Below are 115,343 nucleotides of genomic sequence, written 5' to 3'. Positions count from 1 at the left end.
ACCGCCAATTCCTTGCGAGCAATACAATGGTGTTGACTCGCTTGGGCGTTAGTCTCAAGGAAGCCTACGCGCCGGGAATCTGTGGCGTCATGCAGGATGCCGCACTGATTGCACGAAATCACGGCTATGCCCTGGAAGGGATACGTATACCGGTTTATTGTCCATCATAAGGTTAAAACCACCGGCTTCAGCCGGTCAGCTTTAGCTGCGAGAATATGCCACACAGGAGGTGTGGCATGGATTATAGACATGGAAGTCATACGGTTTATCAGATTGAATATCATTTTGTATGGGTAACGAAGTATAGATATAAGATTCTGAAGGGAGAAGTAGCAGAACGAGTACGAGAGTTGGTTCGTCAGACGTGTGAAGCATTTGAAATGAGAATTGTACAGGGTGTAGTAAGTAAGGATCATGTGCATATTCTGGTGAGTTGTCCGCCGGAGATGGCTCCGAGTGAGATCATGAGGCGGCTAAAAGGACGAACATCGAGCTATCTGTTTGAAGAATTTCCTCACTTGAAGAAGCGGTACTGGGGAAGGCATTTTTGGGCGCGATGGGTATTTCTGCGTGACAGTAGGTCAGATGACAGAAGAGATGATCAAACAATACTTGGAGCATCATTTTGAGCCAAATCCAAACGACAATTTTAAAATGGAGCCGGAATAAGACGCGTCGTTTAGTCGACGCGTATCCGGACTTTCAGTCCGTAACTCAAACCCACCGGCTTTAGCCGGTGGTTGTTTAGTTGTATCATGGCGGTAACGATCGGCATACTCCGCCTGCAATGGCCAAGTACCTGGCAGATCGGATTCCGGATGCCAGACTTAAAGTTTATCCGGAGGATGGGCACCTATCGGTGCTGGTGAATCGCGCAGCAGAAGTCTTTAGTGATTTTGTGGCAAGTGCCTCAAATTAAATCGGGAGAAGATACCTCATGAAAACTGATGTACTCATCGTAGGTGCCGGCCCGACCGGCCTGGCACTGGCCCTATCGCTTAAAAAGGCAGGTATCGATTGCATCGTTGTTGAACGCAGGCTGGATATAGAAAACACATCGAGAGCGGCGGTCATTCATGCGCATACGCTGGATGTGCTTGACGAACTTGGTGTGGCACAGCCGCTGGTGGAGAAAGGCTTGAAGGTCACCCGTTTCTGCATGCGGGACCGCGGTCAGAAATTGCTGCAATTGAATTTCGATAAACTGCCGACCGAGCATCCTTTTCTTTTGATGATTCCGCAGGATCGCACCGAACGGATCCTTCTGGAGGCTTTATCAAAAGCAGGCGGGGCGGTGTGCTGGGGTTCTGTCGCTGAAGCGATAGCACAGACGACAGGTGGTGTGACGGCGCGGATTGCAAACCAACAGGGCACCAGCGCCGTTCAGGCACGGTATGCCGTTGGTGCGGATGGCATGCACAGTTTAGTGAGGCAAACGGCTGGCATTGGTTTTTCAGGCGGAACCTACGATGAGTCTTTTATACTGGCAGATGTCGACATGGATTGGCCCTTGTCGCAAAGTGAAGTATCGTTGTTCTTATCACCCGAAGGCATGGTCGTGGTGGCGCCGCTTCCCGAGGAAAACCGTTACCGCATTGTCGCAGCGGTTGATACCGCGCCGGAGCATCCTCAGCTTGTGGATATTCAAGCCTTGATTGATAGCCGCGGCCCGGAATATGACGCCAAGGTTCGAAATGTGATCTGGAGTTCGCGCTTTCGGGTGCATCATCGCTTGGCCGAGCGCTATCGTAAAGGGCATTTGTTTTTGATGGGCGATGCGGCGCATGTGCACAGTCCTGCTGGCGGGCAGGGCATGAATACCGGATTGGTGGACGCTTGCCTTCTCGGTCGCATTTTGGGCGACGTCATATCGGGGCGTTGCGACGACTACCATCTTGATCGCTATGAATTCAAACGCAAACCGGCGGCGGCAGAGGTTCTGCAAATCGCTGGGAGGTTGATGGGGGTGGCCACGATGCAAAATGTTGTGAAACGCTGTGTACGAAACATTGTTTTGCGCATCTTGAACCGGCTGCCATCGTTGAAGCGTAAGTTGGAAATGAACCTTTCGGGATTAAGCCGTAAGCATGCCGCCAAAATCTAAGGAAACGCTGATTAATTGACTGCACGAGCGAATCACTTCGTTACGCGGTACTCGCATCCTCGCCTATCATGTTGATATGTCTCGGTTGCTGCGTTCCGTGCGCCTCGTGCTTCATCTCATTCGTTGAATTAATCAGTGTTTCCCTAAAGTATCGCTGGATGCAAACAGACTGCCGAGGTAAGTAGCAGCCGGTTTTCATCGCGCGGTGCGGTAGTTCGACAGTGCGGTTTCAAGTAACATCTGAATTTTCTAATAATCGGGATTCCGGTAAATCAGTTATCGACAATGCGCGCACCCTCTACTACCAGCCGGTCGTTTCCCGAACTTGAACAAATTGAGGCAATTGTTCAAGAGCCGCATGCCGGGTTTTTACAGAGTCAAATAATCTGCCAGATTCCCTATCGCGATGAATTGCTGCCGGTCTATGCCCTGACGTTGGGTAACCGCGATCCGGGCGTGCCTTGTGTAACGTATGTTGCCGGTGTTCATGGACTGGAGCGTATCGGCACCCAAGTCGTCATTGCTTATCTGGAAGGGTTGCTGGAGCGGCTGAAGTGGGACCGGGTTTTTGCTGACATTTTGCAACGGGTACGGATAAATTTTCTGCCGATCGTCAATCCTGCCGGAATGTTGAATAACACCCGCGCCAATTCACAAGGCGTCGATTTGATGCGTAATGCGCCGGTCGATAGTTATGAAAAAACCATTTTACTGGCAGGCGGTCACCGGATTTCACCCGCTTTGCCGTGGTATCGCGGCAAAAGCAATGCGCCGATGCAATTGGAAGCGCAGGCGCTGTGCGATTATATTTCACAGGAAGTGTTTCCCGCACCGTTCAGCCTGGTGCTTGATTGCCATTCCGGCTTCGGATTCCGAAATCAAATCTGGTTTCCGTACGCCCGCAGCAGACTCGAGCCGATCAAGCATTTGAAGGAAGTTTGTTATTTGCGCAACCTGTTCATGCAAACCTACCCGCATCAGGATTATTTGTTCGAGCCGCAATCGCAACATTATCTGGTGCATGGCGATTTGTGGGATTTTTTATATTTGCAATCACTGCAAAATGACGCAATTTTTCTACCGCTGACGCTGGAAATGGGTTCGTGGCGTTGGATCCGCAAGAATCCGCTGCAACTGCGGCAACTGCTCGGTTTGTATCATCCGATCAAACCGCACCGGCTCAACCGGGTATTAAGAAGTCATTTGATTTTGATGGAATTTCTGCTGCACGCCACATTGTCATACCAGAATTGGCTTGACCGCAGCGATGCGGCGCAATTGGAACAACAAGCGCTGGCGCTATGGTATCCATGAACCGTCCGGCGCATTTCGTGCTGCTGCGGGGTTTATGGCGCGAAGCACGGCACTGGGGCGAGTTTCCTGCCCAATTGCAGCAACAATTTCCTGGCGCGTTGATCGGTATGCCGGACATTCCCGGCAACGGTTTGCGCAATCATGAAACCAGTCCGGACACCATCGTTGGTATGACCGATGCGCTACGCCAGCAAGTCGATTTAAGCCAGCCTATCCGGCTGGTCGCTTTGTCGATGGGTGGCATGATCGCCATCGATTGGATGACGCGCTATCCTGCCGAAATCGAAACGGCCGTGCTGATTAACACCAGTGCCAGACCGCTGTCACCGTTTTATCATCGCTTGCGCTGGACGGCTTATCCGCATGTTCTATCCCTGATTTTTCATTCCGCCGAGCAAAGGGAAGCGGATATTCTGCGGTTGACTTCCAATCGCTATTCGCATGACGGCAAGTTGCTTCAAAACTGGCAGCAATGGCAACGGCAAAATCCGGTATCGCCAATCAGCGCCAAAAACCAATTGCTTGCTGCCATGAGATTTTCAGTGACAGCCAAACCGCAGCAACCGCTGCTGGTCGTAACCAGTCGTTCGGACCGGCTGGTCGATTACCGCTGCAGCCAGAAACTCATGCAAACCTGGAATGCTGATTATGTCGAGCACGAATCCGCCGGGCATGATTTGCCGTTGGATGAGCCGGGGTGGTTGGCTGAAATTATTCAGCGATGGTTTACTGCGGCAATTGACTAATTAATCGCTAGCAACAGAGAATTTATAAGTATGTTCTGTAATCTATGTGTAGAATAATGCATGACTATACACATGGAGGCGTGATGAGAACCAATATTGTTATTGACGACCAATTGATGGATGAAGTCATCAAACTCACGGGAGTAAAGACCAAAAAGGAAGCAGTAGAGCTCGGTTTGTTAACGCTGATAAGAATTAAAAAACAGGAAAAAATCAGGCAATATCGAGGTAAGTTGAACTGGGACGGCAATCTCGATGACATGAGAACGGACTGATGGTAGTGGTCGATACCAGCGTATGGGTGGATTTCTTCAACGGCAAGCTGACTGATGAGACCGAGAAGCTAGATCACTATCTGTCCAGTACGGTGATTGTTATCGGGGATTTAATCCTGGCGGAAGTGCTGCAAGGATTCAGGAGCGACAAGGATTACCGGATCGCCAAATCATTGCTGACCGAGCTTCAGCAAGTGCGGCTGTGCAATACCGATCTGGCGATTAAGTCTGCTCAAAATTATCGCGCACTCAGGAAACAAGGCATTACCATCCGAAAAACCATCGATTGCCTTATCGCTACGTATTGCGTCGAAACCAAAACGCCTTTGCTTTTCTCCGATCGTGATTTCGATCCATGGGTTGCACATCTTCAGCTTAAAGATGCATCGGTTTTGTGATTTTCACATAAATACTCAACTGCTCGAAACACTTTCCCTTTCTTATGTTTGGTGGATTCAAAATTGAAGTGCAACTTTTGTAAGGAAGTTTAGGAAGCAAGCTGCGGTAGTATCGGAGCTTCTTAAACGACCAAGTAGAAGGAGCACAGATGAAGCACTACAAGCAGCTCACCAGCGAGCAACGATACCAGATTTCCGGCTTGAAGAAGGCGGGTTTGAACCAATCGCGAATAGCGGATGCAGTGGGCGTGAGCAAGTCGACGATTTCGCGGGAATTCAGGCGGAACAAGGGTCGGCGTGACTGGTATCCCAAGCAGGCGCAGGAATTACGGAACGAGCGCCGAAAACAATGCGCCAACGCCCAGCGTTTATCAATGTCGGACTGGACGGAAGTTGAGCGATTGGTTCGGCTGGACATGAGTCCGGAGCAAGCGGCCCGTCGACTTGCTTTGGAAAGTGTGTTGCAGATCAGTCACGAGACGATCTACTTGCACATATATGCAGACAAGCGTCGAGGTGGCGACCTGTGGCGGCATTTGCGTTGCCAGAAGCCCCGCAGGAAGCGTTATGCGAGCGGTCAAGAGCGCCGGGGCACGATCAAGAACCGGATCGGCATTGATGAGCGTCCGGGGATCGTGGATCAGAAGAACCGCATAGGCGACTGGGAGGGCGACACCGTAATCGGCAAGAACCATCAAGGCGCATTGGTTACGCTGGCCGAGAGGAAGTCGCGCTACATTCTGGCAGCCCAAGTGCCCGGCAAACATGCATCGGGCGTAACGGCGGCGGTAACGCGATTGCTGCGCCCCCATAAACGCAAGTGCCACACCATGACATTCGACAACGGGAAAGAATTTGCGGAGCATGAAACCATTGCTGCGAAACTCAATGTGGATATCTACTTCGCTCATCCTTATCATTCATGGGAGCGCGGCTTGAACGAGAACAGCAATGGTCTGCTGCGGCAGTATTTCCCCAAGGGAATGGAATTGATTAAGGTGACCCAGGAACAAGTACAATGGGCGGTGGATAGACTCAACCATCGACCGCGCAAGGTGCTTGGATTCAGAACCCCGTTTGAGGTGTTCTTCGGAAAGACGGTGCGCTATACCAAGCCACCGCTAGGTGTTGCACTTCGAAGTTGAATCCGCGTTTGAATAATCGGTAGAGAAAGTTTCATATTTCCTGTGACAACATTATGTCATTCACCAGAAACAGACCGTTCAAGCCGTTCGGCTAACCAAATTTTGATAATCGATTGCCGCGTGACGCCGAGCCGTTTGGCTTCTTTATCAAGAGAATCAATCATCCAATCAGGAAAATTGACATTGATTCGTTTTTGCTTTTGCAGGGGGCGCCGCGCTTGGGAAATATCCAGGACAGCGGTTAAATCTTTGTTGTCGTCAAAGTCGGTATCAAATTTTTTTGCTTTCATAAATCATGATCTCTTCAGTGCGTGAACGGCGAACGGAAATAATCCGGATCTTCCGGTTTCGATATGTGATTGCCGCTGACCAATGTTTTTCTGCAATTCGACCGATCACTATAAACCGGGGTTCATCAACAGTTTTTGCCGGAATTTCAACGAAGCATGGATCGTTCCAGAGTTTTTGCGCCTGTATAAAGTCAATGCCATGCTTTTCCAAATTGCTTTGACTTTTCTCTTCATTGAATTCAAATGAAAACATTGTAAAAGTATATCACTGTAGGTGTCCGATCTGACTTAAGGAAGTGCTGATTAATTGGCTGCATGAGCGAATCACTTCGTTGCGCGGTACTCGCACCATCGCCTATCTTGTTGATATGTCTCGGTTGCTGCGTTCCGTGCGCCTCGTGCTTCATCTCACTCGCCGAATTAATCAGCGCCTCCTTAAGTTAGAGTTCCTCATGAATTCGCTAATTTCATTAAGTTTCAGTAAATAAATCAATGTGAGTATCAATCGTCATCATTCTGTCACAAAACTCCACTATCGTATCCAGCATTCAATTTTCATTATGGAGTCATTGGATGCTGGATGTCGATGCGATGTTGAAAGGTTATTTTCCGGGAGCGGTTACGCAGGATGATAAGCCGCTGATGAAGGCGGCATCGTCGCTGTTGAAGCGCGTGCTGCATCAGGACGAGATCAATCGTTTTATCGAGACGCACCGGCATTTGGAAGGGCTGGAATTCAACGATGCGGTGCTGGAGCATTTCAATTTCGCGTTTCAGGTTTCCAGCAAAGACCGGGTGCGGATTCCGGATCAGCGGCGGGTGCTGATCGTGGCCAATCATCCGCTCGGTTCCTTGGATGGTTTGGCGCTGCTGAAACTGGTGTCGGAAATTCGCACCGATGTGAAAATCGTGGCGACCAGTTTGTTGAATTGCATCGATCCGCTGAGAAGCTTGTTTTTGTCGGTGGATAATTTCTCCCAAGTTACAAAACATCGCGACAGCATGAATCAGATAGTCGCTGCGCTGGAGGCGGAGCAAGCGGTGATCGTGTTTCCCACTGGTGAGGTATCACGCATTTCACCGCTAGGCGTGCGCGACGGCAAATGGAAGTCCGGCTTTATTTCGCTGGCGAAGAAAACCAAAGCGCCGATCGTGCCGGTGCATATCGGCGGTAAGAATTCCGCGATGTTTTACGGTTTGTCGAGCATTTACAAGCCGCTCGGTACGATGATGCTGGTCAACGAGATGTTCAACCAGCAAGGCGGCGAGATTTCGTTCCGCATCGGCAAGCCGATTCCGTGGGAATCGATCGCGGCGATGGATTTGTCTAAAAAAGACGCGGCGAAGTTAATGCGCAAGCAAGTTTATCTGCTCGGAAAAAAGAAGAAAAAAGAGTTGTTCAAGCCGGTTGAGAACATCATTCATCCGGTGCGCACCAAGCAGATCCGCAAGGAATTGAAAGCGTCGCAGTTGATCGGCAAGACGCAGGACGGCAAACATATTTATCTGTTCGACTACCAGCCGAATTCCAGCGTGATGCGGGAAATCGGGCGATTGCGGGAGTTATCGTTCCGTCAGGTGCAGGAAGGCACCGGCAACGCGCTCGATATCGACAGTTACGACCGCTACTACCGCCACCTGATTTTATGGGATGAAGATGAGCTGGAAATCATCGGTTCGTACCGCATAGGTGAAGTTGCGGAAATTCTCAAGACGCGAGGAGAAGACGGTCTTTACACGCACAGTTTGTTCAAGTTCGGCGCTGATTTTTTGCCCTACCTGCAACAATCGGTGGAATTGGGGCGCAGTTTCATCCAACCTCGTTATCAGAATAAACGCAGTTTGGATTATTTGTGGTATGGCATTGGCGCTTATTTGCATCAATATCCGGAAATCCGTTATTTGACCGGGCCGGTATCGATGAGCACATCGCTGCCCAAAGCGGCGCAGCAGACAATCGCCGGTTTTTATCATTCCTTATTCGGCAATAACGAACCGCTCGTGGAACCAAGACTGCCATTTAGTTTTGACGCAATCGAGGGATTTACCGGATGCCGCAAAGTAGCCGATGAAGCTCAGTACAAACAGGCGATTGCGGTTTTAAAAGAGAGGCTGGATGAATTCGATGTCAAGCTGCCGGTGCTGTATAAACAGTATGTCGAATTGTGCGAACCCGGCGGTTGCGAGTTTCTGGGATTTAATATCGATCCACAGTTCTCAAATTGCGTCGATGCGCTGATTCTGGTGCATATCGATGCTATCAAGGAGAAAAAATTCCAGCGCTATATCGGCTGTCATGCGGAAAGTACGCGGCAACGTCATTCAGCTTGATACCCATGCGGTTTTGCTGCTTCCGGGGTGTTGATGGCAGTGGTTGGCGCTAGTCAAAGCTCAATCCAGTTTCTTCCATGAATACAATGAGTTCTTTGGGAATTTCTTGAACGTGAGCAACATCCAGTCCGATGGATTTGGCGGTGCGCTCGACTTCTGCGTCATCTTTTTTCACGTTGTAGGTGCCGTATCCGGCACGTTTTGCTAACAAGTTACCTAATGCGACCGCCAATAATTCGCGAGTAACCGTGGTTGCTTGCCCGAGTGCTTCGTGAAATTGCGCGACAACTGCAATTTCGGAAGGTAATTTCCAGATTTCAAGAAGTTTCCGGCCAAAAAGTCCGTGGTATTTTTCCAGGAAATCGTCCAGTGATTTCTTCGAAGGAGGCGGATCGATGACATTGCGGGTTTGGAGTTCCGAAATGACCTGTATTAAAAACAGTTTGCCGATATCGTGCATCAGGCCCATGAAGAACACTTCTCTCGGTCTCGAAAGCTTTGCCAGTTGCGCGATCAAGTAGGAAGCATGTGCGCAGGCTACGCCGTGTCTCCACAGATCTTTGAGGATTTCCTGGTATTTTGGATTTCGTGCCATATATAAAGCCCGGTTCGCGATGATATCCACGAATTCTTTCGAAGTGTTGAGACCCAGAACATTGATTGCTTGCTCGGCGGTGTGGCTCGGGCGAAGTCCGCCATATCGCGGTGAATTGGCAACACTGATCAGTTTGGCGCTAATTACCATGTCTTTTCTTAGTAACGCGGTTATTTCATCCATGCCGGCATCTTTCCGCACCAGTTCCTCTAATTCATAGCTGATGTTAGGGAAACTGGGAAGATTTATCTCTCCGTTATTCAAGCGTTTGGCAATTTCCTGCAGCATGGATGCGCGTTGCTGCTGATTATCCGGTTTCGCCTTGGCAGTTACTGGCGAAGCCGAAGTCTGAGCCGTTTTTTCTTTCAGTTGTCCTTCCAGGATTGCAACCCGCGCTTTAAGCGCCATGATGGTGTGCTTCAATTCTTGCTGGTCATTGTAGGCAAAGATCATTTCCCGCACGGCCATTTCCAGTACCGAATAAAGTCTCTCGGTTTTGACGCAATAATTGAAAGCGCCGATGCGGCGCGCTTCGATGGCGCATTGCGGATCGTCCGGCGGAGAAATGAGCAGCACCGGGATATAGTGATGACTGCAGACTTCCATCAAAAAATCGAGTCCCTGCGCCTGGGTGAAATTCACATCGAGAATAATCGCATCAATTCCTTGAAAGTCCAAAGGTGTGTTGTCCCACGACGACATTAAATGCAATGTGCAGCTGTTGCGCAGCGCTGCTTGAATGGCTTCAAGTTCGTTGCGTTGACTGTTACAAATCAGGACACGATTCATCGACATTCCTCAAGCAATTTATTACTGGATCAAATTCTTTCAGAGCTTTCTTATGTTTTGTTGCCACGGCTTATTCGGACAGATCATAAAAAACTTTACGGTGATATTTACCGGTTTTCTGATATTGATAAAACCTGATGGTTTACACTGAAAACATTGCAAGCCGTGAAAATGCAACCTCATTTATCCGGCGCAGACTACTATTCAGTGTTTTCCTGAGCGGTTGTGGAACAGAAGGTGGGGATTGTCCGGGGTTTTCGCAGTAACGGTGTCGCTCGTAAATCGGTACAATAGTGACAAGCGGTGAAATATCATCGCGTTATTGTGATTAAACAACATGTCGACCCAATTCCTTGATTTTTCCCAGTTACGCCTTACCATCGACCCGGCCGCGTTAGGATTCCCGGATACCTCGGCGCTGCTGCAACATCCGTTATCGTGGATCGGGCAGGAGCGGGCGGAGCTGGCGGCACATTTCGGACTAAGCATGATGCAACCGGATTACCACTTATTCGTACTCGGCGAAGAAGGATCGGGGCGATCTTCCTTATTGCATCAGGCGATGCGAACGGCAGCGGCAAATCTGCCCGTGCCGCCGGATTTATGTTATCTGTACAACTTTGTCGCGCCGGACAAACCGCAGGCGGTGCGATTACCCGCGGGGCAAGGGCGTGTGTTACGGCAATCGCTGCTGCAACTGGCCAAGTCACTACCGGCGGAAATCATACAGTGCTTGAGCGGACAGAATTTCAAACTTAAAAGTGAACGCGCCGAAAAACAATTCAAAACCGAAACAGGCCAGGCCTATAACAAGCTGGATAAATTCGCCGAATCGCTGCACTTTGCGATACACCGTGAAGATGAGCAAATCGTTTTCACTTTGCTGGACGAAAAAGGCGAGATATTGACGGCGGAGAATTTGTTGAAGCTACCAAAGGCGCGGCGGAGCGCGATCGAGCAATCCGAGCAGGCGCTGCGGGACGCGATTCTGCAGTACTTTGAAGACTTCAAACGCATTGAGAAAGAAAAAGACCAGGCGCTGGCTTCGTTGCGGCAGCGCATCGTGCAACCGGTTGTTAGCCAGGCATTAAAGAAAGTGCAAAATGGTTTGCACAAACCGCTCAAGCAGCAAGACCGGTTGAAAGCCTATTTCGAGCAGATGGAAACCGATATTCTCGCCAACCTGGCGTTGTTCGAAACCGATCCGGGCGATGAAGAGAAACGGCAAGCGGAATTAAGTCAGATATTTTCGCGTTATCAAATCAATCTGGTCGTGGACAATGCGGATGAGCGCGGCGCGCCGGTTCTTATCGAAGACAATCCTTCCGCTTATGCCTTATTTGGCAGCATCGATTATCAATTCGAGAATGGAAAGCTGAAGACCGATTTCATGCGGATTCGTGTGGGTAATCTGTTAAAAGCGCACGGTGGTTTCTTGATGTTGCATCTGAATGATTTGTTGACGGACGGTCCGTTGTGGGTGAAGTTGCGGCGATTCCTGCGCAGTAAACGGTTGCAAATCGAAGAACCGGGATCGGCCTGGGCTGCCAATGCACCGGCATCGCTCGAGCCCGAAGCGGTCGACGTAAACGTCAAAATTGTTCTAATCGGATCGCGTGACCAATACTACGATTTACAGGAAATCGATCCCGAATTTATGCGCCGCTTCCGGGTGAAAGTGGATTTTGCCGATAGTTTTGTTGCCAGCCGGGATACTTATCTGGCATCGGCAGTTTTTGTTTCGCATGCCTGCGAAGCCGCTAAATTACCGCATTTCTCCGCTACTGCGGTTGCCCGTCTGCTTGAAGAATCGCACCGGGAAGTGGAAGATCAAAAACGCCAGAGCGCGATTTTCGCCCGCATTGAAATGCTGATTCTGGAAAGCGCGGCGATATGTAACGCCCGTCGTGGCCGCTTGGTGGAAGTGGCGGATATTTCGGCAGCGCTGCAGGCTCGCCGGCTGCGTCATAATTATCCGGACTTGCGCTTGCAGGAAGCGATTCTCGAGGATGAAATCGCGATTGCATTAACCGGTGAGGAAACCGGCCAGTTGAATGCATTGACGCAAATCGACTTGGGTGATCACAGTTTCGGCACGCCGGTGCGGGTGACGGCGCGCACCTTTGCCGGTGAAGACGGTGTGCTCAATATCGCTCGCGAAGTCGACATGTCCGGGCCGATCCACGATAAAGGCATGCTGATTCTGCAAAATTACCTGACCGGTTTATTTGCGCATATTGCACCGCTGGCGCTCAGCGCATCGATTGTGTTCGAGCAGGAATATACCAGCGTTGAAGGCGACTCGGCTTCGTGCGCGGAACTTTATGCATTACTGTCGTCGCTGGCGGATGTGCCGCTGAGGCAGGGTATTGCGGTGACAGGCGCGTTGAATCAATTCGGTGAAGTGCTGCCGGTGGGCGGCATCAACGATAAGATCGAAGGGTTTTTCAAATTGTGCGAGAAACGCGGGTTGACCGGCGAGCAGGGCGTGCTGATCCCTTATCAAAACCGTCAGCACTTGATGCTGGATCACGCCGTGGTCGAAGCGGTCAAACAAGGATTGTTTGCCATTTACACCATGGAACATGTCACGCAAGGGCTGGAATTGCTGACCGGTTTACCGGCGGGAAATATAGAACTGGCGCATGCGCATGGCTACTCATCCGATACCGTTCTTGGGCATGCGCAGAAAACGTTATTGACTTTCCGCCGTGCTTGCCAATTGACGCAACATCCGAAAACCGAGCACCGGCGGCTGCCGTCAAGGCTGGATAAATAGTTGCTCTGAGTCATGGCCGGGAACCGGCCGTTGGTGTGATCGTTTCGATAGGGTACGCACGATGAATACTTCGCAAGAAATCGCCAGCCAACAGCAACGCTACCGCGATGTGCGCAAGGTGACGCTGATCGGATCGGTGCTCGATTTTGTGTTGGGTGTCGCCAAAATTCTGGTGGGCTGGTTAGCCAATTCGCAAGCGTTGATCGCCGATGGCATTCACTCGTTTTCGGATTTGTTGACAGATTTCATGGTGCTCTACGCCGCCAGGCACTCGCATCAAGCCGCCGATGAAACGCATCCGTACGGTCACGGCAGGATTGAAACGGTCGCAACGGTCAGTCTTGGCTTGGTGCTGACCGGCATCGGCATCGGCATCGCCTACAGCGCGGTGCAACGGCTCAACGAACCTGATGTTTTATTGGAGTTCAGCGTGGTTGCCGCACTGGTTGCTGTGGTGTCGATCGTCTCGAAGGAATGGATTTACCGCTATACCATGGCCGCCGCGCGCCGTTTGCGTTCGGAAATGCTGATGGCGAATGCCTGGCACAGCCGCTCCGATGCATTCTCGTCGATTGTGGTACTGATCGGGATTGCCGGTGTCATGCTCGGGCATGCGTATCTCGATGCGGTAGCGGCGGTTATCGTGGCGGCGATGATCGCCAAGATTGGCTTTGATCTGGTGCGCTCAAGCACGCAGGAATTGATCGATAGCGCGCTCGAACCCGATAAGGTATCCGCGATCCGCGATCATATTCATGCCGTCAACGGTGTGCGCTCAGCCCACACCCTGCGTACGCGCAAAAGCGCCGGTAATGCGTTTGTCGACGTGCATATCCAGGTCGATCCCCGCTTAAGCGTGTCGGAAGGTCATCAGATCGCCGATGCCGTGCGCCAGCGGTTACTTGAGCAAATCGATGAAGTCACCGACGTGACCATTCATATCGATCCGGAGAACGACGAAGCCAGCTCGCCCAGCAGCGATTTGCCGCCACGCGAACAAGTTATCAAGGAACTCAAACAACGCTGGCCGCGATTACCGGAGGTGTCTGTCGAAGCAGTGACGCTGCACTACCTAAGCGGACGGATCGATGTGGTCATCGATCTGCCGATCACCATCTTGCAAAACATCGATCAGGCAGCGGCCTTAGTACAGGAACTGAGACAGGCCGTTGCAACCTGGTCCGTGATTGGTGATGTGCAGGTGCGGTTTAAGGTTTGAAGGTTAACGAGTCGTGAAATGCTTCGAATTCTTCGGGAAGTGCTATGAACAAACCGGCAATTTAAGTGCAGATTTGCTACTTGCGATATTATTTGTAGAAAAGTGGAGCATTCGCATCGGAGGAAGAAGCGAATGATCATGGTGCCTATCATCACCGACTAAGCCGACTAAGAGACCGCTGGATAGAAGCAAGGAATTAGGATCAGCGGTTTGATTGATCCGGAAAAGTTTCCATGTAGCTACCTTTCAAAGAGGTGGCAAGAATAAGAGTAGGATAAATTTAGTATTTTTTTAGGGCAAATCGATAGCCAGCTTGGTTAGTCATAAGGTAAAATTCTGGCTATATGGAGGAAGGTTTTTTTCCTTTTTCTATCGACGGATCGATTATGAGCAGTAATCAGTCAAAGGGTTTTGCAAATTTTGCCAGAATGCCGGGTATGTTGGTTTAGTCTGAAATCTCTGCAATGTCGATGTACGCGATACCTGGTTCGATCAATCATGTCATTAAAATTGAGAGTTAGAATGAAACTAAAAACGATTTTGTTATCGCTGGGATTACTTTCGGCAACTGGTGCTGTTGCTGCGCCGACCTATACCTTTACTCTAGATGCAGCCGGTCCGGTGCAAACTGCTTTTGGTGTGGATTATGGGCTTATCGGAACGCCCGCTTCTCTTGCAGTCGCTGGCAATATAGATGAGATGGATGTCAATCCTGCTCCGTCCATTCTTCAGTCCGTGACGTCCGGCATTAGCGGCAGCATCAATGTGGGCGGGGAAGAACTGTCCGTGACCTCGATGACTATTGAAGCTTATGACAATGTTACGTTAACTGGCGCTCCCAGCAGCGATGACATGCTTCGTGTGGTTCTGGGCATTGATCCAGCCGACACTATCGATGGAAAAGATGGGTGGAGCGCGGTTTTTATGCGTAAGGGATCGGGTGATACTTTTTCCCTTGACGGAGATACTTCCGCCTCTGAACTTACTCAAATTGTAACCGGGATTTACAGTACTGGTTCCAGCCTGTTTATGCTGTCGGGTACCCCTGGGGTGGATTATGGCGTCGTCAATGTGAGGCCGAATGAATTTTCCATGACGGCGGAGAGCGTGACTTCTCCCGTTCCCGAGCCGTCGCAGGTCGCTCTGTTTGGCGCGGGGCTTGCTGCTTTGTGGGGCGCTAGCGCATTTGGAAGGCTTCGCCGGAAGGATGCTGTGGTCAGTTGCTCTTGCGGCCAATCAGAATCTTTCTCTTAGCCTATAGCTGATTCTGGAACGCAAAAAGGCTGTTCTTTTGGGAACGGCCTTTTTGCAGGCGGTTCGCTTATCGCTTGCGCGCATGTGTGTATGCTGCGTTCCTTGTGCTTGGATGGGAAAACGCTATTTGCTCTATTCTTTACACTCCATTGTATTTCACTTCCGTGAGTATGGTGGAGAAGTACTGGTATGGTTTGGTGCTAATTGTGTTGTTTCTGTAGGCGAGCCTTATGTTTTTGTGCAAGGCTTTTACCAGAGTTCCTCTGGTTTCTGATCCCTTGTTCTTGAATATGCTCGTTAGTTTATCAGGAGCGCGGTCATTCGGGGTGAAGCTCGAATTTTCTCAAAATCCGGAGACATTTTTCAATTCCATCAAAGCGTTTTGCCAGAGTTCCGTGAGATCGACTGGGCGTTTTCTCATTCTTCATTGATCTACTTTATAGGGATGCCGGACTCGTTTTTAGTGTTGATGTATCTGTCAAGGTGCGAATTCCTTGTCATTTCCTAACTTATTATCCATCATAATTTGTTTCAGGACGAAGGCACGCGCATCATCATCCGCCGACAAAGTGGCGTCCGAATTGAATCTGAAATACCGCCTGGCGCGGCATGATTTGCTGGAAACGACGGCAGTTGAATGGTCGCAGGTTAAATACCGGTAGTTGTCGAATCGCTTTAAGGAAATCGGATCAGTCGATTGATTGACCTGAATAATATTTCAGCATATTCGTCTTCCAAGCTGAAAAATTAATTTTAAAAATAGGACAAAGTTAGTATTTTCTTAGGACAAATGGATAGCCAGGATGATTGGTTAAAAGTTAAACTTCTGGTTATATGGAGAAAAGCTTATTTTTCCATAGGTGTGAGTTATCAATATCAATAAGACGAAGAGATTCTTCGAATATTAACGAGATTTTGAGTGAGTGGGCTTTGCTTTGAGATCAATGAAATATTGATGGATCTGCAATTGATCTGATGAATCATGATTTAAGAAATCGGGAGTTAAAATGAAACTAAAAACAGTTATTTTGTCATTGGGATTACTTTCGGCGACCGGTGTCGTTGCAGCGCCGGTGCAATGGGCTGGAAACGGTCATTGGTACGAATTGGTGTCAACACCGCTTAGTTTTGGCGATGCGGTGGCAGAAGCTTCGACGCGCACGCATTTAGGGTTGGGCGGGCATCTGGTTACTATCACATCGGCTGATGAAAATGCTTTCGTGCACGGACTCACGGGCGGCGGCGCTGCTTGGTTGGGCGCCAGCGATGCAGCGGTGGAGGGCGAATGGCGTTGGGCGAGCGGCCCGGAAGCAGGCGATTTGCTGACTTATACCAATTGGGGCCCTGGAGAGCCGAACAACGTCGGTAACGAAGATTTTGCGGTTTATAACAACCCGTGGGGCGGCGGACTTTGGAACGATCGGCCGGACGCTGGAATTGCTTATATCGTCGAATATAGCGCGCCGGTTCCGGAACCAGAAACTTATGCCATGTTGCTGGCGGGCTTGAGCATCATCGGTTTTGCCGGACGACGGATGAGAAAAAGTTAATTTTTATTAAGTTGCCAGTCATTAAAAAACCTCGCGGCCTATGGCAGCGAGGTTTTTTGTTTGGTACTGGTATCTTCAATGACTCCAAAAAACAACGGCCGGTTGCAACATTACAACCGGCCGTTGTTCAAATAAATCCAGTAATTTTTGTTTACGATTTATTTTCTTTGTTGCGGCGCAACGGGATTTTACGGATCAACGGAACGCAGAATAATCCCAGCAGCAGACCGGCCAGCATCATGCCATACGTTTGCAGATTATCGGTAGTGAACTGTGTGATTTGTCTGACCATTTTGCTTTGATCGGCTTTATCCGAGAGCTTCGGCAAATTTTCCGCTTCGTAAGTATCGTTGATATTGTGATGCGTCAATCCAGGGATACCCGGTATATCGGCGCCACCTTTTCCAACGACCAGTTGTGCTTTCATACCTTTTTCCATGTGATGGGAAATATCGCAGTGAACAAGGTAGGTGTCGTCTCCGCCGGGAACAATGATCGTGCCGGATACCGTTTTCGGACCGGTTACTTCCAGGTGGAACATTCCATATTTATAGAGATACTTCGGCAAGCCGTGCATCATGAATTGATGACGGATGTTATCTTCGTTGATGAAATGAAATGTGACTTTGGCGCAAGGCTTGACATGCCATTCTTGCTGATCAAAAGCGAAAGCGGTTCCGGGAAATTTTGCGGAATATTTTCTGCCGGCCCGGACGGTAATTTCCACTTCTTCGGAAATGCTGCGGCAACTGCTGGGTAATTGATCCAGGTTTTGCCCCATGATCATCGTGCCTTCGTGATCCATCATATGGTCGTGATCCATGTGGTGATGGTGTTGCATATCGCCGTGTTCCGTTGCTTGCACGCCGTGTGTGCTGTGATCGACGTCATGATCGTGCGCATGGTCGCTGTGATCCATTTTCGAATGGTCGACCGCGACGCCGCTGTCCTTGCTCATGTCGTGACCGCTGTGGTCATGCGCATCCTGCTTGGTTGTTTTTTGATCGCTATGATCATGTTGCGCATGATCGTGCTCGCTGGGTTTTGCCGGTTGCTGTGCATGGACGTTCGCACTCAAGGCAAAAAAACCGGCAAGCAAGAAAGTGATAGTCGTTGTCTTAACCATTATTGATTACCCCCTTTAGGGCTTCTTAAACGTGAAACGGCTGCTACCGTGCTTAGTTTGATTTGTTCCCGTTTGGCGAAAATCAGGTAGATCAGCAATCCTGCCAGTAAACCGATCAATGCGTAGATCAGTGAGGTTTGCGTCGCAGGCATCAATCCTTCACGTTCACCCGGTGATCCAAGGCTTGCCCAATCGTCAAGGTCCTGCCAGATCGGATAGCGTCTTTGATAATATTCCTTGGTGAAATATTCGCTTAAGTCGATGCCGAAATGACTGACTTTGGGTAAGCCGTTACCGTTCAAATAGGATTTATAAACGATCGAACTCATACTGCCGCCTTCGGCCATGCCGTTGGTGGTAATGCCTTTTTCACGGTGATCGTGAATTAGCCAATCACCTTCGCCATAGCTATGTTTGCCGTCATCAATGGTTTCCAGCTTCAGATCGAGGCGTTGCGCTGGTGCCATGTCAAAGACATCGCGCATGATCTGCGCAATCGGATTATGTTCCACGCCGTCATAATGCGTGATCGTGGCATGATGGCCATGGGTATGGACGGCGATCAGTTCACCACCGCTATTCAACATCCGCAGCTTGATTTTTTGATCCTGCTCCACGATGATCAGCGATTCCCTGAGCGTGTAAGGGAACGATAAACCGTTCAGCGTATAGTAATCTTCACTGGCGTCGGTAATGTCATAGCGTTGATTCATATCGCGGGCGATCAGCCGGGGATCGTTGTATTTCTGGATGATTTCGCCCAGTTCTTTATCCATTGCGTGATAATGCAGATCGTATTCCTGATCGTATTGCTCTTTAACCGCGACGGATGGGTGGCGCACATGACCGGCACCGATGTTCAAAGTTTGCAGCCAGTTATTCGGCCGGTTTTCTTCAATAACGATCATACCGGCCAGCCCCATTGCCAAGTGGGTATGCGTTTGCACGTGGCAGTGATAGAACATGGTTCCCGGCTGGCGCGCCTGGAACTGATAAATCCGGCGCTCGCCGGGCATCAATTCAACTTCGCTGGTTTGCGGCACACCGTCTTGGCCGCCATGCTCGCCGTGGGAAAATGGATGGTCGACACCGTGCAAATGAATGCTATGAGGGAAGTAATGCGTGTTTTCCAGTACGATTTGCACAATATCGCCGACTTCAACCCGGATGACCGGGGATGGCAGTCTCAACAGCGGATTGGCGCGTACGCTTTCAAAATTCTCGGTCGACATACCGCTGGTTTTCGGAGCGAATACCCATGCACCCGGTTGTATTCCGGGTGCGATGTCGAATGTCGGCACCAGTCCTGGAAAGTCGGGCGATTTGCCGTTTAATTCCATAATTTCCAGTTTGATAATGATCCGGTCAGGATCGCCATCGCCGTCCAGATCATCGGTTTTAATGATGGCATCCGGCGACAAGCCGGTTTTCATCAGGGTATCCATCGAAATATTATTAGTGCCCTTGACCGCCGCTGCGATCCACGCGGGATTATCAGGGCTGCAACCGGGGGATGCTTCAATTTTCACACCTTCGATTTCTTGCGCTTCGCGCCAAGCGGGTGAAATAATCGGGTCGCACGGTTCTTCGAAGGTTAATGCGGCTCGATCAACTTTTACCGTGCTGGGCAACTTCAGCGATGCTTGCGCGGTCATTGCCGCTGACATGAGAAAGGAAGTCAATAGGGCAAAAAATATATGGGTAGGCATATCAACGCACCTTTAGAATTAATCTAATCACAAAAAATAAATAATAATCAGGTTGTGCAATTATTTTTAACTTAGTTGTCAATTCCAATAGCCGGAATTTACTGCCTGGGACAGTTCTGAAAGAATAAAATTCGTGTAGCAGTGTATTTGCAGGCAGGTAGAATTACGAGGAATATCTTTTCTTCACATGTGCAATACTTCATTATCCATCACGCTATTGTCATCAGTTATTATACAGAACCCTATTATGCTTTTGTGGTTTTCCATTATCGAATCGATGTTAATTTTAAATTCTTGAAGAAAATTTTCGTGTGACGAATCATTATCTTTTGATTGCAGGAATTCACCTGCAATGTGTACGTATCGCCAAATTAATTCCGAAGCGCTATTTGACTTCTTTGGGGTGCTGCTTAATCAGTTTCTTGTTGATCGCTTGCAATGCCAGTGACTCCGGTCAGCCATCGGCACGCCCGGATTCTGCGATATCGGTTACTTATATCACAGCACAACCGGTTGATATACCGGTGAGTCTCGAAACAATCGCACAAGCGGAGGGCGCGAAAGAAGTGGAAATTCGTCCTCGAGTCAGCGGGATTGTCCTCAAACGCCTGTACGCGGAAGGTACTGAAGTCGAAGCCGGTCAAGCATTGTATCTGATCGATCCGGAGCCTTTCGAAAATGCTTTGGCTGAGGCTAAAGCGGAATTCCGTGAGCAGGATGTGCGTGTGATGCGAGCGAGAAGCGATGAACAACGCCAACGGCAATTATTGGCGCAGAACTTTGTCAGTCAGCGAGCTTATGATTTGGCAACGGCGGATTTGGCGATAGCGGTAGCTGGCTTGCAAGCGGCAAAAGTTCGTGTTCAGCAAGCGCAGCTCAATTTGTCTTACACCACAGTCAAAGCGCCTATCCATGGCGTGACGGGGCGGTCGCTTTTCTCGGAAGGTGCATTGGTGTCGGCCAATAGCAGCGTGTTAACGACATTGGCGCAGCTGTCTCCGATCTGGGTGCGATTCAGTTTCTCGGATAATGAGTTAACGAAATTCGGCGGCCATTTGCAACCCAATAATGTTCAGAAAGTTATCTTAATTTTGCCGGATGGTTCGGAATATCAACAGGAAGGCGAAATTAATTTTGCCGCCAGTAAAATTGATCCTTTGCTGGGCACACAACAATTGCGCGCTACTTTTGAGAATGCCGATCAGCGCATTCTACCCGGCCAATTTGTACGGGTACGCGTGATTGCGAGGGAATCCAGAACAGTTTTCGTGGTGCCGCAGGTCGCGGTATTGACTTCTGATTTTGGTCGGTATGTTTATGTGATCGATGAGAAAAATACCATCGTACAGAGACCGGTAATCGCGGGAGATTGGATCGGTAAGGACTGGATCATTATGGATGGATTAAAAACAGGTGATCGCGTTGTAGTTGATAATCTCATCAAATTGGCGCCTGGAAAAAATGTGGCGCCGCAATTACTGGAAACTTCTCCTTCTTAAATTACAGATGCATAAGTCAAATTGGTTTCAAGGCATGATATAAAATTCGCCGCCGAATCCGGTGATCGGTATTTTTCTGTAGTTATTGGCTATCGCGTATTCGATCAGGGGTTTATTTAAATCGGTTAAATCTCCGTCTTCACCGGAACCGATGATAATTGCTGCTGGCGGGGCTTGAGAAAACAGATCATCGAGATTATTTGTCGAGGTTCCAACAAAGTGCTTACGTTGCTCAGCGGTGAGGAGATTACCGATTCTATAAAGAAACGGACCGGTTGAGAACTCAGGGTAAACCGGAAGATTTGATTCCAAGGCATAAATGGGAGACAAAGAAGCAATCTTGCGATCAGTAGAAATGTCATTTTCTGTAAGCGCAAGCCGCATCTCCTTGGAGATGGTATGTAATCTGAGACCTACCCAGGATTCTTGATGCGCTGAACGTGAAATGAATGTTAATAAGCTTGGTCCATTGTAAACAGTGGATGCTAATATAAATATAACAATCAGTTGCTTATTTATTCTTAATTTTTCTTCAGAATCGGATGCTAAGGAAAAGATGAGTAGAATAAATAGAAAACTTATGGGAATTGAATAGTAATGTGACCAAGTAGGTGTTGGAGTCAACGCAGTTAGAATCGCGATAAGAACCAGAAAGAAAGTTAGCGATGTTCCCGCAGGCAGTTGTTTGTAGATATCTTTAAATGATTGAAAGTTCTTGATCAATAGCCCAAATCCAAGAGAAATAGCCAGCAGAAGAAGCAAATTATCTGTTTTGAACAAGTGCCTGTAAGCAAATTGCAGTTTTGAATATAAGGACATTGGTCCATCAAAATCAGTTATCTGCCGCCATTGGGTATTGAAATTATGAAATCCGAGATTGTTAAAGATGAAGGACTCAAGATCGGAAATGAATAGCAGAACGGGGAGTAAGCCAATGATAATTCCTGTTAGATAAAAAAGAATACACAAAATACTTTTTCTGTAATCTTTAGATGAATTTTTGTTCCCTATCATGAAGCAAATAATCATCAGTGCGAATGGAGCGGTGAGTGTGGCGAAAGTGAGTTTTGTTCCTATCGCAAGGGCGAGACAGATGCCCGCAAACATGATCCCAAGCAGCTTGATCTGATTCTCGAAAAACGAAATATAAAATAGGTAAAAACTGATTATCGAAAACGCCACTGGCATGATGAAATTAGTTGCCAGTGCGGCTGAACTGAGAATACTAAAGTTTAATAAAAAGAGTATAACGATACCTAAGGAAAGAAATCCGTCATGCAAGATCCGGCGCGATAACAAATACAAAAATAAGGATGATAGCGCAAGAAAAAAAAGGCTGATTAGCTTGCCTATCAAAAAATAATGCGATTCTATGTCGAGAATCTTGAAAAGACTTCCATAGAGTAACGGGAGATAAGGCATCTGCAAGTATGCAAAGTCCTTGTAGAGTACATAACCTTTTGAAACAAGGACACTGGCCGAAATGTACATGTGCTCATCGTACCAGAAGTACGTCATATTCATGGAAGCTGCGCCAGCAATTGCAAACATGAGGATTGCAATTAAGAACCGGAATGCAAGTTTGTCAGATTTCATTTCGTAGGTTTCCTGGATTTCGAGTAAGCAATGTTAAAGTGCCGCCGAATCTTTTAATTTGAGCCGTTCCTGGCAGTATGTTTTGTTTTCTTATCGATTCGCTGACAAGGAATCGTGTTGAAAGTTGATGTCGAAAATGTGAAGAGCCGATTTTCCTTCAGCCTCGAATTAACTTAGGATGGCGGTAACAAAAGCTGCTACCGCAATACCCACCAAAACGCCCGCAGCGATTTCGATGCGGGTGTGACCCATGCGCTCTCGCAAGGTTGGACGATCCGGCATGGTGATCGCCAGCTTGTTGATAATTGCGGCATGCTTTCCAACCTGGCGGCGCAGACTATTGGCGTCCAGCATGACAATGAATGCCAGTGTTAAAGCTACGCCAAAAGCGGGGTGATCGATGCCTTCCTTTAAAGCAATGAGAGCGGCCATGCTGCTGACAATGGCGCTATGATTACTTGGCAAGCCGCCATAACCGATTTGGCCGAATGCCAGTTGTTTTGCCTTGACACTGTTGATAATAAATTTCATGACGCCGGCTGTTAGCCAAGCGAGAAAGGGGGTTAATGCATAAGAGAAATCCATGATCATCCTTGAACCGGCCAAAGCACCCAACCACATGCAGCAACCCAAAGGGCTACCGTCAGCAGTAATTGCCAATCACTCAATAATGCATCAGTGGGTGATTCACCACCTTCAAATTTTTCGACGATGTACCAATAGCGGAACATGCCGAACATTACCAAAGGTACAGTGATAACCAGTTGGGATTTGGCTGACATTACAAACATGCTATAAAAAATCAATGCACTGGTTGCAGAGATCTCGGCATACCGATCGACGAGCGATACCGAGTATTTCTCCAGAACCTTGCGGCTTTTCACACCAATCTGGCTCAATTCTTGGCGGCGTTTGACCGCAGCCAGATAAAGCGCCAAACTGAGGGTGGTAATAAACATCCAGTCTGAAACCGGCACCGACAAGGCCGTGGCGCCGGCGTAAACTCTGAGCACGAAACCGATGGCGATCGTAAAAATATCCAATACCGGCTGATATTTTATTGATCCGGCCAGATGAAGTTTGAAGTTTCAAGCGGCATATTTGACCCTCGGATCTTGAAAGAAGCTTTTGACCCGTTCGGGTGATTGTTCAAGTTTAACCATGTGTTCGGTGGCAGCGAGTTTGAGTTTGGCCTTGGTGCGCACCGGCACTTTCGTCCCGATGGCATGCTTGAGGTCGGCATTGAGGCGTTCCTCCGGATTCAGTTCCGGGCTATAGCTGGGCAGGTAGAACAGCTCGATTTTGTCTTGTCGTTCAGCGACCCATGCCTTGACCTGTTTGCTGTGATGAACCCGCAGATTGTCGAGAATCAAGAATACCTTCTTCCCGGCATCCTTGATCAGCGCTTCGAGGAATTCGATCAGCCTGTCGGCGTTGAAGGCCTCGTCGATAATCATCCAGCGTGTTTTGCCCTGATTCGTCACTGCGGCAATCATCGATAGCTTCTGTCGCGTACCACCAGCCGCGTAGGTGACTGGCGTCTTGCCTGCCGGAGCATAGCAACGACCGCGCACATCGGTATTGACCAAGGCGGTTTCATCGCCCCAGTGAATCTCGCCGCCTTCCGCCTTGGCGCGCTTCTCAATTTCCGGGTATTGCTCGTTGAGCCAGGCTTGTACGGCTTCAGGCCGCTGCTCATAGGCCTTCTTGATCGGCTTCTGGGGAGTGAAACCCCAACGTGACAGATAGTTGCCTACGCCGCGCACCGACAGCTTGATGCTGTACTCCCGCTCTATCAGTTGCATGACCGCCGCCCGATTCCACAGCGCAAATTCCATCTTCAGTTGCTCCGGACGCTTGTCACAAATGATCTTGCGGATGGCTTGTTCCTGCTCCTCTGTCAGTGACCGCCCTTGACCAGTACGCTTGCCTCGCATCCCTGGCTTCAGGGCGGAAAATCCGCCTTCTTCATACCGATCTATCGCAAACCGAACTGTCGGATACGAAAGCCCACTGAGCTCAACAATTTGCATCACGCCGTAGCCCTTGCGATGCAACCGCACCACTTGCTTGCGCCGTTCATGCAGTTGCTCCAGCGTCGAATATCTTGCGTCGTCTTTTTCCATTTCAACAAGATGGGGGGCGATTCATAAATTTCAAGTATTATTGTGCCGAGTCAATAGTATAAACGTATAGGCCAGATTGAGGATGAGATAAGCTATGATCACCCATACCACGTTTGAGAAGTAAAACCATCCCCAGATTAATGTTGCGTATAACACGCCCAGTGTCAATAGTGCCGCGGGAATGGTTACAATACCGGTTGCCAAGGGACGTGTTTTGGATTTTTTCGGGTGACGGCGGTCATGCTCGATATCATGTATATCATTGATAATATAAGTTGCTGAAGAAGCCAAACAGAAAAGCAACGTTGCCAGCAAGGCCTGTTGCACGGCTTCGGGATTAAGAAATTCACCGGTAAACAAGAGTGGGGCTAGAACAAAGCTATTTTTTATCCACTGCTTCGGCCGCATGAGTTTAATTACACCGATCATCTGCTGAGAAAACGTGTAAGTCTGTTTGGTATCGTTCATAGGTATACGCTTTTGGGTCCAGATGTTATTGCTGGAGGTAATATCATTCTTTATTGTCAATGATCATGATTATTGCAGTATTTTTATTAATACTCAAAGTATTAGGATAGCAATTGTAATAAAATAAGGTTTTTTGCAAGTTTTTCCCCATACACTTATACCTGCAAGCTCTTGCAGTTTAATTAAAATCTTACTTGATGAAACTGGCAATAACCTATGCAATTCTTGCGCTAATCGCGACAGCAGCGAATATTGGCGCCCAGGATTTTTTCATTCGCGTGTACTCGGGAGCGTATGATGTCTTGCTATCGGTGGCGATAGGAACCGGGGTCGGGTTAGTGGTGAAGTATGTTCTCGATAAGCGGTATATTTTCAACTTTCGTGCCCGTAGCGTGGCGCATGACGGTCAAGTTTTCACGCTCTATGTGCTAATGGGGGTGGCTACAACCTTAATTTTCTGGGGGTTTGAGTTTGGCTTTCACTATCTTTTTGGAACAAAAGAGATGCGTTATTTGGGGGGTGTCATCGGTTTGGCTATCGGCTATTTGACTAAATACCATCTCGACAAGCGGTTTGTCTTCCGCGATAAGGGGGAGTCGTGAGAACAGTTTCCTCCTGGGGCCGTCTCAGTGCACCTCTTCATCGAGTTGTTGTGCTTAATGATCCGGGGAGGGTAAAGAGTATCGTTTCCCGTGAATATCCTTCAGGGTTGGCTCATGGCATGGGGCGAAGTTACGGCGACGCTTGCCTTAATCCAGATGGCGTGCTTTGGCTTACTACCGGCCTGGATCACTTCATTGCTTTCGATGATAAAACCGGAAGGCTGGTTTGCGAGGCCGGTGTATTGTTGCGAGATATCCAGCGGCTGGTGATTCCGCGAGGCTGGATTCTGCCTGTTACGCCGGGCACACAGCTCGTGACAGTTGGCGGCGCGATCGCCAACGATGTACACGGCAAGAATCACCATCTTCTTGGTTCGTTCGGTGATCATGTTCAGAGAATCAAATTGATTCGTACCGATGGTGAAATAATCGAATGCGGCCCCCATACTCAACCGGATTGGTTTGCTGCAACTGTTGGCGGATTGGGGTTGACGGGCATAATCGTGGAAGCGGAGATTCAATTGCGCCGGGTTGCGAGTCCGTGGTTGCAGACCGAAACGATTCCCTATGGTGATTTGGATGAATTTTTCCAACTCGCGGATGGCTCCGAGGTTGACTGGGAGCACACCGTTTCCTGGATCGACTGTGTCTCCGGCAACGGCAACCGGGGGCTTTTCATGCGAGGCAATTTTTCGGATAGCGAGCAACGGCCGGAACCCAAAAAACGGCAACTGGTCATGCCTTTCGTGCCGCCTATTTCGCTGGTAAACAGCTTATCGCTGCGGCCATTCAACGCGGCATACTACAATCTCAAGAAGTCGAAGGCAGGATCAGCCATTGTCCATTACGAGTCTTTCTTTTATCCACTGGATAATCTTCTTGAATGGAACCGGATGTATGGTCCGAAAGGGTTCTTTCAGTACCAAAGTGTGGTTCCACGAGAAGCCGGGCAAGATGCGACCCGAGCCATGCTGGGTGAAATCGCCAAATCCGGTGAAGGGTCTTTTCTCGCCGTTCTAAAGACTTTCGGCAATAGACAGCCGGTTGGGATGATGAGTTTTCCACGCCCCGGTGTTACTCTGGCGCTGGATTTCCCAAATAAGAGCGCGAAAACGCTTAAGCTGTTTGAACGCATGGATGCCATTGTGCGGGAAGCGGGGGGCAGGATTTATCCGGCCAAGGATGCCCGCATGCCCCGGGATTTGTTTGAAGCGGGTTATCCGCGATTACATGAATTTTTGAAGTATCGTGATCCCGGTATCAGCTCGGGATTGTCACGCCGTTTAATGGGAGCATGAAATGAACAACAAGCAACGGATTGTCATCGTCGGTGCTACGTCGGCGATCGCCGAGCACTGCGTCAGACTGTGGGCGCAAGATCAACCGGTGGACCTGACTTTGATCGGACGGGATGCCGACCGGATTAAACGTGTTGCTGCCGATATCGGTGCGCGCAGTCCCGAAGCGGATATTCACGTGACACAACTGGATTTTCTCGATACGGCCGCCATTCAAACGGCGGTTGACGAGATTGCTAAGCAGCAAGCCGTTGATATTGTTTTGATTGCGCATGGTTCTCTGCCGGAACAAGATGCTTGCCAGAATGATTTGCAGGCGTGCCGGGAGGCGTTGGAAATCAATGGAATTTCTCCGCTGCTTTTCGCCGAAGCGTTTGCGAAGCATATGGCAAAGGCTGATTCCGGTACCTTGGTACTGGTAGGGTCGGTGGCTGGTGACAGAGGGCGCAAGTCCAATTATGTTTATGGTTCGGCCAAAGGCTTGGTGACGCGATACGCGCAAGGCCTGCAACACCGCTTCGCGGGAACCGGTGTCAAGGTTGTTCTGGTTAAACCGGGGCCGACAGACACACCGATGACTGCGCACTTGAAAGCTCAAGGCGCTAAATTAGCCTCTGTCGAAGCAATTGCAAAAAACATTGTGGATGGGGTTAAACGTGGCCAACCGGTCGTGTACGCGCCACCAAAATGGAGGTTGATTATGTTGATTATTCAGCATTTACCCAATTTTATCTTTCATAAATTGAACATCTAGTGAAATGTTAAACGTTGAATAATCTTAAGGGAGCTTGTATAAATTCAGTATCTTAAACAAGCCGGGGTGAGACGGATTAAGCAATCGAAGGTTTGGATGCTCGTAAATATGAATATTTAGTGATACCCCTAAATAGAAAACGGCCCCTGAAAACTGACAGGAGCCGTTTGATAATCAATCAACCGATTAATCTTTACTACCGGCAGGAGCACCCAGTCTTTCGCCTGATTCAGGATCTTTATATAAGCTTGGCGGTTTATTATATGGTTTAGGTTCGCCACATCCAGATAATGCGGCTGTACTAACAAAAGCTAACAGGACGGCTGCGAAAATTGTGTATTTCATGAGAATCTCCTTTGTTACTAAAATAATAATGTTTATAAACAAATTTAATGTCACGTTGAAACTTCATCAGCTACAAGCCACATCTCCTAAAATCTTTTTCCGCAATGTCCTTTTCTTTTACAGAAGAAGATCTTGTAATAGAAAATCATCCAACTTATGTAACCTATTGATCTCCTAAAATTAGAGAGACATGGTTTCAAATCGAATAAGAAAACGACTTATTCATATTAAGCATAACACTAAAAAAAAAAGGATGGAATTGTTAATGCATCAGATAACCGTATATTTATCAAAGAAAATGGTGCGGGGTCTGTGAATTTTTTGTGATTTTGATGAAGATTCTTCCCATAAAATAAACAGTTAGTGATCGATTGCAAATGAATATTCTGGATGATTTTTGAAACAACCAAGCGGATCAAAATTTCATCCATCGCTGCTGAATGAATCGCTCCGGTGCTTTATTTCCATAAATTTGGTAAAAACCACCGTCTTTAGACGGTGACTTTGACTTTAAATGTGTTGATTCATGCGCGTTTAGCTTGGTGCGGGTAGACGACTTTAGTCGTCTGCACCCAAGCTGCGCTAACCCACCTACTTTCAGTGGGTGGTAGTTTATTGTCCATCATAAGGTTAAAACCACCGGCTTCAGCCGGTCAGCTTTAGCTGCGAGAATATGCCACACAGGAGGTGTGGCATGGATTATAGATATGGAAGTCATACGGTTTATCAGATTGAATATCATTTTGTATGGGTAACGAAGTATAGATATAAGATTCTGAAGGGAGAAGTAGCAGAACGAGTACGAGAGTTGGTTCGTCAGACGTGTGAAGCATTTGAAATGAGAATTGTACAGGGTGTAGTAAGTAAGGATCATGTGCGTATTCTGGTGAGTTGTCCGCCGGAGATGGCTCCGAGTGAGATCATGAGGCGACTAAAAGGACGAACATCGAGCTATCTGTTTGAAGAATTTCCTCACTTGAAGAAGCGGTACTGGGGAAGGCATTTTTGGGCGCGAGGGTATTTCTGCGTGACAGTAGGTCAGATGACAGAAGAGATGATCAAACAATACTTGGAGCATCATTTTGAGCCAAATCCAAACGACAATTTTAAAATGGAGCCGGAATAAGACGCGTCGTTTAGTCGACGCGTATCCGGACTTTCAGTCCGTAACTCAAACCCACCGGCTTTAGCCGGTGGTTGTTTAGTTTTTGCCGCCGGAGAAAAAATGGCTGATAACGGGTTTTAAATAAACGTTGTGTCAGCGTTTTTTTCTTTGGCTATTTCGACTTTTTATTAACAAGCCGTTGAGAAACGTTTTCAAGAAAGCCGATACAAGGCAAGAACAGGTGAAAAGGCGCAGTTTATGCAATAAATGAGCATTTTGAGTCAGTTCTTAACACCGCAACGGCAACGTGGATAGTTTTCGGCTTGTTAAACGAAGATACCATTTGTTATCTATCTATCTTAACTAACTGCTTCCCGGTAAGCATGAAGGCAACGCGTGCGCGCGGCTGCGTGATCCACCATCGGCGCCGGATAAGAGAGTGTGTGCCAGTCATGTACCCAGGTTTGGATATAGTCGAACTGTTGATCGAACTTCTCAATTTGCGTGGTTGGATTAAAAATTCTGAAATAGGGTGCCGCATCGACGCCACAGCCGCCCACCCACTGCCAGTTGCCGACATTACTGGCCAGGTCGTAATCCAGCAATTTCCGCGCAAAATAAGCCTCACCCCAGCGCCAGTCTATCAGCAGGTGCTTGCACAGAAAGCTGGCGGTAACCATACGGATGCGGTTGTGCATTAATCCGGTCGCATTGAGCTGGCGCATACCGGCGTCGACTAATGGATAACCGGTGGTGCCCTCGCACCAGCGCTGAAATTCCGTTGCATCGTTACGCCATTGAATGCGATCGTATTGCGGTTTGAAGCTTTTATGCACAGTTTGCGGGAAATGCCACAATATTTGACTGAAAAACTCCCGCCAGATCAGTTCATTGCAAAAACTGTCACTGATTTCAAGCGTTTGCTGCACAATCTGGCGGATGCTGACGGTGCCGAAACGCAAATGCGGCGATAATTGCGACGTGCCCTGCCGTGCCGGGAAATCCCTGTCTGCGGCATAGTATTCCAGTATGCCGATACCGAGCTGATAGGGCGGAACGGTGATTGCGGCACGGACAAAGCCGATATCCGCCAGCGTCAGATTGGAGCATGACAGTTGTTTGACTAGCCCGGATAATCGTTCGGCACTGGGATAGACCGTCAGTGCGATTTGACTCAACATTGACCGCCATTTGCGCATGTACGGGGTATACACCACATAAGGATCGCCGTCTTCTTTCACGACTTCGCGCTTTTCGAACACTACCTGGTCTTTGAAGCTATGGAATGTTACCGATTGTGTTTTCAGCCATTGCCGTAAGGCGTCGTCACGTTCTCGCGCATAAGGCTCATAATCATGGTTGGTGTATACCGCCGCAACCGGGTACGAATGCAGGATGCGTTCGAAAACTTCCAGCGGCTTGCCGTGATACAGCGCCAGTGAGCTGCCGTGATCCCGCTCCAGCTGCGTGCGCAACGCTTGCAGCGTATCGAAAATAAACGTGACGCGTGCGTCGTCTTGGGGCAGTCCGCTGAGAATGTTCGAGTCAAAAATGAAAACCGGCAGCACCGCATGGCCGGATGCCAGCGCCTGCGCGAGTCCGGCATTATCGTGCAAGCGCAAATCGCGCCGGAACCAGAAAACAGCAAGCGGTGTCGTCATATGCGGCTAAACGGAATTAATGCGGCCGGTGCAAATCCGCCAAAGCCGCCGGTAAATCGCTATATTTGAAATGAAAACCGAATTCTTCCAGCAATCGCCGCGGCGTGACGCGATAGCTGTTTAACGCCAGCGCAGCGGCTTCGCCCAATACCAATTTCAAAATAAATGCCGGTGCCGGGAAAAAAGCCGGACGTTGCAGTGCATGACCCAGCGCCGTGGCGAATTCCCGGTAACGTACCGGGTTAGGCGCCACGGCATTGACCGGACCTTGATAACGCGAATCCAGCGCGGCTGCAATGTAGACGGATACAATGTCATCGATGTGTATCCAAGGCAACCATTGTTTTCCATTGCCGGCAGGGCCGCCAAGACTCAGTTTGAAAACCGGCAGCAGTTTCTGCAGCATGCCGCCGTGACCGAGCACCACGCCGGTGCGGATGCTGACCCGGCGCACACCGTTGCTTTCGATCCTTGCCGCCTCCTGTTCCCAATCATGGCAAATCGTTTGCATGAAACTGCGCTGTTCCGGCACGGTATACGACTCATCGTAACAATCGTCGCCGGTACCGGGGTAAATACCGATCGCCGAGCCGCACACGAAAGTGTGCAGACTGTCCGGCGCGGCGGCAACCAGCTTGCGGGTGCTGAGGATACGCGAGGTATAAATCTCGTGCTTGCGCGCTTTAGTCCAACGGCCTTCGCCCAAATTCTCGCCCATCAAGTTGATGATAACCTGACAGTCTTTTATTGCCTCAAAAGGGACATCCTGCGTGGCGTAATCCCAATCATATGCCGGTACGCCAAGCATTTCGCTCGCTCTCTTGGCATTGCGGCTCAATACGGTGATGATGTGGTGGCCTCGCTGCAAACGCCGTACTAATTGCTGACCAATGAATCCCGTTGCGCCTGTGATCAGAATATTCATGATTGAAAGTCTTTAAACAGGTTGAAGATTTTTTCAGAATACACTTATTTTAAGCTTTTTTCAGTTGAGCACGGTTAGTTTCTGGAATGCTTGCAGCCTGAATGATGAGGCTCACACGTGAAGAATCTTGCGCATGATCCTCATCAAAGACCGGTTAGTACCTGAGTCATTGACCGATGGCGTCAACCAGGAATGTCTCGCCGCAATTCGATTTGCCCTGAACCGGCGCGTCCGGCAATAATTTCTCCAGATCGATACCAGGGGTCAGACTGGCGGATAGATTCAATTGAATTTCGACCAGCATGCCTTGGTTGCAATTCAGCTTGATCCGGTCCTTCGCGGCTGTTCCCAGCACCGCTGTTACGCGATTAATGAAATCATCGGTGCGAACCTGCTGTCCGATCCTGCGGTTCATGAAATACGCCATGCCGGCATCGTTAAACTGGCGGGTCAAGTCGGCTGCCAAATCGAAATAGTCTTCCAATGACCACTGAGCGCAGGTACCGTGCTTGTGCCATTCATGCCGTTCCAAGCAAGAACCGGCGGTTACGCTCGGCATCACTTCCGCTAATGAAGTGCGGGGGGCGTCATCCAATTGAACAGCCGGGTAATCGCAGAAATTGCTTTTCTGGTTTTTGACATCACCGCAGAATCCATAATGTGTGCCGCAACTTTTTTTGTTCGGCCATAAACCATGTAGCGTGAAATGTTTGGCTTGGTAAACTTTAGGGTCGGTAATTTTGCATTCTGCTTTATCGGGTTTGGTTTCACAGAATGCCGGCTGCCACGACAACGCCAATACATAGCTATCGCCTTGTCCCGCGGTATTGCAGCTACCGCCACCGCCGTCATTATTGTCGCCGCCGCCCCCTCCACCGCTCAGTTGGGCCTGGCCGCAACTGGCATTAACCCAGCGTTCTTGCGGATTGGCCGCAGGTACAACCACGCGATACCAGTCGGGATTATTCGCCGTCAGCACTTCGGTAATCGCGTATTTGCTTCCGGCCAGAATTTTTGCATTATCCGGATTGGTCGATTTATTTTTGGATACATAAGCCGGGCAGGTTTGCTGCGCCGTGAATTCGCCGGATGTCTTTTCCGCCCAGACGGGCTGAAAATAACCGAGTGTAACAATGATCAGGAAAACTTGAAAAATCGTGTTTTTTCTGAGAACTATCATGACTTTCTCCTTTATCGCCAAAAATAGATGGAACGGCTGGAACAATGCCGGGTTATTATGCGGCAAGTGTTGCCTGTGAGCTATGGTATTTATCACACGATCCCAAAGCAATGACATGTGGCGCTGCCACTAGCTAAAAAAAACCGCAGACGCTACACTCATCGCCTATGACGACTCCGTCGCATTCTCCTTCCCCTTCCCCGAATCGCTCCTGGTTCCAGCAAGAATGGCGCGGCTTATTGCTGGCCATCGGTTTCTTTACGCGCATCCCGGTACCGGCATTGCCGGATTTTCACGAGCAGGAGTTGAACACGGCAGCCAAGTATTTTCCGCTGGTGGGCATTATCGTAGGCGCTTTTGCAGCCATTGTTTACTCGCTTGCCAACGCAGTGTTGCCGCAGGATATTTCGGTACTGCTCAGTATGGTTGCGACGATATGGCTTACCGGCGCGTTTCATGAAGACGGTTTGACCGATGCAATCGACGGTCTTGGCGGTGGATGGGAAAAAGAGCAAGTGTTGCAAATCATGCAGGATTCGCGTATCGGCAGCTATGGTGTGGTGGGTATTGTGCTGGTACTGTCGCTGAAATTTGCCGCGTTGAACCATTTTCCGCCGCTGCTGGTGCCGGTCTTGTTGATTGCGGGCCATAGCTTAAGCCGACTTTGTTCCGTGATGGTGATGGCCACGCAGCGCTATGTGAAGTTTTCGGGTAAATCCAAACCTCTCGCGACCAGCATGCCGCTTACCCATCTTGCCGTGGCCGCTCTATTGGGATTATTACCGTTGCTGTGGCTGCCGTCCTCCTGGTATTGGGGAATTGTGCCCGTGGCGGCTGTGTGGATGTGGTTTAGCCTTGTTCTAAAAAAGCGCATTGGCGGTTACACCGGCGATTGCTTAGGCGCCATGCAACAGCTTACCGAAGTCTCTTTTTATCTGGGTGTATTGGCATGCGCCGCTACATAATGGCTTTGCCGTGGCCCCTCACAAGATAAGCTTCCGACTGCATTTCCGTCAAACGTGAAACGGTGCGTTCAAACTCAAAGCCGATGTCGCCGCCGACGTACAGTTCCGCTAGCGGCACGGCGGCGGAACACAGAAATTTGACGCCGTGCTCATACAGCGCGTCGATTAAATGGATAAAGCGCCGGGCCTGGTCGCTGTTATGCTCATTGAACTGCGGGATCGCGACCATGATCACGGTGTGATAAGCGCGGGCGATGGCGAGATAATCGGCAGTGCCAAGCGGGTTGGCGCACAGCCGCTTAAACGAGAATACCGCTACGCCGCGGGCTGCTTTGGGCACGAACAAGGTCCGGCCTTGCACGTGCAGTTCTTCGCTAGGCACCTTGTCACGGTCTTTGACATGACGGTCGGTCAGGCGGAAGAAGGTTGCCGATAACTCCGAGCTGGTTTGTTCGTTAGCCGGAAAATAATAAGTCTGCGCGCCTTGCAACCGGTCGTAACGATAATCGACCGGACCTTGCAGCGGAACAATTTCCAATTTTTCTTTCACTTGCTCGATGAATGGCAAGAAACGCTGGCGGTTCAAGCCGTTTTTGTACAATTCATCCGGCGGCCGGTTGGACGTTGCAACAACGATCACGCCTTGTGTGAACAATTCTTTGAACAATCGCGTGAGCACCATGGCGTCGGCGATGTCGGTCACTTGCAGTTCATCGAAGCACAATAATCGCGCTTCCTGGATGATTTTGCGAGCAATGAACGGCATCGGATCGTCGTCATTGGCCCGCCCGCCTTGCTGCACTTTCTCGCGTGCGGAAAGCTCGTGCCAGGTTTTGAGCCGATCGTGAACATCGAGCATGAATTCGTGAAAATGCACGCGCCGTTTCGATGTGGTCGGCGTCGCGGCATAAAACAAATCCATCAGCATCGATTTACCGCGACCGACACCGCCGTAGAGATAAATGCCTTTCGGAACCGGTTTGCCGGTGTTGAGCCAACCAAACAAAACGGTGGACCAGTTGGATTTGGATCGCTCCCCGCGCGCGCTGTTAAGCGGTAAATCAAGTAATTCCCGGTGTAAGCGTTCTAACGCATCGACCGCATGGGCTTGATCGGCATCCGGTTTCAGTTCGCCGGCCTGGATCAACGATTGGTATTCGGTTTTAGGACTTGTTGTGTGTGAAACTTCAGACATAGTAAATTGCAGCAATAGCTAATCAGTGGTGAAGGCCGCTTGCCCGGCGAGCCAGACCAGAATCAACACCGGCAAACCCAAAATGGCAGTGGCAATGAAGAAGTTTTCGTAGCCGTAGGCATCGACAAATTGTCCGCTGAAACCGGCGATAAACTTCGGTAGCAACAACATCACCGAGCTGAATAACGCATATTGGGTCGCCGAGTAGGCTGAATTGGTCAAGCCTGACAAGTAGGCGATGAATGCGCAGGAAGCGATTCCAGCGGACAGATTGTCGGCGGAAATGGTGAAAATCAAACCGCTGACATCGTGGCCGCGTCCTGCTAGCCAAACAAACAATAAATTGGTCGCGGCGGACAGTGCCGCGCCGAGAAACAAGGTGCGCATGACGCCGATTTTTGCGGTTAGCACGCCGCCGATGGCCGCCCCGGCGATGGTCATGATCACGCCGTAGACTTTGGAAATGGCGGCAACCTCGTCTTTGCTGTAACCCATGTCGACGTAAAACGGGTTACTCATGACGCCCATGACGACGTCGGAGATACGGTAAATCGCGATCAAACCGAGAATCAGCAACGCTTTCCGGCCATGCCGCACGAGAAAATCGCGGAACGGCGCGATCAATGCACCGTACAACCAAATCAGTAACGCTTTAACGCGCTCGGGCAAGGCCCAATGCGCCAGCGCGCGCTGCGCGATCTGTTCGTTTTCGGAAACGGTACGGCTGTAGGGCACATCCGGTTCGCGGATGATGAGCGTGGTGACAATGCCGACCGCCATGCTCGCCGCCATGATCAGATAAGCGAAGCGCCATGGCGCGTGGTCGTATACATCGGCACTGACATCGACTGCCGCCGCGATCCACAATACGCCGGCGGAAGCCAGAATCATCGCGACGCGGTAACCGGCTTGATAAGTGGCCGCCATCGCGCCTTGCAGTTCCACCGCGACCGCTTCGATGCGGTAAGCATCCAATGCGATGTCCTGGGTAGCCGATGCAAATGCGACGGCCAGCGCGAAAAACACCAGATGCGTCAGATTGATCACCGGATCGGTCATCGCCATCCCCACCAGGGCGCAAGCGATCACGATTTGCGACAATAGCAACCATGCCCGCCGCCGTCCCAGCCAGCGTGTCAGCAATGGCAGCGATAACCGGTCGACCAGCGGCGACCATAGCCATTTGACGCTGTAAGCCAACCCGATCCAGCTCAAATGGCCGATGGTGGTGCGGTCGATACCCGCTTCACGCAGCCAGAACGACAACGTGCCCATGATCAACAGCAGCGGCAATCCGGCGGAAAAACCCAGCGACAGCATGCCGAGCACGCGCGGGTGGGTATAAACCCGCAGCGCTTGCAGCCAGCTGGAAGATATCGAGGCGGTCATAAGGTATGGTCGTAATCGACGATGAGCGGCGCATGATCGGAGAAGCGCTCATCCTTGAAGATCGAAACACTGCGTGCGGTTTGCGCAATCGCGGGGGTGGCGATCTGATAATCGATGCGCCAGCCGACATTCTTCGCCCAGGCCTGACCGCGATTCGACCACCAGGTGTACTGATCGGGTTCGCTATTCAAACGGCGGAATACATCGACGAAACCGACTCGATCGAACACATCCGACAACCAGGCGCGTTCTTCCGGCAGGAAGCCGGAATTTTTCTGGTTCGAGCGCCAGTTTTTCAGATCGATCTCCTGGTGCGCGATGTTCCAGTCGCCGCATAAAATAATTTGGCGTCCGCTTGCCATCAGGTTTTGCAACACCGGGAGAAAATGTTCCATGAAATAGAACTTCGCTGCTTGCCGGTGTTCGCCGCTCGAGCCGGACGGCAGGTAAAGCGACACGATGCTCAATTCGCCGAAATCCGCTTGCAGATAGCGTCCTTCGGCATCGATGCCGGTAATGCCGACACCTTCGACGACGCGATCCGGTTTTTTGCGCGTATAAATGCCGACACCGCTGTAGCCTTTCTGCTCGGCGCAATGGAAATAGCCATGATAGTCATCCGGCGACAACATTTCGCCAGAGAGATCGGGCAATTGCGCTTTTAATTCCTGAACGCACACGACATCCGCGGTTTGCTTCGCCAACCAAGGGAAAAAGCCTTTTTTCGCCGCCGCGCGGATGCCGTTGAGGTTGAGCGTTATGATCCGCATCGTTTAACAGGCCGTTGAAAAACTATCTGCGTTGCCGCTACGGTGTTAAAAACAAGCTCAAAATGCTCATTTATACCGCATAAACTGCGCTTTTTCGCTTGCTTTTGCCTTGTATCGGTCGCCTCGAAAACTTTTTTCAACGGCCTGTTAGTAGGGTGGATAAGCGAAGCGCCATCCACCGGCAATCCGGTTGAAATAAAAGTCATGGTGGATGGCGTTGCACTTATCCACCCTACAATGCCGTTTAAGTTCAGCGTTATAATTTGCATCTTTTTATTATTAAGAGTGATTCTGGTTATGTCCGATTTCCGGCAAGCGTTTATCCAATTCGCCATCGAACGCAACGTGCTGTGCTTCGGTGAATTCAAAACCAAAGCAGGGCGTTTGTCGCCGTATTTTTTCAATGCCGGGTTATTCAACGACGGCGAATCGTTACACAAACTGGGGCAATTTTACGCCAAAGCGATCGTTGATGCCGAGCTTCCGTTCGATACTTTGTTCGGTCCGGCGTACAAAGGCATTCCGTTGGTCAGCACCATTGCTATCGCACTGGCTGAAATGGATAAAAACTATCCGTTCTGTTTCAACCGCAAGGAAGTCAAAGACCACGGCGAAGGTGGCGTGCTGGTCGGCGCGCCGATGCAAGGCAGGGTGTTGATCGTTGACGACGTGATTTCCGCCGGCACGTCGGTGCGCGAATCGGTCGAATTGATCAAAGCTGCGAGCGCAACGCCCGGCGGTGTCGTGATCGCCCTCGACCGCATGGAGCGCGGCACCGGCGAACTTTCGGCGGTGCAGGAAGTGCAGCAAACGCACGGTTTTCCGGTTACTTCGATCATTGATCTGGATGATTTGGTGGCGTATTTGCATCATCACCCGGAATTGTCGCAGCATCTTCACGCGGTGCAACAGTACCGGGACCGGTATGGCGTCAGCTACTAGGGGAACGCTGATTAATCTGGCGAACGAAATGAAGCGCGAGGCACATGGAACGAGCAACTAAGACATATCAACAAGATAGGCGATGGGGCGAGTGCCGCGCAACAAAGTGATTCGCTCACGCAGTCAATGAATCAGTGTTTTCTTAACAATTTGATCAAACGGAATGCATAAGCGGCTTGGAGTCACCGGAAATGACGCAAGCCGCTTACATGGGTATTGCTGGTTACATCGATACTTCACATGCGATCACATTTGCGATTGCAAATAATTTTGCAGCCCAACCCTGTTGATCAATCCCAATTGTTGTTCCAGCCAATGCGCGTGATCTTCTTCGGTTTCGGCAAGCATGCCTTCGAGAATCTCGCGCGATTGATAGTCCCGCTCTTGTTCGCAAATCGCGATGGCGTCGCGCAATGCGGTAATCACCGAGCGTTCCAGCGCCAGATCGTTTTGCAGCATTTCCGGCACATCCCGGCCGATCCGCAATGGGCTGCGGTTGCCGATCACCGGCACGCCTTCGAGCAACAAAATCCGCTTAATCAATTGATCGGCGTGCTGCTTTTCATCGTCCATTTCGTGATTGATGCGTTCGTACAGTTTGCTGAATCCCCAATCTTCGTACATCCGCGAGTGGGCGAAATATTGATCCATCGCCGTCAGCTCTTCCGCCAGCAGCTTGTTTAGTAAGTCGATGATTTTTGGATTGCCTTTCATAATTGTATTCCTCACATGCTATTGAGTAACCGCCAGCGCCTGCTGATTCTTCAAATGGGCAGCCGCCAGCGACGTTTTGTGCTAACACCCGGCATTATACGAATCATGAAGCACAAAAACAACAACAAATTATTGATTATAAACGATAATAGTTCTTGATACCGTTATCATTCGTGGTTTACTGTCAATTAACTGTTAAAACACCTCAGCACTTCCAACAGATAATCCAAATCTTTCTCGGTGTGTTCTGTGGAAACTTGCAAACGGATTTCCTGATCGCCTTGCGGCACGACCGGATAGTTCAAACCGGTTGCGAGAATATTATGATCGAGCAGATGCGTAACCAACGCCGCGGTTTGCGCGGTATCGCGAATGAAGATAGGCACGATTGGATGCTCGCCGTCGAGTGTTTCAAAACCGAGCTGCTGCAGACCGGTTCGCAATTTACGGCTGAAATGGCGCAGTTGTTCGAGCAGACGTAAGCCTTCGGGGCTTTCCAGTACATCCAATGCCGCCAATGCGGCAGCGGCCTCGGCGGGGGTAATCGGATTGGAATAGATATACAGCGGCGCGGTTTCTCGTAAATAGGCGATAGTGGCCGTGCTGGCTACGACGTAACCGCCGTTGACGCCGAACGCCTTGCCGAGCGTGCCGATCAGCACATCCGCGCGCGTGCCGGTCACTTCTTCGGTGCCGCGCCCGGTGGCGCCGAATGCGCCGATGCCGTGCGAATCATCGACGATGGTCACGATTCCTTCGGGATAATCGCCTTGGTGTTGTTCGCAGCAAGCATCGAGCTCGGCCAGCGGCGCATGATCGCCGCGCATGCTGAAAATGCCGTCGGTGACAACACACACCCGCTGAAAGCGATCGCGGTTGGTGCTCAGAATCGTTTCCAGTTCGCCGATCGTGCTGTGTTTATAAATTGCCTTGCCGGCTGAATGCGCCAGCCGGATCGCGTTGATGATGCAATTATGGTTAAGCGCATCGCTGACCACTAAAGTCTGTTCGGAAATCAATTGCGGCAGCACGCCGACCATCGTGGCATACGCGGCGCTGAACAACATCGCCGCTTCACGGCCATGAAACGCCGCCAGCCGCCGCTCCAGCTCGATGTGCGGCGCATACGTGCCGCTGATAAAGCGCACCGCGCCGGGACCGGCGCCAAATTCCTCGGCTGCCCGCGTTTCCGCTTCGATCACCGCCGGATGCCGCGCCAGTCCCAGATAAGAATTCGAATTCATGCGCAGAAAAGCGCGATCCTCATAACCGTGCAACCGGTAACGCGGCCCGAAGCCATCGGACGGCGGCAGCACGCCGGTGACGATTTTTTCGTCGCCCTTGCGCACGCCTTGCTGTTGCAATTGATTGAGTTTTGCCTGGAACAACGGTTCGATTTTTGCAAGCGTCATGACACCCTCCGGTTATTTGTTGCGTAGTTTCGCCGTGATATGCCGCAGCATATCATTCACCATCGCTGATAAATCGTAGCGCGGCTGCCAACCCCATTCGGCGCGGGCGGCACTATCGTCCATATGGCGCGGCCAGGAATCGGCAATTGCTTGGCGTAGCGGATCGATGGCGTAAGCGATGGTGAAATCCGGTAAATGCTGTTGAATGGCTGCCGCCAATTGCGCCGGGGTAAAGCTCATCGCGGTGACATTGAAACCGTTGCGGTGCATCAACCGGCTGGCATCGGCCTGCATCAACTGCATCGCCGCGGCAATCGCATCCGGCATGTACATCATATCGAGTTGCGTATCCGCGCGCAAAAAGCAATCGTAATGCCGTTGCCGCACTGCCGCGTAAAAAATATCGACGGCGTAATCGGTAGTGCCGCCGCCCGGCAACACCTGGTTTGAAATCAATCCAGGATAACGCACGCCGCGCGCATCGATGCCATAGCGGCGGTAATAGTAATCGCACAGCAACTCACCCGTGACTTTGGTAATGCCATAGATCGTCGACGGACGTTGCACGGTATCTTGCGGCGTATTGAACGGCGGCGTACCAGGGCCGAATGCGGCAATCGAACTCGGAAAAAACACTTGGCAGCCATGCTGGCGCGCGCTTTCCAATACATTGAGCAAACCGTTCATGTTGATATCCCAGGCTTGCAGCGGCTGTTCCTCCGCCACGGCGGAAAGCAGCGCAGCCAAGTGATAAATCACCGTGATACCGTGCGCTGTCACCACCGAATCAAGCGCCGCCGCATTGCGTACATCGAGGCTGCAATACAGCCCGGCTTGCGCCAAACCGCCGGGCGGCTCGCGGCGATGCCCTGCAGCGATCACATTATCCGCTCCGTAATGCTCGCGCAGCGCCAGCGTCAACTCGACGCCAATCTGACCGGTCGCTCCGGTCACCAGAATTTTTGCCATCGTCACCTCCTTAACGTAGCATCATACCGGCTTATGCCATGAGCCGAGCGATAGATTGGCGGTACGGCGATACTGGAAATTCAAACAACAGGCTTGAGTTATGGAGCAATAACGAATACCAGACCGGACTCTAATACCAACAACCACCGGCCTTAGCCGATGATTGTCGAATCTGATTGAATGGAATCGCGCTGCGATTCCGGTGAGAATTTAGCGGCGAGCGTTAACCCGGCTGAGCTTTCTGCGGAATCCAAACAACGCGATCAAACCCGCGCCAAGCAAAAATACCATATTAGGCTCAGGAATCGGCGCCGCTACAAATTCCAGATTGTCGATCGAATAAAAGCCGAAATTGGAATCGGTATAGTTAAATGCGACATAGCGGATGCCGTCCATTGCGATGGAAGCCGGTGTCTGATCATAAATACCCGGTAAATTCGTGGTGCTGTAAACCTGACCGATCTGGCTTCCCGCCGCGTCATAAGCCGTCAACGTCACCGATTCGTCATCCGTGCCCAAATTGGTGCCATTATCGACTCCCACCAGCGATACGCTGTTCACGTCAAACGCAAAGCTGATCAAGATGCCGCCATCGCCATACTCGGTTACTCCGGGATACGGCATGCTGACCGCAACCTGAGGCGGTGAAACTGCCGAGGCAAAACCTTCGGTCCAGGTCGATACGCCGCCACGAATCGTTGGTAATGCCGCTGGCGCGGGAAAAGCGCCGGAAAGCGGGAAAGGATTGTCGATGGCGTTCAAGGTCACTCCCAATGCCGCATAGCGGTTGGTGATCTCAACCCTGGAGCCGGATACATCGTCAAAATCGATTAAAATCGGCGCTGCTTGGGTAACAGACGTAAACGACAAGAGTGATAAACAAAATGTGGTTGTTAAAAGAGATTTCTTCATTTGATACTCCTTTAAGTCTGAAGTAATGAAACTGGAGCGAAGTCAAAACATTAAAGAAACTTACAAAGCCTTCTCTTGACTTGGCTGATTATTGAAAACTCACACTGCCTGCCAACAACAAAAGTTTATTGAAAAATACAATATCCCATCAGGATATTAAATTAATCTTAATCGACGCCACTGACCCACCCAATAGAACAACGCTCCTAGTTTACTAGGACATTTGTCCTGTTTTTACTGGTTCTGGCACATCAAGCCTGTCTGTCACAAAAAAACTCAGCGGCAATATTCGGCCGTCGTCACGTCACGCTTGATTTGATAGGGCGATCCCGGCCGTAAGATATACTCGCTGGCGCCGGCGCGACTGTGCGGATTGCCCCAATCGTAGGTATACCCCAGCCCTGTCCACGGCACGCCGGGGCGGGAGCGGAAGTCGTTGAAATAAAGATTTTTGTAGAAAGCCGGATAATTAACGATGTTTCGCACCTGCGGTATTTCATTCTCGGCAAATTTCAATTCACAACGGCTGTCGTGAATCTCCGGATCGACACAAGGCCGGAACAGATCCGCCGGATCGACCCATAGCTCGACAAACACCTCGTAATGCGAATCGGGCTTAAGTCCCAGATACTGCTTCAAGCGCAAATCGAGATCGCCTTGCGGATTTTGCCGGACGTAATCCCGGCAAAATTCCTGCACCTGCGGCGCTGCCGTTACCCAAGTAACAAACTTTTCTTCGAGCGAGGTATGTGCCTGTTCTTTGTAATTGTCATCAAACGACGACTGGCTTTTCCAAGTCACCACCAGCACCTTGCCATCCTGCCACTGCAAGGCTTGATTCGCTGAGTTGATGGCAAATAACCGGTCATTGATTTCACTTTCCTCCGCCACCGCCGCGTCTGTGACTGCGTGGGTGTAAGTGGTGGTGGCGTCATGCTGGAGCGTTGCGCAGCCGGATAGGAGAACGATCGAAGCTATCAACAGAAAAGGTTTTAACATCTCAAGCGGCTTAAACATCATTTAATATGATCCTTACTACAATATTCAAAACATTTTTAAAAGCATGAATCATCAATTCGATCAATCTGAAATTTGCTTATAATCGTTAAATCAAGACAATGCAAACATCCGCGATGCTGCGTGAAAAGTAAATGACCATGAATAACCTCGATATCCGCTGGCAACAGCGTTTCAACAGCTACCAAAAAGCCTTGCTGCAGTTACAAGGCGCCGTTGAGCTCAGCCAACAACGCCCGCTTAGCGGATTGGAAAAACAAGGTGTCATCCAGGCATTCGAATTCACGCATGAATTGGCTTGGAATCTTCTGAAAGATTTCTTGCAAGCGCAAGGCAATCAAAATATCAAAGGCTCCAGGGATGCCACCCGGGAAGCTTTCAAGGTTGAATTGATTCAAGACGGTGAGCAGTGGATGGCGATGATACAAAGCCGCAATGTTTCATCGCACACTTACGATGAACGTACCGCCGAGCGATTGACCGATGCGATCATCCATCAGTATTACCCCTTGTTCGTCGCGTTAAAAGACGAAATGGGAAAATACCTATCATGACCGATGAGCGTCCGTTCGGCTTACCGCCTGCCACATTGGAAAAGCTCAACAGCGTATTCGCGCAACACGCCGCCATCGACTCGGTGCTGCTGTACGGCTCACGCGCCAAGGGAAATTACCGTGCAGGCTCCGATATCGACCTGACCATCAAAGGTAACGAAATTCCGTTCGATGAACTAATGCAAATCGAAAACGAAATCGACGATCTGATGCTGCCGTATACCGTCGATTTGTCGCAATACCGCCAGCTTGAAAACACCGGCTTGATCGCGCATATCGATAGGGTTGGGGTTGCTATTTATGAAAGAAAAAAATGAAAGACTCTGAATAATCAGAAACAGAACATATTCCATGACATTTAAAATCCCTCAAAATTCTTCGATATCCATCAAAGACCCTGAATCGTTGTTCCGTGACCTACGAGATCGTACCGTTGAAGGGCTTCTTGCGCAGCAGGCAGACATGCTTCGCAAATACATGAGTCATATTGACAAGCGAGATATAGCGCTTGAATTACCCACCGGCAGCGGTAAAACCCTGGTTGGTCTTCTGATAGCAGAGTGGCGCAGAAGAACAAAACGGGAGAGATGTCTTGTGCTTTGTCCCACCAAACAACTTGTCCATCAGGTCGTCGAACAGGCCAAAGAAAAATATGGGATCAACGCGCTTGACTTTTCGGGCTCTAAACACCAATACCCGGAGACCGATAAGACTGCTTTCATTAATTGCGAATCAATAGGTGTTGCCACCTACAGCACTCTGTTTAATACGAACCCGTTTTTCAGCGACGTTCATACACTCATTTTTGACGATGCCCACGCCGCCGAGAATTATGTGTCGAGTTTCTGGTCATTAGAAGTTCGACGTTATCAAGATGCAACCACCTTCGATGCAATCTGGCAGATCATCACACCTTATACCACAGAAAATGACCGGCTCCGTTACGACCAGAGCAATGTCAATCAGAATAATGATGGATCGCTTGATACGTCATTCGTGAACAAGATTCCAACGCCTTATTTACTCAAGTGCAGGACCGCTCTGACGGCAGCGATTGACAATGCCTCCAGAGACGATGAGAACCCGGAGGAATACGGTTATCGATGGCGCATGATCAGAGATCACCTTCACGCTTGCCATCTCTATTACACCAGCAATTCCATTCTCATTCGTCCTCTTATCGCGCCCACCAAGAGCTTCGCACCGTTTCAGAATGCGCGGCAGCGCATTTATATGTCCGCGACTCTCGGAGAAGGTGGTGATCTGGAAAGAATTTTCGGGCGTAAGAAAATCGAACGGATACCTGCTCCAGAGGGCTGGGATAAACAGGGAATCGGTAGACGTTTCTTCGTGTTTCCCATGCGGATGTGGGATGAAGCGGCTTCATTGAGCCTCGCGATTTCCTGGACTACGAAATTTGACAGAGCACTCGTCCTCACCCCAAGTAACCGCGACGCCGATAAAGTCAGAGAAGCCATTGAGGCACTTCCGGCGACGCAGGGTCATACCCTCTTTGACGCCGCACAATTGGAGGCGTCGAAGAAATCATTTACCCAAGCAAGTTCCGCCATTGCAGTTCTGGCGAACAGGTATGACGGAATCGATCTGATCGGAGACGAATGCAGATACCTAATCATCTATGGTCTTCCGGAATCCACAAATCTGCAGGAGCGCTTCATCATCAGCCGCCTTGGGGCCTCTATCCTCTTCCAGGTTCGCATCCGCACCAGGATCACTCAGGCGTTAGGAAGATGCACACGTTCATCAACCGACTACGCGCTCGTGGTTATCATCGGCGACAAGGTGCATCAGTATTTCCACATGCCGGAAAAGAGAGAAACACTGCATCCGGAACTTCAGGCCGAAGTCAATTTCGGTGTCGAACAATCAAAAGTCGATAATCCGTCTGAACTGGGGGATAACATCGACATATTCGTTGTCCACGGGCCAGAGTGGAAATCAGCTGATAACCATATATTGGAAACAAGAGACGAACTGACTCAATCACCCATACCATCGGCAAGTCCGCTCGGGAACTCTGTTGTTCATGAAGTGAAATTTCACGATGCCCTTTGGTCCGGCGATTTTGACAGCGCGCTCTCTTCCGCAAAAGACGTGTTGGCCAGCCTTGCCGGTGGACATAATCTGAAGGGATATTCTGCGCTTTGGAATTACCTTGCTGGCTCAGCAGCCTACCAGGCAAAGCAAGCACCGATAGCTCAAGAACATTTCTCGGCGGCATTTTTATGCGCTAGTACGCTGCCATGGCTTAAACAGATTCAAGAACAGATCTCCAGTCAGGCAAAAGAAGTGCCTATCGATATCATTTACGGAGAGCGCATCGAACGTATAGAAGGAGTCCTCGAACGGTTTGGTAAGTCAGGCAGCGCAAAAATCGAAAAATATTTCCAGGCTATCAGGGAAGGACTTTCAAACCAGGAATCAAAACCGTTTGAAGAAGCACAGGTTAAGCTCGGTCACTTACTAGGTTTTGAATCGGGCAACACTGAACGATCCGGCGATCCAGATCCTTGGTGGATCTTTGGACGACACGGCATTGTCTTTGAAGATTACACGGCGACTGGGGAGAAACCAATTATTTCCAAGGAGAAAACACTACAAGCTAAGGCGCATCCAGATACCCTCGCAGCCGAACATCCAGGAGTAAATTTCTCGGTCGTATTTTGTTCAACTTCAGATAAATTACATTCTGCTGCTAAACCTCACACGGGAGATATTTTTTATATCAGCGTTGAAGACTTCAAAAAATTTTCAGAAGAGTGCATGACAACAATGCGTACTCTTTGGGATTCATTCCAGTCACCCGGAATTATTGGGTGGCGGGAATTTGCTGCAAGCAAGATTACAGAAGCGAGGCTGAGCAACGATGACATCCTATCAAGATTGACGAGTAAAAAGCTTTCCTCATTGGCAAGAGTCAAACAGCAATGACCTTCTTCAACAAGGAAAAACCGGGATCATGCTTTGCATTTCTACAGCTTCACAATCCGCGCGATTGAGCGTCTAAGAAAATCTTAAAAAAACCTAATTCCAATTTTGGTGACCACACAACTCGTACTCAAATCTTGGCACAGCTCTTTCAGCATGCCTGCGTATTCGATGCAAACCGTCTGAATTCTTTGCAAATATAACAGAGATACTCTCAATTAATTTTTGAGAAACCATGCTGTATCTATGGAATAACCAAGATAGATCGGAGTTCGAGATTCCTAAAACGTTAAGTTGTTGTCATCTAATATAAGGAAATAAACCACCACCGACGCTGCTACGGATTATCCAGGAACCGGAGCACTCTTACATTACTTTGGATGAGAATTTGCGCTTGGCGGAAGAGCCGGTGCGATCTCGCTGGGGTATTTGTGCTTCAGCGTTATAAAAACAAAACACCGTACGGGAAACGCCTGACCAGGCAACGCCGGATATCGCCTTCCAAAACCGGCCATGCATTCGGATAAATAAGCGAGCGTTGAATCGTTGTATATACCTCGATGGCAAAATCATAACCAAGTCCGGTTTCAATCTCCTCGTAATAATCGATCGCTTGGTTAAATTCACTTTCCGCATCAGGGTGAAACCAGTAGCTCATTTTTTAAATCGCTGCCAGACCCTGTCAAAGACTTCGCGGATTCAACTTCGAAGTGCAACACCTAGCGGTGGCTTGGTATAGCGCACCGTCTTTCCGAAGAACACCTCAAACGGGGTTCTGAATCCAAGCACCTTGCGCGGTCGATGGTTGAGTCTATCCACCGCCCATTGTACTTGTTCCTGGGTCACCTTAATCAATTCCATTCCCTTGGGGAAATACTGCCGCAGCAGACCATTGCTGTTCTCGTTCAAGCCGCGCTCCCATGAATGATAAGGATGAGCGAAGTAGATATCCACATTGAGTTTCGCAGCAATGGTTTCATGCTCCGCAAATTCTTTCCCGTTGTCGAATGTCATGGTGTGGCACTTGCGTTTATGGGGGCGCAGCAATCGCGTTACCGCCGCCGTTACGCCCGATGCATGTTTGCCGGGCACTTGGGCTGCCAGAATGTAGCGCGACTTCCTCTCGGCCAGCGTAACCAATGCGCCTTGATGGTTCTTGCCGATTACGGTGTCGCCCTCCCAGTCGCCTATGCGGTTCTTCTGATCCACGATCCCCGGACGCTCATCAATGCCGATCCGGTTCTTGATCGTGCCCCGGCGCTCTTGACCGCTCGCATAACGCTTCCTGCGGGGCTTCTGGCAACGCAAATGCCGCCACAGGTCGCCACCTCGACGCTTGTCTGCATATATGTGCAAGTAGATCGTCTCGTGACTGATCTGCAACACACTTTCCAAAGCAAGTCGACGGGCCGCTTGCTCCGGACTCATGTCCAGCCGAACCAATCGCTCAACTTCCGTCCAGTCCGACATTGATAAACGCTGGGCGTTGGCGCATTGTTTTCGGCGCTCGTTCCGTAATTCCTGCGCCTGCTTGGGATACCAGTCACGCCGACCCTTGTTCCGCCTGAATTCCCGCGAAATCGTCGACTTGCTCACGCCCACTGCATCCGCTATTCGCGATTGGTTCAAACCCGCCTTCTTCAAGCCGGAAATCTGGTATCGTTGCTCGCTGGTGAGCTGCTTGTAGTGCTTCATCTGTGCTCCTTCTACTTGGTCGTTTAAGAAGCTCCGATACTACCGCAGCTTGCTTCCTAAACTTCCTTACAAAAGTTGCACTTCAATTTTGAATCCACCGGATTCTTATACCACCAACAAAACGAGTTTGCGATGCCCCGATTGATGCTCAGTGATGAGTTTTGGTCGAAGCTAGAGAAGATTCTGCTTCAAGAAGCGATATATAACAAGCGCAATCTGCGCCTGACGGTAGAAGGTATGCTGTATCGAATGCGAGTTGGATGTCCGTGGCGGGATTTGCCCGAAGCATTCGGCTGCTGGAATTCGATCTATAAAAGATTTAATGCGTGGTCATTAAGCAGCAAATGGTTAAGAGTTTTCAAGACATTGGCTATTGACCCGGATTGTGAATGGGAATTTATTGATGGCAGCTATGTTAAAGCGCATCAGCATAGTGCGGGGGCGGTAAGTCAACAATCACAGGCCATCGGGAAAAGCCGTGCAGGTAATACCACAAAGATCCATTTGGCGGTCGATGGTTATGGCTTGCCGGTTGAGTTTGAAATCACCGGCGGAGAAGTCAATGACTGTTCAGCAGCACCTGATTTGATTGCCAAGTTGCCTGAGGCGAAAGCGATTGTAGCGGACAAGGGCTATGACAGCGAAAGTATCCGGGAACAAATAGCCAGGAGAGGAGCTCAAGCCGTGATACCGAGAAAGCGCAACGCATTGAAGGGTAACGCCGGCAGGGATTGGGGCTTATATAGATACCGGCATTTGGTGGAGAATGCTTTTGCCCGGCTAAAGCAATATCGGGCAGTAGCGACACGATACGACAAACTGAAGAGAAATTTCGAGAGTATGGTGGCTATGGCGTGTGGATATTTGTGGTTATCTATGTGAAATATCAACAGACCCTAGTGATCTCGTACGGCAGTATTGTGCGGAATGAAGACATTGTGCGCGGCGATCCGATCCTGTTGAGTGACACTAGCTTCCCCAGTACGTATACACTGGTTTTTGATTACTTACCCTCAAAGCAGGCATTTACGCTTAAAAGTGTCACCAAACTCGATAATTCATTCATGGCCCGGACTACTGGAGAAACCGGCGTCTCGCAATCTTTTTCGCTTTCTCAGGTAGACCCCATATTTCCAGTTGAAACCATTGAATTTTTTATTAAAGAATAAATTTATGGAGCTGTAGTGGATTAGATCATTTTCGATGTAGCAACTGCTTTAGCTATAGACCTTCTAACCAAACTTCCCGGTAATATAATCTTCCGTCGCTTTTTGCCTCGGTGTGGTAAAAATGATGTCAGTATCGCCAAATTCGATCAGCTCGCCCAGATACATATACGCGGTATAGTCGGAAACACGCGCGGCCTGTTGCATATTGTGCGTAACGATGACGATGGTATAGTCTTGCTTAAGCTGGAATATCAGGTCTTCGATATGGGCGGTTGAAATCGGATCCAGCGCCGAGGTCGGTTCATCGAGCAGCACCACTTCGGGTTTCACGGCAATGGCGCGAGCGATGCACAAGCGTTGCTGCTGGCCGCCGGAGAGGCTGATGCCGCTGTGATCCAGCTTGTCTTTTACTTCATCCCAGAGCGCGGCTTTTTGCAATGCCCACTCCACGCGCTCCATCATTTCGTTGCGGTTTAGACTTTCGTACAACTTGACGCCGAATGCGACATTATCGTAAATGGACATCGGAAAAGGTGTCGGCTTCTGAAAAACCATCCCCATGCGCGCGCGCAACATATTGATATCCTGCTTGTTATCGAGAATATTCAACCCGTCTACGATAATTTCGCCTTGCGCAACTTGCCCGGGATATAACTGATACATGCGGTTTAAAGTCCGTAGCAGCGTTGATTTACCGCAACCGGAGGGGCCGATGAAAGCGGTCACTTTTTTTTCCAGAATATTCATTCTGATGGACTTCAGCGCATGCAGCTTGCCATAAAAGAAGTTTAAATCGTTGATGATGACTTTGGCATCCGCATCGATGTTCTGACTAGCGGTCATCCCGGGTTTCAATGCCGTGACAGCTTTCATCTGTTGCGAAGAACCGGATGATCCGAATAATTTACTATCAAACATGATTTCTTGATTTATCATCATAAAAGTCTTTCATAGTGAGTGAACAATGGTTCCGAGGTAATCCGGCAACGCGCATCGCCGCCCGCTATCCCCGCAAAACCTGTTTGCGCAAGAACAACCGCGCAATGATATTCAGGCCCAGCACGCTCAACGTGATCAACAGCGCGCCAGCCCAAGCCAATTCCTGCCAGGACTCATACGGACTCATAGCAAACTGAAAAATCACCACCGGCAAATTGGCCATCGGCTGATTCATATCCGCGCTCCAAAACTGATTATTCAGCGCGGTGAAAAGCAGCGGAGCCGTTTCCCCGCTAATACGCGCAACCGCCAGCAATACGCCGGTCAATATCCCGACTTGCGATGCCCGCCAGGTTACCAGCGTTACCACTTTCCACTGTGGCGCGCCCAGCGCGGCGGCGGCTTCGCGCAGGCTATCCGGGACCAGCCGCAGCATATCCTCGGTGGTACGCACAACCACCGGAATAACGATCAGCGATAATGCCAGCGCTCCGGCCCACCCGGAAAAATGCCCCACTTTCGCCACATAAACGGTGTAAACGAACAACCCGATCACGATCGACGGCGCCGATAGCAAAATATCGTTTACAAACCGCGTGCTTGATGCCAGCCAGCCCTTTTGGCCAAATTCGGCCAGGTAGGTGCCAGCCAGTATCCCGATGGGCGTGCCGATCATGGTAGCCAGCGTTACCATCATCAAACTGCCGGCAATGGCATTCAGCAAACCGCCGCTGCTGCCGGGCGCCGGTGTCATCTCGGTAAACAATGCCATGCTGATGCCATCGAAGCCCTTGCCAAACAGTGTTACTAAAATCCAGGATAACCAGAACAAGCCGAAAATCATGGCCAACACCGAACAGGTCAGATGAAACGCATTGATCATGCGCCGCCGGGTATAGATGGGAATCTTCATGAAGTCTCTTTTAAGCAGTGACGCCTTCGCGTTTTTTCAATTGCATCAACATCAATTTAGAACACGCCAGCACCACAAATGTGATGACAAACAGTATCAATCCGAGCGCAATCAATGCCGAGGTATAAAGCTCACCATCGGCTTCAGTAAATTCATTCGCCAGCGCCGAAGCAATACTGTTCCCCGGCATGAACAATGAAGCATGCAGTTGATGAGCGTTACCGATCACGAATGTAACCGCCATGGTTTCACCCAGAGCCCGCCCCAATCCCAGCATGATGCCGCCGATGACGCCGGATTTGGTATAGGGCAAGACAATATTCCACAGCACTTCCCAAGTAGTGGCGCCGAATGCATACGCAGACTCCTTCAGCATCGGCGGCACGATTTCGAAGACGTCGCGCATCACCGCTGCGATAAATGGAATCACCATAATGGCCAGGATGATTCCCGCAGTCAGCATGCCGATTCCCATGAAGGCGCCTTCAAACAACAATCCAATTCCGGGTAAATGCCCCAATGTTTCCTGCAGCCATGGCTGGGTCGTCGCTGCAAAGAACGGAGCAAACACGAATAATCCCCACATGCCGTAAATGATGCTGGGAATGCCGGCCAGCAATTCGATCGCGGTGCCCAACGGACGCCGCAACCACAGCGGCGATAACTCGGTCAGAAACAACGCAATCCCGAAGCTTACCGGAATGCCGATGGCCAGCGCGATCATCGAGGTCATCACGGTACCGACGATCGGCACCAATGCTCCGAAACGCTCAGCGACAGGATTCCAGTCCGAGCTGGTGATAAATCCTGGACCAAAAACCTTCAGTGCCGGCATGCTGCCGATGATCAGAGAAATAATAAGCGCTACCAGCAGCACCAATACGACCACGGTAAAAAACCAGGTCGTTTTGCGGAATATCGCATCCCAAAGCCGCTGTTTGGTTAACATTGCATAAAATCTATTATTAAAACTACCGTTATACTCACATTGCAATCTTGGTATCAGTATCAGCCTTCAAAGCAAAATCGCAAACCCGCTTGCCACTGCTATCGCACTGACTATCACTGTCCACCGGGGTAAATAATCTGCCCATCTTTTCCTTTCACATTAGCTGTCCAGGATTCTTTTATCCGGCTCACAACATCGTCTGGCAACGGAATGTAATCAAGATCGAGCGCCATGGAACCGCCAGAGGTATAGCCCCATTCGAAAAATTTCAGCACCGCCAGCGCCTGCCCCGGTTTTTTCTGAACTTTATGCATTAATACAAAGGTGGCGCCGGTGATCGGCCAGCTTTCCAAACCCGGTTTGTTCGTAAGGATTTCATAAAAGCCGGCGCTATCCCATTGCGCATTGGCTGCGGCAGCTCTGAAATTTCCCTCTGTGGGTATTACAAAAGCACCGTCCAGATTCTGCAGTTGCACGAAATTCATGCGGCTTTGCTTCACATAAGCCGCTTCGACATAACCGATCGAATTTTTAATCTGCTTAACGAAATTGGCGACGCCTTCATTACCTTTACCGCCGGTGCCAATCGGCCACGACACGGAAGCATCCGCACCCACTTTCTCTTTCCATGCCGGACTTACTTTGCTCAAGTAATCGGTAAACAAAAAAGTCGTGCCGGAGCCATCAGCCCGATGCACCACGGCAATATTGCTCGCAGGCAGGTTGAGTCCGGCATTCAGACTCGCAATCGCGGGGTCATTCCAGCGCTTGATTTTTCCCAGAAAAATATCGGCCAGCACTGCACCGGTCAATTTCAATTGACCTTCCTGAACGCCTTCCAGGTTGATGATCGGCACAACACCGCCCAAAACGGTCGGGAACTGAATTAACCCGGTTTTTTCCAATTCTTCCGGCGACAGCGGTTTATCCGACGCGCCGAAATCGACCGTTCCGGCTTTGATTTGCTTGATACCGCCGCCGGAGCCGATGGATTGATAATTCATCCGGATACCGGTTGCCTTATGGTAGGCATCCGCCCACTTGGCATAAACCGGGTAAGGAAAAGTCGCACCCGCGCCGGTAATGTCGGCCGCACCCGCGGCAGCCGCGAACAACAGGCCGGTTGCAAACAACATGGCACTAACCGGTAATTTCATACCCTCTTCTCCTGTTAACTAACAATGAATGGAATTTAAATGAGATGAAATAGTAACCCGTTGATGTGACAAACTGATGACGTACAGATTGCAATGCAATTCCCCCCAACGGCTGCCAGCAAGAAGCTGGCTGGGAGGTGCGGTAAGGGAGGTAAAAAACCCAATTCAACACGCCCACAGCCTCCGGGGCCGTCGTGACGCTTTTTACTGCCAAAGCGCTTGGGTCAAGCGGTTATCTATTTACATAGAAGGGAGCGTAGTGCTTTATAAGCAACAAAACGCTATATGGAATTGCTTTTCTATGGTTGAAGTTTAGACCGCTCCCGCAATTTCTCATAAAGCTGCGCCGGGCCAAGCAGTATTTCTTGCATCCCGTTGCGCACTTTTTCTGAATCCAGTGCCTGTTTGCTCATCGTGCTATGTGCTGCAAAGGCATCCATGATCGCATTCATGAGTTCTTTGGCTAAATCAGGAGAATTTGAAAATTGTTCTTTGGTATTGTTGGATGCCTGCTGGATAAGGATTTCTGATTCAAGCAGCTTTCCTTTGATCACATTGTTCACATAAACCAGCCGGTCATCTTCGGTAATATCGCCTTCGAACAAGTCATTCACTCTGGCAATAATTTCGTAGAGATGCGCTTTTTCCTTTTCCTGAACCGAGCCGCTGCCCGATTCGCTAATGGGTTGCAGCTTGGGGTACTCGCCATTATTGAGTGACAACGTTCTTTTGCCTTGATGCTTCAGCGTATGGTGGGTGAGTATCACTTTCGAGAGGTCGATACCTTCCCGCTCGCGCCCAAACTCCAGCAGCGGCAGCAGGCGCTTGTAAAAATAGAAGCGTTTTTCAATCGCGGTATTTCCATAATCAAAGATTTGCGACAGAAAGGCATACATCCGCTGGAATGCCGTCATGTCGTGCTTAAACAACACCAGCGCATTCAATTCATTCTGGGCTTCTTCAGTTGCTTTGGCGTCCTCTTTGGCATGAGCCGTTTTCAGTTTTTCCTGAACCGCTTTGTACCGGTTTAACAGTCTGGATACCACCGGCTCCAGTGCAGCAGCCAGATCGCTTTGTTTAGAATTGGGATTAAACTCGACTGCAACCACACGCTCGACCTCAAAATCGTCGTAATAACCGGCGGCATCGAGTTTCATACGCAGATCATAAACAAGATGCGGGTCGGTTACTCCCGATAACTCAGCGGTATCGTAGTATGTTTTGAATGCGTTGAGTATTTCTTCCGGATCATTGACGAAATCGACGACATAAGTGGTATCTTTGCCGGGATAAGCGCGGTTTAACCGGGACAATGTTTGTACCGCCGCAATACCTGCCAAGCGTTTATCGACATACATGCCGCACAGCAACGGTTGATCGAACCCTGTTTGGAATTTGTTGGCCACCAGCAGGATTTGAAATTCATCCGTGTCAAACGCATCGCGGATATCGCGCCGCTTTAAGTTCGGATTCAAGGTTTGGCTGGTTTCCGTGAAAGGTTCGGGGCCGGATTGCGGATCGTTGACTTCACCCGAAAAAGCCACCAATGTGCTGATCTTGTAGCCTTGCGTTTGAATGTATTGATTAATGGCTAGTTGCCAGCGTACCGCTTCAAGACGGCTCGATACCACGACCATTGCTTTGCCTTGTCCGTCCAGCAGCGGCGCTACATTGTCACGGAAGTGTTCCACGACGACCTGTACTTTCTGGCTGATGTTGTAGGGGTGCAGTTTGACCCAGCGCATGATGCCCTTTAGCGCTTCGCTGCGTTCCACTTCCTTTTCATCGAGTTCTTGGCCGTTATGCGCCAGTTTGAATGCCAGCTTATACGGTGTGTAGTTCTGCAACACATCCAGGATGAAACCTTCTTCGATCGCCTGACGCATCGAATAGACATGAAACGGTGCCGGTAAATTATCCGCACTGGCCGGCAAATCGGGATTGGGTCTACGCCCGAACAATTCTAAGGTCTTGGCTTTGGGGGTAGCGGTAAAAGCGACATAACTGATGCCGCCATCCGCCGAGCGTGCTGCCATTTGCGCAGCCAGCAAATCTTCAGTGCTGATTTCACCGCCGTCGTTTAATTCCTGTAATTCTTCGGCGGATAAAACCGCTTTGAGCTTGGCCGCTGCTTCGCCAGTTTGCGATGAATGCGCTTCATCGGCAATGACGGCAAAGCGCTTGCCTTGTGTCGCTGCCAGTTCTTCTACGGCTTTCAGCGCAAAAGGAAAGGTTTGGATGGTGCAAACCACAATTTTCTTGCCACCCGCGAGCGCCGCTGCCAATTCCGCACTTTTACTGGCGCTCTCGCCTTTGATCGTCGCTACCACACCGGTTGTGCGCTGGAAGTCAAAAATGGCATCCTGTAATTGGCTATCCAATACCTCCCGGTCGGATACCACCAGCACGGAATCGAACATTTTTTCATGGTTAGCTTTATGCAAATCGGCCAGAAAATGCGCTGACCACGCAATCGAATTGGTTTTACCGGAACCGGCTGAATGCTGGATCAGGTATTTGCCGCCAGGGCCTTCCGCCAAGACGGCTCCCAATAGTTTGCGGGTGGCATCCAATTGATGGTAACGGGGAAAAATAATGCTGTTGATCTGTTTTTTGTCATCTTTCTGGGTTACCAGATAGCGGCCCAAAATCTCCAGCCAGCTATCACGCTCCCAAACGCTTTCCCATAAATACGCCGTGCGATGACCGCCTTTCTCATTCGGCGGATTGCCTGCTGCGCTATTGTTTCCGCGATTGAAGGGCAGAAAATGAGTTTTTGCGCCTTCCAGCCGGGTAGTCATGCGCGCTTCCATGTTGCTGACGGCAAAATGCACCAACGCACCATTTGGGAACGATAACAATGGCTCACTGGCGCTTTGTCCTTTAGGACGCGACAAACGATCAAACCGGTATTGATCGACGGCATCATCGACCGATTGGGTGAAATCGGTTTTGAGTTCGACAGTCGCTACCGGAATGCCATTGAGAAAGAACACCAGATCAATCGCATTCTCGTTATGCAGCGAATAACGCACTTGGCGAATCACGCGTAATCGGTTCGCTTTATAGCGCTGGAGAATTTCCGGATTGATGGCTGAGGCGGGTTTGAATTGCGCCAACTCCAGAGATTGACGTAAACCGATCATTTCGATGCCGCGCCGCAAGACATCCAAGGTACCGCGCTGATTGATGGAATCACGCAATCGAGTCAGTAATACGTCTATTGCCTGTGCACCGTGATTCTTCTGTAATGTTTCCCATGACTTGGGCTGGGTATTCTGAGCCCAGGCGATGACATCTGCCGGAAATAAGGCCCGGGCCCGATCGTAATCCTTGGCGTCGCCTGCTGAGTACAGCCAGCCATTCGCGGCCAGATGGTCACATATTTCAGTCTCGAAACTGATTTCGTGATGAAGGCTCACCCGGTCTCCTTTATTTGTAGGGCAAACACGCTTGCAGCAATTCCGGCAAATGCTCAAATTCCGGGTCTTTATGCACCAACGTTGCCTCCAATTCCCATGCCGTTGCTGCTATCCAGGCATCGGCGACCGATAGCGGATGCGTTGCTTTAATCGCGGCGGCCCGCTGTAAAATATCGGGAGACTCATGAATCCAGATCACCGGTAAAGCAAAACAGTCCGCATAGGCTTCACGTCCGGCGGCCTCACCCTCATCTTTCCAAACCCGGTAAAACACTTCCATCAAGGTCATGAAAGAGCCATAACAAGGCGAGCCATCGCTTAGCAGCGCACTGACCCGGTCTGCTCCCGGTTCATTATCGCGCAGGGTCAGTAAAGCAGACGTATCCAGCAAGTAGCCGCTCATTCTTCCCGTTCGCGATCAGCCTTGCGATCTTCCAATAGCCGCCCGACCGCGCCGCCTTTGCCTTTGCCGCGAAAAGCCGCAACCGCCGCTTTGGCTTTTTCAATGTCAGCCTGGCTTTGATTGATGGCTAACCGCTTGGTTAACTCATCGTATTCCTGTTGCGAAACGACATAAACCACCGGGCGCCCGCGCCGGGTAATAGTGACCGGTTCGCGTTGCGCCGCGTCGATCAGTTCCCCAAAATGATTTTGGGCTTCGACAGATGTCATGATTCTCATGGTTAAATCCTCCAAATAGCTAATTCAGCCATTATAGGTGTTTTGTTGAGTATAACAATACGGACGATAGCAAAGGGATTTCAGGGCGGAAATCGTTTTGCGGCTTATTCCACAGCCAGTTTGTCCGCTACCAGACCGCGCACGTCAATTTTTCCCGTCACAGCGGCGGAAATCAGGGCAGTGCGGCGTTCTTTGAGTAATTCGATAGCTTTTTTTGCTTCGTTTATTAGCTCATCAATTTTGGTGGTTTCGCGGTCGAGGAAGGCAGTGATTGCGGACTGTTCATTTATGGATGGAACGGTCATCAATAGATTGGCTACATCATCTAAACTTAGCTGAATTTTTGTCCCACCATAGCCTTGGGTTTCTAGATAGGTTTTACCTACAATTGATAGTGAAACATAACCAACCCATTCAGGCAAAAGATAACGATGCCCTAGTCTTGCTAAGGCAACATGTTGGCTTACATACGCTGCCTCTAATTTCTCATGAGCTACTGCAACTGAACCTAGATAAGCCGTGATGGAAAACATTATGTCACCGGGTCGAACTCTTGTCCTCTCACCTTCGGTGCCAATAGGAACAGCAACTCTCTGAATATCAGACAATTCGAGCTTTATACTGTCTCGTGTCAGATTACTTATTCGAATAAATATCGCTCCATCATCCGAGTAGTGATCGGCCCATCCCCTTGAGCCACTGGTCAGAAATACCAAGTCTCTTTTTAACGGCATCACCTCCCAATGCTCCGGCACTTCACCCAGCCATTCAATGCCGGAATCCTTCATCGGCGCATCAGGATTCAGCCCTTTGGTCACCGCATGAGAAATAACTGCCTGCCGTTTTTCTTTCAGTAATTCGATGAGCCGTTGCTGTTCGGCAATCAGTTCATCAATTTTGGCGGTTTCGCGGTCTAGGAAGTTGGTGATAGTTTGTTGTTCAAAAAATGAAGGTACAGTTAAAATCATGTTGCCAAGAAAATTCCAGCTAACACGCGGCATTTTTGCGCCAAAAGTTGATCCATCAACAACATCAATGAATTCTCGATTCAATATTTGATACTGTGAGAAGCGACTGTATGTTACTTCCTTTGGACGCAAAACATGGAAATCCCCTATAGCCTCTCCATCATTTTCAGTTAGATAGGCTTTTGCAAGGTATGGCCGTAGCTTCCCAAATAACATATCACCTCGTTCAAAAGCAACTCCATCTCCTTCATACGTTGTCTCAGTCTTGATAAACCGGCCTGACCAACTTTCTACATTTTCTAAAGCGACAGGATTTTCACGTCGATTGGTTTTTTCAGTCAACAGTCGAAAGCAATGCTTTAGTCGCTTTAATTCCCAATGCTCCGGCACTTCCCCCAACCATGCCACATCACTGTCTTTGTACGCTGGGTATGCAGGCAAACTCATGCGGTATCCTTTGCCCAAGGTTTTTTGGTTTGCCAATCTGCCGGGAAACCCATATCTTGGCGCTGTGCCTTGCTCAACGGCATAACCAACTCGCTTAATCTATCACTCCAGCTTGTGCTTGGGTTGATATGCAACATCATATGTTGAATCACCACTAAAAAGTTATAGAGTGTACGCGTCAATGCTGTTTGTATTTCGCCTGATGCTGCTTGGTGTTGCTCTGTGATGAGCTGGCCGCGTAACTTCTTGATATGGGGAAGCAAAATAACAAAATTGCGGTTCCACAAACGCGAGTGGTGCGCACAAATATTGCGTATGGGCGTGAGTGCATGCAATACTTTTTCTAAAATATCCACTGTGGGCAAGCCGAAGGCTTTTGCGATTTCTGCTTTTATTTTGTTATCTTTACTGTTTTCGACCCATAAAGATAAGCTGCCTAAGCTCATGGTTTCAGCTACTGCCCAGATAGGTGGCAAGAAAGGCTGACAATATTTGCGTTTGTAATGCGTAACAAAGGTTTCATTACTTTCTTTTAAATCGCGCGTGAATTTTGCCAAATGTTTTGCGTGATTCCAAGGGTCTTTAAACAAGTCACTTTGCATGTATGCATGGCTGTCATACTTCACAGCCATGGCGCCTGCCCAACTTGAGCGCACAGCCACCTCAATGCGCTCAATTGCTTCCATGACCAATAAGCGTAGTTTGCGATCAAAGATATAAAGTCTAAGGATTTCTTCAAATTGGGTATTGGCTTGAAATTGATGGTTGCGCTGACCCTGCACTGCGCTGGGTTGCTCATAAGGTAGCCAGTAGGCACTTAAGCGATAGTAGCCAATATAAGCAAGATAATGCTCAAGACGCTGCCTGTCTTGGCATTGCATGCCACGGTCTAATAGAAGTTGTGCTTGGTCTGAAATAGATAGGGGCGGCTTGTTATATTGCATTACCTGCCCCAGAAATGAGTAACCCCTCGGTTTGAGCGTCACTGAGCGTTAACTCAGGATAGGCTTGAGGGGTGTTGTTGGGTCGAATTATCGGCTGATTGGCAAAAAAACTCAAGGATCTTTTACCCCCTAAGCTGCTATAGTCGCAATAACCGATCGTATCGATCATGCCGACAATCCTTTAATCATGGTCAGGATTCGGTCTGTGCATTGTTTCAAATCGGCATCAATTTCAGCCAGTGGCCGGGGCGGTTCAAACACATAAAAATGCCGGTTGAACGGGATTTCATAGCCGATCTTGGTTTTTTCGTGATCAATCCAGGCATCGGGTACATGCGGCAATACTTCCCGTTTGAAATAATCCTCGATATTTTCATTGAGCGGCACGTTTTCAGTATCGCGCAGGTTGCTATCCGGCTGTGGCTGGCCTTTTTGTTTACCCTTGGTTGCTAACACGATCTGCCCATGCTCATCGCGCAATGGCCGCTCCACAGTAATGGTGCGATAACCAAAGTCGGTATTCTTGAAAATCCGGGAAATCGGTTTCTTGCCTTCGTTCGCTTCGATGAATTGCCCGAACAAGCGGGTAATTTCTGCAGTATGCTCATCGGATAGTTCTTTACGCTTGGAACCCAAACTTTTGCGCATCTTTTGCCAGTAACCCGAAGCATCGATCAATTGCACCCATCCCTTGCGGTGTTCCGGTTTGCGGTTGGAAAGTATCCAAACGTAAGTGGAAATGCCGGTGTTATAGAACATATCCGTCGGCAAACCGATAATGGCTTCCACCAGATCGTTTTCCAGCACATAGCGGCGAATTTCGCTTTCGCCCGAACCCGCGCCACCGGTAAAGAGCGGCGAACCGTTCAATACAATGCCAAAGCGGCTGCCGCCATCAACAGCCGGACGCATTTTACTGATCAGATGCAGCAGAAATAGTAACGAACCATCGGATACGCGCGGCAATCCTGGGCCAAAGCGGCCATTGAAACCTTGCGTTTCATGTTCCTTGCGAACTTCCTTTTCTACTTTCTTCCATTCCACGCCAAAGGGAGGATTGGATAGCATGTAGTCGAATTTCTTGTGCAGATGGCCATCATCGGAAAAAGTATTGCCGAAAATGATATTGGCCACATCCTGGCCTTTGATCAGCATATCGGCTTTGCAAATGGCGTAGGATTCAGGATTCAACTCCTGGCCAAACATCGTCAAACGTGCAGCCGGATTGTGTTCGTGCAAATATTCACCAGCCACCGACAACATACCGCCGGTACCCGCTGCTGGATCGTAGATGGTTCGTACCACACCGGGTTTGGCCAATATGTCGTCATCTTCGATAAACAGCAGATTGACCATCAACTTAATGACTTCGCGCGGCGTGAAATGCTCACCGGCTGTTTCATTGGAAATCTCGGCAAATTTTCGGATCAGCTCTTCAAACACCAGCCCCATTTGGCTATTGCTGACTTGATCCGGGTGCAGGTCGACATTGGCAAAACGCTCGGTGACCTGATACAGCAATCCGGCTTTAGCCAAGCGCTCAACTTGCGTATAAAAGTCGAAATGCTCAAAAATATCCCGCACTGCAACGGAAAAGCCCTGGATATAGGCAAACAGGTTTTCCTTGATGTGATCCTGATCGCCCATCAGCTTCTTCATATCCAGCAGCGAAATGTTGTAGAAGCTCTGCCCGGCTTTGCGCAGCAGAAATGGCTCAGGATTCACGCCAGCGCTTTGCTTATTCGAGTTTTCGGCTAATACAGCATCTTTGGTCGATTCCAGCACGCAATCCAACCGGCGCAGTACCGTAAAAGGCAGAATTACCTTGCCGTATTCGGATTGTTTGTAGTCGCCACGCAAAAGATCAGCGACCGACCAGATAAAGGCGGAGAGGGATTGATGATTCATACTTGCTTGCTTCAGTTTTTATTATTGGCACACATTCAGAGACCTTTGCACGGTGTCATGAGCAATACGAGAATAAGGCAAAAATTTGCGAAAAAGCGGAGTTTACACGGAGTAAATGAGCATTTTTCGCGAATTTTTAACGCAATTATCGTGCCGCGTACTAACCGTGCAAAGGTCTCATTCAAACAGGCATCATAAGCTTAATTAAGCCTTATACCAAACCACAAGTCTAGCAGGCCGTTGAAAAACTATCTGCGTTGCCGCTGCGGTGTTAAAAACAGCGTGACCTGGTCAGCGGTGTCCGTAGATGTTCAACCCGCGCTGGCTGATGCGAGCAATGACTCGCCCGGGACTGAAGGCGGTTCTTTTGCGCATTGATGAATGCCATGAAAAAATCGCTGATGCCCGGAATGGGGAACCAGCGATTTTTAAGTAGATGAGTAGAATCGAATCGGGTAGCAGTAAATTCTTACACCGGTTCAATCCAGCCCATTAGAACGGAAAGGTCCATTCTTTGGTCCAGTCACTGCCGGCATCTTTAAACGCACCGACATAGTCAACCACGGTAAAGAACGCATCGCTAACTGCGGATCCACTCGTGGTCAATGGCGATCCAGCGGCCGGCAAGTAACCGTTTAACAAAGGATTACTGGCTTGATTGCCGGATTGCACGGCAAACCAATCCGCGGTCGTGAAAGTTTTTCCTTCGCCATCGGAGAAATCGCTGGTGCAATTCACAAAAGAATTCTCAATGGTTAAATTGCCGCTCAAACCGCTGACCGATCCGGCATTGTTGTAGGTTGAAGCGCCATCGATTCTCACGCAAGATGAAAAACCGCCGGCTATTACAGAATTGTGAATATTGGCGCCAGTGCCACGGCGCAGCAACACCCCTTGAACCGCGCTGCCGTTACGGCCAATGATGGTCATATTGGACAGAACCGGTTGTGTGCGCGGCGCGCTGTCGTGGTTGACTTCATTGTTATCCGCTTCAATGCCGCGATCGCCCGAATCCGCCGCTTGCTTGATCAGCACGAATTGCGCACGCCCTTTCCAGCCTTGTGTCCAATCCAAAGAATCGTCACGAATATCGGTCAGAACGAGATATTTCATTTGCGCGGTACCGCCAAATACTTCGATACCGTCGTCCAAGCCGGCATGGACATGAATATGACTGATGATGGTGCCGGAACCGACGCCGTTCAACGTCAACCCGTTCAACTCCTCATCCGGACGGACTTGCGCGCCGGCAAACAGGATCTGCACGTATTTGAGGACACCGCTGCTATCGTTCGGATTGTTGCCGCCGAATTTCTCGGTCGTGATCGCTTCGAAAGGAATCTCACAAAGCGCCACACCGGCGTTACAACCATTCACCGGCGCATTACCGGCGATTACCAGACCCGCCCATTCGCCGGGTTCTTGTTGCAACGGCCCTGACATTACGATCGGATTATCCGGCGTGCCTTCCGCCATGATTTTGGAGCCGCGGCGGATCCACAAATAATCCGCGCCGCTTTGTCCGAAAATTTGAGTGCCTGGATTAATGGTCAGTGTCGCGTTTTGCACTTTATCGCCGCCGACATACACCCCGCCCGATAAAATCCATTGAATATTTTTGGTCAAAGTTACATTGGACGTGATCGTGCCGCTCAGAATACAAGACCCTGCAACCGGACCGTTGGTCGAGAAACTTGGGCAACCTTGGAAAGCGTTACTGACGACTTGATCCAGCGAAAAGCGCAACGGATTGGATCCGGGCACCAATTTCAATTTCACATAAAAGTCATCCGCGCCGACCAGTACCGAAGGAATATGCACCGCCGCTGTATCAGAATCAAATACGTTACGCTGCCCGGTGGCCGCCCCGATCGGAGCCGCCGAAACCAATTGCAGTTCGCTGCCGCTTAATTGTAATTGCGCGCTATAGAATGCCGATGACCCGCCGCTCAACACTTCCACGACCGGAAGTTCGACCAGGCCGGTTGACGGATTGTAAGTCGCGGTCGCTGCGTGACCGTTGATGGCGAGGCCGCCCAGCAGCAATGCTGTCACTGCGGTTAATCGTTTTGTTACCTGCTTTATTTCAAACATGATGTACCACCTTTGTGCGTTAATTGTAATAAGGTGGCAACAATCTAACAGTCAAACATTACCGGAATATGACATTTGCATGTCACCCGACCCGCTCAGAAGCGCGACCAATGATCGGCAACGATTTGACCGTTCTCGATCACGAAGCGATAGTTGTAATCGTCGATTCTATAGAACCATACTTCGCGTTTGATATAGGCAATTCCGCCAAAAGCCCGGGTTTGAATCATCCCTAGATCGGTTTTTTGATGCGGCTCGCCCATATTGACGATCAGCTTGTCGGCCAAATCGCCTTTGGAAATAATATTGCCGTTTGGCGCGCGGAAACCGCATAACAGTAAAACCGCGATAACGATAATAACAAGCTTTTTCATGATGAACCCCTTGTTGATTGACGATGTTGTTGAACAGCCGTTGCGTCATGGCTGCAAACAACATAGTCCGGGCCCAATTAATACACGCTGAACCAACAAGGAAGCCCGTTATTCACAGAGGATTGTGTTCGTATCTCCGGGAGAAGCATCGAACATTCCTCTTTACTGGTTAACTTCGATCAGAAACGGCAGGCCGTAATCGCCATAAAACCGCCAATAAACTGCCGATCAGCGAATGCATCACCGCCGATACCGCGCCCGCCACCGGCGCCAAGGGCAACATCGGAAATGCTTGCTTAGCCAGCACGATCGATAAACCGGAATTTTGCATACCGACTTCAACTGCAATCGTGCGAGCGCTGCGTACCGGGCAGCCTAAAAATTTTGCGAAATGGTAGCCGATTAAAAAGCCGCCGCCATGCAGCATCAGCGTTGCCAGCAGCAAGTCGGCGCCATGAACCAAAATAGACTCAGCGTTGGCGGCAAATACAATAGCGCAGATAACGCACACGCCAAAGACCGACAGCAGCGGCGCGACCGGCAGCACGCATTGCACCAGCCCCGGCAGCCAGCGGTTCAACAACAACCCCAGCGCGATCGGCACGATCACGACTTGGATGGTTTGCTTGAACAGCATCCAGGTATCGACCGGCACCAATGCACCCGCGAACAATTGCGTCAGCAGCGGCGTCAATACTACCGCAGCCAGTGTGGAACAGACCGTCATCACCACCGACAGCGCAACATCCGCTTTGGCGATGTACGACACCAAATTCGAAGCCGTCCCGCCGGGACAACAACCCACCAGAATCAAACCAACCGCAAAATAATCCGGCAGTTCCAGTAAATAAGCGATTCCCCAAGCGAGCAGCGGCATGATGGAAAACTGCGCGGCAAAACCGATTGCCACCGCTCTCGGCATGCGGACAACACCGCGGAAGTCGTTGATAGTAAGCGTCAATCCCATGCACAGCATGACAAAACCCAGAATCAGCACCACGATGACGCCTTGATTCGTAAACGTCCACCATGCCGGCCAAATCAACGCTGTCGCACAGATCAGAATCATCCAAAGCGGGAACAACAATGTCAGTTTTTGCAGCATATCAAACAGGCTCCCGCAGAAAACCGGCAGTGATCCAGCGTTCACCGCCAAGCAGACAAGCGCGGCTAAAAAAGTTTTTTGAAAAAACAAACGTTAACGGTTCGTTAAGATACACCATAAAAAGCTCGACTGATTCGTTGGATTGTTGTCCGATCGGTGAAGATGTTACCAATAATCGCGGATTGTGCAGGTTATTCGCTATCCTGAAAAGTGGGCAGGCGCGATTAACGCCGAAAATAAACGCCGATGCACATCGCTGATGCTGTTACTGCATGGACAATTCACACCGCACTCGTTTGTTTCTCATTACTACCTGCTAGCAGCGCCGCAATCAACTTCGATGTAAGAAAATTACTATAAGAGATCGCTGATTTTCATTTATTCAATATTTTGTTAATTTGTTAAGTATTCGCTGTTGGCTACCCGGCCAATAGGAATTCCCACTAAAGAAAGGGCGGCAACCATGAGTGGAAACATCAAGATCCTGATTGTGGAAGATGAAAAAATTGTTGCGCTGGACTTGAAGAGACGGCTGACCAAACTAGGCTATCAAGTTACCGGCATGGCCGCCAGCGGTGAAAAAGCATTGGCGCTGGTCGATCAGGAACTTCCCAATATTGTGCTGATGGATATTCATATCCAAGGAGACATGGACGGCATTGAGGTCGCCAGCCAATTACAAAAAATTCATAGCATTCCAATCATTTATTTGACGGCTTATTCCGAGGAAAAAACCGTAACCCGCGCAAAAACAACCAAACCTTACGGCTATTTACTCAAACCTTTTTCCGACCGGGAATTACACATCATCATCCAGGTCAGCATCGAGCGCTTTGAAAACGATTTTCAATTGAAAAAGAGTGAAGAGCATTTCCGTCTTGCATTGGAAGCCGCGCGATTAGGAACTTGGGAAGTCAAAAATTCGCACGAAATTTTTATGAGCAAGAGACCTAATGGAAATATCGAGCCGATATCAAACTGGCAAGATTTCTTTTTCACGATTGATGACAGCGATAAACAAAGGGTAGTCGATTTCATCGACAAGCTACGCAACAAAAAAGGCTCAGCAGGCGAAATTGAGTTTCGCGTTCATGCGGATAGCAATAAAACCCTCTGGTATAAGCTGTACGGCAAGGCATTTGCAACCAGCGATGCGGCAGTAAGCCAGATTGTCGGCGTCTTGCAAGAAACGACTGAAAGCCGGCTTACCAAAGACCGGCTGGCGCAGGCGGCAACCGTGTTCAGGTACGCTGCGGAAGGTATCGTGATACTGAACAAGAGTCGTCAATTCAGTTGCGCCAACGACGCCTTTTACAGCATTACTCAATTTAAGCCGCATCACCTCAAAAACAAAGAATTACCGTTCTTGACCAATCATGCCTTGGGTGATAGTCAGTATGAGGAGATTTGGCAACATGTCGATCGGCATGACCACTGGTGCGGTGAGATCTCGACTTTCAAACGAAGTAAGGAAACGATGTATGCCTGGTTAACCATCGGACTCATCCCGGCAAAAGTCAACGAAGAGCAACAGTATGTGGTCATGATTTCGGACATCACGGTTATTCGCGAAGCCCAGGAACAACTATCGTCTTTGGCTTACTACGATAGCCTGACCAAGCTTCCAAACCGGATGTTGATCATGGACCGGTTGCAGCTGGCGCTCACAAAGGCAACACGCGATGCTTCGATGCTCGGTGTGTTGTTCATCGATCTCGATAATTTCAAGCGAGTCAATGACACCCTGGGTCATGCCCACGGTGATTCGGTGCTTTGCTCCGCCGCCCATCGCATGGCCGCGGTCTTGCGGCAGAGCGATACCCTGGGCAGATTGGGAGGTGATGAGTTTATCGTGATCGCGCCGAGTGTCGAGTCGAACGAAGCGCTGATAAAAGTCGCTGAAAAGCTCCTCGACTGCTTATCGCAACCGGTTGTTATCAACAACATGGAAATCGTGCTGTCGTGCAGCATCGGCATCAGCGTTTATCCGGATCATTCGAAACATCACGACGATCTGGTGCAAATGTCCGATACTGCAATGTATGAGGCCAAAAATAAAGGCCGCAACAATTATGCTTTTTATCACCCGTCGCTGACGCAGAAAGCAGTTCATTATTTAACCCGGGAAAGAGAATTGCATCATGCGCTGATTAAAAATGAGTTTGTGCTGCACTATCAGCCGCAGTTCTCTTTTTCGCAGCGGCGCATCACCGGCGTCGAAGCTTTGATCCGCTGGCAGCACCCCGTCAAAGGCTTGTTGTCTCCTGCTGAAATCATTCCAGTCGCCGAAACCAGCCGGTTGATTGTCGAAATCGGTAATTGGATTCTGGTGGAAGCTTGCAAACAACTCCGGCAATGGCACGCCAAAGGTCTCAACGATCTTCGCATTGCCGTGAATATTTCGATCCGCCAATTGGCAGATAAGCATTTGCAACAGTTGATCGCGGATTTATTAGAACAGCACGAAATACCGGCGCACTTGTTGGAACTGGAAGTTACGGAATCCTGCTTGCAGAACGAAATAATTTATATCTCGAATCTGGAGCAACTGGAAAACCTGGGCATACCGATATCCATCGACGACTTCGGCACCGGCTATTCCTGTTTGAGTTCGCTGAAGAATCTGCCAATACGGCGATTGAAAATCGATCAAAGTTTTGTCAAAGGCATCCCGCATGACAGCAACGATTGCGCCATTGCCGCTGCAATTCTGGCGATGGCTCAGAAACTCAATCTGCAAGTGACTGCGGAAGGAATCGAAACATACGATCAAGCCTTTTTTCTCGGCAATCTTGGGTGCCATGAGTTGCAAGGTTACTTGCTCAGTAAACCGGTTCCCGCAGAACAGATTCCCTATTTGATCCGCAAACTTCCAGATCGGATCGATGCTTTTAATTTCTAACATTAACCCTTCAGAAACAGTGAGCTAAAATGCCATCAACCCGATTCGGAAACTTCAGCAATACCGGGGAAATCATGCTTCTCGCCGTGGAAGCATCACCCAACGGTATGATTATGACCGATTCCGGCGGCAAGATTGTCATGGTGAATTCCGCAACGGAAAAGCTGTTTGGTTATACACGGCAGGAGTTGATCGGTCATTCAGTGGAGAAGCTGATTCCCGAACGTCTCCGTCACAATCATCCGGATTACCGGCAAGCGTATCTCAACGAATCGCAGACGCGTGCGATGGGTCACGGCAGAGATCTCTACGGCTTGCATAAAAATGGCCAAGAGTTTCCGATCGAAGTCGGATTGAATCCGGTTAAAACCGAGCGGGACGGTACGTTTGTGCTGGCGGCGATCGTCGACATTACCGATCGCAAGCATGCTGAAGAAATGATATTGCTGGCGGTCGAGGCTTCTCCGAACGGCATGGTCATGACCGATCAACAGGGAAAAATCATCTTGGTTAATTCCACCACGGAAGAACTTTTCGGCTATAAGCGGCAGGAATTACTCGGGCAATCGATCGAAATCTTGATTCCTGTCGCACACCGCGCACATCACCCTGAATTACGAAGTGAATACCTGAAAAACCCCAGCGCACGGGCCATGGGTCACGGCCGTGATTTGTACGGTTTAGATAAAAACGGCAAGGAATTTCCGGTTGAGGTCGGTCTCAATCCGATTCAAACACCCAGAGGAAGGATGGTGCTCGCATCGGTCATCGATATCACTGAACGCAAGCAACAGGAAGCACTGCTCAAGTCAGCGCTCAAGGAAAAAGAAATATTGCTGTCGGAAATTCATCACCGGGTCAAAAACAACCTGCAAATTATCGACAGCTTGCTCGGCATGCAGTCTGAAAAGTTACCGGACGAAACAACCGTATCCGTTCTGAAAGAAAGTCAAAACCGGGTAAAATCAATGGCCTTGATCCACCAGATTCTATACGAGTCGCTCGACTTCTCTCGCATCGATTTTTCCAGTTTCATCCAATTACTGACAGACAATTTGTCGATTTCGTATGCATTGGATGCTGAAAAAACCGCCATAGCGATCAATGCCGATCAGGTTCATTTACCGATTGATATCAGTATTCCGCTTGCGTTGATTTTGAACGAACTTTGCACCAATGCGATGAAATATGCGTTTCCCTGCGACCGCAAAGGAAAAATCAAAATCTACCTGAAGCTGCAAACGCCCGGACAACTGCTGGTAAGCGTGAGCGACAACGGGGTTGGCATTCCCCGCGATTTGGATATTGAAAACACGACATCGCTGGGTCTGCAACTGGTTCAACTGCTCAGCGAGCAGATTTCGGCGGAACTGACAATTCACCGCAAGAAACCGACCTGTTTCACACTCAAGGTCCCCTTGCAGCAGTAACCGTTATTCAAAATAAGGAAAAGGTCGTTCCCGCTTTTTCCTGATCAATACGCCAAACGCACGCTCAAGTTGAAGAAACGTCCGCGGCGGAACTGGCGGCTGATTTCGTCGCCTTGCATGATGAGCACGTCATCGTCCAACAGATTCTGCATCGTCAATTGACCGGATAGCCGTTTGTACAAATGCTGGCTGATCACAAAATCGAGCTGATGAAACGGTTGTTCGTATTTATCCGGCGTTCCCAGCAATCCCGCGGATACGATGCGCTTGCTGGCGACGTTGTAGAGCAGCGTGGCTTGCGTTTTGGTTGCCGGATTGTCATAACCGAATTGGAAATTGACGATGTGCGACGAGTGACCTTGCAACGGCCGCTCGGGGGTCGACAACGAAGCCAGATTTTCCTGGCTTAATTTGACATTCGATTTCGACCAGGTGTAATTGCCGCCGACGTAAAAATTCTGCAGCAACGGATGCACATCGTCGAGTTTTTTCAGCAACTCAAGTTCAAAACCATAGAGATTGGCTTTGTCGGTATTCTGATAAGTATTGAGCACGCCGGAACCAACCTGCGTCACCAGTTCGATCGGGTTGGTCAAATCTTTCCAGAAGAAACCGGCAAAGATATTTTCGCTCGGCGACAAATAATATTCCCAGCGCGCATCCCAATTGGTAATGCTGGTCTGCTTCAAGTTCGGATTGCCGATGACTTCCTGATTGATATTCATATCGGTGAACGGCGCCACGGATAATTCACGGAAATCCGGACGCGACAAGGATTGACTGAACCCGGCGCGCAGCTGCTGCTTATCCGAAATAAACAGGGTTGTAGTTATCGAAGGCAGCATGTCGATACGATTGAGTCCCGCCACCGTCGGGGTCAACGCGTTACCCGAACCGGTGAAAGTATTGACCTTTTGATTGTTATCCTCCCAGCGCAAACCGCCCGAAATATTCAGACGGTCGTAGAACGTCCAATCCAGTTTACCGTAATACGACAGCAAGCTTTGCGAAGCATTGTAGCTGTCGCTGGCGCGCGTGCCTTCGCGCAACTGAAATCCGTTCGGACCGATATAGTTGCGATTGAGGATACTTTCCAGCGACGATTGCCCGAGTATCGCATTATTTCTCCCATCGGGTCCGGCCGGATAAAAATTGAAACTGCGGATTTCCGAATCCCGGGTTTTTTGTTGCGTAATCATCCCGCCGATCAACGCGATTTTATGGTTGTAGTTCGGTTCCAGCGGCAACTTGCCATCGACGCGCCAGCTTTGATCACGATCGACCAGATTCGAATACATGGTGCGGTTACTGTCGATTTGCCGCGAGAATGAAAACCGTCCGCCACCGCCGGTATCGTCGAAGCGGTAATCGCGCGTCTTCGGCTCCACGCGGTTCGCGGTGGCATCAGTGAACAACCAATTCAGCGTGAAATCTTTCAGCCAGTCGGCGCGATGCTCGCCGCCAACCTGCGTCATCAATAATTCATTCGAGAAGAACTTCAATTTGCTGCGGCGGATATCGAACGTTTCGGCATCGGTAAAACCTTGGTCGATCCGGGCTTCATCGAACATTTGCCGCAAAAACATGGTTCTTGCGAACAGCTTGTGGGTATCGCGGAACTGCAATTCGGTGCCGCCGTAAGCCGTTACATGCACCTCGCGGAGCGATCGCTTCACATCGAAATCGGTTTTCTTGACCAGTTCGCCGTCGGTAATGGCAAATTCGCGGTTAATCTCATTTTGATTGCGGAATTCCTGCTTCCAGCCCAACGCGCCGATATAGCCGACGGTAAAATCACCAAACGTAAACCGGTCGCCCATCGAAGCTTGCATCCCGGTATCCGGTCCGCGCGTGCGCTTATTGATATTCCAAACGCCGGATAAATCCTCGCCGAACCGCTCGATTTGCGCCGGCGTAGCGCCACGCGGATTAAACGGTGTCTGTTGCTGCAGCGGACGCCCGTCCGCTGTCGCATCCGCAATCGAATCGGGCAGCGCCCGCGCGCCGTCATCAAAGCTGGTGAAATCGAGACCGCCGCCTTTGTACGTCAAACCATCCTGGAAAGTGGTGTTGTCATTGACGCCCGCTTGCAAATTGAGGTTAAAAAAGAACGCATCGGGAATGCCACGTGTACGCATCTCCAAAGTACCGCCGGCAAATTCCGCGGGCCGGTCGGGCGAATAGGATTTTTGCACCATTACGCTTTCGAGGATATTAGTCGGAAATAAATCCAGCGGCACCACGCGCCGGGTCGGATCGGGACTGGGTATCGCCGCGCCGTTGACCAAGGTGGTTGAAAAACGCTCACCCAAACCGCGAATGAAAATATACTGCCCGCCGACCAGCGTCAATCCGGATGCGCGCCGCAGCGCACTGGCGACATCGCCATCGCCACTGCGGCTGAACTGCTCCGCGCCGAGTACCGTCGCCACCGATGTCGCGGTGCGTTGTTCTTCCATGATCGAAGCGATAGTACCGGCCAGATGCGGCTCCAGCACCACGTATTCGGCTAACTCCACGCCAGCCGGCGTTAATTTAAAGCTCAATTCGGTGGTTTGACTATCAGCGATTTGAACACCGTCTTGTGTTTGGCTGCTGTAGGCGCTATGCAGCAACGACACGCTATAGCTTCCGGCCGGAACGGTCGCGGTCACGCGCCCCTGATCGTCGGTTCTAAGTTTTTCTTTCAATCCGCTCAGAAATACTTGCACATCCTTGAGCGGCTTCTGCGTTTCCACCGACAGCACTTGCACCGAAATCACGCCTTCGCCCTGATCACGCGCAACAGTACCTGCGGCATCGGTACCGGCCAGCGTACCGGCTGCCGAGCTCTCGATATTGAGCAGCGGCTTTTTTTTGCCGGCATAAAAGGTAACCAGAATCTGCGCATTTTCAGCGGCGCTTAACGGCATATCAAATGTGAATTGCTGGCCATCGGTTGTCTGGATCGTAAATTGATATTGCCCCGGCGGTAATTTTCCCGCCAGACTGCCGCTGTCATTGGTTTTGAGCGGCGCATCGCCAGGGGGTTTCCAGGCATAGGAAGAAGGCGTTGACTCGAATATCAAAATGGCGCTGGATTTCTCGAAAGATTCGCTGGTAATCAGCAACTCCGCATCGGCGACCGGCAAACCGTTTTGAAACAAATGTAGCGAGAATTCCGCTTTTTCTTCATTTCCCCAGGCTGAACCATTGAATAAAACAGCCAGGAGCAAACAACATATCCGGAAAATTTTTATTAATTTTGTATTCATTCGGCGTAATCAGCACTCTCTCCAACTTCACTGCATCGCGGATGGAGATAAAATTTTATTTTTTAAATGTTGCAAACGTATTGCAGTTGGTTATGGCGGGATGAGGACCTATTGCTTCAGGTGCACTGCCAAGGCTCGGTTTTGCAGACTTCCATCAACCGGCGCAATTCGGTCGCTTTGCGAAACAATTCAGCATCCTTGAGATGATCGAGATGTTTGTTGACTTCGGCAAAACGCCGCGTCGAAAACAACGCGTATGCCAACGCATAGCGGACGCTTTGATCTTCCAATAGGCCGGTGCGGTACAAGCTACTTTCCATATTGGCGGCACGCTCGAATTGCTTCAGCGCCAGCAAGATCGATAACCGCTGTTTAAGCTTCACCTTCTGATCCAGAATACTTTCATTCAACGTTAGCGCTTTATGAAGCCGTCCGGCCCGCCGGTAAATTTCCGCCGCTTCCGATTGCAAGGCTGGATTGAGCAACGCCGCTTGTTCCAGAATAAACGCTGCGGAATTCAATTGCCCCTGATCCAAATAAGTGTGCGCCAGCAGTTTTGCGACCAGTTCGTCATCCGGGTATTGCAGCCGGGCAATTTCAAGAATATTGATCGCTTCCTGAAATTCGCCGCTCAAGCGCAAGGCATTGCCGAAAGCCACGTAATCAGCCGCACTGGCTTTGGAGCGCCGCAAGAAGTCCCGGCCCAGTTGGACGGCTTCCTGATAGAGTCCCAGCTCGACCAGATAAAACACCTTGCGTTTCAGAAAGCGAAAATCGGATGGAAATGCCCGCTGACCATCATTCAAAGCTCTGATCGCCGCATCCGGCTGCTGCAAATGCCAGTGCGATTCCGCTTTCAAACTGATCAGCATCGCGTCTTTATTGACTAAATCACCCGCCTTGCCAATCGCATTCACGGTGTTGCGGTAATCTTTCAGTCCAAAATGCGCTTGCGCCAGATAGATGAAAATCGAGCGATCCTGCTGCCCGTTCTTGATCGCTTGCTGCAAGCTGTCTCTGGCTGCTTCGAGGTCGTTCAACCCCAGATACGCCAATCCTTGCAAGGTATAAAACCGCGCCAGATCGGTTTTCTTGTTAGCGAGATCGACGCTTTGCAAAGCCAGCAACGCTCGGTCGTGATGGCCATCCCTCAGCATCACTGCGGCCAGTTCGATGAAATCGGACGATGCCGCTTTGTTATCCGCTGCCTGCACCGCGTGCGTATAACAACTCAATGCAATCGCAATATAAATCAGGCAATGCAAGTGCCAGAACGGCCGGTTTTTCATAGGGATTTATCAGGACAAATCAAAGCGGATTTTTTGTTTGGCCCATACGCGAACGTTATCGCCTTTGTATTTGGCCGGTTCGAAATGCCAGGCGCGGATGCCTTGCAGCGCCGCGGCGTCAAAAATGCCGGATGGACTGGATTCCAGAACCTGCACCTGATTGATGGAGCCATCCGCTTCAACCAATACCGACAGCAACACATAACCCTTGACACCGTTCTTCTTGGCCGCTGGCGGATATTTAAACGATCCTCGCGCAATCGGCTTCGGTGGAACATCCACCAAATCGGCGGTCATCACGACATTGCCGGTTTTGCCAAGCAAGCCATCGTCAACATCCCGCGAACCGCCGTCCAAACCCAGCGACCCCAAGTCAATACCCGACAACGCGGTATCCAATCCCTTGAACGGTGCAGGCGCTTGCGGACGGGAAACCTGTTTCTTGGGTTCCACTTTCTTGATTTCTTTTTTCGGTTCTTGCTTGATTTCCCGGGTCATGGCGATTTCCGTCACTTCCTGCGGCGGCGTGCGTTCGATTTTTCCCATATAGTGATTGAGAATCACGATCAACGCGAACACCATCGTCACCCCGAAAAACATTGATACCACCCCTGCTGCATGCTTTTTCATTGTCATCGTACTCATATCATTACCCCGCTTCTTTTCTCGTTGCTACACCCACGCTCTCGGCACCCGCCAAGCGCGCTTGATCCACGACTTCCACCAGCCGTCCCGCCGGCACCCCTTCATCGGTGACAACCAGCACGATCTTGTTGGAAGAAGTACTCAATAAATCCCGCAATTTGCTTTGTATTAACCACAACCGCACCGCCTCGCCGTCGACATAGGTATCGCCGTTGCGATCAATGAACAACCGGATCGCTTTACTCGACGCCGCCACTGCGCTATTCGCTTTGGGCCGCTCCAGATCCAGTTTCATGTCTTTGACGAAAGTCGTTGTCACCATAAAGAAGATCAACAAGATAAAAACGATGTCGATCAACGGCGCCATATCGATGGTTGTCTCGGCTTCGGCCGGTTCGTTATTACGCATCATGAATGACTCCCGCTAGAAGGTTGAAGATGACTTTGATGGCACAGCAAATCCTTGACTTGCGACAGATCCAATTCGATTTGCTGCTGTTTGCGCCTGAGAATGCTATGTGCCAGCAAACCCGGAATCGCCACCGTCAATCCCATTTGCGTGGTGAACAGCGCTTGTGAAATGCCGCCGGCGATACCGCCGGATTGCGAATGCAGGGTCATGGTCGCCAGCGAGTCGAAGGTTTCGATCATGCCGATCACCGTACCCAGCAATCCCAGCAATGGCGCAATGAGAATCACGACGCGCACCAGCACGGCAAACTTTCCGATTTCCCGTTCATATTCGTAAAAAGCCGCATCCAAGTGACGGCGCAAATTCTTGACGCCTTTTTTTTGCAACCGCACGCCTTGCTTGATCGCGCGCGCAACGATATTGACCGCGGGCCGGTCATAATCTTGCTGATAGTATTGCAGCAGATCGCGCACGCCCATGCGTTTCGGTTCTTTCATCACCCAGAACCGGTAGCCGAGGCCGTACCACAGCAATAGCGTGCACAGCACCAGCGGCGGCATCACGATACCGCCCGCTGCGAACATTTCCTTGACGATCAATAAATGTTCAGCCGCGTCCATATCAGGCATTGCCTAGCGCAAGTGAAGTTCCACCGGTGCTGATTTCATCGGATTCCTCAACATCGACACCGCCACCCAGGAAAATGTTAATAATCCGCAGCGCCGAATGTTCCATATCGCGTTTGATATTCTTGGCCCACGCGGTTAACAAGGAACCCAGCAACAGCGTCGGAATGGCGACGGTCAAACCGAGCTGGGTGGTAACCAGCGCAATCGAGATGCCGTCCGACAACAACTTCGGATCGCCGGTGCCGAATTCGGTAATCATGTCGAAAGTCTCGATCATGCCGGTGACCGTGCCGAGCAAACCCAACAGCGGCGCCACCGATGCGATCACCAGAATCGCCGGGCCAAACCGGTCGAGCGGCCCTGATTCCTGCAGAATCGCTTCATAGACAATGCCTTCCATGTGATCGCGATCGTCTTTCAGATGACGCAAGGTATAGTGCAGCACCCGGCCGATTGCAGAGGTATTGCTTTCGCAGTGCTTCTTGGCCGTTTCGAGATCTCCGGCAGTCAATTGCTGAATGATCTGATCGGTCAATTGCGCGTTATCGGCGCTATTGGTCCGCAACAATTGGGCGCGGATCATTACCAATATCCCTACAAATCCGCCCAGTATCACGATTACCCAACCAATCGGACCGCCCGAATCGATGATACTCAGCAGCGTTTTCTCCGGCGCTTCGTCAATCGAGGTTGAACGCGATTCGAATAAATACAACTGCAGCACCGCCGGTTGTTCATTTTTGCTCAACGCAGCAGCGCTCTCCGCGCCTGCGTTTTTCCATACCTTGAAATCACCGCCGCCTGCCGGTACCAAGCTGCCGCCGCCTTCCGCGCTGATACCGAAAGCTGCGATATTGCCGAGGTGAATCAACGATCCTTCGGCTTGCTTACCGTTCGTAAGGAAAAAATGACCCGGTTTGGTTTGAATGCTGCCAAGCTTCTGCAGCAACGTTAATGCTTGCTTGAAAATAAAGTCGACTTTTTCCGGATCATCGCCCTTAGCATCCTTCATCGCCTGGGGCATTTCAATGCCATGATTCTTGAGTGTCAGCTCCGCCTGCAAATAAGTTGTTTCGAGTGCGTCATGACGCTCCGATACCGCAGCTTCGCTGCGTTCGGATTCGGCTAACTGCGCATTAAGCTGATCTATTCTTGACGAGCGCTCAACGGATGTCCGTTCCAGCGCAATGATTTTAGCGTTCAGCGCTTGTTCTTCCCGTTGCGTGCTGGCCTGGTAATTTCTTAAACGCTCGTTGAGTTCGCGCTTCTGCGCTTCCAGAAAGGCATATTCCCGTTTGTAAGCGGTCTCCAAGCTAACCGCTTGCTGCTTCGCTTCCGGTTGCTTTTTGGCGGGCGCTGTTGCGGATTTTCCTTCCGGAGCCGATACCGTGACGTTCTCGCCGGCGGCCGCATCCTTGGGTTGCTGGGCAAAGCTGGAACTGGCCCAGATCACCATCAACAACAGAAGATTAATTAAAATTTTTTTCATTTACTTAATGGATTAGGTAATTCGAAATAACCCTGGCGGATTTGTTTTTTGAGTGAATCGAACAGATTGCGGATGCGTTCGCGATCGGCGCTATCGCTCACGGTTTCAAAAATCCAGCCACCGTCCTGGGATCGTTTCGCCATCCCGCTCTGGTTATCCTTGGTTTGGAAAAACATAAACACCGTGCCGATCTTGGCAATGTCAACCAGCACCTTCTCGCCGTTCAGCAAAATCGTTTGCTGGTAAATCCCATTTTCCTTGCTCAGCCTGATTTCATCTTCGATTAGCGACCAGGTTTGATTAACCGCTTTACTTGGATCAATTTGCTGATTCGCCAGGTTATTTTCCAGATCATGGATGGCTTTAATGCGATCGTCGACCTTGAACGGAAAGCTGCCTTGAATATGGCGTTTGTACTCTGCCAACGCGGTCAGTAAGACCGGTTTCAAATGTTCGCCGGATTGCTCGGCTTGTTGAGTGGTTACACCGAGTTTGTCGATCGACTGTTGCAGTTTCTCGATACTCAATTTCTGGCGGCGTTCTTCGACGCTCAAGTCCGCCAACTGCGAATTGAGCGTGGACATTTTGCTGCTGTATTTTTCTTTTTCTATATCGAGTTGCGACTGCAACGCTTCCACTTCACCACGGATTTTAGCCAGTGATTTTGCAAGATTTTCAATATTGCTTGCCAAAACTGGCGATGCAAAACCAAGCAGCATCCAACTGCCTAACACCACGATTTTTTTTGATAACTGAATCTGCATACAACCCCTCTTATGTTGGCGTGAATACTACAAGCCGAATATTTCACTTTCATGACATTTCGATGTCATTTAACAAAGAAGGGATGGATTCATAAACCGCCTGCATACCGAGACCTTTGCACGGTGTCATGAGCGGTACGAGAATAAGGCAAAAATTTGCGAACAAGCGGAGTTTACAACGGGGTAAATGAGCATTTTTCGCGAATTTTTAACGCAATTATCGTGCCGCGTAGTAACCGTGCAAAGGTCTCATACCGTTGGAATTGCAATTCTAAAAATAGTATTGACAGCAATACGTAATTCATTGAATTTCAAATGAGAAACTAAAATTAATGAACGTTAATTGAGATTGCAACATTGCTAGCTGTTGCCGAATGTTGTGTTTAACCGGCGGCGGCCGGCGGTTATTATGAGCGATGCTGCTGGTGGGTTTAGGCTTGCTTGGATTCCGCGCGGCTAAGTTTCAATCCCTCGAATCGGTTGGCGTCAGAGGTTTCTCTGATAGTTTCTGGCTCCACTCTCATTCTATTCAGCCAGCTACGAAAAGACGATTCATAAAAATTTATGCAGCAGAATGATAGTTACATCAGGTAGCCGTTCAGGATAGCGGTAAGCGTGAGCAGTTTGGATGTTATTATTGCGTGGGTTAATGTATCCAATTCGCATGGGAAGTAATAACGATGAATACGAAAAAAATGATTGATGAGATTACAGCGCTTCCGGTGGAAGAGCGCGTGATGATTGTCGATTCACTATTGCGTAGCCTCAATCAGCCCGAATCCGAGATTGACAAGAAATGGATCACAACTGCTCACCAGCGCTTGATGGAAATGCGTTCCGGAGCTGCCGGTGCAGCAATTCCAGGTAACGAAGGGTGGATTCAAAATTGAAGTGCAACTTTTGTAAGGAAGTTTAGGAAGCAAGCTGCGGTAGTATCGGAGCTTCTTAAACGACCAAGTAGAAGGAGCACAGATGAAGCACTACAAGCAGCTCACCAGCGAGCAACGATACCAGATTTCCGGCTTGAAGAAGGCGGGTTTGAACCAATCGCGAATAGCGGATGCAGTGGGCGTGAGCAAGTCGACGATTTCGCGGGAATTCAGGCGGAACAAGGGTCGGCGTGACTGGTATCCCAAGCAGGCGCAGGAATTACGGAACGAGCGCCGAAAACAATGCGCCAACGCCCAGCGTTTATCAATGTCGGACTGGACGGAAGTTGAGCGATTGGTTCGGCTGGACATGAGTCCGGAGCAAGCGGCCCGTCGACTTGCTTTGGAAAGTGTGTTGCAGATCAGTCACGAGACGATCTACTTGCACATATATGCAGACAAGCGTCGAGGTGGCGACCTGTGGCGGCATTTGCGTTGCCAGAAGCCCCGCAGGAAGCGTTATGCGAGCGGTCAAGAGCGCCGGGGCACGATCAAGAACCGGATCGGCATTGATGAGCGTCCGGGGATCGTGGATCAGAAGAACCGCATAGGCGACTGGGAGGGCGACACCGTAATCGGCAAGAACCATCAAGGCGCATTGGTTACGCTGGCCGAGAGGAAGTCGCGCTACATTCTGGCAGCCCAAGTGCCCGGCAAACATGCATCGGGCGTAACGGCGGCGGTAACGCGATTGCTGCGCCCCCATAAACGCAAGTGCCACACCATGACATTCGACAACGGGAAAGAATTTGCGGAGCATGAAACCATTGCTGCGAAACTCAATGTGGATATCTACTTCGCTCATCCTTATCATTCATGGGAGCGCGGCTTGAACGAGAACAGCAATGGTCTGCTGCGGCAGTATTTCCCCAAGGGAATGGAATTGATTAAGGTGACCCAGGAACAAGTACAATGGGCGGTGGATAGACTCAACCATCGACCGCGCAAGGTGCTTGGATTCAGAACCCCGTTTGAGGTGTTCTTCGGAAAGACGGTGCGCTATACCAAGCCACCGCTAGGCGTTGCACTTCGAAGTTGAATCCGCGTCCCAATATTACGAGTTTGCCTCTTCCTATGAAATGCTTATCTTAAAACGTCAACAGACCCTAGCTGATTGCCATTAAAATACGCGACTGCTTTTATCCGTGAAAGATCGGCTACATATTCAAGGCCTTCTGAAATTTTACTTAGCATTTCCAGACAGGCTTTATCTTTGAAGACCAAGTAACCACCCTCCAGCAACAATTTGTAATGGCCATTCCCCAAGTCTTGTTCGATTAAAAATCTGCTTTGCGCCGGAACACTGGAAGCTGCCGATTCATCCGTACATTCAAATCCGTCATATACGATCGACAAGGCATAAGCATTGCTAAGGCTTAAAGAAAACAGTAACCAAAAAAATTTTTTCATGATCGCTTCCTGTTTGAAATCCGATTGGTTTTAAGGATTCGTTGATTATATAGTGTTGGCAGTTTTTGAACACTGAACTGCAAAAATCATGCGCGCAATCAAGTCATCATAGATTCATTAGAATTTAACCGGCTAATCATATCGTTGAAACATCCTCTGGCTAACATCCCGGACGGATATGTTGGTGATATCCGCTCAAAAGTTTTAAATCAATCAACAACGATGGATAGGAGAAGGCTATGAAACAGCATCAGGTAATGCAAATTGGTGCGCTGATGATGGGATCGATCGCGATCACTGTTTCGTTAACAACACCCGGTTGGGCTGCAAGTAGCGATGGCACCTTGATCGGTAACAATCAAAATCGGAACATGAACGTTTAGCTGGGTGGGAGTTGTGGCTTTATTTTCTGGTCAATGCTATGGATAGCGCCAATCTGCTTGTAACCAGTGCTAGTGGCTATTTGAAATGAAAGTAATAGCTTGTAAGAATTTTTTTCAGGAATTTTTATCGAAGAGATTTCTATTATCTCTGGGCAGCCCGGGTTTTTAAAACCAGTCAATCCGCCGTCCAACGGCGGCAATGAAGACGATTCAAAACGATTGCGCCAGAAGTTCAGCAATTCCGGTTAGGTGTACCGAAAAACGGCTTTTCCTTTGCGAAGATTAATCCAGGCTTAGGATATCGCCTGGATCATAAAAGCGCAGCTTCGTTCTCAAACAGGAGTTTGATTTTTTCGTTCTTATCAATGTCGACGATTACTTTTCCACCATTGACAAGCCGTCCGAATAGCAATTCGTCGGCCAGCGCGCTGCGGATTGTATCTTGAATCAGCCGCTCCATCGGGCGGGCGCCCATTAATGGATCGAAACCATGTTTTCCAAGATAACTGCGAAGTTTCTCGGTGAATGTCGCTTCTACTTTTCTCTCATGTAGCTGCGACTCGAGTTGGATCAGGAATTTATCGGTTATACGAAGGATGATTTCTTCATTGAGCGGTGCGAAAGAGATAATTGCATCCAGCCGATTACGAAACTCGGGGGTGAATAATTTCTTAATATCCGCGAGTTCGTCTCCGGTTGATTTGCTTTTGGTAAACCCGATAGCGGATTTGGTGAGAGATTCCGCGCCGGCATTCGTGGTCATGATGATAATGACATTACGAAAATCGGCTTTTCGTCCATTATTATCAGTGAGGGTTCCGTAATCCATGACTTGCAGTAGGATGTTAAAAATATCCACATGTGCTTTTTCAATCTCATCCAGCAATAATACTGAATAGGGATGCTTGATCACGGTTTCGGTCAACAACCCGCCTTGATCGTAGCCAACGTAACCCGGAGGGGCGCCAATCAGACGGGAAACGGCATGCCGTTCCATGTATTCAGACATGTCAAAGCGATGTAAGTGAATTCCAAGCGCATAGGCTAATTGCTTTGCCACTTCGGTTTTTCCAACTCCTGTTGGTCCGGAAAACAGGAAGGAACCAACCGGTTTCTGTGGATTTCCAAGTCCGCTTCTTGCCATTTTTATAGCGGCTGTCAATGCATCGATAGCGCCATCTTGACCGAAGACAATCGTCTTCATATCGCGTCCCAAATTTTTTAATCGATTACGATCATTGGTGGATATATTTTGCGGCGGAATTCGTGCGATTTTGGCCACAATATTTTCGATTTCGTTCTTGCCTATCACCTTGCGTTTTCTGGATTTAGGTAATAACCGCTGTGCTGCCCCTGCTTCGTCAAGCACATCGATCGCCTTATCAGGCAGGTGTCTGTCATTAATGAATCGAGCCGAAAGTTCGGCAGCGGAAACTAGAGCGCTAGCGGTGTATTTGACTTTGTGATGCTGTTCGTATCGCGATTTTAAACCGCGTAATATGGCAACGGTATCATCCACGCTGGGTTCGCTAACTTCTATTTGCTGGAATCGCCTTGATAAGGCGTGGTCTTTTTCAAAGATCCCACGGTATTCATTGTAAGTGGTGGCACCAATGCAGCGTAATTGTCCGGAACTTAAAACAGGTTTGAGTAAATTGGACGCGTCTAACACCCCGCCGGAAGCCGCGCCTGCACCAATTAAGGTATGAATCTCGTCAATAAACAGGATGGCGGAAGGATTATCGGTGAGCTGCTTCAATAATGTTTTCAAGCGTTGCTCAAAATCACCGCGATATTTTGTGCCTGCTAATAAAGCGCCCATATCGAGTGCATAGATTTGATGTTTCAGCAGCAGATCGGGTACATCACCTTCGACGATGCGCTTAGCCAGACCTTCCGCAATTGCGGTTTTACCGACACCGGCTTCACCGACCAGCAACGGGTTGTTTTTCCGGCGCCGGCATAATGTTTGAATAACGCGTTCGATTTCTTTTTCGCGCCCGACCAGCGGATCAATTTTATTGAGTAAAGCTAGGTGATTAAGATTGATCGTGTAGTTCTCGGGCAATCCATTGGTGCTGGATTCATTGTCAGTATCGGTTTCATTGCCTGATTTGGCATCGGTTTCGTGTGAGACTTTGCGAATATTATGAGAGATATAATTAACGACATCTAAACGTGTAACACCTCTTTGATGGAGGAAATAAACCGCGTGGGAATCCTTTTCACCAAAAATCGAAACTAAAACATTAGCGCCCGTAACCTCTTTTTTTCCGGAAGATTGAACGTGAAGAATCGCTCGCTGAATTACGCGTTGAAATCCGAGGGTCGGTTGCGTATCAACTTCTTCTGTTCCATTAATTACGGGAGTATGTCGTGTGATATGGTCTAAAAGGGCTGACCGTAAATCTTCAATATCAACCAGGCATGCATTTAACACTTCTGCTGCGCTGGCATTGTCGAGCATTGCCAGTAACAGATGCTCAACCGTTATAAATTCATATCGTTTCTGCCTTGATTCCACAAAAGCCATATGCAAACTGACTTCCAAGTCTGGAGCGATCATCTTAATTTTCCTCCATTACACACCTGAGCGGATGCTGATTTCTTCTCGCATAATCAGTAACCTGTTTTACTTTTGTGTTTGCGATATCACTTGGGTATATTCCGCATATACCCATTCCTTCAATATGCACTTTTAACATTATTCGTGTAGCCTGCTCATGATTCATGGAAAAAAACATTTTAAGCACTTCTATCACAAACTCCATAGGTGTGAAATCGTCATTTAATAATAATATTTTATAGAGAGGAGGGGGGTTTTGTTTTGCCTTCTCGTGTACATGGGAAATGACTTCTAAATGATTGTCAGACATTACGACTTACCAGCTTTTGAGAAACATTGAAGTACCGAAATTAATCCGCATTTTGACATCTTTGACGATTACGACAAATTTTTCAAGTATCTTAAGACAATTACATATTCGTTTACCATAAAAATTTTGTAACCGCTTGACTTTAACGCTGGATTTGCGTAAAACTGCACTTGGCGTTTGATTTCGGGTTTTTTGAGATGTTATTTTTGTTCCTCAGGATTCAAGAGATTCAAATAGTGTTAGGGTTTCCGGCCCAGTTTTTATATAGGAAGTAGAAATGGCAACAGGTACAGTTAAATGGTTCAACGATTCCAAAGGTTTTGGTTTTATTACTCCAGATGATGGCAGCGAAGATTTGTTTGCTCACTTTTCGGCAATCAATATGTCTGGATTCAAAACTTTGAAAGAAGGTCAGAAAGTAAGCTTTGATGTCACCCAAGGACCGAAAGGAAAGCAGGCCTCTAATATCCAATCCACTTAACTACTATAAATTCTGGCATGAGAACCCCTATCAGTACCTGTATTGATAGAGTTTAGTTAGATAGCCGGTAAGTCAATAACAATAACAGTAATCCAACCATTTATTATTTTTTCAACCCCCTTTCTGAGAATAAATCGTTAGGGGTTTCGTTTTTATTCTAATTTTGCGATTTCACTTTTGAGAGCAGAATTAGAAGAATCTAATCGGCTGTATTAGTTTATAAACTTAAGTTTGCAATTATCGCGTTACCAAACGCAGAGCACGAAATTTCTTTAGAGTTAGTCATCTGGCGTGCGAAGTCGTAGGTAACGGTTCCTTGTTGTATCGTTTTTTCCATTCCCTTGATGATCATGTCAGCGGCTTCTATCCAGCCCATGTGACGCAGCATCATTTCCGCCGAGAGTATGATGGAACCAGGGTTCACTTGATCTTTGCCTGCGTATTTCGGGGCGGTTCCGTGCGTTGCTTCAAAGATAGCTATGGAGTCACTCAGATTGGCGCCCGGTGCAATTCCAATTCCACCAACCTGTGCAGCAAGCGCATCGGAAATATAGTCGCCGTTTAAATTTAAGGTGGCGATCACATCATACTCTTCAGGGCGTAATAAGATTTGCTGCAAGAAGGCATCCGCAATGACATCTTTTATAATAATGTGATTACCGTTTTGTAATGGCAGTTTCATCCAGGGGCCGCCATCCAGTAACTCAGCGCCAAATTCCTTGGCGGCTAATGCATACCCCCACTTTTTAAACGCCCCTTCGGTGAACTTCATGATATTACCTTTATGTACCAGCGTTACCGACCTGCGATTATTGGCGATTGCATACTGAATGGCTCTGCGCACCAGGCGCTCCGTGCCTTCTTTTGAAACCGGTTTAATACCGATACCGGAGGTTTGCGGGAAACGAATACTTGTTACTCCCATTTCTTTAATCAGAAAATCAATAACTTTTTCCGCATTCTCTGTCTCAGCTTCCCATTCGATACCGGCATAGATGTCTTCAGAGTTCTCCCGGAAAATGACCATATCCGTTTTTTCCGGGCTTTTAACCGGGCTCGGCACCCCATTAAAATAACGGACAGGCCGCAAACAGATATACAAATCCAGCAGTTGGCGCAGAGCAACATTAATCGAACGGATGCCGCCACCTACCGGTGTTGTTAGAGGTCCTTTAATTGAGATTACGAACTCCTTGGCGGCTTGCAATGTTTCATCCGGAAGCCATACATCTTGACCATAGATTTTGGTTGATTTTTCACCCGCATAGATTTCCATCCAAGCGATTTTCCGCTGACCGCCATAAGCTTTCTCAACCGCTGCATCGACAACTTTCTTCATTACCGGGGTGATATCAATGCCGATACCGTCACCTTCGATAAAAGGAATGATGGGATTATCGGGAACGGTTAATGAATAATCGTTATTGACCTGAATTTTTTTTCCTTCTGCAGGTATTTTTATATGTTGATACATGGTCTCTCCAAATATTGGAAGCGAGTCGAAATGAGTTAATTTTTCCGGGAAAGAAGAATGTTTTGCAAAAATCTTTAAATCATTACGCGGAAATTAATTGGTTTCATACTTAACTTTGCTTCGATTTTTTGATTATTATACGTGTAATCACAATATCGCGTAAGATAAGAAAGGATGCTCCGCTGCGGTTGGTGATCGAAGACAAACCATTGGTTGTTAAGAATACAATTAGTTCTGTTGTTGCTGTTAGCAGTTGCACTATTTTCATAATAGGTGATTCTTGGAAGGTTTTCCGTTACACATCTTGCTGATTGTATTGATGTTATTGCTTATTCTGTCAGGCTTCTTTTCTTTATCTGAAACTAGCATGATGGCGATTAACCGCTATCGTCTGAAGCATTTAGCCAAGCAAGGTCATCGCGGCGCCCGGTTAACGATAAAACTGCTCAATAAAACGGATCGGTTATTGGGTGTCATTTTACTCGGCAATAATCTGCTGAACACCGCTTCTGCAACGCTGGTGGCCGTCATTGTCGCCACGCTGTTTGCGCATGATGAGTTCGCGTTGTTGATGGGTACGGTGGCTGTGACTTTCGCAATTTTAGTTTTCAGCGAAATCACGCCGAAGGTAATCGCGGCCGCGTATCCTGAGCGGATCGCGTTAACCGCCAGCTACATACTGACGCCATTATTGATTATTTGTTATCCCGTGGTGTGGTTTGTGAACTTGTTTGTCAGCGCCTTGCTGCTGCTGTTCGGATTAAAGCCTCAGAAAGGGGAGCTCGAACAGAAAATCAGTAGCGAGGAGCTTAAGACATTGGTTCTGGAAGGCGGTCATTTCATTCAGCATAAACATCAGAGCATGCTGCTGAATCTGTTCGATCTTGACACCATCACGGTTGACGATGTGATTGTGCCGCGCAGTCAAATTGAAGCCATCGATCTAAACGCGGATGACGAGATCATTCATGCGCAGTTGCTGACATGCCATCATACCCGCTTGCCGGTATATCGTGATCGCATGGACAATATCGTCGGTATCGTCCATGTCCGTAAAGTTTTAAATCAAATGCAAGACGGCAAAGTCACGGCGGCAGTTCTGGAAAAAGTCATGCGCAAACCTTACTTCATTCCGTCGGGAACCTCCCTGTTCTCGCAGTTACAGCTTTTTCAGGAAAATCAAAAAAGGGTTGGATTGGTGGTCGATGAATATGGCGAATGGATGGGGCTGGTCACCCTGGAAGATATCATCGAGGAAATCATCGGTGAATTCACCACGCATGCGCCTACGCAGGCCAACTCCTTTATAAAGCAAGACGATGGCAGCATGATCGTGGAAGGCAGCACCTTGCTGCGTGAGTTGAATCGCAAGCTCGGTTACCAATTTCCATTGGACGGGCCAAAAACGCTGAACGGTTTAATCCTGGAGTATCTGGAAGATATTCCGGAAGCCGGTATCGGTCTTAATATCGCCGGTTATCCGCTGGAAATCATTCAAACCAAGAATCGTGTGGTAAAAACTGTTAAAATCTTTCCGGTTTCTGCATCCATGGCATCGGAAACAAAAGCTACTGAGTAAACCGGTTAATCGATTGCGTGATGCACCTCATATTTTTCATGATGATCACAAGTTGGACGGGAAAAATAAAAGCGGTTATCCTGTCGCCCGGTAAACGATAGTAACCGTCTGTTCACCAAAGCGCCCATAGCTCAGCTGGATAGAGTACCGCCCTCCGAAGGCGGGGGTCGCACGTTCGAATCGTGTTGGGCGCGCCAAAAAATTTAAAGTCTTCTAACAACACACATTGCGATGTTTACCGGAATCATTCAAGCAGTCGGGGAAGTAACAAGCGTATGTTCCATAGATACACAGTGTAATACCGGGCTAACGCTCGGCATCTCGGCTGGAACGCTTGATTTAAGCGATGTCAAGCAAGGTGATAGTATCGCGGTGAACGGTGTCTGCCTGACGGTGACGGCATTATCCGCCGGCGCGTTTACCGTCGATGTTTCTCAAGAAACGTTAAATTGCACGCAAGGGCTTGATCAAGCCGGTTCTCGGGTTAATCTGGAAAAGGCGCTGCGCCTGTCAGACAGGCTGGGCGGGCATTTGGTCAGCGGCCATGTTGACGCGACCGGAATCGTGGTTAAATGCGTGCCGGCGGGCGAAAGTTATGAACTGATTGTGCGGGCGCCGGAAACATTGATGCGTTACATTACGCCTAAAGGCTCCATCACGGTAAACGGAGTCAGCCTGACCGTGAATAAAATTGAAGGGCACGAATTTTCCGTGAATCTCATACCGCATACGTTAGCCATGACCAATTTAAAAGAATTGAAACTGGAAGCGCGGGTTAACCTGGAAACCGACATGCTGGCTCGTTATGTGGCAAGATTACTAAACATTCAAGGAAACGCGGATTAATTCGCCGGGCAAGATGAGATGCGAGGCGGATGGAGCGCAAGAAATTAGACATATCATGAAGATAGGTCATTTTCTGCGCGCCTCCAACGCAGCAAATCGCTCGCGTGCGTATTTAATCAGTGTTTCCTTAGCTTAATTGGGACAAGAACGCATGAGTATCAGCGCTATTCAGGACATTATCGCCGATTTGAAGCAGGGCAAGATGGTTATCCTGGTCGATGAGGAAGATCGGGAAAATGAAGGAGATCTGGTGCTAGCCGCCGATTTCGTCACGCCGGAAGCGATTAATTTCATGGCGACGCATGGGCGCGGCTTGATTTGTTTAACCTTGACCGAGGAGCGATGCCAGCAATTGGATCTGCCGCTCATGGTGTCGGCCAATCGCTCGCCGCTGGGCACCAATTTCACCCTTTCGATTGAAGCTGCCAGCGGTGTTACCACGGGGATTTCGGCGGCGGATCGCGCGCGTACCGTTCAAGCCGCCGTCAAAGCGGATGCAAAACCGCAAGACATCGTGCAGCCCGGGCATATTTTTCCGTTAATGGCGCAGAAAGGCGGGGTATTGGTGCGTGCCGGACATACCGAAGCCGGTTGCGATCTGGCGAGATTGGCCGGATTAACCGCGGCCTCGGTAATTTGCGAGATTTTGAAGGAAGACGGCAGCATGGCACGGTTGCCCGACTTGATCGAATTCGCTAAAAAACATCAGCTTAAAATCGGCGCCATTGCCGATCTGATTGAATATCGCAGCCAAACGGAAAGTCTTGTGACCCGTGTTGCCGAACGCGTGATCCAGACAATGCACGGCGAATTTTTATTGACCGCTTTTCGCGATGAAATCGCCAATAGCATTCACCTGGCCTTGGTCAAAGGCGTAATAGACCCGGCCGCCGAAACACTGGTGCGGGTGCATGAGCCTTTATCGGTCATTGATTTATTGGATGTTCATGACAATACCCATTCCTGGAGCATCCACGATGCCATGAAACTGATCGCGGGAGCGGAGCGCGGCGTTATCGTCTTATTACACCGCAAGGAAAGCGCTGCAAAACTGCTGGAGCGCATTCAGAAAAAAGAGGCGCAAGGCCACAGTCCGATTAAAACCGATCTGCGCGACCACGGTATCGGCGCGCAGATCCTGAAAGATCTCAATGTTGGTAAAATGCGGTTGATGGCTGCACCGAGAAAGATGCCGAGTGTCACCGGGTTCGGCTTGGAAGTGACCAGCTATGTCGACATGCAGCAAAAATATTGATCCGTGAGTGCGGATTGAGCATCAATATCAGCAATTAAGCGCAAGAATTATAGGAGGTAAATATGGCCTACTTTGACAATATCCTTGAATTTGAACCGAACCTGGATGGATCGGATATACGCATCGGCATTGTCATGAGCCGGTTTAACATTGACGTTGGAGAAGGCTTGCTAAGCGCTTGCACCGCGGAGTTGAAAAAGAATCAAGTGCAGGACTCGAATATTTTGATTGTTACCGTTCCCGGCGCATTGGAGATTCCGTTGGCAATGAAGAGAATGGCGATGTCGGATCAATTCGATGCGCTGATCGCCTTAGGCGCCGTGGTACGCGGCGATACCTACCATTTTGAAGTGGTTGCCAATGAATCGGCACGCGGTCTGTTGATGGTGCAGCTCGAAACCGAAATACCCATCGCCAATGGCATTTTAACCACGGATAACGACGACCAGGCGATTGCGCGGATGAGCACTAAAGGGATGGAAGCCGCGCAGGTTGCCCTGGAGATGGCGAATTTGCATTTCAAGATAGATGAGATCGGTATATGAGCGGCATGTTGACTGAGACCGACCCGGCCGCCGGCGGCAAAACGGAAAAATACAAAAGCCGCCGCCGTATTGCGCGCGAATTTATATTGCAAGGCATTTATCAATGGCGGGTGGCCGGTGGCAGCGCCAGCTTTATCGAGCAGCAACTGCGCGAATCCGAAGAATTCAAGCATGTCGATGAAAAGCATTTCACTCAGGTGTTGCACGGCGTCATAGAGCGGGCTGAAGAATTGGAAGAAGCGATACAGCCCTGCCTGGACCGTTCCATGAAGGAACTCAGCCCCGTCGAGTTTGCCATCTTGTTCTTGAGCACTTATGAACTCAAGCATCACCCGGAAATTCCCTACCGCGCCATCATCAACGAAGCAATCGAACTGGCCAGGACATTCGGCGGCAGTGAAGGGCACAAATATGTCAATGGCGTGCTGGATAAATTGGCCGTCCGGCTCCGCGAAGTTGAAGTCCGGGAGCAAAAAACGGTAAGGAAGCATCCATAGCGGTATCGCATCGTGTGCTCGGAATTCGATCTCATCCAGCGCTATTTCAAGAAATCGTATACGAACGCCATCCTTGGCATCGGCGACGATGCCGCGCTGATCGCCGTGACGCCCGGTCACGAGCTGGCGCTATCAACCGATACGCTGGTGAGCGGACGGCATTTTTTCGCCGATGCCGATCCTTATCAATTGGGTTACAAATCGCTGGCGGTTAATCTATCCGATATGGCGGCAATGGGCGCCAAGCCCCGCTGGATAATGCTGGCGCTGACGCTGCCGGAAGCACTGGCCAAACACTCCGGTTGGCTGGCGGAATTCAGCAAAGGTTTTTTTGAGTTGGCTGACAGGCATCAAGTGCAGCTAATCGGCGGCGATACCACCGCCGGGCCATTGGCTATTTGCGTGCAAATCACTGGCGAAGTAGCGGCAGGACAAGGGCTGCGCCGTAGTGGCGCCAGGCCCGGTGATGATATCTGGGTATCGGGCCGGCTCGGTAGCGCCGCGCTGGCGCTCAAGCATGAAACACAGCAAATAATCTTGGATCCGGACGAACGCGCGCACTGTTTGCCTGCATTGTTAATGCCCGTTGCCCGGGTGGAATTGGGCCAGCGTCTGACCGGTCTGGCGCACAGCGCCATTGACGTTTCCGACGGCTTGCTGGCTGATTTGGGACATATACTCGAAAGCTCGGAACAAGCCGCTTGCATTCATCTTGAAGATATTCCATGCGCAGCGGAATTGAAAAAACGAATGCCGCAACCGGCCGCGTTGCAATGTTTGCTGGCTGGCGGCGACGATTACGAGTTATGCTTTACCGCACCTAAAATACATCGTGAGCCGATCGACCGGCTGGCTGCTGAGTTGATACTGCCGCTGACCCGCATCGGCGAAATCGTTGCCGGTGAAGGTTTGATCGTCAAAGATGCGCTAGGAAACCGGATAACAATGGAAATTAACGGCTATGACCACTTTCGCGCCTGAAACCCAAGACACGGACGGAACACAACCCGTGCCATTCAAACCCAATCTGGAACTGGTCTACAGTCATCCAGCGTACATCATTGCATTTTCCGGCGGCGCCGGTCTCGCTCCGGTAGCGCCGGGCACATTTGGCACGCTGGTTGCATTTCCGCTGTTTTGGTTGTGTAACCTTTACTTAACCCCGTTGGTTTTCCTGCTGTTGATCGATCTGATGTTCATCGCCGGGATCTGGGCCTGCGGCCTTAGCGGCAAAGCACTCGGTGAACCCGATCACGGCGGCATGGTGTGGGATGAAACTGTGGCGTTCCTGCTGGTGCTGTTCTTCATTCCGGATGAATGGACCTGGCAATTGGCGGCGTTTGTGTTGTTCCGCTTCTTCGACATCGCCAAACCGCAACCGATCCGTTACTTCGACAGCCATTTGAAAGGCGGATTCGGCGTGATGTTTGACGATCTGCTAGCCGCTTTCTTTACGCTGCTATGCTTGGCGGGATGGAAGGCATGGGTGTTGTCGGGCGTGTTTTTCTAGGAAAAAGCTGATTAATTGTTTGCAAAAGCAACTTGCTGCGTTCAAATCAGGTTGAAAATGCTCACTTCACTGTAAACTGCTTACTGCCTGATCTCTCTTGTCTGGCTGTCGCTACTTTTTTCAAAGCTTTCCTAGAAAAATTATATTGTCTATGCGGGCGATTCTTGGCGCGTAACAACAACACCCGAGTTAAGTTTATGCACTATAGATTTATGTATTCTATTCAACGAATCGAAAAATACTTTCTTGACGCATATTATAATTAGAAACAAACTGGTAAGGGATAATGTGACCATGATGACAGTAAAAATAGTGAGTTCTTCTTCAAAGATGAAGCCTAAATAGATCCAATAAAGAGCGATAATCGTAATAAGAATCATTGATACAAAATCTGGTAGTTTGAGTTTGAATAACTCTATATCGGTACTGATGCTTTTTGATAATTCTTCCTCTGTGGATTTATCAGGGTACAATTTTCCCGTACGTAATTTTTTAAAATTTTCCCAATGAGCAGAGACAAAAATTATTATCGATAACACAATTAATAACATATTTAAGAAGATCAAGTAAGTTGGATTACCCAGAAAAGGAATAAGGAAGTTAGTCGATTCATTCCATTTCTCAATAGACACAGATGCCAAACATATAAATGGAGCAGAAATAAGGGTTAGTGAAGTAATAAATAAGAAACCTATCAATGATTTGTCTGCAGAATCCGAGAACGATCCTTCTAACCGATGTCTTAGTTCTTCATTTCCTATATAAAGCTTTCGATGCTTACCGAAAACTCTATAATAAACACTCCCTTCCATTAATTCCATTAAATGAATAGGGTATTTTCCTTCAAACTTAAAGTAAGTCAGTGAATCGCGGGCTTGACGTAAACAATTTAGTTGTCTTAAAAAGAGATTTGCTTGTGCTTTATATGCTGCAATGTATTTAATGGAAATCATATTCGCCATTCCAATAAACATAGAAATAGCCACCAATGCTATCCAATAATAATCAATCTCTGGTGCATAGCCACTTGTGTTTTTAACTTTATCTAGAGACGAAGCAATTGCTAAAAAACCACCAATTAATCCTGGAAATAAAATCATTGATGCATTGATAGCAAAAAATTTCCGCTTCCTTGTTTCTTGTAAAGCATCTGAAACCAATACTGATTCCCATTTGAGACTTTCTTCATAGGATATCAGGTGATCCTTATTAATCTGAGACTCATCTATTAAACTCCGCTTATCTATCTGGGGGGGCCTATTACACTCTCTTTTCTCCTTCCATTTCCAATCGGTAAATTTTATTTTGACTGTATTTTGTGGTTCCAAACTCATTTTTATCTTGCTCCCAAGTTTAAGTATCGGTTTTAAATTTCGCTGGTTTCGTTGTGTATGGCTCTATTTCTATGTTTCTGTGCATGTTCGACAGTTGATTTTTACGTAGCCAGAATTTCAGCTTTTCTTATATTTTTTCTATTTCGGAATTCCACCATTCCCCAGGGCTTATACTTTATTTGTCAAGAAAAAAGCTAAGGAAACGCTGACTAATTCGGCGAACGAGATGAAGCACGAGGCGCACGGAACGCAGTAACCGCGACATATCAACAAGATAGGCGAGGATGCGAGTGCCGCGCAACGAAGTGATTCGCTCGTGCAGTCAATTAATCAGCGTTTCCCTAACTCCCTTATCTTTAAGCTCTTCAGTCAATTGATTAGCAAAAGTTTCAAGTTCTCGAGGATACGAGATAAAAATATGCACTTTCTACCTCGAGTTTTTAGTTTGTAAAGGAATGTGGATATTGCTGTTTTTGAGGATTGGATGCTACAGGATTGAGTAAAACAAATCTGTGATAAAAGTCACAAATTACCAATTTTATTGGTGGCTTAAAAAGCAATTAGTAAATAACAAACTACCGTAATTATCATCACTCCAATCAAATTCAAAGCCAACCCTTCTCGCACCATTTGCGCGATGGTGACGTGGCCGCTGCCGTAGATGATGGCATTTGGCGCGGTGGCGACAGGCAGCATGAAGGCGCAGCTTGCGCTCATGGCGGCGGGCACCATCAACAGGCTGGGGTCGAGACCGGCGCCGAGTGCGGCGGAGGCGAGGATCGGCATCAGCAGGATGGTGGTGGCGGTGTTGCTGGTGGTTTCGGTCAGGAAGGTGACGATCAGTGCGATGGTGGCGATCATGATCAGCGGGTGCAGGTTCGCCAGCATCGTCAAATGACCGGCGATGGCGTTGGATAGGCCGGATTCGACAAATGCTTGGGCGATGGCGATACCGGCTGCGAACAGGATCAGAATGCCCCAGGGCACGCGTTCGGCGGTTTGCCAATCGATCAATTTGCCGCCGCGTCCGTTCGGCACCAGAAATAGAATCACCACGGCGATGAGCACGACAATCGCATCGTTCGCGCCTTTCAGGCCGAGCCACGTGCTCCAGCCGCCGAACGGTTCCAGGCGGGTGACCCAGGCCAGCGCGGTCAGGCCGAATACGATCAACATGCGGCGTTCTTCGGGACGCCAATCGCCCGCGGGCGGGATCGTCAATACGCCGCGGTAATCGAGCTTGCGGGTTAGCCATAATCCGGCAACCGGCAGGAAAATCAGCACCACCGGCAGGCCCCAGCTCATCCATTGCGAGAAACTCACCGCGTTGCCGGTGAAACTTTCGTACTGCTGCATGAACACCAAGTTCGGCGGCGTGCCGATCGGTGTGCCAAGGCCGCCAATGCTACTGCCATAGGCGGTGGCCAGCAGTAGCGGCACTGCCAGTTTTTTGTCCGGGCTTTGCGCGATTACCGCCAGCGCAATCGGCAGCATCATCAGCACCGTCGCGGTATTTGAAATCCACATGCTCAACGCCGCTGTCGCCGCCATAAAACCGAGCACGATGCGGCGGCTGCTATGCCCGCCGATGACATTGACCATCCCCAGCGCAATGCGCCGGTGCGCGCCGGAACGTTCCATTGCCGCCGACAGCATGAAGCCGCCGAGCATCAGCAAGATCAATTCACTACCGTAAGCCGCAGCAATCTTATCCTGCGGCAAAACACCGGCCAGCGGAAAAACCGCCAGCGGAATAATCGACGTCGCCGGAATCGGAATCGGCTCAAAAATCCACCACACCACGCACAAGATCGCCACCGCCCCGGTCCAGCAAGCCGATGGCTCCCAGCCGGATAGATTCATCCAGAAATACAGCGCGCCTGCCAGCAACGGCCCGGCGATCAAAGCCCATTCGCGATTGGAGGTCATGGTCATAAGTTCTGTGTGAAAAGGAAAAAATTACGAAAACCCAGGTGCTTACGGGTTCGCATCATGCCGCAGCCGCATGGGAGCGTCAATGAATGCTCTGTAACTTTTGGCTGATTCAGAACCTTTAGAGATGCTCTTTATTCAGCCTCAGTCAATCCGGCTATCAAAGTTTCAGGCGCGATGTCCTGTTCGTGCGGCCATGTGACCGCGCCGAAGACGATACCGACTTGATTAAAGTAATGCACATCGCGCAATTCGCGAAAAACACCGTGATCGAGATATGGTTTCATATCGAAAATCCCCTTGCGGCCGTCCGCTACTTCCACGTAAATCCGATAATCCGGCAAGGGTTTGACTGTTTTTACATCCCAGTACATAGCGTCATCACCTCATAATGGATCGATTTTGTAGGGCATTTCACCGCTCACCGCCAATTCCCAATCCGCCAGCAATTCATCGCGATGAAGTTCAATCCACGCTTGCACCAATCGCAATTGTTTACGTGGCAATTCTCCCGAAATGATTTCACCGTCACCGATACTGATGGAAGCTTCAAACCTTACGGGGTGGCATCATGCCGTAGCAGAGAGAAGGCATAAATTGTTTTTCATGCGATAGAAAAGCCAATTACAAGACGCAGGCAATCGATATAATCATTTTATGTAAATTTTCTAATCTTAGCTATTTTATGATTACAAAGCGTTTTTTGGTTGCTCTTTCATTTCCCGGGGAACATCGAAATTATGTTCATCAGGTGGCTAACGCATTGGCAGAAAAACTGGGGCAAGATAAAGTTTTCTATGATCAATGGTATACGGCTGAATTGGCGCAACCAGATATGGATGTATTACTACAGTCGTTTTATCATGATCATTCAGAGCTTATTGTGCCATTCCTATGTGCTGATTATGAACGCAAAGAGTGGTGTGGACTGGAATGGCGGGCGATCCGGGATTTGATAAAGCGGAGGCAAAGTAAAGATATTATGCCGATGCGCTTTGATAATACGGAAATTCCGGGCATTTTTTCTATTGACGGTTATGTCGATCTAAATGGTCTTGCACCACAACGTACCGCAGAATTGATCCTTGAGCGGTTAGGATTGAATCAAGTTGCTATATCAAAACCGGCGATCAAAATTTATTCCAATTATCTGCCCACTGTTGAAGGCGAATTCTTCGGGCGTGATGTCGAACTGAAACTGCTCGACCAAGCATGGGCAGGAAACGTTACGGATATTATCCAGTTCATCGCGCCGGGCGGGACGGGAAAAACCAAGCTGCTGCGGCATTGGCTGGATCGTACCAAGGATATCGACGCGCTAATCGCCTGGTCGTTTTATTCGCAAGGATCGAGCGAAGATAAGCAAGTTTCCGCGTCACCGTTTTTCAGTCATGTATTTGACAAGCTCGGTTCAACCCGCTCTTTTTCTTCGTTTGCCACCGAGGAAGAAAAGGGAGAACACTTGGCTGATTTGCTGCGGCAGCAGCGTGGCGTGCTGGTGCTGGATGGATTGGAACCGTTGCAGCATGCAGGCAAGGGCATGCGCGGCGAACTCAAGGATCGGGCAATCCGGCAGTTGCTGCGAAGCTTGGCCGGGCAAAATAACGGTCTGTGCATCATCACCACACGTATTGCCGTGCATGAATTGAGTGATCGTACGCATGCCATCACTCACGACTTACAAAATCTGACCTCTGCCGATGGAGTGCAATTACTGAAGTCGTTGAAAGTACAAGGTAGTGATGCAGAACTGGAAAAAGCGGTCAAGGAGTATGGGTGCCATGCGCTTGCGCTTCACTTGCTCGGCAATGCGCTACATACCTATCTGGATGACGATGTGCGCAAGCGTGACACATTGGCTGAATTGATCGGCGATTCTGATGATTTGGAACGCCATGCGTTCAAAGTAATGCAGGCTTATAGTTATTGGCTGGATGGTACACCCGAGCTCAAGCTGCTGCAGTTGCTGGGATTATTCGATCACCCGATTGAAACTGAAGTGCTACAAGTGCTGTGGCAAGCACAAATTCCAGATTTGACGGCAAACATCGACGAAAAATCCTGGAAGGTCGCCATTCGTGACCTGCGGGAAAAACACCGCTTGCTATCCATGCACGAAAATCGAACCGATCTGCTCGACTGTCATCCGCTGATTCGCGAATATTTCGGAAAGCAACTACGGGAAAAACAGCCCGATGCTTGGCGGCAGGCGAACACCCGATTGTGCGAATATTACAAAGCATTACCGGAAAAGGAGCTTCCCGATACATTGGAGGAAATGCAACCGTTGTTTCATGCAGTGGCGCATGGTTGTGCGGCGGGGTTACATCAGCAAGTATTAGAAGACGTATATTGGCCGCGAATTAAACGAAAAGGAGACCACTATCTAACAAAAAAACTAAGCGCATTTAGTGATGATCTCGCTGTAGTTGCTCATTTTTTTGTAACGCCATGGAGTAAAGTAGTTGATAGTCTAGATGATATTGGCACATTTGGAGTATTAGGATGGACTGGCGCTAATTTACATGCTTTGGCGCGGTTACGCGAATCATTAGAATCAACTTGCATGGCTCATGATTTGGCCTTTGAGAAACAAAAATGGGACGGGTGTGCAAAGAGTGCAATTACTATTAGCGAACAGCTGCTTGCCTTGGGTGAACTTAATAATGCTCTAGTTTTTAGTCAAAAAGGCATTGATTTCGCTAATCAATGTAATAATCCTGACAATCAGAAGTTATTTTTACAAGTTGTGGCACATGCGCAGCATGCACGTGTATTACACCTAAGAGGAGCGTCATTTCAGGCAGTGGATTTTTTTAATCGTGCAATGCAATTTCAACAAAAAAGACAACCTATTGATCCGGCCATTAAATAGTTTTAAGCGGCATATTTTACATATGGATCTTGGAAGTAAGAAGCAACACGCTCTGGATTGTTCTCCAGCATCGTCATGTGATCGTTGGCAGCGTTACGCAATTTTTCCTTGGTACGCGTCGGCACTTTAGAACCGATAGCCTGTTTCAAATCTGAATTTAATCGCTCTTCTGGATTTAATTCCGGACTGTAGCTGGGCAAATAAAAGCATTCGATTTTTTCCTTATTTTCTTCCAGCCAAGCCTTTACTGGTTTGCTGTGGTGTACTCTCAAATTATCCAGGATCAAGAACACTTTTTTCTCCGTATCTTTGATCAGAAGCTCAAAAAACTCAATGAGCCGATCCGAATTGAAATTGCCATCGATAATCTGCCACCGTGCACAACCTTTGTTTGTCACTGTGGCAATCATTGACAGTCGTTGTCGTGTACCAGGCGCATAGGCTACCGGCGTTTTTCCCTTGGGTGCAAAACCACGTCCTCGCACATCCGTGTTGACTAGTGCTGTTTCATCACCCCAGTGAATTTCACCGCCTTCAGTTCGAGCGCGTCTGGCTATCTCCGGGTATTGCTCATTGAGCCATTGCTTTACCGCTTCCGGGCGTTGTTCGTAAGCACGCCGGATCGGCTTCTGCGGGGTAAACCCCCATCGTTTAAGGTAGTGCCCCACCGTACGTATCGGCATGGATAGGCCACATTCCTGCTGGATTAACTGACTCACCGCGCCACGATTCCACAACGCAAAATCCATCTTCAGTTGCTCAGGACGCTTATCGCAAATAAGCCGTTGCAATCTCAACTCCTGCTCTTCGCTGAGGCTGCGCTTGTCACCCACGCTTCGTCCCCGTCTACCAGGTTTTAGTCCAGCTGCGCCAGCTGTTTCATAAAGTCGAATAATCTTCTTCACAGCCGTGTCGCTCAGTTCCGTTATTTGCGCTATTTGCACAGAAGTGCTGCCTCGCTTGTAAAGACGAATCACTTGCCGCCGCCGTTCATGCAGCGCTTCATCCTTTAAGGTTCTTGCATCTATTTTCTCCATTCTTCTATGGGCATGCAATATCACTCAAAGTTCAAACTATTTATTGGCCGGGTCTATAATAAACCGCAATTGTATTCGCAGTCTGGTTTTTTTTATCGTGATTTGTTGTTGGAGCAAGGGAAAGTATCGAGAGCCTTAAGGCAAGCTGAGTATGCCTACAAAATTTCGCGACAAGCTGATGGTGGAATAGGAATGAGCATGCTTGATATTGCCCTCGATCAACTAACCCATGGATGGGCTTTTTATTGCAGAAATAATTTTACTGAAGCGGCTTTTTGGCTCGATCAAGCAATACAAAGCTTTTATGAATCGAGGCGACAAGACGACCTTCCTTTAGGGTTGCTTGCTCGTGCTGCTTTGTATCGTGATACCCAAAATCCCGATCACGATTTTAACCGTGCCCGTCAGGATTTGCAGGATGTGTATGATATTGCCGAACCGAGCGGTATGCGACTACATTTGATCGATTATCACCTGGAAATGGCCAAATTATTATTAGCGGAGAAAGAATTTGCTCCGCAATCTTTTTCCAGCGATACACGATTGATCCTTCAGAAGCATGTCGCGAGTGCAGTCAAATTGATCGAAGAAACTGGTTACAATCGGCGCTTGCCAGAGTTACAGAAACTGCATGACAAACTTGATACTTTAAGAACGTAATAGCCGATCAAGCCTTCGCAGTTAGTTGTGCAATCCTAGAAATAGTCGACATAAGCAATTCTCGCGGGAGAAAACTCACCAAGAATTCATACCTTGTTATTCGCAATAACACAATCAAGATTGATAAAATGATTTTGCGTAGCTATATGCCTAGCTTTATTAATTGCGCTCAAAATGGCGCCGGGGTCTGCATTGATGTTAAAAAATATTTATATTATAGATACTTAAGTAAATGTGAGTGACGGTGGTTACAGCCCATAGGTGTTTGATTCACCCGCAATGATTGGGTCTAAAGGTAACAAGCGGCGTGCGTAATCGCAGAAAATACTTTGTAGATAAGGCAAAATATGCTATTTATTAGGAATTATGTAATAAAGCTTTCGTTTTAGAATGCATGGCATGAAGGATTGATACGGACAATTTTTATGCGTGTAGCGCGTTTGATGGCATCGAACGAGAGCAGTCAATAAAAAAGTGGAAAAAATAATAAGCCCATCGTCATATCCGGAATTGCAAGCTTGACTTGCAAAAGCTGGCTCAGCGTGAGTCACAGGGTTTCCATTTTTAGATCAATATTCAAGAGGTACTCATTCATGTTCTTTTCAAACCGCGCAATCAAAAAAGGACTTCTCGCCGCTGCAGTTTCATTGTTGTCCTTGTTCTTGTTGAATCCGGCGCAGGCGAATCCCCGCTATGCTTCCATTGTGATCGATGCCGAGAGCGGCGCCGTGCTGCACCAAGACAGTGCGGACGCGATCCGTTATCCGGCTTCTCTGACCAAGATGATGACGTTGTATATGCTGTTCGAAGCGATGGAGCGGGGCAAAATGACGATGGATACACCGATGAAAGTGTCGGCTTATGCCGCCGGTATGCCGCAGACCAATATCGGGTTGCGTGCCGGTGACAGTCTCAAAGTGCGCGATGCGATTCCCGCTTTGGTTGTGCGTTCGGCGAACGATGCCGCAGCTGTGGTTGCTGAAGCGTTGGGCAACAGCGAAGCCAATTTCGGCCGCATGATGACCGATAAGGCGCGTCAGCTCGGGATGCGCTCAACCACTTTCCGTAATGCCTCCGGTTTGCCGAACGGCGAGCAAAAAACCACGGCGCGGGATATGGCGACGCTGGCGACGCGGTTGATGAAGGATTTTCCCAAGCACTATCATTATTTCTCGACGCAATCGTTTAGCTATAAAGGCGTGACATACAACAGCCATAACCGCATGGTGCGCAATGTTCCCGGCGTCGATGGATTGAAAACCGGTTTTATCCGCGCGTCCGGCTTTAATGTCGCGACTTCGGCGAAACGCGGGAACCGCCGTGTCGTCGCGGTGGTCATGGGCGGCCATACGGCTGCGGCGCGCGATCAGCATATGGCGCAATTGATCGACCGCAGTTTGAATCCGGGCAGCCGCGCAAACCAAGTGGCCAGCCAGAAAACGCCAGCCCGCGTAACAACGGCGGCTGCGGCGAAAGTGAGCGCACCGGCTCCCGCGCCTGCACAAAAACCGCATCAGCAACAACCTAGAAAAGCGGATACGGTGGTAGCGGCTGCATCGCGGCACAATCCGCCGGTTCCGAACGCGCAGACACCGGTGTCACCGCCGCAATCGCAAAAAGCTCAATCATCCGCCAAAGAGGGGTGGGCAGTACAAATCGGTTCCTATCATGAACCCGACCGCGCGCGCGCCAATGCGCAAGCGGCGGCTCGCTTGATACCCGGCGAAGTGGCGGTTACCGAAGTGGAAATCAGCAATCGCAAGCTGTACCGGGCGCGATTGGTGGGATTGCAGGAAAATCAGGCGCGTAACGCCTGCCAAAGCTTAACCCGGCAAGGCTTTGGATGCTTGGTGGTGCGCTCTTAGCGCGAGCAAATTACAAAGCATAACCGGGGCCATCGCCTGGTCATTCCTGCTGGGATCGCCAGGGCGCAATGTCTCGCTCGGTGAGCAACCGGTGTTTGCTGATGCCGGTGTCGTCAAATTCGGCTTGTTCATGCGCATTGATTTGAAAAACATTGCCGGAAGGGGTATGAATCTTGATGTGCCCATCGGCAACGGCGATATGACCGGTGCCGTCCTTATGCAATTGCACCCTAAAACGGGTGCCGAAATCCTTGATGAGGGTATTGCCGGCTTTTACTTCCAGTTGATGAACGGCATCCTTTTGGATATCAAAATATACATTTCCCTTGAACAATTCCACATGCAGCGGTTGGCCTTCCTTGACGGCGACGGAGCTGCGCGCATCCAGAGCCATGTCAATACCCGGTGCTATCGGCGTTGCTAATAGCGCTTCCGACTTCGTTTCATAAAGCCGCACACTATGCGGTTTGCCGAAATACCAAGTCATCAGCCCAAGGAAGACACAAAATCCCATGATGGCGCAATGAATCAGGAAGCGTCGCCAGCTAAACACGAAAGTAAACGGTTCAATGACCGGTGGTTCAGGTTTCTGCATGTTGGTAGGCAAAAAATTGAAAGCAGAAATTATATACCGAGACCTTTGCACGGTTACTACGCGGCACGATAATTGCGTTAAAAATTCGCGAAAAATGCTCATTTACTCCGTGTAAACTCCGCTTTTTCGCAAATTTTTGCCTTATTCTCGTACCGCTCATGACACCGTGCAAAGGTCTCATACCGATGATCGTAATTTTTTTAGCCTGGGATTGGACCGGCAGGCGGCAAAAGGCAATGTTGCCGGGATTGCGCGCAAATTACTTTGGCGCTGGTCTTAGCGCGCGGCGCAGCCGTTCATTAGTTGGTTTGACGCGATCAAACGCCAGACCGCTGCTGCCTTCGCCGCGGCCGGTTTGTTTTTTCACGCCGAGCCAGCAGAAGACCTGGCCGTTGTTCCAGCGGGTGCGCTGATACGCTTGCGTGACTTGTATACCGGCTCGCGGCACTTCTTCTTCGTGCAGAAAATAAGGTTGCGGCGGTTGCTGGTCGAGTCCTTGACGTAACAATACTGTGCGCGGCTTGATTTTCTCCGACGGATCGGGATCGCCCAGGATGATGCGCGGCATTGACGCACGCTGCAATTGGATTTCCCGGTTGTTATTGTCCAGGTGCACGGGAATCATCGGAATCCAGTTTTCCGGCACGCCTTGCATCAGTTGATAGCGAATAGCCGCGCTCGATTCGGGAATTTCCGGCACCACCAGACCACCTTCGATTTCGCTATCCAGAATACTTTCCAGGCGGATAAAAAGCTCGCGGTCTGCTTCGTTACCTAATTTGCTGCGGCCTGTCGCCAATGGAATATGTTTTTCGATGCCCCATACCATGTTGGCGACTTCATCGCGTACGAACCACAGCTCATCCAGCGGTTTGCCTTCCTGAATTTTAGGCACGGTCGGCAACAGCAGCAGCGAGGTATCGGCGCGCACGTCATCGTTGCCTTTGACGGTGAGGTTGTACATCGCCCAGCGTTGCCAGTTTTCATCGCTGCCGGAACCTGACGCCGCGACCCAAGTTCTTTCGCCGAATACGTTAGTGACCGCGAGTCCTTGCACATTGGCGATGCTGCCGACCGGCAATTGGAAGGGCACCAAGAACCAATCGTTGGCATATACCAAACCAAATTCCATCAACAACAGCTTGTTGATATCGGTGGTGTCGGGTTTAATGTCGCCGAAATTGGTTTTGCCTTCTTCAAACGTCCACCAGCGGGTATTCGGCATGCCCTCGAATTGAATCGCGGTGGGGAAGAACGACAGCGTGGATTTTCCTTCCACCGGATCGCCATTGCCGCCGCCCAAACTTTCGCGGGCCGGATCGACATCCAGGTTATACCAATCCAGCCGGCCTTGGTAATACTCCTCGGCGGTCATGACTTTTTCCGAACCCGATTGGGGCGCCGACACGGCAAATTGATATTCCAGTTGCTGCGGCTGCCAGGCATCTTTCTGATCGTGACCTGGCTGATAAAACAACTGCTCGTACCATTGCACGAATTTGCCGGCCAAACCATCGATGGTGATCTTGTCGCCGTCATTGGCCAAGGTAATGCCGTCGTAGGCGTGATGCAGGTTATCGGCTTTCAGATAAAAGTACAGATTGGCGCCATCCATCGCGCGTCCCGCCATCGCCGAGAAACTCTGCCATACTGCCGGATGCGCGGTCAGAAAAGCATCGTTGCGGCTGGAGGGATCGGGTTCGGCAATTCGATAAGCGGCATGTTGCAGGTATTGCGGTTTCAGCGCGGACAAACCGGCTGACTGCAAATACTTGAGCCATTGCCGGCCCATCAGCAAACGGATATCCAGCGACAGAATATGCTGCTGCCCGTTGTAGGGCAGCGGCCGTTGTTCGACGATCGCTTCCAGCGGCGCCGACCGGTCGAAATCCTGCGCGGCGGCATCGCCCGGTTGATATTGGGTCAATTCAGTAGTGGTCATGTGTACCTTGGCGAAGATCGGTGATCCGGCGTCATCGCCTTTGAATTCGCCGGTTTGCCATTGCTTGCACAGCATCCACAGCGGATCGCGGACTTCGGCGCGTAACGCGCGGGTGAAGTTTTTGGTGCGCGGCCGTCCTTCCAGCCGGTTCCACAGTACCACCGTGGGTAACAGCACCTTGCGATCGAGCACTTCCTGGATATTTTGTATCGCAATAAAATCGTTCATGGTTAATTCTCTACATTGGTTTTGAATTGCACCGCGTTATTGAAGGCCAGATCCAGCGTCATCATGATCGGATAGCGGGTGACTGAAGAAATCACGGCAGGCAGAAAACGGGCGTATTCGGTTTCGTTCCAATGCGCCGGTTCAACGGCGCGTTTACGCGCCATGTCCAAGGTTTCGTGCAAGGTATCGACCAGATCCTGCCATTGCCAGTGACCGGTAAAGTTGGCCGGTAATGCCAGCAGCAATGATTGCGGTGCTTCGCAATTGGGGCGGTCGTAATGAAACGTCAATCCGGTGGTTTCCTGGGTAGTCGGAATGACTTCGGTCCATTCGTCGAGCAATAAGCCGCAAATGGCGGAATTCTGCGCAAAGGCATCGGCGTAATGCGCGGTATACAGCAATTTGTCGCCGTCGATCACAAACGGATCGCCCGTGCCGGGCTGGGTATCGGGATATTGCAACGCCAGCCAATGATCGTCAGAACGATAAGGAAACTGCAACGGCGTCAGACTTAGACTGACATTGTTCAACGCCTCGCCAAATTGCGTCACGCTTTCCCAGCGTTGCAATTTTTCCCGAACCCGGGCGACACCGTATAGCCAATTGTCTTCGGGAAAATCCACGCTCAGATCATTTTTCTGATAATTCAGCAATTGTGCGCGATTATCGTAGCTTTGCTGCCATTCGCCGCCATGCGCGGCGCTCAAATTAAACTCGGGCAGGATGACGAAATCCTCGTGCGTTAACTGCCGGATCGCCCGCGTCAGTTCATCGATACGCTGCTCTGCGGAAGCCGAAGGATCGCCGGTGATCAGATCATTTGCCGCGGCCAAGCGCTTGTCGATATCCGCCGCCAGCGCTTGCACTTTGGCTTGCAAAGTTTGTGCAAAACTGACGATGGCTTTTTTATTGTCGGTCATATCCAGCGCCTGCGTATCGTGCAGCGCAATGTCACTTTCCTTGGCCAGTAGTGCCGCGTATAACGCGCCAACCTGGCTGGCGGTTGCCAGCAGATTTCCAAGATTGGTCAAACTGTTCTGAAAATTGGTTTTTTGCGTGGTATTCAACGTGGTGAGCAAATCGTTGGGATCGTTCGATGCCGGGATCGGGATCGATTCGGTCACGATCAATAACGCCGCTTGCATCAGATACTGCATTTTGTCTTCGACCGGCATTGCCGGATCGAGCGTAGCGAAACCGGCGATGCGTTGCTCGAATTCCAGCAGCGCCGTCTGCCAGCGCGTGACGATGTTTTGCAGTTTTTCCAGCAACGCCAGGAATTGGGCGCGCCGCCAATCGTATACAAATCCGGTTGCCGCGCCGGACAGACCGAATTGGCCGATTGCGTGTGCGAGTGGTAAATAACCATTGATCATTTCATCGAGATGAGCGAGCGCATTGTTCTCCGCGATAGCCGGATCAGGATCGTTCAGCCAGGTATCGATTTGTGTTTTCAGCGCGGTCAAGGCGGTTTGCTGCGGCAACAGCAAGTCACGCACCGCAGTGACTTTTTCCACACGGATGGTTGCTACACCATCGTCTTGCTGCGACGCTTCGTTCGGCAGTTTCGCGTCGGTGGTTTTCAGCGGGCGCGATTGGGTGATCAATGCTTTAAGATCATGCAGCATCGGCATTACTTCAAAAAATGAGAATTTTCCGGGCAGCTTGCCGCGGTATTGGATTTTGATGCCGCTGTCGACGCGAACGCCGGGGATGGCATAAACATAGGTCAGGATGCGATCATCGAGCGCGGTCATTTGCTGTTGGTCGCTCGATAGCATGTACATCAGATCGGCCGCCAGCAAGCTCAAATTCTGCGCGCTGATCGTTCGCTGTTCCTGTTGCGCGTTACCTTGGTGGTAATAATCGACGGTGCAGAAAATATCGCTCATTGCCGGCAATAGTTGCGTCAGCCATTGATTGATTGCCGGTTCCGCTTTTGCACGCGGCGTGCTGTTAGCAGGGGCGCCGGGATTCAATCCGGCGCGCAAGTGCAAACCGACCCGGTGCGTCAGTGTGACGCCGCTGCGCGGTGTCTGCACCACTTCCGGGATCGGCGGGAAATGTCCCTTGCTGAAGGCATCCAATGTTCCGGCGGCACGATCGTAATTGCCTTGCACCACTTGGTAGACGCCTTCCGCCATCGCCAGATCGGCAACCGCATCGTTGATATTCATGATGCGCTGCACTTCGCGATTGATCGCGTCCAATTTGTTTTGCTCGGTGATGGTAGGTAATGCCGTAATGCCGAATGGATAATTCCGGTTCGCGCCGGTTTGTTCCTGTACATGTTCGATCAGCGCCAAGCCGTCGACCACGTTGCGTGCTTCTACCGCGCTGATCGGCTCGTTGCTGGGAGTCGCGGTGGTCGATAACCGGTCGCCGGCGAGCGGGAATTGCTTGCGCAAATCGAAGATGATGCTGTCGAGGAACAGATCACCGGCATCGTGCAGACCGCGCTCCAGATAATACCCGAGCAAGGCTGAGAGACTCTGGCCGTTGCGCATGCCATCGATAACGTTCATTGCCAGCCGCACGCGCTCGGAAGTGAGGTTGATCGCCAGGCTGTCGGGATTGCTGGGTGTGGCATTGGCCAGATAACCGTTGCGCAGCACCGCGGCGGTGACGGCATGATTCAACGAGGGGGCGTGGATGTAACCGAAATTCTTGTCGTCCGCGTTCAATGGCGCTTGGCCGGGTTTGTTGAAAATTTTATCGAGATCGTCCGTCAGTTTGACCGGTGTCAGATTTTTGTTTTCCGGACGGATATCTTCCAGCCAGCCGTAGGCACCCAAATAACAACCATGCGAATCGGCAGCGTTACCATTGTTGGGTGCAGTGCCGGGCTCCGGCTGCGCTTGCCCGGCTATTTGCTGCATGATATCCAGTTGCACGTTCAACAACCCGAGCCACCAGGCGTCGAGGCGGTAGCTGCAGCAGTCGATATGCTCGGCGAAAATCCGCTCCAGCCGCGCCGTGGGGGTTTGCTGCAAACGCTCCAAGGCGTTGATCTGGGTATTCAGATAAGGATTCCGAATTGCCAGAATCTTCGGGATAAAGTCAGCGATTTGCAAATTCGGCTGATTGGTGATTGCTGGCTCGGTTTTGTACAGATATTGCCAAGGACTGCCTTTATCTTCTTCGGCTTCCTGGATGTGCAGAAACTTCGGTTCGCGTTTCGCCAGTGAGAATTGTTGCGGATTCAGCACATTCGCTTCGAGGTGCAAGCGCAAACTGGTATCGAGGTAAGACAGGTCGAGTGCATGGTGCAACATTAAATAGAGCAGCGCGGTTGGCGGCTTATCGTCGATGAATCCTTGTTGCAAACGCAGGGCATTGTGTGATTGGCGCGCTGCGGCAGCGAGCCATTCGAGGTAATTCGAACCATCGGTGTGATAAACCCGCACCGGGTTGAATTCCGAAAGCGCTTGATCGTCGATCAGCGGGCCCTTCAGCAAGTTGGCGGCGAGCGTGAAAAATTTATTCAGAATGCCGGGAATCTTGTTGTTGTCCTGCGTCGAATAACCCAGTTGCGCCAGTAAGTTAAGGCCGCTTTGGGTATAAAACAGCGAGGCAATCGTGGCGTAAATCGCGCCGTTGATGCCGGAAGTTTTGTAGCGGTTGTACAACTGTTCGGCGCTTTCGGCATAGCGTTGATAAAACTCGACCGATGCGGGGTGCAGGCCGACGATATCGAGTAACGCCTGTTGCGGGTCGGTTTGCGGTTTGCCGACATACGACACGTTCGGCAGCAGCGAAGTCCAGCGCTCATCGGCTTTCTTGATGAGCTCGTAAAGACCGGATAGGAATAGGAAAGAACCGGATATTTCAGATTCCAATCGGTCGTTGCTGAACAACTTGCGGTTGATCCACGCCATGCGCGAGAACGGCGTGGCTGGTAAGATGCCGTAAGGTTGCTTGCCGATGCGGATCGCCGGCAGTGTGCCGCGACCGAGCACGTAACGATTGAAATAGTTACGTGTGCGGGTGATGGTGCCGTCGCTGAATACCGGTTCCATCATTTGATCCATGAAATAACCCAGTGTCGCCGGCCACAGCGCTTCGTTCATCGCTCTGGCTTCCAGCTGATCGTTAGCGTAATACTGCGGCGATAATTTCAGAATTGCCGGGTCGATACCCAGGCTTTGTGCCAGCCAGCGGCCATCCTTGCGTGTGCGCCAATCGGCGGGGTCATCGTCGGTGATGAACTGATTGAAATAATGATCGTAACTGGTATCGGCGTCGCTGAACCAGGTATAGCCGCTTTCCTGATCTTCGACGTTGTTGGTCGGCGCGCCTTGCATCAGGAAACTGAATCCTTTGCGGCTGCGTTGATGATGCTGAATCAACTGCTGCAATTGCTCGCGGCTTTTGTTGACATCGGCGCTGAGCCGGACACCGAGCACAAACAACCGGTCGAAGCCGCGTTTTGCCTGGATGTCGTTCAGATTAATCTTGAATCCCATGCCTTTGGCGACTGCTTCGTCAAAATCGGTGATCCATTTCATTTCATCGGGTACGATCAGTTCATCGTCTTCCAGCCGTAATTGCTGATCTTCTGGGGCATTGGGGTTGGGTCCGACGATCAGTTCCGACGGCACCGGGCGGCCGATATGCAGCAGTGTCTGCGCTTTGCCGTTGAAACCCATCACCACGAACCGTTCCGGTAACAGCGCGACGCGCGCCGGATTGGACCAGGCCAGCAACTGCGTATCGACATCGTTGATGACCGGCAATTCCAGAAACTCGACGCGTACGTTGGTGATGGTTTCGGGGTGCGCCGGTTTGACATTCAAGTTCTGCGGTTGGTATGAATTGACGATTTCTTGCGCGCGAGGTTCGCCGAGATCGTTTTTGAGCGTGGCAAACGCCGTATCCAACGCCGTGGCATCGTTATGGGCGCTGAATACGGCTTGCCAGTATTGTTGCACCGCTGGTTTTTCGGCAGCAGGCAGCGGTTGTCCGGAAACAATCACCAAAATATAATCGCCATCGGCTTTGACCGGTTCTTCAGCTAGATTCAGCGGCTTGAATGATTGACTCAACCAATACGCCCGGCCCGCGCCGTGGCTTTTCACCAGCGATTGCCACGCCGCGCGTTTTTCGCTGTCGGCACCACCCGCTTTCCAGATATTGGTCCAGTAAACGCGGGTGTTGCTGATTTCAATTTCTGAGGGAATCTCCTCAAAGGTATCGACGCTGATGTCGTCCGGATAGACTCGCACCCATAGCTGCTGGGAGACGCCATCGCGTTCATCGGGGTTGGCGATTGTTTTAAAGCGCGTTTCGATGCGCAACGGAAATAACAGGATTGGGTGAAGATCGTTGAGTTGTGCGATGTTTTGGGTGGGATCGGAAAAAACTTCGAACAGCGTTTCTTGATCGAGCAAAATCTGACGGTTTCGTTCGAGTTCGGCTTGCAATTTGGCGGTAGTACCACGCAAGGATTCCTGCTCATGCAGCAATGCTTGTAATTGTTCCTTGGCACTGCCGTCCGTCCGGCGGCGCAACGAGGCGATCAAGCGTTCGTTTTTTTGCAGCTTTTCGTTGGTGGCGAACCAATCCAACCGGCTTTGCCGGTGCTGTTGCCGCGCTTGATCGATCTGCTTTTGAGTGTCTTCGAATTGAGTCATAAGTCAAATTCTGCCGGTTAAATTTTTATACGCTGGCTGCCAGGCTTAGTCGGGCGGCAGCATTTCGGCCGCATGCACGCCAACCAGCACCGGTGCTTGGAACAAGATATAAGCCAGTTCCGCCGAGTTGATATTGGCTGTCCAGCTCAACAGATGATCCTCTTTCCATTGTTCCGCTTTTTCCTGCGCGGTGCCGCCCGGCGCCGTATTGGGCAAGCTGCGCGGCGGCGCGCTGGCAATGTCGATGAATTCGCCATCGCTGATGCCGGGCGCGACATCCGTCCAAGCGAGATCGTTCCAGACTTGAATCGGACCTTCGCGGTCGATATCCAAGCCGAAGCGCGGTTCGCCGGGCCGTTCCTTGATCACGAAGAACCAGCCGGGTTCGTCGTCGGCTTCGGGGTTGCCGCGTGCTTCTTCTTCGGTTAAATCGAAACCGAAGAAGTAAATATCCGGTTTGACTTGCGCTTCGTACAGCGGCGTTTTGATCGGCACGCTGTCGTCGAACACCCGCTCGGTTTTTTTGTTCGGCGCCGGATTGGTATCGCTGATCGGTTGCCATTTGGCTTTTTGCGCATAGATGACCGCATTCGGGTATTTTTTCAGCAATTCGCCGCGAATCACCAGTACCAGTTCTTCTTCGTTTTCCAAACCTTGCTCGCGGTGATCGTGCTCGCCCAGTTTAGAGAACCGCGACCAGCGGTGAATCGGCGGAATGTCTTTCAATTCCTCGCGGCGCTGCTCGCTGTCCTCGGTGGGGCTGAGAAAACCGCTAACGTCCCAGAATTGCCGGAAGTAGGAGCCGCGCTGATCGGTCGGATATTCGCGCCAGAGCAATTCGCGCGCGAATTCGTGATTGAGCCCGACCATGTACGATTCGATAAAAGGCTGGTTGGTCTTCAATAAGGTGATGGTATTTTGTGCGATGAAATTCAGGTTCGGCACAAACAATTCGGTGGATTTGTCGACCAGCGGTTTGTACATGGGGATATCGAATTCCGGATACGCCATCGCTTCGACAAACTTCTCGCCGATCAATTTAAAGATGTGAGCCGGCAACAGGATATTGTTCAATGTCCATTTTGGAATCGTCACTGCCGGGTTCAATTTGACCAATGTGTCCGTCGCCAATTGGGCGACATTTACCGGCACGGCTGCGGGGATGACGCCGGCTTGCAGGCCGTTCTGCAGCAATGTGTAAGAATCTTTCAGCGCGGCTTTAAAGCGGCTCGATTGGATATTATCGACTGCACCGGCGGTTGCGGGTTGCGGCGGATTGGCCGGGTCCAGCGCTAAAGGATTCAGTTCCGGCGTCAGCACAAAATTACTGCTGGGCGGCATCGCGTCGACCGCAGCTGGTGTTTGCCCGGTTTCGGCTACCGAATCGGCTTGATTCATTTGCGTGATTAAACGCTGCGCAGTACGGTAAGCCAACAATATTCCCGCGCCAGCGATTGCCGCTACAGCCCAGATTGCGGTGCTGGCGCCGATAATCGCCAGCACGACAATCAGCACTAGAATCAACGCCAATAAGAGATAGGGAATGAACGGATAACGTTTCAGCAAATCCAGCAACCAGGACGGCACATCCTTGGGTTGCGCATCTTGCGAGAGATTGTCTAGCGACGGCAACGTAGCGGGGATCATATGCGGCGGCGCGGCAGTGACGATATCGTCGTTGACGCGGGTAATCAGATTGTTTGAATGGATACGCTCGTCAAAGGCCGACAGCTTTTGCAAGCGCCCGTTCGGGCGCAACATGCGCCGCAGCGGTGCGGAGGTCAGCGCGGGTGTGACCGGGCTTTGCTTGATTCGATGAGAAACCGTGACGCCTTGGCTGATGACGCGTTTCTGCACCGGTGCTGTCATGAACAGAATTTTGTCGTGGCTGATCTGTTGCAGCGGCAGCACTTGTTTCTGATACCAGCTATTGGCGGTCATTTTAGCCAGTTGCGCCAGACGGATTTGGCGGTTGGCTTCGAGCACGTCGCCGACCTGATCCCACGCCGCGTCCATGTACTCTTCCTGATTGGCGATGATGACGTCGGTACCGAAACCGGCAGCACTGCGCCAGCGCGGATCGAGGTTCAGTTCATGCAGCCAGTTGTCATTGTTCGGTGCGTCGCTGCCGTCGGCTTCTTTCAGTACGCGGTTGCGGAGCGCGTGCCAGCGGCCATAGATCGGCGGGGTGATCAGCGGATCGGGATCGGCCTGGATGGCATCGGGCAGATCGGTATTCTGGTTCGCCGCATCGGCGGCAAGGCGGGCGTAGTCATCGGCGAGATTCAGAAAGGCCGCCAGCTCCTGTTGGAACACATGCGGATACGGCTGATCCCAATTTTCCCACTTGACGATTTCCTGCTCGGCTTCATTACTCAACGGTGCGAGCAGCGCGCCGCCGAGTTTCAGCACACCTTCGAGATCCGGATTTTGAATGCCGCTGATATTGGAGCCGGGGTTTTGCACGTCGATATCGCGGCGGCCGACGCGGCTATCTGCCGGTTTCGGCTCGAGCAGCCGCACCAGATATTCAAAGTCGCCTTGCGAGCCGGTGCGGAAAAACCAGCGGTAATAAACCGGGAATTGCGTCGGTGCCGGACGGCCTTCGCCCCATGCCGAGAATGTCGCATGCGGCGCATCATCAGGGTTCAGCCCCAGTCCGGCCAGACGGCCGGTTTCAAAGGTCGGAATCAGAAACGCGTGATAGCGTTCATTCGGCGACAGCTTACGCGGACAGACGATGCGCGAATAGGCTTCGTCGGCATTTTGCGCCAATACACTTTGCAGTTGCGACAGCGTATTGTTGATATCCGGCGCTTGCGGCGCGTCCTGACCGCCGGCGATGTTTTTGTTGACGTGCACATGAGCCCACGCCCACAGTTCCTCGGCTTTGGGAAATACCGCATCGAACGGATTAGCCTTGATGTCGATGAAGGGCAGCGGCTTACCGGAAATATTGCCGCCTTCGGCAAATTCGGCTTCGGTGAGTACGATCAGCGTGACCCAAGGCCGCAGGCGCGATCCCGCCGGTGCAGCGGGGGTGTAACGCCACGGAAAATCTTCGTCGTAAAACTCGATGTGGCACAGATAATTCGGTTCGAAGTTGGTGATCCAGTTGAGCGGCTCGGTTTTGATAATCGCTCTCGATTCGATACCGATGATGTCGCCGGGGCCGTACAGGGCAACGTTTTTATTGACCGGCGCGGCGACATCGCCGCCTTCGCCGCCGCTGCCTTTGATGTTCAAACTGACGGCGACACTGGCGCGGGTTTTGACCGAAGCATCCAAATCCGCCGACTGGATATTATTGGCGATGCCTTGCCGCAGCCACGGTAAGAAAGTATACGTGCCGATCGCCATTATGCCGCCTCCTGCAGAGGCGCCGCTTCGACGCTTGGGATGACGTGCAGACTGTCTTGCAGCGCGGGTGATTGATTGACTTGCGCGCGCAGAAAGTCTTGTGCTTGTGCGTGCGTCGCAAAATAAGCATTTTTGCTATGCGGACTGTTGTTCATCGTCGAAGCGACCACGTAGCCGGTTTCTTTCACGACGATTTTTTGATCGACCGGTGCTTTCTGCGTCTTATAGTTTGCCGAAAGCGCTGATTTCGACGCGGCGTTACGGCCCAGAAAGTGATTGAAAAATTCGGCGCCGATGGCGACAAAGCGGATCAGCAGTGAAATAAAATTGTTGTCGATGATATTTTGCTCGTAACGCACGATCCGTTTAACCGCTGCGGACGATTTCATTTGCTGGTTGCTGACCGACAATTCGATACCGGCATTTTGCTTTTCGTATGCGGGCGCGCTCAATTTATTGGCATCGCTTAGGTTTTTATATTGCGCGGTGGCAAACGATTCCTTGGTATCCGCCGCCTTCGCCAAACCGGTATCGATCACTTCGACGGTCAATCGTTTGGCGTCTTTCGGTTTCTGATTGCCGACTTTGTCCAGATCCAAATCGAGCGGGATGGCGCGCTGGTTGACGCGCAATACGCCGACCGGATGCAGAATTAAATCGCTGGTGCTTTCAATCGCGCGCAGCGATACCAGCAATTGATTGGATGTCGGTAGTTCGGCCGTCCAGTTTTCCAGCTTCTCGAATTCCGCTGCGATGAGCGGCATGATGTCGATGGCCGGCAGCGTCGTGTTTTCGTCTTCGCCCCAGGTATGACTAAAGGGTACATCGATATCCCAGAATAGCAGCGAGATCGAGCCTTCGCCTTCGATATGCCACGGTGAGGTGCCTTCCAGCTCGCCGCGCATTCGCACGCTGAAAAAGCCGATGCCGAACACTTTGACTTCGAACGAGGCGGAAACGGTAATGATGAAGTAGAACGGCGAGAACTGAAACAATGCATCAAAACCGATATGACCGGAGATATTGAAAGCGCTGAGCCCGAAATAAACTTCCGCTTTGGCGCCGAACTGCACGGTATTGGAAGTCACCGCGAAATAGCCTTCCACCCCGATACGGGCAAACGAAGTGTTTAGAATATTGATGGCAATCCGGTTAGGATTGGGAAAAGGCAGTGGCGGCGGTTTGAAGGAAGGGTGGAAGCCGCCGACACTGATCACAAAATTGGCATTGTCGCCCCAGGCGATCAATAGCCCCATATCGCCGTCGATAGTGAGAAAAATCACGCGCGAATCGTACAAACTGGCATAAAACCACAAGCGCTGCTTGTCGACTTCCAAGGCGCCGATAAAACTGACCTGAATGATGATCAACGCCGCGTCTTCATCAGGCAGCGCAACTTTCAACACGCCGAGAATGGCGATGTTTCCCGGCGGTATTTCGATGATGATGCCGAGTGAAGCGCTAACCAGTGTCGGTGTTCCCCAACCCAGCTTAGCCATCGGGCCGATCAGAAATACATCTTGCGCGGGCGGGAAGAACTGACGCAG

General features: G+C 49.9%; 100 protein-coding genes, 1 tRNA gene and 1 pseudogene (2 of these 102 running past the window's edge). 43 read left to right on the top strand and 59 right to left on the bottom strand.

The window, feature by feature from the left end:
• The 8 genes and pseudogenes from RBH92_RS12250 to RBH92_RS12215 all read left to right on the top strand — a co-directional run.
• Nucleotides 1-170 carry the 3' portion of an alpha/beta fold hydrolase gene (locus RBH92_RS12250; RefSeq protein WP_307932303.1) on the top strand. The gene continues 553 nt to the left of window position 1, outside the view, so only the last 170 of its 723 coding nucleotides appear in the window; its start codon lies beyond the left edge, outside the window; it ends in the stop codon at nucleotides 168-170.
• Between the two features lie 66 nt (nucleotides 171-236).
• Nucleotides 237-669: pseudogene (gene tnpA / locus RBH92_RS12245) on the top strand (IS200/IS605 family transposase).
• A gap of 268 nt (nucleotides 670-937) precedes the next feature.
• Nucleotides 938-2,104 carry an FAD-dependent oxidoreductase gene (locus RBH92_RS12240; RefSeq protein WP_307932302.1) on the top strand — a complete coding sequence of 389 codons (1,167 nt, stop codon included), beginning with the start codon at nucleotides 938-940 and terminating at the stop codon, nucleotides 2,102-2,104.
• A gap of 285 nt (nucleotides 2,105-2,389) precedes the next feature.
• Nucleotides 2,390-3,418 (top strand): M14 family zinc carboxypeptidase, encoded by a 1,029-nt coding sequence (locus tag RBH92_RS12235; RefSeq protein ID WP_307932301.1) that lies wholly within the window; start codon nucleotides 2,390-2,392, stop codon nucleotides 3,416-3,418.
• A complete protein-coding gene (locus RBH92_RS12230; RefSeq protein ID WP_307932300.1) occupies nucleotides 3,406-4,164 on the top strand; it encodes an alpha/beta fold hydrolase in 759 nt (252 codons plus the stop codon). The genes RBH92_RS12235 and RBH92_RS12230 overlap by 13 nt, the downstream gene beginning before the upstream one ends.
• 83 nt (nucleotides 4,165-4,247) lie before the next feature.
• Nucleotides 4,248-4,439, top strand: a complete 192-nt coding sequence (locus tag RBH92_RS12225; protein WP_307932299.1) for a type II toxin-antitoxin system VapB family antitoxin — start codon at nucleotides 4,248-4,250, stop codon at nucleotides 4,437-4,439.
• The gene (vapC, locus tag RBH92_RS12220; RefSeq protein WP_307932298.1) at nucleotides 4,439-4,837 is read left to right on the top strand and encodes a type II toxin-antitoxin system VapC family toxin; all 399 of its coding nucleotides are present in this window, start codon (nucleotides 4,439-4,441) and stop codon (nucleotides 4,835-4,837) included. Before RBH92_RS12225 ends, vapC begins: the two co-directional genes overlap by 1 nt.
• Before the next feature lie 149 nt (nucleotides 4,838-4,986).
• Nucleotides 4,987-5,982 (top strand): IS30 family transposase, encoded by a 996-nt coding sequence (locus tag RBH92_RS12215; protein ID WP_307931565.1) that lies wholly within the window; start codon nucleotides 4,987-4,989, stop codon nucleotides 5,980-5,982.
• A 56-nt stretch (nucleotides 5,983-6,038) separates the two neighbouring features.
• On the opposite strand, the gene brnA is transcribed toward RBH92_RS12215, so the two are convergent.
• Nucleotides 6,039-6,272, bottom strand: coding sequence for a type II toxin-antitoxin system BrnA family antitoxin (brnA, locus tag RBH92_RS12210; RefSeq protein WP_307932297.1), 234 nt, complete (start codon nucleotides 6,270-6,272; stop codon nucleotides 6,039-6,041).
• Nucleotides 6,253-6,525: a BrnT family toxin gene (locus RBH92_RS12205; protein WP_307932296.1), complete on the bottom strand. Its 273-nt coding sequence runs from the start codon at nucleotides 6,523-6,525 to the stop codon at nucleotides 6,253-6,255. Before RBH92_RS12205 ends, brnA begins: the two co-directional genes overlap by 20 nt.
• A gap of 320 nt (nucleotides 6,526-6,845) precedes the next feature.
• Here RBH92_RS12205 and olsF point away from each other — a divergent pair, with 320 nt between their 5' ends.
• A complete protein-coding gene (gene olsF / locus RBH92_RS12200; RefSeq protein ID WP_307932295.1) occupies nucleotides 6,846-8,603 on the top strand; it encodes a bifunctional ornithine lipid synthase OlsF in 1,758 nt (585 codons plus the stop codon).
• A 49-nt stretch (nucleotides 8,604-8,652) separates the two neighbouring features.
• Here olsF and RBH92_RS12195 read toward each other — a convergent pair whose 3' ends face one another.
• Nucleotides 8,653-9,987: an HDOD domain-containing protein gene (locus tag RBH92_RS12195; protein WP_307932294.1), complete on the bottom strand. Its 1,335-nt coding sequence runs from the start codon at nucleotides 9,985-9,987 to the stop codon at nucleotides 8,653-8,655.
• A 337-nt stretch (nucleotides 9,988-10,324) separates the two neighbouring features.
• On the opposite strand from RBH92_RS12195, the gene RBH92_RS12190 reads away from it, so the two are divergent.
• The 5 genes from RBH92_RS12190 to RBH92_RS12170 all read left to right on the top strand — a co-directional run bounded on the left by RBH92_RS12190 (nucleotide 10,325) and on the right by RBH92_RS12170 (nucleotide 16,789).
• The gene (locus RBH92_RS12190) at nucleotides 10,325-12,766 is read left to right on the top strand and encodes a Lon protease family protein (RefSeq protein WP_307932293.1); all 2,442 of its coding nucleotides are present in this window, start codon (nucleotides 10,325-10,327) and stop codon (nucleotides 12,764-12,766) included.
• A gap of 61 nt (nucleotides 12,767-12,827) precedes the next feature.
• A complete protein-coding gene (locus RBH92_RS12185; protein WP_307932292.1) occupies nucleotides 12,828-13,985 on the top strand; it encodes a cation diffusion facilitator family transporter in 1,158 nt (385 codons plus the stop codon).
• Between the two features lie 522 nt (nucleotides 13,986-14,507).
• Nucleotides 14,508-15,239, top strand: coding sequence for a PEP-CTERM sorting domain-containing protein (locus tag RBH92_RS12180; RefSeq protein WP_307932291.1), 732 nt, complete (start codon nucleotides 14,508-14,510; stop codon nucleotides 15,237-15,239).
• A gap of 494 nt (nucleotides 15,240-15,733) precedes the next feature.
• Nucleotides 15,734-15,901, top strand: coding sequence for a hypothetical protein (locus tag RBH92_RS12175; RefSeq protein ID WP_307932290.1), 168 nt, complete (start codon nucleotides 15,734-15,736; stop codon nucleotides 15,899-15,901).
• 345 nt (nucleotides 15,902-16,246) lie between these two features.
• Nucleotides 16,247-16,789 carry a C-type lectin domain-containing protein gene (locus tag RBH92_RS12170; protein ID WP_307932289.1) on the top strand — a complete coding sequence of 181 codons (543 nt, stop codon included), beginning with the start codon at nucleotides 16,247-16,249 and terminating at the stop codon, nucleotides 16,787-16,789.
• A gap of 151 nt (nucleotides 16,790-16,940) precedes the next feature.
• On the opposite strand, the gene RBH92_RS12165 is transcribed toward RBH92_RS12170, so the two are convergent.
• Nucleotides 16,941-17,915, bottom strand: coding sequence for a cupredoxin domain-containing protein (locus RBH92_RS12165; RefSeq protein ID WP_307932288.1), 975 nt, complete (start codon nucleotides 17,913-17,915; stop codon nucleotides 16,941-16,943).
• A complete protein-coding gene (locus RBH92_RS12160) occupies nucleotides 17,915-19,624 on the bottom strand; it encodes a multicopper oxidase domain-containing protein (protein ID WP_307932287.1) in 1,710 nt (569 codons plus the stop codon). Before RBH92_RS12160 ends, RBH92_RS12165 begins: the two co-directional genes overlap by 1 nt.
• 311 nt (nucleotides 19,625-19,935) lie before the next feature.
• Between RBH92_RS12160 and RBH92_RS12155 the strand changes: the two genes are divergently transcribed.
• Nucleotides 19,936-21,123: an efflux RND transporter periplasmic adaptor subunit gene (locus RBH92_RS12155; RefSeq protein ID WP_307932286.1), complete on the top strand. Its 1,188-nt coding sequence runs from the start codon at nucleotides 19,936-19,938 to the stop codon at nucleotides 21,121-21,123.
• 27 nt (nucleotides 21,124-21,150) lie between these two features.
• Here the strand turns inward: RBH92_RS12155 and RBH92_RS12150 are convergent, their stop codons facing one another.
• From RBH92_RS12150 to RBH92_RS12130, 5 genes are all read right to left on the bottom strand, one after another.
• Nucleotides 21,151-22,719, bottom strand: coding sequence for a hypothetical protein (locus tag RBH92_RS12150; protein ID WP_307932285.1), 1,569 nt, complete (start codon nucleotides 22,717-22,719; stop codon nucleotides 21,151-21,153).
• Nucleotides 22,720-22,887: 168 nt separating this feature from the next.
• Nucleotides 22,888-23,304: a divergent PAP2 family protein gene (locus RBH92_RS12145; RefSeq protein WP_307932284.1), complete on the bottom strand. Its 417-nt coding sequence runs from the start codon at nucleotides 23,302-23,304 to the stop codon at nucleotides 22,888-22,890.
• Between the two features lie 2 nt (nucleotides 23,305-23,306).
• On the bottom strand, nucleotides 23,307-23,762 hold the full coding sequence (locus tag RBH92_RS12140; protein WP_307932283.1) for a UbiA prenyltransferase family protein: 456 nt from the start codon (nucleotides 23,760-23,762) through the stop codon (nucleotides 23,307-23,309).
• Nucleotides 23,763-23,807: 45 nt separating this feature from the next.
• Nucleotides 23,808-24,845 carry an IS630 family transposase gene (locus RBH92_RS12135; protein WP_307931811.1) on the bottom strand — a complete coding sequence of 346 codons (1,038 nt, stop codon included), beginning with the start codon at nucleotides 24,843-24,845 and terminating at the stop codon, nucleotides 23,808-23,810.
• Between the two features lie 30 nt (nucleotides 24,846-24,875).
• Nucleotides 24,876-25,313 (bottom strand): UbiA family prenyltransferase, encoded by a 438-nt coding sequence (locus RBH92_RS12130; RefSeq protein WP_307932282.1) that lies wholly within the window; start codon nucleotides 25,311-25,313, stop codon nucleotides 24,876-24,878.
• A gap of 197 nt (nucleotides 25,314-25,510) precedes the next feature.
• Between RBH92_RS12130 and RBH92_RS12125 the strand changes: the two genes are divergently transcribed.
• From RBH92_RS12125 to RBH92_RS12115, 3 genes are read left to right on the top strand one after another with little or no spacing between them, the layout of a single operon-like run.
• Entirely contained in the window at nucleotides 25,511-25,915 is a 405-nt protein-coding gene (locus RBH92_RS12125; protein WP_307932281.1) for a GtrA family protein, read from the top strand.
• Nucleotides 25,912-27,213 carry an FAD-binding oxidoreductase gene (locus tag RBH92_RS12120; protein WP_307932280.1) on the top strand — a complete coding sequence of 434 codons (1,302 nt, stop codon included), beginning with the start codon at nucleotides 25,912-25,914 and terminating at the stop codon, nucleotides 27,211-27,213. Before RBH92_RS12125 ends, RBH92_RS12120 begins: the two co-directional genes overlap by 4 nt.
• Nucleotide 27,214: 1 nt before the next feature.
• Complete coding sequence (locus RBH92_RS12115) at nucleotides 27,215-27,967, top strand: SDR family NAD(P)-dependent oxidoreductase (RefSeq protein ID WP_307932279.1); 753 nt, start codon at nucleotides 27,215-27,217, stop codon at nucleotides 27,965-27,967.
• Between the two features lie 186 nt (nucleotides 27,968-28,153).
• On the opposite strand, the gene RBH92_RS12110 is transcribed toward RBH92_RS12115, so the two are convergent.
• Complete coding sequence (locus RBH92_RS12110) at nucleotides 28,154-28,312, bottom strand: hypothetical protein (RefSeq protein ID WP_292924590.1); 159 nt, start codon at nucleotides 28,310-28,312, stop codon at nucleotides 28,154-28,156.
• A gap of 694 nt (nucleotides 28,313-29,006) precedes the next feature.
• Between RBH92_RS12110 and tnpA (RBH92_RS12105) the strand changes: the two genes are divergently transcribed.
• Nucleotides 29,007-29,438, top strand: a complete 432-nt coding sequence (gene tnpA / locus RBH92_RS12105; RefSeq protein WP_307932278.1) for an IS200/IS605 family transposase — start codon at nucleotides 29,007-29,009, stop codon at nucleotides 29,436-29,438.
• A 338-nt stretch (nucleotides 29,439-29,776) separates the two neighbouring features.
• Here tnpA (RBH92_RS12105) and RBH92_RS12100 read toward each other — a convergent pair whose 3' ends face one another.
• The 3 genes from RBH92_RS12100 to RBH92_RS12090 all read right to left on the bottom strand — a co-directional run bounded on the left by RBH92_RS12100 (nucleotide 29,777) and on the right by RBH92_RS12090 (nucleotide 33,183).
• Nucleotides 29,777-31,078 (bottom strand): cryptochrome/photolyase family protein, encoded by a 1,302-nt coding sequence (locus tag RBH92_RS12100; protein ID WP_307932277.1) that lies wholly within the window; start codon nucleotides 31,076-31,078, stop codon nucleotides 29,777-29,779.
• 16 nt (nucleotides 31,079-31,094) lie between these two features.
• Nucleotides 31,095-32,003, bottom strand: coding sequence for a TIGR01777 family oxidoreductase (locus RBH92_RS12095; RefSeq protein WP_307932276.1), 909 nt, complete (start codon nucleotides 32,001-32,003; stop codon nucleotides 31,095-31,097).
• 166 nt (nucleotides 32,004-32,169) lie between these two features.
• Complete coding sequence (locus tag RBH92_RS12090; protein WP_307932275.1) at nucleotides 32,170-33,183, bottom strand: ribonuclease T2 family protein; 1,014 nt, start codon at nucleotides 33,181-33,183, stop codon at nucleotides 32,170-32,172.
• A 167-nt stretch (nucleotides 33,184-33,350) separates the two neighbouring features.
• Between RBH92_RS12090 and RBH92_RS12085 the strand changes: the two genes are divergently transcribed.
• A complete protein-coding gene (locus RBH92_RS12085; RefSeq protein WP_307932274.1) occupies nucleotides 33,351-34,148 on the top strand; it encodes an adenosylcobinamide-GDP ribazoletransferase in 798 nt (265 codons plus the stop codon).
• Here RBH92_RS12085 and zapE read toward each other — a convergent pair.
• The 3 genes from zapE to RBH92_RS12070 are packed head-to-tail and all read right to left on the bottom strand — an operon-like array spanning nucleotide 34,141 to nucleotide 37,502.
• Nucleotides 34,141-35,343 (bottom strand): cell division protein ZapE, encoded by a 1,203-nt coding sequence (gene zapE / locus RBH92_RS12080; RefSeq protein ID WP_307932273.1) that lies wholly within the window; start codon nucleotides 35,341-35,343, stop codon nucleotides 34,141-34,143. The genes RBH92_RS12085 and zapE overlap by 8 nt on opposite strands.
• Nucleotides 35,344-35,361: 18 nt before the next feature.
• Nucleotides 35,362-36,732 carry an AmpG family muropeptide MFS transporter gene (locus RBH92_RS12075; RefSeq protein WP_307932272.1) on the bottom strand — a complete coding sequence of 457 codons (1,371 nt, stop codon included), beginning with the start codon at nucleotides 36,730-36,732 and terminating at the stop codon, nucleotides 35,362-35,364.
• Nucleotides 36,729-37,502, bottom strand: coding sequence for an exodeoxyribonuclease III (locus tag RBH92_RS12070; RefSeq protein ID WP_307932271.1), 774 nt, complete (start codon nucleotides 37,500-37,502; stop codon nucleotides 36,729-36,731). The genes RBH92_RS12075 and RBH92_RS12070 overlap by 4 nt, the downstream gene beginning before the upstream one ends.
• Nucleotides 37,503-37,799: 297 nt before the next feature.
• On the opposite strand from RBH92_RS12070, the gene pyrE reads away from it, so the two are divergent.
• Nucleotides 37,800-38,444 carry an orotate phosphoribosyltransferase gene (gene pyrE / locus RBH92_RS12065; protein ID WP_307932270.1) on the top strand — a complete coding sequence of 215 codons (645 nt, stop codon included), beginning with the start codon at nucleotides 37,800-37,802 and terminating at the stop codon, nucleotides 38,442-38,444.
• Between the two features lie 246 nt (nucleotides 38,445-38,690).
• On the opposite strand, the gene bfr is transcribed toward pyrE, so the two are convergent.
• The 5 genes from bfr to RBH92_RS12040 all read right to left on the bottom strand — a co-directional run bounded on the left by bfr (nucleotide 38,691) and on the right by RBH92_RS12040 (nucleotide 43,471).
• Entirely contained in the window at nucleotides 38,691-39,158 is a 468-nt protein-coding gene (bfr, locus tag RBH92_RS12060) for a bacterioferritin (RefSeq protein WP_307932269.1), read from the bottom strand.
• A gap of 188 nt (nucleotides 39,159-39,346) precedes the next feature.
• Nucleotides 39,347-40,570 (bottom strand): aminotransferase class I/II-fold pyridoxal phosphate-dependent enzyme, encoded by a 1,224-nt coding sequence (locus tag RBH92_RS12055; protein WP_307932268.1) that lies wholly within the window; start codon nucleotides 40,568-40,570, stop codon nucleotides 39,347-39,349.
• 12 nt (nucleotides 40,571-40,582) lie between these two features.
• The gene (locus tag RBH92_RS12050) at nucleotides 40,583-41,539 is read right to left on the bottom strand and encodes an NAD-dependent epimerase/dehydratase family protein (RefSeq protein ID WP_307932267.1); all 957 of its coding nucleotides are present in this window, start codon (nucleotides 41,537-41,539) and stop codon (nucleotides 40,583-40,585) included.
• Nucleotides 41,540-41,749: 210 nt separating this feature from the next.
• Complete coding sequence (locus RBH92_RS12045) at nucleotides 41,750-42,451, bottom strand: PEP-CTERM sorting domain-containing protein (protein ID WP_307932266.1); 702 nt, start codon at nucleotides 42,449-42,451, stop codon at nucleotides 41,750-41,752.
• Nucleotides 42,452-42,727: 276 nt separating this feature from the next.
• Nucleotides 42,728-43,471, bottom strand: a complete 744-nt coding sequence (locus tag RBH92_RS12040; protein WP_307932265.1) for a hypothetical protein — start codon at nucleotides 43,469-43,471, stop codon at nucleotides 42,728-42,730.
• A gap of 131 nt (nucleotides 43,472-43,602) precedes the next feature.
• Here RBH92_RS12040 and RBH92_RS12035 point away from each other — a divergent pair, with 131 nt between their 5' ends.
• The 3 genes from RBH92_RS12035 to RBH92_RS12025 are packed head-to-tail and all read left to right on the top strand — an operon-like array spanning nucleotide 43,603 to nucleotide 46,974.
• The gene (locus RBH92_RS12035) at nucleotides 43,603-44,022 is read left to right on the top strand and encodes a nucleotidyltransferase substrate binding protein (protein WP_307932264.1); all 420 of its coding nucleotides are present in this window, start codon (nucleotides 43,603-43,605) and stop codon (nucleotides 44,020-44,022) included.
• Nucleotides 44,019-44,339 carry a nucleotidyltransferase domain-containing protein gene (locus RBH92_RS12030; protein ID WP_307932263.1) on the top strand — a complete coding sequence of 107 codons (321 nt, stop codon included), beginning with the start codon at nucleotides 44,019-44,021 and terminating at the stop codon, nucleotides 44,337-44,339. The genes RBH92_RS12035 and RBH92_RS12030 overlap by 4 nt, the downstream gene beginning before the upstream one ends.
• A gap of 34 nt (nucleotides 44,340-44,373) precedes the next feature.
• Nucleotides 44,374-46,974, top strand: coding sequence for a DEAD/DEAH box helicase (locus RBH92_RS12025; RefSeq protein ID WP_307932262.1), 2,601 nt, complete (start codon nucleotides 44,374-44,376; stop codon nucleotides 46,972-46,974).
• A gap of 439 nt (nucleotides 46,975-47,413) precedes the next feature.
• Here RBH92_RS12025 and RBH92_RS12020 read toward each other — a convergent pair whose 3' ends face one another.
• Together RBH92_RS12020 and RBH92_RS12015 are read right to left on the bottom strand one after the other, a co-directional pair.
• Nucleotides 47,414-47,629, bottom strand: a complete 216-nt coding sequence (locus RBH92_RS12020) for a hypothetical protein (RefSeq protein WP_307932261.1) — start codon at nucleotides 47,627-47,629, stop codon at nucleotides 47,414-47,416.
• A gap of 41 nt (nucleotides 47,630-47,670) precedes the next feature.
• Complete coding sequence (locus RBH92_RS12015; RefSeq protein ID WP_307931565.1) at nucleotides 47,671-48,666, bottom strand: IS30 family transposase; 996 nt, start codon at nucleotides 48,664-48,666, stop codon at nucleotides 47,671-47,673.
• Between the two features lie 132 nt (nucleotides 48,667-48,798).
• Here RBH92_RS12015 and RBH92_RS12010 point away from each other — a divergent pair, with 132 nt between their 5' ends.
• Both RBH92_RS12010 and RBH92_RS12005 read left to right on the top strand, forming a co-directional pair.
• The gene (locus tag RBH92_RS12010; protein WP_307932260.1) at nucleotides 48,799-49,548 is read left to right on the top strand and encodes an IS5 family transposase; all 750 of its coding nucleotides are present in this window, start codon (nucleotides 48,799-48,801) and stop codon (nucleotides 49,546-49,548) included.
• Nucleotides 49,545-49,835, top strand: a complete 291-nt coding sequence (locus RBH92_RS12005) for a hypothetical protein (protein WP_307932259.1) — start codon at nucleotides 49,545-49,547, stop codon at nucleotides 49,833-49,835. Before RBH92_RS12010 ends, RBH92_RS12005 begins: the two co-directional genes overlap by 4 nt.
• A 63-nt stretch (nucleotides 49,836-49,898) precedes the next feature.
• Here the strand turns inward: RBH92_RS12005 and pstB are convergent, their stop codons facing one another.
• The 14 genes from pstB to RBH92_RS11935 form a co-directional block, all read right to left on the bottom strand.
• The gene (gene pstB, locus RBH92_RS12000; protein ID WP_307933966.1) at nucleotides 49,899-50,678 is read right to left on the bottom strand and encodes a phosphate ABC transporter ATP-binding protein PstB; all 780 of its coding nucleotides are present in this window, start codon (nucleotides 50,676-50,678) and stop codon (nucleotides 49,899-49,901) included.
• 160 nt (nucleotides 50,679-50,838) lie between these two features.
• A complete protein-coding gene (gene pstA / locus RBH92_RS11995; protein WP_307932258.1) occupies nucleotides 50,839-51,687 on the bottom strand; it encodes a phosphate ABC transporter permease PstA in 849 nt (282 codons plus the stop codon).
• Nucleotides 51,688-51,697: 10 nt separating this feature from the next.
• Nucleotides 51,698-52,636, bottom strand: coding sequence for a phosphate ABC transporter permease subunit PstC (gene pstC / locus RBH92_RS11990; RefSeq protein ID WP_307932257.1), 939 nt, complete (start codon nucleotides 52,634-52,636; stop codon nucleotides 51,698-51,700).
• A gap of 113 nt (nucleotides 52,637-52,749) precedes the next feature.
• The gene (gene pstS, locus RBH92_RS11985; protein WP_307932256.1) at nucleotides 52,750-53,793 is read right to left on the bottom strand and encodes a phosphate ABC transporter substrate-binding protein PstS; all 1,044 of its coding nucleotides are present in this window, start codon (nucleotides 53,791-53,793) and stop codon (nucleotides 52,750-52,752) included.
• 299 nt (nucleotides 53,794-54,092) lie between these two features.
• On the bottom strand, nucleotides 54,093-57,215 hold the full coding sequence (locus RBH92_RS11980; protein ID WP_307932255.1) for a type I restriction endonuclease subunit R: 3,123 nt from the start codon (nucleotides 57,213-57,215) through the stop codon (nucleotides 54,093-54,095).
• A gap of 10 nt (nucleotides 57,216-57,225) precedes the next feature.
• Nucleotides 57,226-57,618 (bottom strand): PIN domain-containing protein, encoded by a 393-nt coding sequence (locus RBH92_RS11975; RefSeq protein ID WP_307932254.1) that lies wholly within the window; start codon nucleotides 57,616-57,618, stop codon nucleotides 57,226-57,228.
• Entirely contained in the window at nucleotides 57,615-57,896 is a 282-nt protein-coding gene (locus RBH92_RS11970; protein ID WP_307932253.1) for a type II toxin-antitoxin system Phd/YefM family antitoxin, read from the bottom strand. Before RBH92_RS11970 ends, RBH92_RS11975 begins: the two co-directional genes overlap by 4 nt.
• Nucleotides 57,897-58,000: 104 nt before the next feature.
• On the bottom strand, nucleotides 58,001-59,311 hold the full coding sequence (locus RBH92_RS11965) for a restriction endonuclease subunit S (RefSeq protein ID WP_307932252.1): 1,311 nt from the start codon (nucleotides 59,309-59,311) through the stop codon (nucleotides 58,001-58,003).
• On the bottom strand, nucleotides 59,308-60,255 hold the full coding sequence (locus RBH92_RS11960; RefSeq protein ID WP_307932251.1) for an Abi family protein: 948 nt from the start codon (nucleotides 60,253-60,255) through the stop codon (nucleotides 59,308-59,310). The genes RBH92_RS11965 and RBH92_RS11960 overlap by 4 nt, the downstream gene beginning before the upstream one ends.
• Nucleotides 60,245-60,424, bottom strand: coding sequence for a hypothetical protein (locus RBH92_RS11955; RefSeq protein WP_307932250.1), 180 nt, complete (start codon nucleotides 60,422-60,424; stop codon nucleotides 60,245-60,247). The genes RBH92_RS11960 and RBH92_RS11955 overlap by 11 nt, the downstream gene beginning before the upstream one ends.
• Nucleotides 60,421-62,163 carry a type I restriction-modification system subunit M gene (locus RBH92_RS11950; protein WP_307932249.1) on the bottom strand — a complete coding sequence of 581 codons (1,743 nt, stop codon included), beginning with the start codon at nucleotides 62,161-62,163 and terminating at the stop codon, nucleotides 60,421-60,423. Before RBH92_RS11950 ends, RBH92_RS11955 begins: the two co-directional genes overlap by 4 nt.
• Nucleotides 62,164-62,655: 492 nt before the next feature.
• Nucleotides 62,656-64,257: a hypothetical protein gene (locus tag RBH92_RS11945; protein WP_307932248.1), complete on the bottom strand. Its 1,602-nt coding sequence runs from the start codon at nucleotides 64,255-64,257 to the stop codon at nucleotides 62,656-62,658.
• A gap of 95 nt (nucleotides 64,258-64,352) precedes the next feature.
• Nucleotides 64,353-64,631 carry a hypothetical protein gene (locus RBH92_RS11940; RefSeq protein ID WP_307932247.1) on the bottom strand — a complete coding sequence of 93 codons (279 nt, stop codon included), beginning with the start codon at nucleotides 64,629-64,631 and terminating at the stop codon, nucleotides 64,353-64,355.
• 169 nt (nucleotides 64,632-64,800) lie between these two features.
• On the bottom strand, nucleotides 64,801-65,781 hold the full coding sequence (locus RBH92_RS11935; protein WP_307932246.1) for a bile acid:sodium symporter family protein: 981 nt from the start codon (nucleotides 65,779-65,781) through the stop codon (nucleotides 64,801-64,803).
• 418 nt (nucleotides 65,782-66,199) lie between these two features.
• Here RBH92_RS11935 and RBH92_RS11930 point away from each other — a divergent pair, with 418 nt between their 5' ends.
• Nucleotides 66,200-68,638: a two-component system response regulator gene (locus RBH92_RS11930; RefSeq protein ID WP_307932245.1), complete on the top strand. Its 2,439-nt coding sequence runs from the start codon at nucleotides 66,200-66,202 to the stop codon at nucleotides 68,636-68,638.
• Between the two features lie 29 nt (nucleotides 68,639-68,667).
• Nucleotides 68,668-70,068: a PAS domain S-box protein gene (locus RBH92_RS11925; RefSeq protein WP_307932244.1), complete on the top strand. Its 1,401-nt coding sequence runs from the start codon at nucleotides 68,668-68,670 to the stop codon at nucleotides 70,066-70,068.
• Between the two features lie 44 nt (nucleotides 70,069-70,112).
• Here the strand turns inward: RBH92_RS11925 and RBH92_RS11920 are convergent, their stop codons facing one another.
• From RBH92_RS11920 to RBH92_RS11890, 7 genes are all read right to left on the bottom strand, one after another.
• Complete coding sequence (locus RBH92_RS11920) at nucleotides 70,113-73,283, bottom strand: TonB-dependent receptor domain-containing protein (protein WP_307932243.1); 3,171 nt, start codon at nucleotides 73,281-73,283, stop codon at nucleotides 70,113-70,115.
• Between the two features lie 155 nt (nucleotides 73,284-73,438).
• A complete protein-coding gene (locus tag RBH92_RS11915) occupies nucleotides 73,439-74,611 on the bottom strand; it encodes a tetratricopeptide repeat protein (protein ID WP_307932242.1) in 1,173 nt (390 codons plus the stop codon).
• A gap of 9 nt (nucleotides 74,612-74,620) precedes the next feature.
• Nucleotides 74,621-75,256 carry an energy transducer TonB gene (locus RBH92_RS11910; protein ID WP_307932241.1) on the bottom strand — a complete coding sequence of 212 codons (636 nt, stop codon included), beginning with the start codon at nucleotides 75,254-75,256 and terminating at the stop codon, nucleotides 74,621-74,623.
• Between the two features lie 4 nt (nucleotides 75,257-75,260).
• Complete coding sequence (locus tag RBH92_RS11905) at nucleotides 75,261-75,668, bottom strand: ExbD/TolR family protein (RefSeq protein WP_292924640.1); 408 nt, start codon at nucleotides 75,666-75,668, stop codon at nucleotides 75,261-75,263.
• Nucleotides 75,665-76,297, bottom strand: a complete 633-nt coding sequence (locus RBH92_RS11900) for a MotA/TolQ/ExbB proton channel family protein (protein WP_307932240.1) — start codon at nucleotides 76,295-76,297, stop codon at nucleotides 75,665-75,667. The genes RBH92_RS11905 and RBH92_RS11900 overlap by 4 nt, the downstream gene beginning before the upstream one ends.
• The gene (locus RBH92_RS11895) at nucleotides 76,290-77,786 is read right to left on the bottom strand and encodes a MotA/TolQ/ExbB proton channel family protein (RefSeq protein WP_307932239.1); all 1,497 of its coding nucleotides are present in this window, start codon (nucleotides 77,784-77,786) and stop codon (nucleotides 76,290-76,292) included. The genes RBH92_RS11900 and RBH92_RS11895 overlap by 8 nt, the downstream gene beginning before the upstream one ends.
• Nucleotides 77,783-78,550, bottom strand: coding sequence for a DUF3450 domain-containing protein (locus RBH92_RS11890; RefSeq protein ID WP_307932238.1), 768 nt, complete (start codon nucleotides 78,548-78,550; stop codon nucleotides 77,783-77,785). The genes RBH92_RS11895 and RBH92_RS11890 overlap by 4 nt, the downstream gene beginning before the upstream one ends.
• Before the next feature lie 680 nt (nucleotides 78,551-79,230).
• Here RBH92_RS11890 and RBH92_RS11885 point away from each other — a divergent pair.
• The gene (locus RBH92_RS11885) at nucleotides 79,231-79,440 is read left to right on the top strand and encodes an addiction module protein (protein WP_307932237.1); all 210 of its coding nucleotides are present in this window, start codon (nucleotides 79,231-79,233) and stop codon (nucleotides 79,438-79,440) included.
• 82 nt (nucleotides 79,441-79,522) lie between these two features.
• Nucleotides 79,523-80,518: an IS30 family transposase gene (locus RBH92_RS11880; RefSeq protein WP_307931565.1), complete on the top strand. Its 996-nt coding sequence runs from the start codon at nucleotides 79,523-79,525 to the stop codon at nucleotides 80,516-80,518.
• A 44-nt stretch (nucleotides 80,519-80,562) separates the two neighbouring features.
• Here the strand turns inward: RBH92_RS11880 and RBH92_RS11875 are convergent, their stop codons facing one another.
• Complete coding sequence (locus tag RBH92_RS11875; RefSeq protein ID WP_307932236.1) at nucleotides 80,563-80,889, bottom strand: hypothetical protein; 327 nt, start codon at nucleotides 80,887-80,889, stop codon at nucleotides 80,563-80,565.
• Between the two features lie 239 nt (nucleotides 80,890-81,128).
• Here RBH92_RS11875 and RBH92_RS11870 point away from each other — a divergent pair, with 239 nt between their 5' ends.
• Entirely contained in the window at nucleotides 81,129-81,272 is a 144-nt protein-coding gene (locus RBH92_RS11870; protein WP_307932235.1) for a hypothetical protein, read from the top strand.
• Between the two features lie 310 nt (nucleotides 81,273-81,582).
• Here the strand turns inward: RBH92_RS11870 and clpA are convergent, their stop codons facing one another.
• On the bottom strand, nucleotides 81,583-83,838 hold the full coding sequence (clpA, locus tag RBH92_RS11865) for an ATP-dependent Clp protease ATP-binding subunit ClpA (protein ID WP_307932234.1): 2,256 nt from the start codon (nucleotides 83,836-83,838) through the stop codon (nucleotides 81,583-81,585).
• Nucleotide 83,839: 1 nt separating this feature from the next.
• Nucleotides 83,840-84,148 carry an ATP-dependent Clp protease adapter ClpS gene (gene clpS / locus RBH92_RS11860; RefSeq protein WP_307932233.1) on the bottom strand — a complete coding sequence of 103 codons (309 nt, stop codon included), beginning with the start codon at nucleotides 84,146-84,148 and terminating at the stop codon, nucleotides 83,840-83,842.
• Between the two features lie 277 nt (nucleotides 84,149-84,425).
• On the opposite strand from clpS, the gene RBH92_RS11855 reads away from it, so the two are divergent.
• The gene (locus tag RBH92_RS11855) at nucleotides 84,426-84,629 is read left to right on the top strand and encodes a cold-shock protein (RefSeq protein ID WP_108698144.1); all 204 of its coding nucleotides are present in this window, start codon (nucleotides 84,426-84,428) and stop codon (nucleotides 84,627-84,629) included.
• 217 nt (nucleotides 84,630-84,846) lie between these two features.
• Here the strand turns inward: RBH92_RS11855 and icd are convergent, their stop codons facing one another.
• Nucleotides 84,847-86,103 (bottom strand): NADP-dependent isocitrate dehydrogenase, encoded by a 1,257-nt coding sequence (gene icd, locus RBH92_RS11850; protein ID WP_307932232.1) that lies wholly within the window; start codon nucleotides 86,101-86,103, stop codon nucleotides 84,847-84,849.
• A gap of 319 nt (nucleotides 86,104-86,422) precedes the next feature.
• Between icd and RBH92_RS11845 the strand changes: the two genes are divergently transcribed.
• The 8 genes from RBH92_RS11845 to RBH92_RS11810 all read left to right on the top strand — a co-directional run bounded on the left by RBH92_RS11845 (nucleotide 86,423) and on the right by RBH92_RS11810 (nucleotide 92,335).
• Entirely contained in the window at nucleotides 86,423-87,682 is a 1,260-nt protein-coding gene (locus RBH92_RS11845) for an HlyC/CorC family transporter (RefSeq protein ID WP_292924709.1), read from the top strand.
• A 120-nt stretch (nucleotides 87,683-87,802) separates the two neighbouring features.
• A tRNA-Arg gene (locus tag RBH92_RS11840) sits at nucleotides 87,803-87,879 on the top strand.
• Between the two features lie 34 nt (nucleotides 87,880-87,913).
• On the top strand, nucleotides 87,914-88,528 hold the full coding sequence (locus RBH92_RS11835; protein WP_307932231.1) for a riboflavin synthase: 615 nt from the start codon (nucleotides 87,914-87,916) through the stop codon (nucleotides 88,526-88,528).
• A 151-nt stretch (nucleotides 88,529-88,679) separates the two neighbouring features.
• Nucleotides 88,680-89,783: a bifunctional 3,4-dihydroxy-2-butanone-4-phosphate synthase/GTP cyclohydrolase II gene (ribBA, locus tag RBH92_RS11830; RefSeq protein WP_307932230.1), complete on the top strand. Its 1,104-nt coding sequence runs from the start codon at nucleotides 88,680-88,682 to the stop codon at nucleotides 89,781-89,783.
• Nucleotides 89,784-89,845: 62 nt separating this feature from the next.
• Nucleotides 89,846-90,328: a 6,7-dimethyl-8-ribityllumazine synthase gene (gene ribH / locus RBH92_RS11825; protein ID WP_307932229.1), complete on the top strand. Its 483-nt coding sequence runs from the start codon at nucleotides 89,846-89,848 to the stop codon at nucleotides 90,326-90,328.
• Nucleotides 90,325-90,825: a transcription antitermination factor NusB gene (nusB, locus tag RBH92_RS11820; protein WP_374049937.1), complete on the top strand. Its 501-nt coding sequence runs from the start codon at nucleotides 90,325-90,327 to the stop codon at nucleotides 90,823-90,825. The genes ribH and nusB overlap by 4 nt, the downstream gene beginning before the upstream one ends.
• Before the next feature lie 12 nt (nucleotides 90,826-90,837).
• A complete protein-coding gene (gene thiL, locus RBH92_RS11815; RefSeq protein ID WP_307932228.1) occupies nucleotides 90,838-91,806 on the top strand; it encodes a thiamine-phosphate kinase in 969 nt (322 codons plus the stop codon).
• Nucleotides 91,787-92,335, top strand: coding sequence for a phosphatidylglycerophosphatase A family protein (locus tag RBH92_RS11810; RefSeq protein ID WP_307932227.1), 549 nt, complete (start codon nucleotides 91,787-91,789; stop codon nucleotides 92,333-92,335). Before thiL ends, RBH92_RS11810 begins: the two co-directional genes overlap by 20 nt.
• Nucleotides 92,336-92,484: 149 nt before the next feature.
• Here the strand turns inward: RBH92_RS11810 and RBH92_RS11805 are convergent, their stop codons facing one another.
• The 4 genes from RBH92_RS11805 to RBH92_RS11790 all read right to left on the bottom strand — a co-directional run bounded on the left by RBH92_RS11805 (nucleotide 92,485) and on the right by RBH92_RS11790 (nucleotide 96,107).
• Nucleotides 92,485-93,669, bottom strand: coding sequence for a hypothetical protein (locus tag RBH92_RS11805; RefSeq protein WP_307932226.1), 1,185 nt, complete (start codon nucleotides 93,667-93,669; stop codon nucleotides 92,485-92,487).
• Between the two features lie 549 nt (nucleotides 93,670-94,218).
• Entirely contained in the window at nucleotides 94,219-95,604 is a 1,386-nt protein-coding gene (locus RBH92_RS11800) for an SLC13 family permease (protein WP_307932225.1), read from the bottom strand.
• Nucleotides 95,605-95,735: 131 nt separating this feature from the next.
• Entirely contained in the window at nucleotides 95,736-95,975 is a 240-nt protein-coding gene (locus tag RBH92_RS11795) for a DUF2442 domain-containing protein (RefSeq protein WP_307932224.1), read from the bottom strand.
• Between the two features lie 12 nt (nucleotides 95,976-95,987).
• Nucleotides 95,988-96,107 (bottom strand): DUF4160 domain-containing protein, encoded by a 120-nt coding sequence (locus RBH92_RS11790; protein WP_307932223.1) that lies wholly within the window; start codon nucleotides 96,105-96,107, stop codon nucleotides 95,988-95,990.
• A 245-nt stretch (nucleotides 96,108-96,352) separates the two neighbouring features.
• Between RBH92_RS11790 and RBH92_RS11785 the strand changes: the two genes are divergently transcribed.
• Nucleotides 96,353-98,476 carry a TIR domain-containing protein gene (locus tag RBH92_RS11785; protein WP_307932222.1) on the top strand — a complete coding sequence of 708 codons (2,124 nt, stop codon included), beginning with the start codon at nucleotides 96,353-96,355 and terminating at the stop codon, nucleotides 98,474-98,476.
• A 2-nt stretch (nucleotides 98,477-98,478) separates the two neighbouring features.
• Here the strand turns inward: RBH92_RS11785 and RBH92_RS11780 are convergent, their stop codons facing one another.
• Entirely contained in the window at nucleotides 98,479-99,513 is a 1,035-nt protein-coding gene (locus RBH92_RS11780) for an IS630 family transposase (protein ID WP_307931601.1), read from the bottom strand.
• Between the two features lie 6 nt (nucleotides 99,514-99,519).
• On the opposite strand from RBH92_RS11780, the gene RBH92_RS11775 reads away from it, so the two are divergent.
• Entirely contained in the window at nucleotides 99,520-100,173 is a 654-nt protein-coding gene (locus RBH92_RS11775) for a hypothetical protein (protein WP_307932221.1), read from the top strand.
• A gap of 593 nt (nucleotides 100,174-100,766) precedes the next feature.
• The gene (locus tag RBH92_RS11770; RefSeq protein ID WP_307932220.1) at nucleotides 100,767-102,038 is read left to right on the top strand and encodes a D-alanyl-D-alanine carboxypeptidase family protein; all 1,272 of its coding nucleotides are present in this window, start codon (nucleotides 100,767-100,769) and stop codon (nucleotides 102,036-102,038) included.
• A 40-nt stretch (nucleotides 102,039-102,078) separates the two neighbouring features.
• Here RBH92_RS11770 and RBH92_RS11765 read toward each other — a convergent pair whose 3' ends face one another.
• The 5 genes from RBH92_RS11765 to RBH92_RS11745 all read right to left on the bottom strand — a co-directional run.
• The gene (locus RBH92_RS11765; RefSeq protein WP_307932219.1) at nucleotides 102,079-102,633 is read right to left on the bottom strand and encodes a FecR domain-containing protein; all 555 of its coding nucleotides are present in this window, start codon (nucleotides 102,631-102,633) and stop codon (nucleotides 102,079-102,081) included.
• Nucleotides 102,634-102,892: 259 nt separating this feature from the next.
• Nucleotides 102,893-104,803, bottom strand: a complete 1,911-nt coding sequence (locus RBH92_RS11760; RefSeq protein WP_307932218.1) for a hypothetical protein — start codon at nucleotides 104,801-104,803, stop codon at nucleotides 102,893-102,895.
• A gap of 2 nt (nucleotides 104,804-104,805) precedes the next feature.
• Entirely contained in the window at nucleotides 104,806-110,436 is a 5,631-nt protein-coding gene (locus tag RBH92_RS11755) for a hypothetical protein (protein ID WP_307932217.1), read from the bottom strand.
• A gap of 45 nt (nucleotides 110,437-110,481) precedes the next feature.
• Nucleotides 110,482-113,796 carry a hypothetical protein gene (locus RBH92_RS11750; RefSeq protein WP_307932216.1) on the bottom strand — a complete coding sequence of 1,105 codons (3,315 nt, stop codon included), beginning with the start codon at nucleotides 113,794-113,796 and terminating at the stop codon, nucleotides 110,482-110,484.
• Nucleotides 113,796-115,343, bottom strand: the 3' portion of a protein-coding gene (locus tag RBH92_RS11745) for a DUF6603 domain-containing protein (protein WP_307932215.1). It continues 1,851 nt past the right edge of the window; the window shows 1,548 of its 3,399 coding nt (coding positions 1,852-3,399); its start codon lies off the right edge, out of view; its stop codon occupies nucleotides 113,796-113,798. Before RBH92_RS11745 ends, RBH92_RS11750 begins: the two co-directional genes overlap by 1 nt.

It is taken from the genome of Nitrosomonas sp. sh817 (assembly GCF_030908545.1).
In the GTDB taxonomy this organism is placed as follows: Bacteria; Pseudomonadota; Gammaproteobacteria; order Burkholderiales; family Nitrosomonadaceae; genus Nitrosomonas.
Note: the sequence above shows the minus strand (reverse complement) of the source record. Positions and strands in the feature narration are given on the sequence as shown.

What these genes read in the sequence shown, in the direction of transcription:
- pstS (WP_307932256.1), bottom strand. Translation starts at nt 53,793, where the DNA reads ATGAAATTACCGGTTAGTGCCATGTTGTTTGCAACCGGCCTGTTGTTC.
- RBH92_RS12145 (WP_307932284.1), bottom strand. Translation starts at nt 23,304, where the DNA reads ATGGATTTCTCTTATGCATTAACCCCCTTTCTCGCTTGGCTAACAGCC.
- RBH92_RS11795 (WP_307932224.1), bottom strand. Translation starts at nt 95,975, where the DNA reads ATGTACTGGGATGTAAAAACAGTCAAACCCTTGCCGGATTATCGGATT.
- RBH92_RS12055 (WP_307932268.1), bottom strand. Translation starts at nt 40,570, where the DNA reads ATGACGCTTGCAAAAATCGAACCGTTGTTCCAGGCAAAACTCAATCAA.
- pyrE (WP_307932270.1), top strand. Translation starts at nt 37,800, where the DNA reads ATGTCCGATTTCCGGCAAGCGTTTATCCAATTCGCCATCGAACGCAAC.
- RBH92_RS12085 (WP_307932274.1), top strand. Translation starts at nt 33,351, where the DNA reads ATGACGACTCCGTCGCATTCTCCTTCCCCTTCCCCGAATCGCTCCTGG.
- RBH92_RS12135 (WP_307931811.1), bottom strand. Translation starts at nt 24,845, where the DNA reads ATGGAAAAAGACGACGCAAGATATTCGACGCTGGAGCAACTGCATGAA.
- RBH92_RS12160 (WP_307932287.1), bottom strand. Translation starts at nt 19,624, where the DNA reads ATGCCTACCCATATATTTTTTGCCCTATTGACTTCCTTTCTCATGTCA.
- RBH92_RS12190 (WP_307932293.1), top strand. Translation starts at nt 10,325, where the DNA reads ATGTCGACCCAATTCCTTGATTTTTCCCAGTTACGCCTTACCATCGAC.
- RBH92_RS11930 (WP_307932245.1), top strand. Translation starts at nt 66,200, where the DNA reads ATGAGTGGAAACATCAAGATCCTGATTGTGGAAGATGAAAAAATTGTT.
- RBH92_RS12125 (WP_307932281.1), top strand. Translation starts at nt 25,511, where the DNA reads ATGAAACTGGCAATAACCTATGCAATTCTTGCGCTAATCGCGACAGCA.
- olsF (WP_307932295.1), top strand. Translation starts at nt 6,846, where the DNA reads ATGCTGGATGTCGATGCGATGTTGAAAGGTTATTTTCCGGGAGCGGTT.
- clpS (WP_307932233.1), bottom strand. Translation starts at nt 84,148, where the DNA reads ATGTCTGACAATCATTTAGAAGTCATTTCCCATGTACACGAGAAGGCA.
- RBH92_RS12045 (WP_307932266.1), bottom strand. Translation starts at nt 42,451, where the DNA reads ATGAAGAAATCTCTTTTAACAACCACATTTTGTTTATCACTCTTGTCG.
- RBH92_RS11955 (WP_307932250.1), bottom strand. Translation starts at nt 60,424, where the DNA reads ATGATCGATACGATCGGTTATTGCGACTATAGCAGCTTAGGGGGTAAA.
- RBH92_RS11915 (WP_307932242.1), bottom strand. Translation starts at nt 74,611, where the DNA reads ATGAAAAACCGGCCGTTCTGGCACTTGCATTGCCTGATTTATATTGCG.
- RBH92_RS12030 (WP_307932263.1), top strand. Translation starts at nt 44,019, where the DNA reads ATGACCGATGAGCGTCCGTTCGGCTTACCGCCTGCCACATTGGAAAAG.
- RBH92_RS11900 (WP_307932240.1), bottom strand. Translation starts at nt 76,297, where the DNA reads ATGCCTGATATGGACGCGGCTGAACATTTATTGATCGTCAAGGAAATG.
- RBH92_RS12010 (WP_307932260.1), top strand. Translation starts at nt 48,799, where the DNA reads ATGCCCCGATTGATGCTCAGTGATGAGTTTTGGTCGAAGCTAGAGAAG.
- ribBA (WP_307932230.1), top strand. Translation starts at nt 88,680, where the DNA reads ATGAGTATCAGCGCTATTCAGGACATTATCGCCGATTTGAAGCAGGGC.
- RBH92_RS11805 (WP_307932226.1), bottom strand. Translation starts at nt 93,669, where the DNA reads ATGAGTTTGGAACCACAAAATACAGTCAAAATAAAATTTACCGATTGG.
- RBH92_RS11770 (WP_307932220.1), top strand. Translation starts at nt 100,767, where the DNA reads ATGTTCTTTTCAAACCGCGCAATCAAAAAAGGACTTCTCGCCGCTGCA.
- RBH92_RS11800 (WP_307932225.1), bottom strand. Translation starts at nt 95,604, where the DNA reads ATGACCATGACCTCCAATCGCGAATGGGCTTTGATCGCCGGGCCGTTG.
- RBH92_RS12180 (WP_307932291.1), top strand. Translation starts at nt 14,508, where the DNA reads ATGAAACTAAAAACGATTTTGTTATCGCTGGGATTACTTTCGGCAACT.
- RBH92_RS11765 (WP_307932219.1), bottom strand. Translation starts at nt 102,633, where the DNA reads ATGCAGAAACCTGAACCACCGGTCATTGAACCGTTTACTTTCGTGTTT.
- RBH92_RS11845 (WP_292924709.1), top strand. Translation starts at nt 86,423, where the DNA reads ATGTTATTGCTTATTCTGTCAGGCTTCTTTTCTTTATCTGAAACTAGC.
- RBH92_RS12170 (WP_307932289.1), top strand. Translation starts at nt 16,247, where the DNA reads ATGAAACTAAAAACAGTTATTTTGTCATTGGGATTACTTTCGGCGACC.
- RBH92_RS12230 (WP_307932300.1), top strand. Translation starts at nt 3,406, where the DNA reads ATGGTATCCATGAACCGTCCGGCGCATTTCGTGCTGCTGCGGGGTTTA.
- RBH92_RS11975 (WP_307932254.1), bottom strand. Translation starts at nt 57,618, where the DNA reads ATGAGCGGCTACTTGCTGGATACGTCTGCTTTACTGACCCTGCGCGAT.
- RBH92_RS12150 (WP_307932285.1), bottom strand. Translation starts at nt 22,719, where the DNA reads ATGAAATCTGACAAACTTGCATTCCGGTTCTTAATTGCAATCCTCATG.
- clpA (WP_307932234.1), bottom strand. Translation starts at nt 83,838, where the DNA reads ATGATCGCTCCAGACTTGGAAGTCAGTTTGCATATGGCTTTTGTGGAA.
- RBH92_RS11890 (WP_307932238.1), bottom strand. Translation starts at nt 78,550, where the DNA reads ATGCAGATTCAGTTATCAAAAAAAATCGTGGTGTTAGGCAGTTGGATG.
- RBH92_RS12040 (WP_307932265.1), bottom strand. Translation starts at nt 43,471, where the DNA reads ATGATGTTTAAGCCGCTTGAGATGTTAAAACCTTTTCTGTTGATAGCT.
- RBH92_RS11875 (WP_307932236.1), bottom strand. Translation starts at nt 80,889, where the DNA reads ATGAAAAAATTTTTTTGGTTACTGTTTTCTTTAAGCCTTAGCAATGCT.
- RBH92_RS12095 (WP_307932276.1), bottom strand. Translation starts at nt 32,003, where the DNA reads ATGAATATTCTGATCACAGGCGCAACGGGATTCATTGGTCAGCAATTA.
- RBH92_RS11760 (WP_307932218.1), bottom strand. Translation starts at nt 104,803, where the DNA reads ATGAACGATTTTATTGCGATACAAAATATCCAGGAAGTGCTCGATCGC.
- RBH92_RS11910 (WP_307932241.1), bottom strand. Translation starts at nt 75,256, where the DNA reads ATGAGTACGATGACAATGAAAAAGCATGCAGCAGGGGTGGTATCAATG.
- RBH92_RS11855 (WP_108698144.1), top strand. Translation starts at nt 84,426, where the DNA reads ATGGCAACAGGTACAGTTAAATGGTTCAACGATTCCAAAGGTTTTGGT.
- RBH92_RS11940 (WP_307932247.1), bottom strand. Translation starts at nt 64,631, where the DNA reads ATGAAAAAGCTTGTTATTATCGTTATCGCGGTTTTACTGTTATGCGGT.
- pstC (WP_307932257.1), bottom strand. Translation starts at nt 52,636, where the DNA reads ATGTTAACCAAACAGCGGCTTTGGGATGCGATATTCCGCAAAACGACC.
- ribH (WP_307932229.1), top strand. Translation starts at nt 89,846, where the DNA reads ATGGCCTACTTTGACAATATCCTTGAATTTGAACCGAACCTGGATGGA.
- RBH92_RS11960 (WP_307932251.1), bottom strand. Translation starts at nt 60,255, where the DNA reads ATGCAATATAACAAGCCGCCCCTATCTATTTCAGACCAAGCACAACTT.
- RBH92_RS12050 (WP_307932267.1), bottom strand. Translation starts at nt 41,539, where the DNA reads ATGGCAAAAATTCTGGTGACCGGAGCGACCGGTCAGATTGGCGTCGAG.
- pstA (WP_307932258.1), bottom strand. Translation starts at nt 51,687, where the DNA reads ATGAAGATTCCCATCTATACCCGGCGGCGCATGATCAATGCGTTTCAT.
- RBH92_RS12165 (WP_307932288.1), bottom strand. Translation starts at nt 17,915, where the DNA reads ATGGTTAAGACAACGACTATCACTTTCTTGCTTGCCGGTTTTTTTGCC.
- RBH92_RS12075 (WP_307932272.1), bottom strand. Translation starts at nt 36,732, where the DNA reads ATGACCGCCTCGATATCTTCCAGCTGGCTGCAAGCGCTGCGGGTTTAT.
- RBH92_RS12100 (WP_307932277.1), bottom strand. Translation starts at nt 31,078, where the DNA reads ATGACGACACCGCTTGCTGTTTTCTGGTTCCGGCGCGATTTGCGCTTG.
- RBH92_RS11945 (WP_307932248.1), bottom strand. Translation starts at nt 64,257, where the DNA reads ATGTTTGAAATAAAGCAGGTAACAAAACGATTAACCGCAGTGACAGCA.
- RBH92_RS11895 (WP_307932239.1), bottom strand. Translation starts at nt 77,786, where the DNA reads ATGAAAAAAATTTTAATTAATCTTCTGTTGTTGATGGTGATCTGGGCC.
- icd (WP_307932232.1), bottom strand. Translation starts at nt 86,103, where the DNA reads ATGTATCAACATATAAAAATACCTGCAGAAGGAAAAAAAATTCAGGTC.
- RBH92_RS11750 (WP_307932216.1), bottom strand. Translation starts at nt 113,796, where the DNA reads ATGGCGATCGGCACGTATACTTTCTTACCGTGGCTGCGGCAAGGCATC.
- bfr (WP_307932269.1), bottom strand. Translation starts at nt 39,158, where the DNA reads ATGAAAGGCAATCCAAAAATCATCGACTTACTAAACAAGCTGCTGGCG.
- RBH92_RS12025 (WP_307932262.1), top strand. Translation starts at nt 44,374, where the DNA reads ATGACATTTAAAATCCCTCAAAATTCTTCGATATCCATCAAAGACCCT.
- RBH92_RS11885 (WP_307932237.1), top strand. Translation starts at nt 79,231, where the DNA reads ATGAATACGAAAAAAATGATTGATGAGATTACAGCGCTTCCGGTGGAA.
- RBH92_RS11925 (WP_307932244.1), top strand. Translation starts at nt 68,668, where the DNA reads ATGCCATCAACCCGATTCGGAAACTTCAGCAATACCGGGGAAATCATG.
- RBH92_RS11905 (WP_292924640.1), bottom strand. Translation starts at nt 75,668, where the DNA reads ATGATGCGTAATAACGAACCGGCCGAAGCCGAGACAACCATCGATATG.
- pstB (WP_307933966.1), bottom strand. Translation starts at nt 50,678, where the DNA reads ATGACCGCTAGTCAGAACATCGATGCGGATGCCAAAGTCATCATCAAC.
- RBH92_RS11970 (WP_307932253.1), bottom strand. Translation starts at nt 57,896, where the DNA reads ATGAGAATCATGACATCTGTCGAAGCCCAAAATCATTTTGGGGAACTG.
- RBH92_RS12090 (WP_307932275.1), bottom strand. Translation starts at nt 33,183, where the DNA reads ATGATAGTTCTCAGAAAAAACACGATTTTTCAAGTTTTCCTGATCATT.
- RBH92_RS11950 (WP_307932249.1), bottom strand. Translation starts at nt 62,163, where the DNA reads ATGAATCATCAATCCCTCTCCGCCTTTATCTGGTCGGTCGCTGATCTT.
- RBH92_RS11810 (WP_307932227.1), top strand. Translation starts at nt 91,787, where the DNA reads ATGACCACTTTCGCGCCTGAAACCCAAGACACGGACGGAACACAACCC.
- RBH92_RS12235 (WP_307932301.1), top strand. Translation starts at nt 2,390, where the DNA reads ATGCGCGCACCCTCTACTACCAGCCGGTCGTTTCCCGAACTTGAACAA.
- RBH92_RS12240 (WP_307932302.1), top strand. Translation starts at nt 938, where the DNA reads ATGAAAACTGATGTACTCATCGTAGGTGCCGGCCCGACCGGCCTGGCA.
- RBH92_RS11965 (WP_307932252.1), bottom strand. Translation starts at nt 59,311, where the DNA reads ATGAGTTTGCCTGCATACCCAGCGTACAAAGACAGTGATGTGGCATGG.
- RBH92_RS11755 (WP_307932217.1), bottom strand. Translation starts at nt 110,436, where the DNA reads ATGACTCAATTCGAAGACACTCAAAAGCAGATCGATCAAGCGCGGCAA.
- RBH92_RS11780 (WP_307931601.1), bottom strand. Translation starts at nt 99,513, where the DNA reads ATGGAGAAAATAGATGCAAGAACCTTAAAGGATGAAGCGCTGCATGAA.
- tnpA (WP_307932278.1), top strand. Translation starts at nt 29,007, where the DNA reads ATGGATTATAGATATGGAAGTCATACGGTTTATCAGATTGAATATCAT.
- RBH92_RS12115 (WP_307932279.1), top strand. Translation starts at nt 27,215, where the DNA reads ATGAACAACAAGCAACGGATTGTCATCGTCGGTGCTACGTCGGCGATC.
- RBH92_RS12215 (WP_307931565.1), top strand. Translation starts at nt 4,987, where the DNA reads ATGAAGCACTACAAGCAGCTCACCAGCGAGCAACGATACCAGATTTCC.
- brnA (WP_307932297.1), bottom strand. Translation starts at nt 6,272, where the DNA reads ATGAAAGCAAAAAAATTTGATACCGACTTTGACGACAACAAAGATTTA.
- vapC (WP_307932298.1), top strand. Translation starts at nt 4,439, where the DNA reads ATGGTAGTGGTCGATACCAGCGTATGGGTGGATTTCTTCAACGGCAAG.
- RBH92_RS12070 (WP_307932271.1), bottom strand. Translation starts at nt 37,502, where the DNA reads ATGCGGATCATAACGCTCAACCTCAACGGCATCCGCGCGGCGGCGAAA.
- RBH92_RS12035 (WP_307932264.1), top strand. Translation starts at nt 43,603, where the DNA reads ATGACCATGAATAACCTCGATATCCGCTGGCAACAGCGTTTCAACAGC.
- RBH92_RS12185 (WP_307932292.1), top strand. Translation starts at nt 12,828, where the DNA reads ATGAATACTTCGCAAGAAATCGCCAGCCAACAGCAACGCTACCGCGAT.
- RBH92_RS11880 (WP_307931565.1), top strand. Translation starts at nt 79,523, where the DNA reads ATGAAGCACTACAAGCAGCTCACCAGCGAGCAACGATACCAGATTTCC.
- RBH92_RS12130 (WP_307932282.1), bottom strand. Translation starts at nt 25,313, where the DNA reads ATGAACGATACCAAACAGACTTACACGTTTTCTCAGCAGATGATCGGT.
- RBH92_RS12020 (WP_307932261.1), bottom strand. Translation starts at nt 47,629, where the DNA reads ATGAGCTACTGGTTTCACCCTGATGCGGAAAGTGAATTTAACCAAGCG.
- RBH92_RS11870 (WP_307932235.1), top strand. Translation starts at nt 81,129, where the DNA reads ATGAAACAGCATCAGGTAATGCAAATTGGTGCGCTGATGATGGGATCG.
- zapE (WP_307932273.1), bottom strand. Translation starts at nt 35,343, where the DNA reads ATGTCTGAAGTTTCACACACAACAAGTCCTAAAACCGAATACCAATCG.
- RBH92_RS12205 (WP_307932296.1), bottom strand. Translation starts at nt 6,525, where the DNA reads ATGTTTTCATTTGAATTCAATGAAGAGAAAAGTCAAAGCAATTTGGAA.
- nusB (WP_374049937.1), top strand. Translation starts at nt 90,325, where the DNA reads ATGAGCGGCATGTTGACTGAGACCGACCCGGCCGCCGGCGGCAAAACG.
- RBH92_RS11775 (WP_307932221.1), top strand. Translation starts at nt 99,520, where the DNA reads ATGGGCATGCAATATCACTCAAAGTTCAAACTATTTATTGGCCGGGTC.
- RBH92_RS12110 (WP_292924590.1), bottom strand. Translation starts at nt 28,312, where the DNA reads ATGAAATACACAATTTTCGCAGCCGTCCTGTTAGCTTTTGTTAGTACA.
- RBH92_RS11835 (WP_307932231.1), top strand. Translation starts at nt 87,914, where the DNA reads ATGTTTACCGGAATCATTCAAGCAGTCGGGGAAGTAACAAGCGTATGT.
- RBH92_RS12015 (WP_307931565.1), bottom strand. Translation starts at nt 48,666, where the DNA reads ATGAAGCACTACAAGCAGCTCACCAGCGAGCAACGATACCAGATTTCC.
- RBH92_RS12195 (WP_307932294.1), bottom strand. Translation starts at nt 9,987, where the DNA reads ATGAATCGTGTCCTGATTTGTAACAGTCAACGCAACGAACTTGAAGCC.
- RBH92_RS12225 (WP_307932299.1), top strand. Translation starts at nt 4,248, where the DNA reads ATGAGAACCAATATTGTTATTGACGACCAATTGATGGATGAAGTCATC.